We start from the raw sequence: 115,343 nt of genomic DNA, 5'->3' as shown, positions 1-115,343 counted from the left end.
GAGCAGGCGGTTGAGTTCTTCCAGTCGCTCGCTCAGGTTGGCGAGCTTTTGTAACATGCTTGGTTTCATCGTTTTAGTTACCTAAATATTCACACCTTGGGCGATGCCGCAAGTTGAAAAAATCATTCTTTAATTTGAAAGAGTTGTTTTACCAAGTGCTCCATGTGCGCGTGCGCATCGCCCTGGCTGTTATTCAGAGCATGGCTGGGACCATGCAAAAATTTATTGGTGAGTGCATTGCTCAGGGCTTCAAGCGCTTTTTCCGGAGGCTCACCTTTTTGCAGCAATTTTAGTGCTTTTTCCAGCTCGGCCTTGCGCACGGCATCTACCTGGTCTCGCAATGCTTTAATCGTCGGCACTGCTTCGCGCTGCTTGAGCCATTGCATAAAGTGCTCTACGCGCGAATTGACGATGAGTTCTGCGTTTACAGCAGCCTCCTGGCGATTGCCTAAGCCTTCTGATACCACTTGCGCGAGGTCGTCTACGGTATACAAAAACACATCGTCCAGTGCCGAGACTTCAGGCTCGATATCGCGCGGCACAGCGAGGTCGACCATAAACATCGGCCGGTGCTTACGTGCTTTAATGGCGCGCTCTACCATGCCCAAGCCGACAATCGGCAATTGGCTGGCAGTACTGGTGATGACGATATCAAATTCGTGAAAGCGTTCTGGCAGGTCGTTGAGCAAGATAGCCTGCACATTCAGGCCCTGGCCACGGATTTTTTCTGCCAGTTGCTCGCCGCGCTCCAGCGTGCGGTTGGCAACGGTGATTTTCTTGGGCTTTTGGGCCGCAAAGTGGTCGGCACACAGCTCTATCATTTCACCGGCACCGATAAACAGCACGCTTTGTGTACTTAAATCCCCAAAAATACGCTGTGCCAGCTTGACCGCGGCGGCGGCCATGGAAATCGAACTGCCACCAATATCGGTATTGGTACGCACTTCTTTGGCGACTTCAAATGTACGCTGGAACAATTTGTGTAACATGGTGCCCAACGTACCAGTGTCCTGCGCAATTTTGACTGACTGCTTGAACTGCCCCAGAATCTGCGCCTCGCCCAGCACCATGCTATCCAGCCCGCTGGCGACGCGGAAGGCGTGCTTGACCGCCTCGTGGCTGCTCAAGGTGTAAGTGTAGGGCAGGAGTTTGTCTGCTTCGAGGCGGTGATAAGCTGCTAACCAGTCAATCACGACTTCTGGCCGGATCGATTGCACATAAATTTCGGTGCGGTTGCAGGTGGACAAGATCGCCACCTCTGCCACGTTGTGACGTGCCAGATCCGCCAGCGCATGCGGCAAGGTTTCGTTGTTAAACGCAACATTCTCGCGGATGGCAATGGGGGCGGTGGTGTGGTTAACACCAATGGTATACAGCTGCATGGCGCTATTTTACCTGTGGGACAGGGTCAAAAGATAAACAAATCGGCGCTTGCAGGCAGTTCATGGGCGTTTGGATGGAAATCCATATCTAAAGTGCCGACATTTTCTTATATTCACGCGCCACAAGCAAGAATCCTGTTAATTTGACATAAAATGACGTTAAAATATTGGTTTTGCTAAATTTTTATTAGATTCATTCACGGAACTCAAGATACGGAACACCAGCATGGACAAAACTTTTCGCATTGCCCCAAGTATTCTTTCTGCCAACTTTGCCAAACTAGGCCAGGAAATCGAAAACGTCATTAAATCTGGCACAGACATCGTTCACTTTGACGTCATGGATAATCACTATGTGCCTAACCTGACTATCGGCCCATTGGTCTGTGATGCGATTCGTGATCTGTCACACAATGTAGGCGCCCTGATTGATGTGCACCTGATGGTCAAACCAGTAGACCGCATCATTCCTGACTTTGCCAAAGCGGGTGCTGACATCATCACATTCCACCCGGAAGCCTCTGACCACATTGACCGTAGCCTGGCCTTGATCCGCGATAGCGGTTGCAAGTCTGGCCTGGTATTTAACCCAGCCACACCGTTGCATTACCTGGATTACGTAATGGATAAAGTGGACATGATTTTGCTGATGTCGGTGAACCCGGGGTTTGGTGGCCAGAAATTCATTCCATCCACCTTGGATAAACTGAAACAGGCCCGTGCCCGCATTGACGCTTATTACGAAAAAACTGGCCGCCAGATCTGGCTGGAAGTAGATGGTGGCGTCAACGCAAACAACATTGCAGAGATCGCAAAAGCCGGGGCTGATACCTTCGTCGCAGGTAGTGCGATTTTCGGTTCACCTAAAGACACCGATCCTAACCGTTACGATACAGTTGTGGCGGCGATGCGTGCTTCCTTAGCCACTGTTTAATTCAAAAAGTCTGTTGTGATGCGGTTTCAAGTCAAGTTGGTCATGTTCGACCTGGACGGCACCCTGCTGGATACCGCACCACAAATTGCCGAAGCTGCCAACCGCATGTTGGTGGCTTTAGGCAAACCCATGTTGCCACAAGCACAAATCGCCAGTTATATTGGCGAAGGCGTGCAAAACCTGATCAAGCGCTGCCTCACCGGGAGCGTGCATACTGAGCCCGCGGCAGAAGAATTTGCCAGGGCACAACCGCTTTACCATGGGTTTTATGAAGCCAATGCCACCGAAAGCCAGGCGTTTGCTGGCGTTTTGCCTGCATTACAACAATTAAAAAAGCTGGGCTATCACCTGGCGTGCGTGACCAATAAACCCGAAAAATTCACCTTGCCTTTGCTGCAGGAAGCCGGATTGGCTGATTTTTTTGAGGTCATTATTTCTGGCGACAGTTTGCCTAAAAAGAAACCTGACCCCTTGCCGTTGTTGCATATTTGCCAAAAGTTAGGCGTGCTGCCTGCTGAAGCGGTGCTGGTAGGGGATTCAGAGACAGACATTCAGGCCGCGCATGCTGCCGGATGCTTTGTCGTGACCGTGCCTTATGGGTATAATCAGGGTCGCGCAATTGATGCCGCGATGGTGGATGCCACCATACAGCAACTCACCGATGTGGTGGATTTGCTGGAGTTACCTGCTCTCTTAAAGCAGGGATCATAAAAAACAGACCTTATTATCATGATGTTTTGTGCTCATCATTCTTCCAGTTGGCCAGTATTAAGCTGGCGTCGTTCGTGGCGGGGCTAGTCCTGCCACACGCGCAGGTGCGCGCCATTTGCACCGAACTGCTGTGATTGTTTGCACGGCACTCTACGAATCAAACTGGAAAAAAGCATCATGTTAAGCACATTAAGCAAGACCGAATTCGACGCGCTGGCGGCGCAAGGCTACAACCGTATTCCGCTGGTGCTAGAAACCTTTGCCGATCTGGATACACCCTTATCACTGTATCTCAAACTGGCCAATCAACCTTATTCCTACCTGCTCGAAAGCGTACAAGGCGGCGAGCGCTTTGGCCGTTATTCGATTATAGGCCTGCCTGCCACTACCCGCATCGTGGTGCGAGACCAGCAATTGCAGGTGATTCAGGATCATCAGGTCATAGAATCACATTCCGATCAAAACCCGCTGGACTTTATCAAGGCGTATCAGGCGCGCTTTAAAACGCCGCCTTATGATGGTTTACCGCGCTTTACCGGCGGCTTGGCCGGTTATTTTGGCTACGAGACCATTCAATACATCGAAAAACGTCTCGGCAAACAGAAAAAACCTGACGCGATAGGTGTACCCGATATCCTGCTCATGGTGTCTGAAGAGATTGCCGTGGTAGATAACCTCTCGGGCAAGCTCTATTTTATTGTATACGCAGAACCCGCAAAGGCAGATGCCTACGAAACGGCTTGTGCCCGTATGCATGATTTATTGGCTAGATTACGCACTCAGGTTGACATTCCTGACGCATTAGCCACCCATAAAACACAGGCGGTGTCTGAGTTTGGTGAGGATAACTTCAAGGCGGCAGTCAAAAAGGCACAGCAATATATTCTAGAAGGCGACATCATGCAGGTGGTATTGAGCCAGCGGATGTCGCAAGATTTTGATGCCTCGCCATTGAGCTTGTACCGCGCTTTGCGTAGCCTCAACCCTTCCCCATATATGTTCTATTACGATATGGATGATCACCATGTGGTCGGAGCTTCACCAGAAATCCTGGTGCGTCTGGAAGAGACCACCGTGACCTCACGGCCGATTGCCGGGACACGTCCACGTGGTAAAAACCGTGACCATGACCTGGCGCTTGAAGCAGAGTTGCTGGCCGATCCGAAAGAACGTGCCGAGCATGTGCAACTGATGGATCTGGGCCGCAACGACGTCGGCCGTGTCGCACTGACTGGTACGGTCAAAGTCACTGACAATATGACCATTGAGCGCTATTCACATGTCATGCATATTGTCAGCAACGTCGAAGGCCAGCTCAAGCCAGGCTTGGATGCGATTGATGTGCTCAAAGCGACTTTCCCTGCCGGGACGGTGTCTGGTGCCCCTAAAGTGCGCGCCATGGAAATCATTGAAGAACTGGAGCCTTCCAAACGTGGCATTTATGCTGGTGCCGTCGGCTATTTAGGCTTTAATGGCGACATGGATGTCGCGATTGCGATCCGTACGGCTGTGATCAAAAACAAAAAACTCTATGTGCAGGCGGGCGCGGGCATTGTGGCCGATTCGGTGCCGCAAAGCGAATGGGAAGAAACCCAAAACAAGGCCAAAGCCGTCATCCGCGCCGCTGAACTGGTGCAGGCAGGTCTGGATAGCCAGGCCGCTAATGTTCAAACCCATGCAGGAAAAGGAGCCTGATATGTTGTTGATGATTGATAACTACGACTCTTTTACCTATAACCTCGTGCAGTATTTTGGCGAGCTCGGGCAAGATGTGCATGTGCACCGCAATGACGAAATCACGCTAGAACAGATCAAAGCGATGGCGCCGGAAAAAATCGTGATTTCTCCCGGACCGTGCACACCAAACGAAGCCGGGATTTCCGTGCCCCTGATTCACGAGTTTGCTGGCAAAATTCCTTTGCTGGGCGTGTGCTTGGGTCATCAGAGCATAGGCCAGGCTTTTGGTGGCAACATCATCAAGGCCAAAACGCTGATGCACGGTAAAACCTCATTGATTCACCATACCAATACCGGCGTGTTCAGAAACCTGCCTAATCCCTATACGGCAACGCGTTACCACTCATTGGTGATTGAGCGTGAAACCATCCCGGATTGCCTGGAGATCACGGCCTGGACTGAAGATGGCGAGATCATGGGCGTCAAGCATAAAACACTAGCCGTGGAAGGCGTACAGTTTCACCCCGAGTCTATCTTGACTGAATATGGGCATGAGCTGCTGGACAACTTCCTGAAAGGCTATTGATGGCCATCACGCCTAAAATCGCCTTACAGCGCCTGATTGACCACACCGATTTCACGCATGATGAAATGCTGGAAATCATGCAGCAGATCATGAGTGGTGAATTCACGCAGATCCAGATTGCCGGCTTTTTGTCAGCCTTGCGCGTCAAGGGCGAAACCGTGACCGAAATTGCCGCCGCTGCGCAGGTGATGCGCGAGCTTTCCAGCAAGGTAGAGATCACCGATACCCGCCACCTGATTGATACCTGTGGCACTGGCGGTGCGCCGAACAAGGTATTTAACGTCTCCACCGCGTCAGCCTTTGTCGCCGCAGGCGCAGGTGCAAAAATCGCCAAGCATGGTGGCCGCGCAGCTTCTTCAAAAAGCGGCTCTGCCGATGTGCTGGAAGCGTTGGGTGTCAATATTGTGTTAACGCCTGAACAAGTGGTACGTTGCGTCAACGAGGCCGGTATTGGCTTTATGTTTGCGCCTAATCACCACGCGGCCATGAAATACGCAGCGCCCGTGCGCCGCGAACTGGGTGTACGCACCATGTTTAACCTGTTAGGGCCGATGACGAATCCGGCCGGGGCCAAACGCCAGGTGATGGGCGTGTTTCACCGCGATTTAGTGCCATTGCTGGCGCAAACCCTGCAAAAATTGGGTAGCGAGCACGTGATGGTGGTGCATAGTGCTGATGAAATGGATGAAATCTCTTTTTCTGCGGACACCTATGTGGCCGAATTGAAAAATGGCAACATCAATGAATATATCCTGAATCCTGCACAATTTGGCATGCCGTTACATGATATCAACAGTATCCGTGTTGAAAGTGCACAACATTCCAGCGAGATTATCCTCGGTTTGCTATCTGGTGAAAAAGGCCCTGCAAGAGATATCGTATTGCTAAACGCAGGCGCTGCGATTTACGTCTCTGGGCTGGTAAATGATTTAACTTCTGGCATTGCACAAGCGGCGCAATCGATTGATTCAGGTGCGGCTTTGAATAAGTTGCAGCAACTGAAAGCTTTAAGTCAGGCCACATGAGGCGCCGCTATGCATTGATTGCGCTATGCAGTTTGCTGGTCGCATGTCAGCAACCGCAACAGCAGGGTGTAAGCAATCAGCCACAGTCAACGGTTGAAGTGAAATCGCAGGTTCAGACGCTGAGTCTGCAACCGCTTTCTTCCGGGTTGGCAAAGGAAGACAATGCGGCACTTAAACAGGCCTTTGCGCAAAAGCAGAGCCACGTCTGGCTAGAGGGCAATGGCATTGTGAAGAAACTGCTGCCAGACGATACCAAAGGTGCAAAGCATCAGCGGTTTCTGGTTACGATTGCGCCTGAGCAAACATTACTTTTTGCGCACAATATTGATTTGGCGCAACGTGCTGACGTCAACGTGGGTGATCAGGTACAGTTTAAAGGCGAATATATTTACAACCCCAAGGGCGGCATCATGCACTGGACACATCATGATCCGAACGGAAAGCAAGGCGGTTGGATTAAAGTTAACGGACAGACTTATGAGTGATATTTTAAATAAAATCCTGGCGACAAAAGCCGAAGAGATCGCGACAGCACAAGCCAAGCTGCCATTGGCCGAGGTGCAGGCGCTCGCAACTCGACAAGCGCCTGCGCGTGATTTTGTCGGTGCGATTCGCAGCAAGATTGCCGCAGGCAAAGCCGCCGTGATTGCCGAAATTAAAAAAGCCAGTCCTTCCAAAGGTGTGATCCGTGCCGACTTTAAACCTGCAGAAATTGCTGCCAGCTATGAACTAGGCGGCGCAGCATGCTTGTCTGTGCTAACCGACGAGCAATACTTCCAGGGTTCGGCCGATTACCTCAAACAAGCGCGGGCCGTGTGCAGCCTGCCCGTGTTACGCAAAGATTTTATGATAGATGAATACCAGGTCTATGAAGCACGTGCCATGGGTGCGGATTGTATTCTGCTGATTGCTGCTGCGCTTACGTTGGCCCAAATGCAGCAACTGGAAAGTGTTGCACACAGTCTGGGCATGGCAGTATTGGTAGAAGTGCACAACGGTGAAGAACTGGCGCAAGCTATTCAGCTGACCACGCCATTACTAGGCATTAATAACCGTAACCTGCGCACGTTTGAAGTCACGCTGGATACCACATTAGGCCTGCTGGAAAAAATCTCCGGCGATAAAATTGTGGTCACCGAAAGCGGTATTTTCACAGCCGATGATGTCAAACTCATGCGCGACCATGCCGTGCATACTTTCCTGGTCGGTGAGGCATTCATGCGTCAGGACAACCCGGGTGCCGAGCTGGCCAAGGTATTTGCCTGATTCTAGTAAATAGGCGGTTGCGTCGCCATCGTTGAACAAAGTTGAGGATGTTATGAGTAACCAGTTTTTAGCCATCCGCCCACGCCGTATGCGTAAAGACGAATTTTCACGCCGCTTGGTGCGTGAGAATGTACTGACAACTAATGATCTGATTTACCCGGTGTTTGTGCTCGAAGGTGAAGGTAAGGTAGAAGACGTAAAATCCATGCCTGGTGTACAGCGTCAAAGCCTGGATATTTTGCTGAAAACGGCTGAAGAATGCGTGAAACTGGGTATTCCTGCCTTAGCGCTGTTCCCGGTGGTCCCACAGGAATTCAAGAGCCTGGATGCCAAAGAAGCTTACAACGCAGAAGGCCTAGTGCCACGTACCGTACGCGCGTTGAAAAAAGCCTTCCCGGCACTGGGAGTGATCACCGATGTCGCGCTTGATCCTTACACCACGCACGGCCAAGATGGCCTGATCGACGATACCGGCTATGTGCTCAATGACGAAACTGTTGAAGTGCTGGTCAAGCAGGCCTTATGCCACGCACAAGCAGGCGCAGATGTGGTCGCCCCATCTGACATGATGGATGGCCGCATTGGTGCGATCCGCGACGCGCTGGAAGAAAATGGTTACATCTACACCCGCATCCTCGCTTACTCTGCCAAATATGCCTCCGCGTTTTATGGCCCTTTCCGCGATGCAGTTGGCTCAGCTGGTAACCTTGGCAAAGGCAATAAATACAATTACCAGATGGATCCTGCCAATTCAGATGAAGCGCTCAAAGAAGTCGCGCTGGATCTGGAAGAAGGCGCAGATATGGTGATGGTGAAGCCTGGGATGCCGTATCTGGATATTGTGCGTCGCGTCAAAGACGAGTTCGGCGTGCCCACCTATGCGTATCATGTCAGCGGTGAATACGCCATGCTCAAAGCAGCGGCGCAGAATGGCTGGCTGGATGAAAAAGCCTGTGTGCTGGAGGCGATGTTAGGGTTTAAGCGCGCCGGGGCGGATGGAGTGTTGACTTATTATGCGATGGATATCGCGAGATGGTTAAAGGGTTAATCCTTTAACCATCTTTTCATCGTGAAACAGTATTTTCTCGCTCGAGGTGATGCTCGATCAATCAATCCGCATAATCCACAATCAACGGCGCATGGTCACTAAAACGCTCCGCCTTATACACACTGGCAGCGATTACTTTTGCACCTAATGCTGGCGTTGCCAGCTGATAATCAATCCGCCATCCCACATTCTTGGCCCATGCCTGCCCTCGATTACTCCACCAGGTGTAACAGTCATCTGTGGTGTCCGGGTATAAGCCACGATAGGTATCCACCCAGCCTACCCGACCAAGCACATCCGTCATCCAGGCACGCTCTTCGGGCAAAAAACCCGAGTTCTTGCGGTTGCCTTTAAAGTTTTTAAGGTCAATCTCCTGATGCGCGATATTCCAGTCGCCGCAAATCACGACCTCACGACCACAGGCAATCAGCTGTTCCAGATGCGGCAGAAATTTCGCCATGACCGCAAACTTGAATTGCTGACGCTCTTCGCCGCTAGAGCCGCTCGGCAAATATAAAGACACGACGCTTAGATTGCCGTACTGACATTCCAGATAGCGCCCCTCAGCGTCGATTTCGGCATGGCCCAGACCAATAATCACCTTGTCTGCAGGCTGCTTACTGTAAATACCCACACCGCTGTACCCTTTTTTCTCGGCATAATGAAAATAGCCGTGGTAACCAGGCGGCTGCAACATCTCAGGCTGCATATCACCTACTTGGGCTTTAAGCTCCTGCAAACAGACAATATCGCCGCCACTATTCGCCAGCCATGGCAAAAAGCCTTTGTTGCAGGCTGACCGTATGCCATTGAGGTTCAAGGTTATAATACGCATTGTTCAAATTCTTTCTGCTTTTTTAAAATGACTGCCAACACACTCAGTGCCGATTTTATTGCTTTTTCCATCCAGAAACAGGTATTACGCTTTGGTGAATTTAAAACCAAAGCCGGCCGCTTGAGCCCGTATTTTTTTAATGCTGGCCTGTTTGATGATGGCGAAAGCATGCTCAAACTGGGTGAATTCTACGCCAACAGCATTCTACAGTCTGGCTTGCAATTCGACATGCTGTTTGGCCCAGCTTATAAAGGCATTCCGCTGGTGACTGCCATCAGCATCGCTTTTGCGCGCATGGGGAAAAACTACCCTTATGCCTATAACCGCAAAGAAGCTAAAGACCACGGCGAAGGTGGCACGCTCGTAGGCGCAGCACTCAAAGGCCGCGTACTGATTATTGATGACGTGATTTCTGCCGGAACCTCTATCCGTGAATCGGTAGACCTGATCCGTCACGCCGGAGCCACGCCTTGCGCAGTCAGCATCGCCTTGGACCGCCAGGAAAAAGGCTTGGGGGAGTTATCAGCAGTACAAGAAGTGGAACAAACCAACCAGATGCCGGTAGTCAGCATTGCCAAGCTGGCTGACCTGTTTGCCTATTTGCAAGGCAACGAAAAACTGGCGCAATACTTCCCGGCCATTGAAGCCTATCGCGGACAATATTGCGTGCGATAGGGCGTTAAGCCAAGCAATAAAAGCGAGCAAATGCTCGCTTTATTTATTTGAGCATGCCCATTAAGCGGGACATGATCAATGCCGGGTTATTTTCTACCACACCGTTTGGCGTTAGCTGATTCACCACATCGGGCAAATACTCGGCAATTTTGCCACCTAGTTCCTCAGTAGTCATATTCAGTTTGGCCGCCATCCCGGCCAGGACAGAACTGCCTAGCGCGGAACCGATTTGCTCTGCATTGACGCCAATATTGGCGCCTTTACCCACCCAGGAATCGACCTGTTCAGATAAACCGCCATTTTTCAGGGTTTGTAAAATACCCGGTAAACCACCATATTGCTGAAACAGCTCCATGGCCAGTTTTGCCAGAGGGCCTTTGTCACCCATGACCTTGTTCATCATCGCACCGGCGACGCTATCGAATAATCCCATTATGAGAGCTCCTAATTAATTGGTTCTTTAGAAATTCTTTTCGCCTTTAGGCGAGTTACTTTTTTTGTAAGCATGTTTTAACTAAGTTGTACTGAGTCTTTTTATTTCGCCTTTAGGCGACCATTCTTTCTTATGCTTGTCCATAAGAAAGAAGGCAAAGAACAAGACACCCTAGCTTCCGCTTTTATCCTGCGTTGCTCGCCAAAACAAGCAGTCACGAAACTCGACCTGGCAGCTCACAAACTCCGTGAGCTGCTGCGGGATTCGGACAGTCGCTCACTCTACTCTTATTTTGTCTCCGCTACTCAGCGTGATGGGATGGGATTTATCTCGCCAAACTCACAGCGTAGAAGATTGGGACGTTGAAAAACTCAATTTCTGTTATTCAGTCGAACTACGGTAGCGCTCGCATGGTGTTTCGGGCCCCTATCTGACGCGCCGAGTAGCGCAGGCAAAATAAGATCAAGCGAGCGGCTGTCCGAATCCCGCAGTGGACTGCGTCTTGTGCAGGCAACTAGGATGAGTTTCGCGAGCGCTTATTTTGGTGAGCAACGCAGGAAACAAGCGGAAGCTAGGGTGCATTTCTTTTGGTTACTTATTCTTTGTGCAAGCAAAGAAAAGTAACTCGCTGAAAAAGCGAAAAGCAAACTGACAAACAACACTAACGCGTGGGCATATATGTCCACCCTACCACTTAATGTTAACCTTGCCTGGATTCCGGCCTACGCCGGAATGACGGATATTCAGCGGCAACCGATCCGCTTTACTGCTATCACCAAACATAGGCGTTCCCCATTTAACCCAGAAATCCGCCTCTCAGAACCGCTCATGTGCCCCCAAATACCGCCATTGCCCCGGCGGTAATTTACCCAGGTTGATACTGCCAATCCGAATCCGCTTCAACCCAACGACATGCAATCCGACTAATTCACACATCCGGCGGATCTGCCGTTTACGTCCTTCACGCAACACAAAGCGTAGCTGGTCCTCGTTTTGCCAGGAGACTTTAGCTGGTCTTAGCTGAACGCCATCCAGACTGAGGCCATGATTGAGCAATGCCAAACCATTGGCACTGAGCTGGCCTTCTACACGCACCAGATATTCTTTTTCTACGTTGGAGTCATCACCAATCAGCTTGCGTGCGACGCGGCCATCCTGAGTGAGCACCAGCAATCCGGTGGAGTCAATATCCAGGCGCCCAGCTGGGGCCAAGCCGCGTAAATGCCCGCGCTTGAAACTAATTCCACTCGCATCTTCTGACCACTGATTGTCGGGATTGCATAACACCACCGCTGGCTCATAGCCATCCTCTGCCTGACCACTCACATAACCGACGGGCTTGTGCAATAGAATAGTGACGGTTTCTGCCTGGTGCTCTTTGGCATAGGCACTGATGATGATTTCGGCATCTGGGTCTATGCGTGTGCCCAGGGTTTCCACAATTTCACCGTTGACCTTGACCCAGCCATTGACGATCCAGTCATCGGCTTCACGACGTGAACATAGCCCACGGTCGGCCATGACTTTGGATAATCGCGGCTGGGCATCTGGGTCTGGTGTATGCACCAGTCTTGAAGGAGCGGTTGGGCGACGTTCGCGGTTATCTGTACGCTGTTCTGACCATTTATCGGGATACTCAGATCTGTGCCGCGACTCTTTGTATGATTCCTTGCGCGCGTGTGGCTTATCGCCCGCTTTATTGTCACGCCTGCTGCGCTCCTGGCGTGCAGGTTTTTCTGTATGTTTTTTTTGTTTGGCAACAGGCGCTTCTGCCTCTGCCCGTTTTGGCGCTACTTTCGGCGGTGGCTGGGTACGGTCACGCAGGGTTGCAGGGCCACGACGCACGGGTTTGCTGCGTTTCGGCTGCTCATCGCCTGCAGATGGTTTATTCAGTTTGATGGTACTCAAAATAGCGGTCTCGACTTAAGGTTGCTCGGGTGACGAATATCCCGGTGCATAAACTGCTATTGTAAATTATCCGGTTGCTTTACCGGCCTAAAATTCAAACTTCCCGGCGCTTTACGTGCGCTGCGCGGCATAAAATGCAGAATGCTTTCAGCCCGGGTTAAATCCGGCTGCTGCTGGATATATTGTTTTTTCCAGGCGCGGTGCGGGTTACTGATAATGCCAGCCAGCCATGCCGCTTGTATCGGATTCAATTTATCCGGGGTCAGATCGAAATAGTAGCGGGAGGCCGCGTGGGCACCGCAAAGGCTGGGGCCTAAGTCCACCGTATTCAGGTAAAGCTCCAGGATATCGGTTTTCGTCAGCGCTGACTCCAGTTGCACGGCATAAAGCAGTTCTTCGACTTTGCGCTTCCAGGTGCGCTCGCCGTTGGTGAACATGTATTTCGCCAGTTGCTGGGTGATGGTACTGCCTCCTACCTGTTTATCTGTACTTTCTTTGCCTAGCAAATGCTGCATTTGTGCCATGACATAACCGGGGTGATGCTTGAATTCGGCATCTTCGGCGATGATGGCAGCCACCGGCAACCAGCGACCCAGATTTTCGTAAGGCACCCATTGCATCTTTTCGGGATATTTATGCTCATCCAGTAATGGGCAATCATACTGTATGGGTAGCGTGGTGGCGGCCCTGATATTCAGGCCGGAGACAGCCATGGCATTCAGTTGCGGTTGTGCACTCCACTCTTTCTTTGGCCAGCGCAGCGTTCCCGACGCCGTCAACGTGCCGGAAACGATGGCTTCGCTTATAACAGCAGAATGTGGCTGCAGCGGTTTGAGCAATGCCTGTAATGGTGTACTCGGCAACTGCCAGGTCAGTTTCAAACTGCGCATGCTGACCTTGCCGTTAAAATCTACTTTAAACAGTGGCCGGGTGTCGCCTACCGAAAGGTAACCATGGATATGCTGCTGGTCCATTTGTAGCCACAGCTCCAGCATAGGGATCACGATGGGCTGGTCACTTACCGATTTGGCCTCTATCCAGCAATGCCGGCAGCGCACACGCAAGCCGTCTTCGTCATGCAACTGAATATCGCCATGATTTAAACTGAACGCTTGCCTGTCGAGCACCCAGCGCCCAGGTGCAGAAGTCGCCATCATCAGCAGTGGCACCACCCGCACTTCCACACCGCCAGCCACAGGCAACCTGACACGCCATGCTTCTGTGTCATACGGTTGCCAGACCCAGCCAGCCAATGCCAGCAGCGCTACCAATATGCCAGCTAGTAGCGTAAGTGCAATTCTTTTAAGCCAGACTCCCGCCATGACTTGCCTAAACCAGTAACCGCTCCACGACTTTGCCGTGCTGCAAATGGCTCTCGACGATCTCATCTATATCTTCAAGATCGACAAAGGTATACCAGACTGCATCGGGGTACACCACCATCACTGGCCCCACTTCACACCGGTCCAGGCATCCGGCGCGATTCACTCGGACTTTGCCAGCACCGGCCAGGCCCTGCTGCTTGACCTTTTTTTTCATATAGTCAAAGGCGGCTTCGGCGCCTTTGTTCATGCAACAATCCTCACCTGGTTCGCGTTGGTTAAGACAAAAAAATACATGATATTGAAAGTGACTCTGCGTCATATTGTTTACCTTTTTATAACTGCCCCCTGATTTATTCAGTAGAGAGCTGGTCTTCACGTGTAAAGGTCCAGGTACGGGTAATGCTCAGCACATCGGTATCCTGGCGGATATCTTCCGGGAATGTTGGGAAGGGGGCAGCCAACTGGACAATGCGCCGTGCGGATTCATCCAGCAATCTATGCCCGGAGCTCTGGTGGATACGGATACTCTCTATACTACCATCGGCCTTCACCGAAACAGTCATTTGCAATTTGCCATACAATTTTTGTATGCGGGCAGTCTGCGGGTAATTCAAGTTACCCACGCGCTCGATTTTTTGCCGCCACTGTTCGACATAATTGGCAAAACGGTATTCCCGCGTTCGCGCACCAATAAACTGGCGTTTGGGCCGCATTTCATATTCTTCCTGCTGCTTGGCAATCAATGCTTCCAATTTAGCCATCTCTTGCGTGGCGGCGGTTTGCGACTGAGGTGTTACCGGTACATGCTGCGAAGGCGGTTGCTGCTTGCTCGCCGGATGAGGCTGTGACAACGGCGGCGTTTGTAAACTGGTGACCGACTGACTAGCTTTTAATTGTGTGAGCAGTGCTTGCGCCTCCTGTTCGAGCTGAGCCACGCGCTGTTTTTCAAGCATCAGCTCGGCTTCATGGGGGCTGGCAGCAGTGGTTGTGGAGGGCAGGGTGGCTTGCGCAGCATGCGGTATGGAGGCCTGCATCTGTTGCACGCTGGGCAGCGGACTTTTCATCTGCCGTTTTTCATCGGTATTGCCGCCTCGGTCAAGATTGGCTTGTGCCAAGGCATCTGCTTTTTCAGGGGCACTGCGGGTTTTGCTGTTGACAAGCAACACTTCCAATGACGGAATCTGGTCTTTTAATGCTTTTAGCTCAGGTTGAAAATGTAGCGTCAGCAACACCGCATGTGTTAGCAGCGAAAACCACAGCGCCCATACCAGGGGTGAACGTTTACGGAATCCATCGCGGAAACCCATCGCTGGCCTGCCTGCTTATTCCTGCAAGGCCAGCAACAGTTTCTGGTGTACTCCGCCAAAACCGCCATTACTCATCACCAGCACATGATCACCCGGTGTCGCCATGGCAGTGACGGCCGCCACCAGCTGTCCCAAGTCATCAAATGTTTTTGCCTTATGCTGGATGGGCGCCAAAGCAGCGGCGGCATCCCAGCCCAAGTTGTTTGCATAACAAAATACAGCATCGGCATCTTTGAGACTGTCGGGCAGGGCGTCTTTCATCACACCCAGTTTCATGGTGTTAGACCGCGGCTCGAGCACGGCCAGGATTCTAGCCGTGCCGACTTTGGCACGCAAACCAGCCACAGTCGTGGCAATCGCTGTCGGGTGATGAGCGAAATCGTCATACACCGTCACCTCTTTGGCAACACCCTTGATTTCCATGCGGCGTTTGACGTTTTTGAACTCACTTAACGCCTCGATAGCAATACATGGCGCAACACCGACATGACGTGCGGCGGCAATCACGGCCAGTGCATTGCTGCGGTTATGCTCACCGAGCAATTCCCAGCTCACGTTACCCTGGCGTTCGCCATTAAAATACACATCAAATCGGCCTTGTGCATCCACATTTTGCACCTGCCAGCCACTGGCAGTATCTATGCGTTCCAAGCCACTCCAGCACCCACGCGCAATCACGCGATCCAGGCTATCCTGCTGGTTGGCAACCACAAGCCCTTGTTGAGGCACAGTGCGCACCAGGTGGTGGAACTGTTTTTCAATCGCTGCCAGGTCTTCAAAAATATCGGCGTGGTCGAATTCGAGGTTATTGAGTACGGCCGTGCGTGGGCGGTAATGCACAAACTTGGAACGCTTGTCGAAGAAAGCCGTATCGTATTCGTCTGCTTCGATCACAAAAAATGGTGAAACTGATTTGGGATCCTGCCTGGGCGTTTGCGGTAAACGGGCAGAAACACCAAAGTTTTCCGGGACGCCCCCAATCAGGAATCCTGGTGCCAGGCCTGCATATTCGAGTACCCACGCCAACATGGAGGCAGTCGTCGTCTTGCCGTGCGTACCTGCCACAGCCAGCACCCATTTGCCTTTCAGCACATTCTCGGCCAGCCATTGCGGACCAGAAATATAAGGCAAACCCTGGTTGAGGATTTCTTCCATGAGCGGATTGCCACGTGTCACCACATTGCCTATGACGTAGATATCAGGATTCAGACTGGTCTGCGAAGGATCAAAACCTTCAATGAGCTCTATGCCCTGTGCCTCTAGCTGAGTACTCATGGGCGGGTAAACGTTAGCATCACAGCCGGTGACACGATGTCCAGCCGCTTTGGCCAGGACGGCGATGCCGCCCATAAAAGTGCCACAAATACCTAGGATGTGAATATGCATAAACTTTACCAAATCAGATTAACGCAGGCATTTTACCAAACAACGCCTGGTAGAGCGGCAGGAATGACGGCTCAATTTTGGGCAAATAAAGATTGATACTGGCGGCAACGTGCAGCGACATCACCGGCCTGGAAAATATCGGTAATTACGGCCAGCGCATGGGCACCTGCGGTGATTAATGGACGCGCGTTTTCCAGAGTGATGCCGCCAATGCCCACCACTGGCACAGAGAGTGACTGCATGGCAAGTGTAAACAAGTCAGGCGTTGCTCTCGGTGCATTCGGTTTGGTGGGGGACGGGTAACAGGCACCAAAAGCGACATAATCTGCACCGGCAGCTTGCGCTTGCTCGGCCAGTTCGAAGCGGTTATAGCATGAGGCGCCAATCATTTTTTGTTCACCAAGCAGGGCACGCGCGTCCGCAATGGCACTATCATGCTGGCCGACATGCACACCATCTGCATCGATTTCGGCTGCCAGCGCGACATGATCATTGATCAGCAATGGGACATTGGCAGAGCGGCAAATCGCAAGGAGGGCTGCTGCCTGCTTCAGTCGTAAGGCGTCATTGGCAGTTTTATGCCGATATTGCACCAGAGATACACCGCCTTGTAAGGCTTGGGTTATTTTTGCGCAAAGCAGTTCAGTGTCGTCACAATCGGGCGTGACCAGGTATAAACCGTTAATGCTGAAGCTCACTGGCTTTTTCCTGCACGTCTGATTCGCGTGCCCAGAAGAACCGGTCTGGAATAAATTGACCCATACCAGGGCGGAAGGCGTGACGCAAGGTTTGCCAGGTGAACTCTTGCGCCTCGTGCACGGCTTCTTCCATAGTCAATCCATGTGCCAGGCAAGCGGTAATCGCACTGGTCAGCGTACAGCCAGAGCCATGATAACTGCCTGGCAAACGTTCCCAGTGATAATCCTTGATCAGTCCTGGCGTACCATTTTGCAAACCATAGAGACTATTCACCACGTCATTTGAGCGCTCATGGGTACCGGTAATCATCACATACTCTGAGCCCATGCCTAGCAAACGCAAAGCGCATTCTTCAAGCGAACTGTGCTTCACTTCATCGCTTTCATCATAATAAGCCAGACGGCGCGCTTCCAAGCTGTTGGGTGTGATGAGTGTGGCCTGCGGAAACAGCAACTCACACATGGCTGCCTGCATTTCTTCGTTAGAGAGCTCGTCTCCGCGCCCTGAAGCCAATATCGGATCTATGATCAAAGGCACATCAGGGTAATCAGCCACGATTTCTGCAATTACAGCCACATTTTCTACACTGCCGAGCAATCCCAGTTTGAATGCGCTGACTGAAACATCTTCCAGGATTGTCCTGGCCTGTTCATTGATCCAGTCGGCATCCAGCGGCATTACGCTTTCCACACCTACGGTATCTTGCACGGTGATGCCGGTGATCACTGAAAGCGGATAACACCCAATACTGGAGAGGGCCATGATATCTGCTTGAACACCTGCACCTGTACTAGGGTCTGTTGCTGCAAATGTAAGAACGGTTGGAGGAGTATTGGCCATGAAAATCCTTTGGAGCGGCTGACGGGAATCGAACCCGCGTATCAAGCTTGGGAAGCTGGCGTTCTACCATTGAACTACAGCCGCAAACGAATCACCATTATTTTACTTGGTGTGCTGGCGAATACAAAACATTATTCGTTAAAAAAACAAAAGCCGGACAACTGTCCGGCTTTTGTTTCGTTCAGGAAATTAAATACAATTTGAGTTCACGCCATCTGGCAACTTCACGCCAGAACTCAAGATTGGTGTCGCACCCAACCGATCTTCAGGCGTTGGGCAAGCCACCGCATCCAGATCTTCCTCATCACCAGCAGCAGGGTTCAGAGAAACGATTAACATCGTATTCAATACGGGGTTGTTTGGAATCAAGCCACCCAAGCCGGCATCATCACGCGGCGATGCTAATCCTGTTGTTGGCGTAGTCGGCAATGGCAAAATACTTGCTGTTGTTTCTCCGGTATTACTCAGTAATTGGTAATTACCAGCATCAGCACCTCCTAAAGTGATATCAGAAATAAATACCGGTTTATCATTACCAACAGCGCTATCCAGGAACTGGCCATTTGCTGTCGCAACCGTCAGCTGATCCGTGCCTAAACGACCATTAAATGTTGCAGCACCTGTATTTAACGTGGCAAGTACATTGCCATCAAATAGCTTGTCATTAGCCGTAATACCCGTCACAGCAAAAATATTAGCAGGCGTAATTACACCAACATTACCAGTTGCTTGCTCGGTTTTGAGCGTATACCCATACACAGCTCTGCCTGTATTTGAAACACTGACAATAGATAACGGATTAGTAGTAACCAGCTTATCTACACCCACATTCTTGTCATCATATGACGCGCTGACAATCTTAGTGTAGGTGATGATATCTCCATCGCGACCTTCAGTCACCAAACCTAAACCAGAAATATCGGCAACTGTTGTAGTGTCATAAACTTTGGTTGCATCGCCAGTCAGTCTTGGTGTGATTTCAACCTTCTCTGAATAAATCAAACCATTACCAGTTGCAGCCAGGTTTATTTGCTCAGTACCATTTTTTACACCGTCATAAGTCACACCATACTGTTTGAAGTTGTAACCATTGAAAATGGCTGCTCCACGAGTACCAAAATCAGGAGAGGCTGAGTAGATGAGCCAGCGACCACCAGTACCAGTCGTGATACCAAAATTACCAGTATTTTTGTATCCACGGCCCGCAACTAATGTAACTGCATCATGAGATTTGCTGGACGTCACGATATTACCTTTTTGAATCACATCATTACCAGCTCGAATAAATACAACCGCTGCACTTCCTTCAGTCCTATTACCGGTTTTAGCCCCTCCTCTGTTGTCGACTGCGCCAACCGTAACATCACCGGTTTCTGCCAGTAAGGTAACAGCACCAGCATCACCACCAAACTGGTTAGCACCACGACCATCAGCGCCTTTTGCAGTCAACGTACCGACAGTTAAGCTACCACCAGCTTTAATGTTTATATCCCCTGCAGTCTTCCCATCCGTATTGCTTCTGACTGTACCCGCACTGGTGTTGATGTCTCCAGTTTTAATTTCGCCCGCAGCATTCATTGCAACTTTGCCACCAAAACTATTAAAACCGCCATTCGTGTTCACATTACCGGTGTTGATGCTACCTTTAGCACTAGTCAAATTCACGCTGCCTGATACCTGGTCGCTAGTCGAAGTCAAGCCAGCATCGCCTGCCCCTGTTGTAATGTTACCGACAACCATGTCGCCATCCTTCGTGGTAATCGTCACATTACCGCCTCGACCACCGCTTTCGCTAGTAAGATTTGAGGCACTACCAACGGTATTAATACTGCCCGTCATAGTTAAGCTTTTTGCATTGATCTCAACATCACCACCAGTCACGCCAGCAATCGGGCCAAGCGCCTTACCGTTAGTATTAATATTAGTTGCTCCAAGATTGACATCACCCTTGGCATCTATTTTCACTGCACCCCCATACAATTGGTTGGTATTGATGCTACCTGAAGTCTGAGTGATATTCACAGCTGAGAGGGCAACCCCGCCTGAACCGCCGGTAATATTTGTATTTGCTTTGATATTGATATTGCCCGCGCCTGAATTATCTGAATCTGCTTGCAAATCAACATAGCCAAAGAATCCAGATTTGATATTGGCATTGACATTAATATCATTTTTGGCAACAAATCGGATGCTGCCAAACGCTTTAGTCATTGAAATCGCACTCTCGACAGTGATGTCATTTTCTGCCTGTAAGAACAGTTCATTAAACCCTTGTACGTCATTAACATTTATCCGAGTGGTTGCGCCGCCTGTATTATCAGCAAATGCCACATCAGGCCCAGCAACATCACTTGGGATCATAGACGACGTATTGCCTAAAATAATATTTGTTGGATCAAGGAGGAGAGTCCCCCCTAAACCATTTGCAGCTGTTAGATTAACCTTTCCGTAGAAGTCCAAATACTCTTTACCTGAAACTTCAACAAAACCACCATTTCCGCCAGCGACGCCCCCTTGTGCAGAAATGCTGCCGTAGTAACGGGTCAGATCATCTGCCCAAACGATCACTTTACCGCCATCACCTTGTTGTAAGGCATCAGCCTTGATGGTAGCGCCCTGAGCAATATAGGTAGTTCTGGAGTTATAGACAGCGTCGTTTTTACCTTGGTAATCACCACCCACCAGCACCTTACCGCCGCCTGTGTCGCCGGAAGCATCCAGCACTGCGCCATCCAGAAGAGCAACTTGTTCACCAGTCACCTCAATCGTACCGCCTGTCGTGTTCTCACCTTTTGCAATCAGCTGGCCAGTGACTTGCACCTTAGCGTTATCGCCACCTTCGAGACGGATCATGCCGTCACGTTCAACCAGCTGATTAGCTTCAACAATGCCGGAAATGTTAATGGCAGCCGCACGTGCGTTGGTCGCCATTTGTACAACGCCACCATCTGCATAAATATTGCCGCTGTTTTTAATGGTCGCTTCGAGTGCATCGCCAGACAATTTGGCTTTTACCAAACCGTTACCAAAAAAGTCCAGGGTTGCTGTTTGTGCAGAACCAAGCACCACACTGCCATTGCTGGCAACAAGTGTGCCACTGTTATCAACCGTGTTACCCAATAGGACAATATAGCCTTCATTTTGAGTTTTAATCACACCACGGTTTTCGATATTGCCAACCAAGTTGCCTGCTGTGAATTGATAATTTCCTTGCAAAAATGCTTCATTAGAAATATTCAAAGATGAAGCCACAATATTACCAACGTTCACTTCAGAACCTTGGCCAAACAGGATACCGTTCTGGTTAATCAGGAACAGGCTACCGTTGGAATTCAGAGTCCCCATAATTTCTGACTGACTGTTACCAATCACGCGGTAAAGGGCTCTGGCGGCATCAGGCATGACCACATCTAGCTGATGACCTTTCATGACGCCAAACTTGTAGAAATCCACAATATTGACGTTGGCTGTATGGATATATTGCGTGTGAGTATCGCTGATGTCTTTAACTGTCAGATCACCTGCAACCACTCCCGCAACGACATTGTTGTCGGCCATTGAAGAGAATGGCATGATTGCAGCCGCAAATGCACTTGCAACAACAAAGCGCCATTTGGTCGAGGATGTAAGAGAAGCATCCAAAATACCACTTGCCACTGGATTTTTTATTTCACTCACTTGGCCGTTAACACTCGATTTACCATGTGCAGTGGTCGTTTCTGCAACGGGTACCCAAGCCTCCTGGAGCTTGCTCCAGACCAGACGATAAACATGGTTTAAGGATGCTGCTTTCATGACACTTCTCCTTTAGATTAATAAACGCCACTGATCGTCCAAGACCAGTGGGTTACCATCACTTCTCTCTATTCCTGAATATGTATGTGATTTTGCTTCAGGAAATTATTTTTGTATGTAGCCCACTATGACTAATACCACCTAGGCTTAATCCAACTCCAATTGGATTAAGCCTCACCCACGCAGACTACTTTTTTATATGTCCAGGCTTCTACCCAGATCATTGCTTGCTACAGATTTAAAACTAGAAATTTTTTCTTAATTGGGCCCAGAGTTGGTACTCGGTATTACTTTCCGCACCGTCAAGATCCCGTTTTTGCTGAGTGTAGGTGGTGGTTAAAATCCATTGTCCAGGGAACTGGATGTCTGTACCTACGCCAACCATGTTAGACCTGACATATGCGCTGCTACCAACGGGGTCGTGATTCAGCTTGCCGCGGCCTACATCATAAAAGGCAAATGGCGTCACAGATTGAATATAAGGCGTGACATCGGCACCAGTAGTCACAAACGTTCTACGCACATCTGTCCCCACCATCCAGCCCTGGTCAGCCTGGCTTGGAATTTCAGAGAACTGGCGCCAGCGGTTGATCGCACCGATCCCGAAACGCTCTGCAATATCCAGATTATCTCCCGCCCCCTGATAATCAGCACGCACAATCCAGTTCACGCCATTTTCAAATATCTGTGTACGACTGGAGGTCCAGTTCCACTTGATAAAACTGCCTTGTGTATCAAGCTGTGATCTGTCACTGGTTTTTGCAACAGAGTCTTTGAAATTCACATTACCCTGAGTGACCAAGAAACTCCATTGATAAGCGACACTACCAATCTCGTTGATCCAGTCACCCACCAGGCCTATTTCCAAGTTGCTAATGTCACGACGATTGTTCAAACCGAATGCATCGACATCGTCATCCAGGATTTTATAGTTAGTGCCCACTTTAAACGCAATTCCTTTTTTAGTTTCGCGTAACAATGGATGCTCTAAAGATCCGTAAAAGTAATGCGCGTCGCCAGAGGCATCAAACTGCTTGAAGTCCCCACCGAGCTTGTAATCGACATAGCTGTAAGCAAGGTTCATAATCGTGCCTGCACTGCCAACAGGCGTAAAATACAAGCTACTAAGAGATCGCTGACCCTCGTCACGAGATGTTTTGCCCACCACAGCCAGCTGATCGCCACGGCCATTGAGATTATTGACCGCCAGGCCAAAACCTAAGGTTTCACGATTTGTAAAACGGTTACCATAATTATTGGCACTGACAAAACCACTGTATTTCGTTCTCGGTTCGACAGCTACCGCGATATCAGAACTACCCACAGCCTCACCCGGGTTAAGCTGCGAAGTCACCTGTATGCCTGGCAAGCCGTTCATGACCATCAGGTTACGTACAAGATTGCGTTCATTAACCACATCACCCTTGTTCAAGCCATATTCCGACAGGGATTGGAAATAAGCTTGGTCCAGACCTTGGCCCACTTCAGCTTTCACCTCACCCAAAGTACCTTCCAGAATGGAAAGCTCAACGATTGCCTCTGTCTCAGTCGTTTTCTGCAAGTCTTGCGTTGGCAGGTAGACTTGTGTCAGCAAATAACCTCGTTGGCGGTAATAATTACGGATGGTACCCACCGCCTCATTCAGTTCACGCATGCCGATTTCATGACCGGTGAGGTATGCAATCTGTGCAGCCAACACTTCATCTGAAAATTGCTTGTTGCCTGAAAATTTGAATGCTTTCACCACAATTTTGAGGCTGGATTTCTTCTGCTTTCTCTCCGGTGCAGGTGTTTCTTCAGGGACTTGGATAATTGGGTTTGGCTGCGGCAAAGTCGGTCTAGGCAAATTCTGCTGGATATTCTGAATATCTGGCAAAGAAACCCCGCCCGCCAATACCTGAGAGGTGTAGCCCAGCGCCAACAAGTTGAGCAGGCCGATGCGCTTTAATTTTCTATTCAAGATAACTCCCCAAAACTTTTAAATCTATAATCTATTAAATAGTATAACAAGACCGAAAATTACGTTAAAAAACAAGCAAATACTAACGTTTTTTTACAAAAAATTTGTTTGTATTAGTATAAATGTGACTTTTGCTAGTACTCAAGCGCATCCACATCGATGATCCATCTGATTTTTGCCTGTAGCGGATGTGCATTTGACCACTCCACAGCTACCTGAAGTAGCTGCTGCAAGGCTCCCCGATGCGCAGACTGCAACATCACATATCCTCGCTCCATACGATTAAGCCTGGCGATGCCGGGACGTACCGGATCATAAATCAGGGGCTGATCGACCAGAGTGACAGCATGCTCGGTCACATACTGCCGGGCGGCCTGGCTAAAATCGGTTAAGAACCGTTCCACCAAGCTGTAATCAGTTGCTTCCGCCTTCATCACCGCAATGTAAGTCGCCGGCGGGAATTGCATGGCTATGCGTTCTTGCAATAAATCATCCGCAAATGCAGCATAGTTTTGTTCACGCAAAGCCGCGAATAAGGCATGCTGCGGGAAAGCCGTTTGTATCAATACTTCGCCCGGTTTGTCTCCGCGTCCTGCGCGGCCAGCTACTTGCATCAACTGCGCAAACAGCCGCTCACTGGCACGGTAATCCGGACTATAAAGCGCGCTGTCGGTATCCAGCACACCCACCAAAGTTAAATTGGCAAAATCATGGCCCTTAGCCAGCATTTGCGTCCCGATCAGGATATCCACTTTACCCGCATGCACGGCGGAGAGCAGCTCCGTTAATGCGTCTTTGGCTTGTATGGTGTCCCTATCTACCCGCGCCACACGCGCCTGCGGGAACAGTTGTTGTAAAGTTTCTTCAATGCGCTGCGTTGCCTGGCCGACAGGGCGTAAATCAGGGTTGCCGCAGCTAGGGCATTGCACCGGGATTGGCTGCTCATCGCCACAATGGTGACAACGCAACACACGTTGTCGCAAATGCAAGACCGCTTTGGCAGAACAACGCCTGCAATCGGCCAGCCACTGGCAAGCTGAACAATGCAACACTGGCGCATAACCGCGCCGGTTAATAAACAGCAGGCTTTGTTCTCCACGTTGCAACCGCAGTTCTATGGCGTGCTTTAGCTGCGGTGTTAAACCGGCCTCTGGGGGGCTGTGCGTGGTATCAATACAAAAAATGCGTGGTAATTGTGCCTGTGCGGCGGCGCGCCTGCTTAAGGTAAGCAACCGATAGCTGGGTTTTCTGGCTGCACGTCCAGACTGTCCACGGTCCCCAATAGCGTTGTACCAACTCTCCAGCGATGGGGTGGCACTGCCCAACACTACCGGGATATTGGCTTGCTTGGCACGTACCAGCGCCACATCGCGCGCGTGGTAACGCATACCATCCTGCTGCTTGTAAGAAGTATCATGCTCTTCATCCAGAATCATCAGCTTGAGGTGCGGCATGGGTGTAAAGATACTCAGTCGCGTGCCTATCACTATCCGTGCCGTTCCAGACTGTGCGGCTTGCCAATTTTGCAAGCGCTCACTCTCACTTAAGTGACTATGTAATGTCACCAGCGCAAACTGGCTTAGTCGGCTACGAAAACGGCTTTCCAACTGTGGCGTGAGGTTGATCTCGGGCACCATGATCAACGCTTGTGCCTGCGGCTCGGTGAGGACCTTTTCTAACAAGCGGATATATACTTCGGTTTTGCCCGAGCCAGTGACGCCAAACAACAGCCAGGGCTGGAAACCATGCAAGTTGTCTAAAATCGCATTCACCGCATGCGCCTGTTCGTCATTAAGTGTCGGCGCCAGATCAGAGGCGGGCATCGATGGGCGGGTAGCAATGACTTCGCGCCGGCTGACATAGCCCCCATCAAGCAAGCCCTGCATCGCTTTGCGCCAGCTAGCAGAAGTCTTTGCGAGCATTGCTTCATTACATTCACCATGCTGCTGTAACAGGGCAATCAGCCGGCTCAAGACCTGCTGTCTTTTGCCAACAAAATCTACAGGAATTGGTTGTGCCAATTGATACACCCACATTTTGCGCGAGACGGCGGGCTTAATCTGACGTAACCGTAGCGGCAGGCTGGCCAATACGGTCTGGCCAAAAGGATAGTGATAATAATCAGCGCAGAATCGCAGTAATTTCAAGGTCGCTGTATCAAACGGCACATCGTCAAATACCTGCAACACCGCTTTTAGTTTGTGTTCTGGTACATCGCTCTCAGTCGCCAGCGCCATGACAATCCCTACCAATTGCCTCCCGGCAAAAGGTACGACGACGCGGTTGCCTTCCCGGACTGGCAAGCCTGGGTTCACATAATCAAACCAACGGTCCAGCGGCACGTCCAACACCACGCGCACAATGCTGGCTGTGGGATCGGCTGCAGGGAGTGAAACATCAGGACACATGGGTGAAAATGCTTTATTGGGTTAAAATGGCGGTTTGACTAATCATTGCCATTTTAACCTTGAAACAAACGATCACAGAATTGATTCTGCAGGCGGTCAAACCGCTGATAGAAGACACCTCCAGCCTGAATATCATCCTTGAACGGCCAAAATCTGCCGACCACGGTGACTTTGCGACCAATATTGCCATGCAGCTGGCCAAACCGTTAAAGCAGAATCCGCGTGCCATTGCGCAAAGCATTATTGATGGCCTGCCCGCGAATAATGTGATCAGCAAGGTAGAAATTGCCGGCGCTGGCTTTATTAATTTCTTTCTCTCTTCTGAGAGCAAACAAGGCATTGTCAAAAGTATTTTTGCGGCTGGTGAAGCCTTTGGTCGTAATACCTCCGGCCAGCAGGAAAAAGTGCAGGTGGAATTTGTTTCCGCCAACCCGACTGGGCCGTTGCACGTCGGCCACGGCCGTGGCGCCGCTGTCGGTGATTGCCTGTGCCGCTTGCTGGATGCCAATGGCTGGGATGTCACGCGCGAGTTTTATTACAACGATGCCGGTGCGCAGATTGATAACTTGACTAAATCAGTGCTGGCCCGCGCCCAAGGCATTTCACCTGATGATGCGGCTTTCCCTGAAGATGGCTACCGTGGCGAATATATTGTCGATATCGCTAAAGCTTACCTGGCGAAGGAGACTGTCACTGCAGATGATATGGCCGTGACCGCCAGCGGCGATATCAATGATGCTGAATCTATCCGCAAGTTTGCCGTGGCCTATTTACGACATGAACAAGACCTGGATTTGCAGGCTTTCCAGATCAAGTTTGATGTATTTTCACTGGAAAGCGCACTGTATAGTGAAGGTAAAGTTGAAAACACGGTGCAGGCACTGATCGCCAGTGGCCATACTTATGAGCAGGATGATGCATTGTGGTTACGCACCACGGACTTTGCGGATGACAAAGACCGCGTCATGCGCAAGAAAGAGGGCGGTTACACTTATTTTGTCCCGGATGTGGCTTACCACCGTGAAAAATGGAACCGTGGTTTCAAACGTGTGATTAACGAGCAGGGGGCAGACCACCACAGCACGATTACGCGTGTACGTGCTGGCTTGCAAGCACTGGATGTCGGCATTCCAAAAGGTTGGCCGGAATATGTACTGCACCAGATGGTCACCGTGATGCGCGGCGGCGAAGAGGTCAAACTCTCGAAACGTGCCGGTAGCTATGTCACGCTGCGCGACTTGATCGAAGAAGTAGGCTGTGATGCCACGCGTTACTTCCTGGCAGCCCGCAGCCCGGACTCGCAACTGGTGTTTGATATTGACCTGGCACGTGCACAAACCAACGATAACCCGGTCTACTACATCCAGTATGCTCACGCACGTATTTGCAGCGTACTCAATCAATGGGGAGGTGACAGCACAAGCCTGGCTGAAGCTGAATTGTCGCCGTTGCAAAGTGCCGCAGAAACTTCATTGATGCAAACTTTGAGCCAGTACCCGGAAGTCGTCTCTACCGCCTGCCAGGCTCTCGCACCGCATATGATTGCCAACTATCTCAAGGAGCTAGCCAGTGCCTTGCATAGTTATTACAATGACACCAAATTTTTGGTTGATGAATCACAAATCAAATTGGCACGCTTGGCGCTGATCACGGCAACCCGTACTGTGCTGCGCAATGGCCTGGCTTTACTGGGCGTCAGCGCCCCAGAAAAAATGTAAGCCTTTTAATGACTGCCTGAACTGATTGGTAAATTAATACATGAGCCGCGATTACAAACCCTCACAAGCCAAAGCGAAAACAAAAAGCAGCGGCAGCACTTTTTTTAACGGACTACTGGTCGGCCTGTTTCTGGGCGTCGCCATGACAGTCGCGCTCATTATCTACATCAAGGGCGACCACAGCCCTTTCTCCAGTGCGTTTAAAAAAGACGAAGGCTCACAGGAAATCCCCATTAAAAGCACCGTGACTGAAGAAGAGGTCAAGCCAGGGAATGCCGCCATTGAAGACCCGAACAAGTTTGATTTTTACACCATATTGCCGGATACCGAGAGCAAGATCAGTGAAGAACAGGTGAAAAAGAACCCGACCATCAAGCAGGAAAGCTACTTTATTCAGGTCGGTGCTTTTGCCAAGGAAGATGACGCCAATAACCTCAAAACCAGGTTGGCTCTAGTTGGTTTTGAGGCTTTTGTACAGACTGCAGAAATCCCTAACAAGGGCACCATGCACCGTGTGCGGATTGGCCCCTTGAATGATCTGGCAAAAATCAGCAAAATCAGCCACGATCTGGAAACCAACGGCTTCCAGGCCAATCTGATCAAGGTCAATATCGAGTCATCAGCACACTAAGGGGCGCTTCTATACATTCAAATTGCTAAGCCAGACAAGGCGCGAGTAAAAAATTTTGACGCCGCATATAGTTGATATGTCAGGAGAAATTTTTTTATGAGCAACGCAGTATCGCGACGGAATTTGAATTTATAGAAGTGCCCTAAGGCTGTCATCGTATCGACAGCTGCCACGTTAAATCACTACTTTCCACAAAACTAGGAAACTGACTTTATGAAAAATATGTTGTTGAGTTTGATGCTGTGGGCTGGTTTCACCGCGAGCACAGCTTGGGCAGACCCGCAAATGGGAGAACAGTTTGACCAGGTTGCGCAGCAAATTTCGACTGACCAACCAGCCAAGATCGAGGTCATGGAATTGTTCTGGTATGGTTGTCCGCATTGCTACCACATGGAACAGCCATTACAAGCCTGGGTAAAGAAGCAACCGGCCGATGTGTACTTTAAACGCATGCCAGCCTTACCAAACGCAAGCTGGGCGCCAATGGCAAAAGCTTATTTTGCCATGCAGGAATTAGGGGTACTGGAAAAATTGCATAGCCAGTTATTTGATGCGATTCACAAAGCTAAATCGCTGAATCCGGCGGATGAAGCCGCAGCGATTGACTGGGTGACCAAACAAGGCGGCCTGGATAAAATCAAGGTCGAAAAAGCGTTCAAATCATTCGCCACCAATATGCAAATGAACAAAGCGATGCAAGTGTTCCGCTCCTCAGGCGCTACTGGTGTGCCCGCCCTGATTATTGATGGCAAATACATCACCGGTAGCTCTATGGCCGGCGGTAACGAAGCTGCATTGCAAACAGCAGATTTTATTATCCAGAATGTGCGTAAAGACAAAGCGGCCGGGAAAAAGTAAACGCACTACAGAAAAAGCCCTGCAAGAGCAGGGCTTTTTTATTGCTTGAGCCAGCGGCCTATCCAGGTCTCGGGCATTTCGGTACCAGTGACCAAATAATGCATGGTTTTCACATCATGCATGATAAAGCGCTGGACAGACTTGGCTTGGTCTAACCCGCAACACAGGATGCGGTCACCAATTTGCAACGGCGTGGACAATTCTGGTAACAGCATCTCCTGATTGCCCCGGACCAGCATCAATGGGACGACAGGCATTTCTCGGCGCTGTTGCCCGGCAGGACTCATCATCAAATGCTTGAGTGCAGGTTGCAAGCCTTGCTCCATCATTGCGCACACTGCAATCGCCATCTCATCTGCGATGGCGATATCCCAGGTATCCGGCACCTGTTCGCCCAGCTTGGACACCAGCTGTGCAATGACTGCGTTTGCCCATTGGTTACCTTTATGCCTGGCGATGGTTAAAAATTCCGCCAGCATCGGCGAAACCATATACGCCAGACAAGTATGGGCAATGACATCACTTGGCTGCATAGTAATATCCGCATTAAAGTGCTGGAACAACGGGTCATTGTGCCGTTTGTTTTTGCGGATAATGACAAACAGATCCGGATTCAATTCCAGCGCAGTCATGACAATAGACAGGTTATTAATGTCATTATCGGTACCAGCCACAATCCCGACCGCATGCTCTACACCGGCTTGTTGCAAAACATGCGCTTCCACTCCGCTGCCGATAATACAATCATCACATTGTGTGCCTTCAGGATCAGCCTCAATGATGGTCACTTGCATATTTTCATTTTGCAGGCTGCTGACGACGGATTTGCCAAAACGGCCATAACCACAGGCAATCCAATGCCCTTGTGGAATCGCTGCAGGTGTGGCAATGGCATCACCCGGCGCCCTGGTTAGCCATTCGTGCAACAAATAAGTCCCCAGTGCATTGAGTCGCATCGCCAGGTGTTCACCAAAAATATGGTAAGGATTGATGATGCGGTTGGTACCAAACGAGGCCATATTGGCAGCGACAACATCGTCCTGCACACGTGACAATACTGGTAAATCCGGCTTGATCAGTTTCACAGCCACTGAAATGGCTAAATTCGCATGATCGTCATCTGTCAGGGCAGCCACGCCACGGCACATGGGGTTTTTGATACCGGCAAACAGCAGCACTTCTGAGAGTTTGGCATCCGCACACAAGTGCGGGATATTAAACTGGTAATCCGTCATTTCCAGTTCATTAATACGTTCTGGCGCAATCTCCAGCACCACGACACGTAACTCGTTCCTATCCAGAGCACGTACCAGCTCGCCGCCCGTTTCACCATACCCGCAAATCAGGTAGAACGGCTCCATCAGGTTACGTACATCGCGCTGAAAGATCGCTGTTTTCAGGGCTTGCTTTAAGGCTGACTCCTGAAATAGCGCAATAATGGCCCCGATGGCATAAAACCAGGAAATCACGGTCATGTAGATGGAGAATGTCATCCACAAACGCTGATGAATGGTGAACGGGTAGGGCACCTCTCCAAAGCCTATCGTGGTGGCGGTATAACTCAGGATATAAAAACCATCAAAAAAACTCAGATGGTAAGGGCGCCCGTGATCATCCACGCCCGGGATCAACACAAAACCGATCAGTGCAATCGCATAGCTGATGATGACCATCAACAGCGGCGCACGCATACGCCGCAGAATCAGAAAGATAATCTGGTTGAGACTCATGAGTGCTGGTCTCGACCTACCTTAACGACGTAAGGTCACAGTTTCGTAGATCAGGATGATGACCGAGGTGATATTGGCCAGAAAAGCCCCGCCAGACAGGGAAACGATCCCTACAATCACTTCAGGACTTGTGCCTTTGCTGCCTGCTACTATCCAGATGATTGCGGCAGTAATCAACTGCAAATCTGCCACCAGACTGGTAGCGAGGTGAATGGCGCCGATTTGCGTACGGTCACCAAACTTCAAAACCGTAGCGATCAGGTTCACCACAATGGCAATATATAACTCATAGTGCAAATGGTGTTGCGGATTATCAATTTCACCGACAAAAAAACCGAAGTTGAGCGTCATGGCCAAAATAATAAAAAAGCCAAAGATCACCTTTTCCAGATTCATTAGGTTTCCCCCCGTATTGGTTTTATGGCATTCTACCTGATTAAAAATCGTTTACCCTGATGTTTTTTATGACACAAACCTCTGCCAGCCCGTTACGTGTATTGATTACCGGCGCCTCCAGCGGCCTGGGCAGCGCCATGGCAACCGCCTACGCCAAACAATACTGCGCAACTCTGCAGCTCGGTTTATGTGGTAGAAATGCCTCCGCCTTACAGGCGCTGGCCGACCATTTACATACCAGCTACCAAAGCCATTGTGTTGTATATAGCGTAGATGTGCGCGATGCCCCTGCCATGCAGTCTATGGCAGCCCACTTTTTAAACCATGTGGGTTGCCCGCACATCGTTATCGGAAATGCAGGCGTTAGCCGCGGCACATTGACCGAGTTGTCAGAAGATATACAGGCTTTTCAGGCGGTCTTTGATACCAATGTGATGGGCTTAGTGCACACCTTCCAGCCCTTTTTGACGGCCATGAAAAAAGCTGCAGCGCAAGGGAAACAAGCGCAAGTGGTCGGCGTTGCCAGCGTCGCCGGCATCCGGGGCTTGCCTGGTTCAGGGGCTTACAGTGCTAGCAAAGCCGCAGCTATCACCTATCTGGAAAGCCTGCGTGTGGAAATGCAACTACACGGCATCCACGTAACCACGATCGCACCTGGTTATATCCGCACGCCCATGACCGCTATCAATACCTATCCCATGCCGTTTTTAATGGATGCGGATGTGTTTTCCCATAAAGCAATACGCGCCATTGCAGCCAAACGGCGTTTTACCATTATTCCGTGGCAAATGGGTATCGTAGCGCGCCTGATGCGTTTGATACCTGCCGGCGTGTGGGACTGGATCATGAAAAAAGCACCGCATAAAGCGAGGCTTCCCGATCATCACTGATAACGCATTCTGCTGTACTTCATCTTTAAAAGACAAATAGCCCAAACAGGCTATTGAGCCAATATTTCAGTGGGAGATAATCAAACAAACCCACCTTGTTTTATTGAGAAGTAATGGACAATACCCACCCCGGCGAACACCCCCTGCAGCCACAAATACATGAAGTCTGGCGAGATCAATGCCGCATTTGTATGGTCAATGGAAAACTGATTGCCCTGCCTTATATTGAAGCCTCACGTTTTGATGACTATGAGTTTGGTGCAACGCTGGCAGCGATTAATGCCAATCGCCTGATACGCAAGCTAGTGAACAAACAATAACTCCATCAAAATCATTCAGGCACTAGTCCTGGTCGACTATGGTCAGGCCAAACACCGTTTTGAGGGCACCGGAACGCTCTTCTGCTGACAAGATTCGTTTTTCTACCACGCCATCCGTAATGGTTTTCAGGGTATTACCAAACAGAATATGCCTGCCGGTGGGAGTATGTAATACCACCAACAGCTTTTGCACAAAAATAGACTCCGGATGCTTGGAATTCATATAATTGGCCGGATAAAAATCTATAAATTCCCATGGGGTCAAATCAAAGGCAAATTGCTGTTGCCAATTTCCTTCCACTTTGGCCTCAAGTACAAAGGAACCTGAGTCGGTGGTAGTCAACATAAAGCGATCGTGATCCTGAATGACTTCTTTATCCAGCATACTCAGTGACATTGGTGCACGTAACCCGTAGCTGCCAAAGCCCAGATCACATAACCAGGCTTGTTGGCCAATATTGACCACAATGGCCATGTGCGTTTTTGGCCGCCGTACCGGGTAAAACATCGGCCTCGCCGCCACCATCTGGTAATCAAAGCCCAAGGCTTGCAAAGCCATGGCAAACACCCCATTGACCTCGTAGCAATATCCGCCACGCCACTGGTAAACGATCTTTTCAACAATCTCCTCTGGCACCATGGAAACTACTTTCCCTACCTGTACATCCAGATTTTCGAACGGTACGCTAAATAACTGGCAGCGCATCAACGCGTTGAGCGTGGCAATATCTGCCGATGGCTGGCCCTGATAGCCAATACGGGCGAAGTAATCTTGCAGGTTAAAGTTGTCAGCTTGCATGTCGCTCATCTCTTTTTCAAAGTAAAAAAGCCCACTCTAATGAGCGGGCTTTGTCTCTTAGCGGGCAATTGGTTTGTACCGGATACGCTTGGGCTTGGCACCTTCTTCACCCAGGCGTTTCTTTTTGTCCGCCTCGTATTCCTGGTAATTACCGTTAAAAAACGTCCATTGTGAATCGCCCTCAGCTGCAAGGATATGCGTGGCGATCCGGTCAAGGAACCAGCGGTCATGCGAAGTCACTAACACACAGCCGGAAAACTCCAGCAAGGCATCTTCAAGCGCTCGCAGGGTTTCCACATCGAGATCGTTGGACGGCTCATCCAGCAGCAAGACGTTCGCGCCAGAAATCAGGGTCTTGGCCAAATGTAAACGTCCCCGTTCACCGCCTGAGAGCTGGCCAACAATTTTCTGCTGGTCGCCGCCCTTAAAGTTAAAGCGGCCAATATAGGCACGGCTAGGCATTTCAAACTTACCCACGCTGAGTACATCCAGCCCACCGGAAATCGCTTCGAATACGGTTTTATCGTTATCCAGACCGTCACGGGTCTGGTCTACCGCAGCCAGCTTGACGGTAGGGCCGGTGATGATTTCACCGCTGTCTGGCTGCTCTTTACCTTGCAACATGCGGAACAGCGTCGATTTACCGGCACCGTTAGGGCCAATGACACCGACGATGGCGCCGGGTGGGATACTGAATGACAGGTTATCGATTAGCAGGCGGTCACCAAACCCTTTGGAGACATTGTTGAACTCAATGACCTGGTTACCCAAACGGTCGCCCGGTGGAATAAAAATCTCCTGGGTTTCGTTACGGCGCTGGTATTCCACGCTGGACATCTCTTCATAACGGGCCAACCTGGCCTTGCTCTTGCTCTGGCGGGCTTTCGCACCTTGGCGCACCCATTCCAGCTCTTGCTTCATGGCTTTGCGGTGGGCATCTTCCTGTTTCTGCTCCAGCGCCAGGCGATCTTCTTTTTGCTCCAGCCAGCTAGAGTAATTGCCTTTCCACGGAATACCTTCACCACGGTCCAGTTCCAGGATCCATTCGGCGGCATTATCGAGGAAGTAGCGGTCGTGCGTTACCGCTACCACGGTGCCCGGGAAGCGCACCAGGAACTGCTCCAGCCATTCGACAGATTCGGCATCCAGGTGGTTGGTTGGCTCGTCCAGCAACAGCATATCCGGTTTGGACAGCAACAATTTACACAAAGCCACACGGCGCTTTTCACCGCCGGACAGAGGCCCGATCAAGGCATCCCAGGGTGGCAAGCGCAATGCGTCAGCAGCAATTTCCAGCTGCTGTTCCACATCACTGCCGCTGGCTGCCAGAATGTTCTCGTATTTGGCCTGTTCTTCAGCCAGCTTGTCAAAGTCGGCATCTGGTTCGGCATACGCCGCGTATATTTCTTCCAGCTTTTGCTTGGCTTCCATAATCGCGCCCAAGCCAGCTTCCACTTCCTGGCGCACGGTTTTATCGGGATCCAGCTGTGGTTCTTGCGGCAGGTAGCCTATGGACAAATTGGGCTGCCACTGTACTTCGCCCTCGTATTCTTTGTCAGCACCCGCCATGATGCGGAGCACGGTGGACTTACCTGAACCATTGAGGCCGAGCAGGCCAATTTTGGCACCCGGGAAAAATGACAGGGAAATGTTTTTGATGATTTGCCGCTTGGGCGGCACGATTTTGCTCACGCGGAGCATGGACATCACATATTGCGCCATGAAGAATTCCGAGAATTGTGATTGAAAACGTGTATTTTAATACGCGTTGAGAGAATCCGCTTGCAGAGAAAATGCTGGTCATGAAAAAAGGGCCTTGCGGCCCTTTTTTGGTTGCGAGGCAATTAAGCCGCCGCTTTCTGTTCAATCAAGGTAGTGTTTGCCCCGGCTTGGGTACCGATCTGGATTTTGCGTGGCTTCAGTGCTTCTGGCACTTCGCGCAATAAGGCAATAGTAAGCAAACCATTCTCGAGATTGGCACCGGTGACTTTCACATGGTCTGCCAATTGGAATTTGTGTTCAAAATCACGTGTGGCGATGCCACGGTGCAAAAAGGTGGTTTCCTTTTCTTTTTTTGCTTTGCGGCCGGTGACTCGCAATGCCTGGTGTTCGGTTTCAATCTCTAACTCATCCTGCTGGAAACCAGCCACAGCCATGACGATTTTATAGGCATTCTCGTCAACCAGTTCGATGTTATAAGGAGGATAGCTGATATCGTTTTCGCTGCGTTGGCTTTCATTCAGCAGCTTGGCCAAACGGTCAAAACCAATGGCGGTTCTATAAAAAGGGGTTAAGTCATAACGCATACGTTGATCCTTTCAAAAATTAAGCGATTAACATGATTGACAGACCTCGAACTGCAAGCATCTGTATTTTCAATATGGGAATTCGCTATATTTTTTCAAGAGTCCTTTTTGCGTTTTAAATGCCTAATGCTTCAGTCCAGGCTAAGGCCTCCATATGGCACTGGTTTACTTTTTCCTGATTCAAGTGGAGCAAGGCTGCCAATTGCAGGATTTCAGCATTGTTAGCATCTTCACAAGCTTCGGTGAGCTTGAGAAACGGGCCGAAAATACCTTCGCGTTTGGTCAATGCTTCGACAATCGGTTCTGGAAGCTGCAGCTTTTCCAGCGCCTGGTCCATAGGCACCTTGAGCATGACGTCGAGCAATGAAAACACACCTACAACAAACAAATTATCGCGGTCACGTTTATCAAAAAATGGCTCTCCCAGCAGCTCGGTCAAGCGGCCGCGCGTAATGGAGGTTTTCATGAGGGCAGGGGAGCTACTATTGTTGCCTGCGGTGACCATCAGTAATGTCAGCCAGCGATACAGCTGGTTACGGCCCAGAATGGTCAAGGCATGCCCAATCGACTGCACTTCACATGACAAGCCGAAACCCACCGAGTTAATGTAACGCAGCAGCTTATAACTCAAGGTCGTGTCGCGTTTAAAGCCATTTTCTATCGTTTTATTATCTGCTTCCTGACTCACAAGATTTAGCAGATGCAGCACGCCGTCAAAGCTGGGGTTGATCACTTTGCTGGTGAAATTCTCAGGTTTGGCGTAAAAATAGCCTTGAAACTGTTGATAACCCGCTTCGAGCAGACTATTGAACTGGGCATTTTTTTCTACTTTTTCTGCAATCGCTTTGCAAGCAGAGGTTTGATACTTTTGCAGTAGCAGCTTTGCTTGCGTTGGATCCATATCACGCATATCGAGCTTCACGTAATCTGCATAGGGAATCAATGCTTCTAGCTGCGGGTACTGTTGCGGGTTGTCCAGCGCGAGCTTGAATTTGCTTTGTTTGAGTGCGATGCAACGGGCCACTGCTTCAGGGGTGACTTCTACGGTATGCACGATTTCCAGCACCGTTTTTTCTGCGGGCATTAACTCTAGAAACTCACTGTTTAGCATAACATTATCCACACTGATAAACGCCAGTTGCTGCCCGAGCAGCCAGCTTTCATGCATTTCATCGATTGTGGTAGAGAGAATTTTTGCACAGGTCTGGATATCCTCTTCAAATGGCGTATGACTATCAGTAGCCTCATTTTTGAAGAAAAATTCGTAGCCAATAATTTCTTGCTGACTGTTAACAATCGGCTGACGACCAATAAAACTGTGTTGTGACGTGGACATGGCTACCTTCCTGATGAGCACCGGTATCAGTATAAGGGAAATTGATTATTTTTTTATTGTAAAAAGGCCTCGAATCACCAGGCTTTTTCAGCCATTTATGGCTTATTCTACAGTTACGCTCTTGGCCAGGTTTCGTGGTTTGTCCACATCCGTGCCTTTAAGCAAGGCGGCATGATAAGCCAGTAACTGTACCGGAATGACATGCAAAATGGGTGAGAGCACACCGACATGTCTTGGGGTACGGATGACATGCACACCTTCCGAAGCATTAAAGTGGCTATCAGCATCGGCAAATACAAACAACTCACCGCCACGCGCCTTCACCTCCTGCATATTGGATTTGACTTTCTCCAGCAGGGCATCATTAGGTGCGATCACCACGACAGGCATATTACTGTCGACCAATGCTAACGGACCATGCTTGAGCTCTCCTGCCGGATAGGCTTCAGCATGGATGTAGGAAATTTCCTTGAGCTTGAGCGCGCCTTCCATCGCGATTGGGAAGTGTATGCCCCGGCCCAGGAACAGCGCATGTTCTTTGTCCCCAAATCGCGCAGCCCATTCACGGATTTGCGGCTCCAAGTTTAAGGCAATTTGCACACTGCCTGTCAGTTGGCGCAAATCAGCCAGATATTGCTGCTCTTGCGCTTGGCTCAGCAATCCGCGTGCCTTGCTTAAGGTCACCGCTAGCACGAATAAGGCGATCAACTGGGTAGTAAAAGCCTTGGTACTCGCCACCCCAATCTCTGCGCCGGCACGTGTATAGAAAATGAGCGAAGACGCGCGCGGAATCGCGCTTTCCTGCACATTACAGATCGCCAGGCTATGCACATGCCCCAGTTTCTGCGCATGTTTAAGGGCTTCCATGGTATCCAGCGTTTCACCAGACTGTGAAATAGTCACAATCAATTGCTTGGGGTTAGGCACTGATTCCCGGTAACGGTATTCGCTGGCGATTTCGACTGAGGTTGGGATTTTGGCGATGCTCTCTAACCAATATTTCGCGGTGAGTCCTGCGTAATAGCTGGTTCCAGCCGCCAGGATCAGCACGCTATCAATCTCTTTGAAAATATCGGCTGCTGTCTCACCAAACAACTCGCTACGGAATTCGCCATCATCTATCAGGGCTTCTATCGTGTCGCTGATGGCACGTGGCTGTTCGTGAATTTCCTTTTGCATGAAATGACTGTATGGGCCCAGCTCCAGCGAGGCCAATGACACATCACTCATATGCACCTTGCGTTGCACGATCTCGCCCTGCTTGTCGATAATGACGACAGTATCTGTTTGCAAGGTCGCCACATCGCCATCTTCGAGGTAAATGACTTTGCGTGTTGCAGATAAAACGGCAGACACATCTGAGGCAACAAAATTTTCACCTTCTCCCAGGCCAATCAACAAGGGACAACCGAGCCTGGCAACCACCATCTGCTGTGGATTATCCAGCGCAATCACGCTGATGGCGTACGCACCTGTCAACTCAGTAATGGCCTGTTTGACGGCAATCAACAAATCCTGGCTTTGCTGGTAATAGTAATGGACAAGGTGGGCAATCACCTCGGTGTCGGTTTGCGAATAAAACTCGTAACCCAAGCCTTTCAAGCGATCACGTTGTTCGTCATGGTTTTCGATAATCCCGTTATGTACAACCGCAATCTGTGCATGATCTTGGGCTGGAGAAACATGTGGGTGCGCATTTTGTTCGGTGACGCCACCATGGGTAGCCCAGCGCGTGTGGCCGATGCCAATCTGGCTATACATGCTTTGCGCTTTTTGCTGTAACTCTGAAACACGGCCGACCGCACGCACACGCTCAATCGCTTGATTGAGAATCGCAATGCCCGCTGAGTCATAGCCACGATATTCGAGTCGGCTTAACCCTTCAATCAGTAGTGGAACGATATTTCTGTTTGAAACCGCACCGACGATGCCACACATACGCTTATTTTTTCACCTTTTGTGGACGTTTCCATCCCTGAATTGACCGTTGCTCGCGTGCACGGCATAACGTTAATGAATCTGCTGGTACATCTTTGGTAATGGTGGACCCTGCAGCAATGGTGGCGCCGCGCCCCACAGTCACCGGTGCGACTAACTGCGTATCCGAGCCGACAAATACATCATCTTCGATAATGGTTTTATGTTTGTTTGCACCATCATAATTACAGGTGATGGTGCCCGCACCAATATTCACATTAGCCCCTACACTGGCGTCGCCGACATAGGTCAAATGATTAACCTTGCTACCAACACCTACCGTCGCATTTTTTATTTCCACAAAGTTTCCAACATGTGTTTCTGCCGCCAGCGTTGTGCCTGGCCGCAAGCGTGCGAACGGTCCGATTTTACTATTTTCGCCTATGCAAGCATCATCAATATGCGTAAATGCCGCCAATTTTGTATTCTTGGCGATCACTGCATTTTTTATTACACAGTGAGGGCCAATTTCTACGCCATCTTCCAGGGTGACCTGGCCTTCAAACACGCAATTTACATCAATCAATACATCGCGGCCGCAATTTAACTCACCGCGAATATCAATACGATGCGCATCAAGCACAGTCACACCTTCTGCCATTAATGCTGTTGCCTGGCGGTGTTGATACTCACGTTCAATCAATTGTAAATCGAGCTTGGAGTTAATGCCCGTCACTGACCAGGCATCTGCTACTACATGCGGTAATACAGCACGGCCTTCATTGACTGATAGGGCAATGATATCGGTTAAATAGTATTCCTGTTGCGCATTGTGGTTGGTAATCTTGCCCAACCATGATTTCAGCTGCGCATTCGGCATGGCCATGATGCCGGTATTCACCTCTTTTAATGCACGCTGCGCGTCAGTGGCATCTTTGTGTTCAACGATGGCGAGCACTTCATGATGATCATTACGCACAATACGACCATAACCGGTCGGATCATCTTTGATAAAGGTTTGCACTACTAAATGCTGATCGGCTTGTGCCAGCATATCGCGACAGGCCGCGACATCCACCAATGGCACATCGCCTAATAGAATGAGTGTTTTGCCTTGATCAGGTAAGTAGGGCAGGGCTTGTTGTACTGCATGCCCTGTGCCTAATTGCTCCGATTGCAAGACCCATTGCAAGTCGTCGCCTGGCGTCTGTTGTTGAACCTGCTCGCCGCCAAACCCATAAACGACAGTGATGGTTCTTGGATTCAATTGTCGCGCTGCAGTAATCACATGATGCAAAATGGGCTTGCCACCTACTGCATGCAGCACTTTAGGCAAGTCTGATCGCATGCGGGTGCCCTTGCCCGCCGCGAGAATTACAATGTTCAAATCACTCATGCCGTTATTTTATCCCAGAAACAAAAAGCGGTGCTTTAGCATGGAAACAAAAAAGGCGGCTAAAGAGCCGCCTGCCGCCTTGTTTTGTTTGTTGCTTAGTGCACAGATTTGCGCAATTTCTGAATAGCCTGGATTTGTGCCACCGCTTCAGCCAGCTCAGCCTGGGCTTTAGCATAGTCAATCTCAGCACTACGATTTTTCAGTGCTTCTTCAGCCGCTTCTTTTGCTGCAATCGCTTTTGCTTCATCCAGATCCTGGCCACGAATTGCAGTATCTGCCAACACGGTCACCAGACCTGGCTGAACTTCCAGCATGCCACCGGAAATATAAATCACGGTTTCTTCTTTTTCAGCTGTCTGTTTGATACGCAATGCACCTGGCTTGATGGTCGTAATCAGTGGTGCGTGGTGTGGATAGATACCGACTTCACCTGCGCCAGCCGGTGCAACCACAAACTCTGCTTCACCAGAGAAGATGGACTCTTCGGCACTCACAACATCAATATGCACAGTATTTGCCATAATGTTCTCTTTTCTATATCACTGAAAATTTGTTAAACGGGCAGGCGCCAAGCACCTGCTTGCGCTCACAATGATTAGTTCAGTGTTTTAGCCTTTTCAACAGCCTCTTCAATGCCGCCTACCATGTAGAAAGCTTGCTCTGGCAGGTGGTCATATTCACCAGCAACAATGGCTTTAAAGCCTTTGATGGTTTCTTTCAGTGGTACGTATTTACCAGGTGCACCGGTAAACACTTCGGCCACGTGGAAAGGCTGGGACAGGAAACGTTGGATCTTACGTGCACGGCCTACGACCAGTTTGTCTTCTGGAGACAGTTCGTCCATACCCAGAATCGCGATAATGTCACGCAGTTCTTTGTAGCGTTGCAGTGTTTGTTGCACTGAACGGGCAACTGAGTAGTGCTCTTCACCCACGATTTGTGGGTCCAGCTGACGTGAGGTTGAATCCAGCGGGTCAACCGCTGGGTAGATACCCAGGGAAGCGATGTCACGTGACAACACAACGGTAGAGTCCAAATGCTGGAACGTGGTCGCTGGAGATGGGTCAGTCAAGTCATCCGCAGGTACGTAAACGGCCTGGATAGATGTAATAGAACCAACTTTGGTTGAAGTAATACGCTCTTGCAGACGGCCCATTTCATCAGCCAGGGTAGGTTGGTAACCTACCGCAGATGGCATACGGCCCAGCAACGCAGAAACCTCAGTACCTGCCAATGTGTAACGGTAAATGTTGTCTACGAAGAACAGCACGTCACGGCCTTCGTCACGGAATTTTTCAGCCATGGTCAAACCAGACAACGCGACGCGCAAACGGTTACCAGGAGGCTCGTTCATCTGACCGAACACCATCGCCACTTTGGATTCTTTCATGTTGTCCAGCTTGATCACACCAGCTTCTGCCATCTCGTGGTAGAAGTCGTTACCTTCACGGGTACGCTCACCTACACCGGCAAATACGGACAAACCAGAGTGTTGTTTAGCAATGTTGTTAATCAGTTCCAGCATGTTCACGGTTTTACCTACACCCGCACCACCGAACAGACCCACTTTACCGCCTTTAGCAAATGGACAAACCAGGTCAATCACCTTGATGCCTGTTTCTAACAGATCAACAGAAGGGGACAGCTCTTCGAATGACGGTGCTTTCTGGTGGATAGAACGGAATTCTTTGGAGTCGATAGGACCGACTTCGTCAATTGGGCGGCCCAATACGTCCATGATACGACCCAAGGTGCCTTCACCAACTGGCACAGAAATCGCCGCGCCAGTGTTTTTGAATGCTGTACCGCGTGCCAAACCGTCAGAGGAACCCATGGCAATGGTACGCACCACGCCATCACCCAGCTGTTGTTGCACTTCCAGTGTCAAACCAGCTTCTGCGCTGGAGTTTTTGTCATCAATGATCAATGCATCGAATACTTTAGGCATTTGATCACGTGGAAATTCCACGTCAACCACAGCGCCGATACACTGCACTACTTTACCTGTTACTGCTTGATTTGCCTTTGCCATTTTCTTTTCCTAACTGTATGAGTCAGATCTAATTGAATTCTTTCACTACACGACTTAAAACGGACGCCTTAGGACGAAACCGCTGCCGCCCCGCCGACGATTTCTGAAATCTCTTTGGTAATCGCAGCCTGACGGGCCTTGTTGTAAACCAGTTTCAGTTCGCCAATGACGCTCTTCGCGTTGTCGGATGCTGACTTCATCGCCACCATCCGGGCAGATTGCTCGGACGCCATATTTTCAGCCACCGCGTTATAAATCAGGGACTCGATGTAACGCACCATCAACTCGTCCACCACTGGTTTGGCTTCAGGCTCATAGATGTAATCCCAATGGCCGCTCGGGCTGCCCAGTTGCTCACCTGACAATGGCAGCAGTTGCTGCATGGTCGGTTCCTGCTTCATGGTGTTGATGAATTTGGTATAGCAGATGTAAAGCTGATCAATTTCACCGGCAATGTACGCATCCAACATGACCTTGATGGTACCGATCAGTTTTTCCAGATGCGGTGTATCGCCCAAACCTGTGATGTGAGATTTCACCTGCGCACCGACACGGTTCATAAAGCCGTAGCCTTTGTTACCGATGGCGCTGACGCTGATGCCTTTGCCTTCAGCTTCCCAGGTTTTCATCTGGTTGACAGACAAACGCAGCACGTTGGTATTCAAACCTCCGCACAAGCCTTTATCTGAGCTGACCACAATCAGGCCCACATTTTTCACGGCGTCGCGTTTAATCAAAAACGGATGCCTATACTCGGATTGTGCAAAAGAGAGGTGGGCCGCCACGTTACGGATCTTTTCCGCATAAGGACGGGAAGCGCGCATTCTGTCCTGCGCCTTGCGCATTTTAGAAGCGGCTACCATCTCCATCGCCTTAGTGATCTTGCGTGTATTTTCTACACTCTTGATCTTGGTTCTAATCTCTTTACTACCTGCCATATTAGGTTCCTAAGTCGAAGTGTCAGAGATTAATAAGCGTTAGTTGCTTTGAAATCTTGAATCGCAGCTTCCAATGCCTTCTCGTTGTCACCGCTCAGATCTTTGCTCGATTCGATGGCATCCATGATGTTCTTGTACTTAGAGTTCAAGAAACCATGCAATGCACTTTCGAAAGCCAGTACCTTGTTGGTTGGTACGTCATCGAAGTAACCTTTGTTAGCTGCAAACAAGCTCACGCCCATGTTTGCCACGTTCAATGGTGCATATTGAGCCTGCTTCATCAATTCGGTAAACATGCGACCGCGATCCAGTTGTTTACGGGTCGCCTCATCCAGGTCAGAAGCAAACTGCGCAAACGCAGCCAGTTCACGATACTGCGCCAATGCCAGGCGAACACCACCACCCAGTTTTTTGATGATTTTGGTTTGCGCTGCACCACCCACGCGGGATACAGAGATACCGGCGTTGATAGCAGGACGAACACCCGCGTTGAACAAGTCAGTTTCCAGGAAGATCTGGCCATCGGTAATCGAAATCACGTTGGTTGGAACGAATGCAGATACGTCACCAGCTTGTGTTTCAATCACTGGCAATGCTGTCAATGAACCAGTTTTACCTTTAACTTCACCGTTAGTGAAATTTTCAACATACTCTTCGTTCACGCGAGCAGCACGCTCCAGCAGACGTGAGTGGATGTAGAACACGTCACCTGGGTAAGCTTCACGGCCTGGTGGACGACGTAGCAACAAGGAAATCTGACGGTATGCAACCGCTTGTTTGGACAAGTCATCGTATACGATCAATGCATCTTGGCCACGGTCACGGAAGTATTCACCCATCGTACAACCCGCATAAGGTGCCAGGAATTGCAGGGCTGCAGAGTCGGAAGCTGAAGCTGCTACCACGATGGTGTAAGCCATCGCGCCGTGCTCTTCCAGTTTACGTACTACGTTGGCAATGGTAGAAGCCTTCTGGCCAACCGCAACGTAGATACAAGTCATATTCTGACCTTTTTGGTTGATGATGGCATCGACCGCAACCGCTGTTTTACCAGTCTGGCGGTCACCAATGATCAACTCACGCTGACCACGACCAACCGGCACCATGGAGTCAATAGACTTCAAACCGGTTTGCACTGGCTGTGACACGGATTTACGTGCAATCACGCCTGGCGCAATTTTTTCAATTTTGTCTGTCAGCTTGGCGTTGACTGGACCTTTGCCATCAATAGGCTGACCCAAAGCGTTCACCACGCGACCAATCAGCTCTGGACCGACTGGCACTTCAAGAATACGGCCTGTACATTTACATGTATCGCCTTCTGTAATGTGCTCATAATCACCCAGCACCACCGCACCCACGGAATCGCGCTCCAGGTTCAATGCCAGACCGAATGTGTTGCCTGGAAACTCAATCATCTCGCCAGACATCACGTTGGACAGACCATGAATACGCACAATGCCATCTGTCACGGAAATCACGGTACCCTGAGTACGGGCTTCCGCAGAAGTAGAGAAGTTTTCCAAACGGCTCTTAATAAGCTCGCTAATCTCTGATGTAGATAACTGCATTTAATTCTCCTATGCCTTATGCTGTGAGCGTATAGGCTAAATTTTGTAACTGACCTTGGACAGACGCGTCGATAACGGTGTCGCCAACAATAATTTTGATGCCGCCGATGATTTCCGGATCAACGGAAACGCTTGCTTCAATTTTCTTGCCGAACTTGGCTTCCAGACGTTTTACCAAATCTTTGGTTTGCGTTGCCGTGATTTTGGCAGCGGCAATGATTTGTGCGTCCAAGGTGCCTTCATCTTGCGCTTTCAAAGCCTCAAAAGCTTCAGCAATGGCAGGCAATAAGGATAAACGGCCATATTCAACCAAGGTCTTGATCAAATTTTGACCATGCTCGTTAAGATTGTCGCCACAGACTTTAAGGAATGCGGCTTCAATATCAGCGGCATTCAGCTTGGGGTCATCAATCAGGGTTTTCATTTGGTCATTTGCTGCGACAGCCGCGGCCAACGCCAACATTTCAGACCATTTTACCAATGCCTTTTTTTCTTTGCCGAGCTTGTAGCAAGCCACAGCGTAAGGCCTTGCAATGGTTGAGAGTTCAGCCATGTTTTATCCCTTTTACCTTAAAGTTCCGCAGCGAGTTTAGCCAACATTTCGCTGTGTGCTTTAGCGTCAATCTCTTTACGCAGGATTTTTTCTGCACCAGCCACAGCCAGTGTTGAAACCTGTGCACGCAGACCTTCTTTGGCACGGTTTACTTCCTGATCGATTTCAGCTTTGGCACCGGCAATAATGCGATCACCTTCAGCTTTGGCATTCGCCTTGGCTTCATCAATGATTTGAGCGGCACGTTTTTCGGCTTGCCCAATGATCTCACTTGCCTTTTGTTTGGCCTCGTTCAATGTGGTTTCAGATTTTTTGGCAGCCACTTCCAGGGCACTTTTGCCTTCTTGGGCAGCAGCCAAACCATCTGCGATTTCCTTTTGGCGTGTTTCAATCGCTTTTAACAGCGGTGGCCAAACGAATTTCACCGTGAACCAGATCAACACTGCAAATGCGATAGCTTGCGCGATGAGTGTGAAATTAATATTCATTTTGGATCCATCATACTGATTGGTTGAAAGGTTTAAGCAGACCTTAAACCCTACCGGGCGGAGATAACCGAGTAAAAATTACTTGGCAACAACGCTCAACAATGGGTTTGCGAAAGCAAACATCATTGCCAGACCAACACCGATAATGAAAGAAGCGTCGATCAGACCCAACAGCAGGAACACTTTACCTTGCAGGGCAGGGATCATTTCTGGTTGACGAGCTGCGCCTTCCAGGAAACTTGCACACATGATACCAATACCGATACAAGCGCCAGCGGCACCCAAACCAATGATCAAACCAATACCAACGCCTGTGTAGGCTTGAATCAATGCTAATGCTTCCATTTAATACCCTCTCTTATAAAGAATTAAAACAACGACAAAGTTAAAAATTAGTGCGATTCATGCGCCATGGCCAGGTAGACCACAGTCAGCATCATGAAAATAAACGCTTGCAAGGCCACAATCAGGATGTGGAAGATAGACCATCCAGCACCCAGTACAGCACCGGCAACGGTACCAGTCAGGCCAGTGGCAGCCCACATACCCAACAGCAAGAAGATGATTTCACCGGCGTACATGTTACCAAACAGACGCAATGAGTGAGAAAGTGATTTTGAAACGTATTCAATCAGATTGAACAGGAAGTTGGCAGGCCACACCAAAGGATTGCTACCAAATGGCGCACAGAACAATTCGTGAATCCAGCCACCCAGGCCTTTGGCTTTGATAGAGAAGAAAATCATCAGGAACCACACCGCCAATGCCAAAGCAAACGTGGTGTTAATGTCAGAAGTAGGTACGATACGCCATTTGGTATGCTCGCCACCAATTGCTGATGCAACATTTGCTACGTGGTCTACCGGCAGGAAGTCCATCGCATTCATGACCAGCACCCAAACAAACACGGTCAGTGCAGCCGGCGCAATAAAGGAATGACGGTTACCGTGGAAAATGTTTTTAACCTGGTCATCGACAAAACCGAATAACAATTCAACAAACGCCTGACGCTTGGTTGGCACACCGGCGGTTGCGCCACGCGCCACCCACCAGATCAGGCCCATTACCAGCAAGCCCAGCACAACGGACGTCAACAAAGTATCGTAGTGCAGCACCCAAAAACCTTCAGAAGTTGCATTACCGTTGACACCCTGGGCATTAAAGCTCAAATGGTGCGCGATATATTCAGAAGGGGTCAGTTCTGCGTGTTGTGCGTGTTCGGTTGTCATATTTTCAAACTATTTTTAAGTTAACTGGTCTACACATTCGCTTGTGATTTTGCCAGCGCCGCGCCAGAAAAAAGCGCTGCAGCTGCCAGGCCTGCAATCAGTGCAAAGGGAACCAGTGCCTGATACAGCTTGAAAACCACAAACAGGATAATCGCGATGATTAAAATTTTTACTGCTTCAGCCTTGAGTAAATTGAGTAAAACCGCCGTCGGGTCTGTTTTTGACCGGCCTTTTTCTGCAATTTTTGTCGCAAACCATGCTCCAACCACCACAGAAACACCACCCATGAAAGCTGACAGTGCTGCCGGCAAACCAGCCGCAGCATACGCAAGCAACGTGACAGCCATGGTCGCCATGACTTGCCAGCGCAGCATGTTGCGATAAAGCGACACGCCAGCCGCTGGGTTTTCTTGACCGCTCATGGGGTTTGACCGCTAAATTTCAAGGCAAAATACTACAAAGACGCGAGATTTTGAATTATTCACAGGCCGAAGTCAAGCACCAAACAGGCGTTAACTGTCTGAATGTGCTACAAAAATCTATGGCTTGGTACTCTATACGTGATTTCACTCACGATTTCAGGCTATTACCAGTCAGTTTTGCTATCCAATCATCTAATTGATCAAGGTTTGAAAAACTCAACTTCAGGATGCCAGCGCCATTCGCCTTGCTGCTGATCGCAACCTCTGCGCCCAGCTGTTCGCTCAATTGATTTTGCAAGGTAGCCACATCAGGATGTACCGCAGTCTTGGCCTTTTTACCACTAACCGGCTCGGTTTGAATTAAGCGCTCTATCTCGCGTACTGACAATCCATCCTGAACTACTTTATTTGCCAACAGAATCTGCTGGGCGGGTTCAATGCCCACCAGGGCGCGAGCGTGACCCATGTCAATCTGGTTATCCAGCAACATGTCCTGCACCATAGGCGTCAGCGTTAACAAACGCAGCAGGTTGGAGACTGCCACACGGGAGCGACCAACCGCTTCTGCGGCTTTTTCATGCGTCATGTCAAACTCATCAATCAATCGCTTGATACCCATCGCTTCTTCTAACGGATTTAAATCTTCACGCTGAATGTTTTCAATGAGCGCCATCGCCAGGGCTGCTTCATCCGCAATTTCCCGTACCAGTACTGGCACTTCTGTGAGACCAGCTTTTTGTGAAGCACGCCAGCGGCGTTCACCGGCAATGATTTCAAATTTTTCCGGCCCGATTTCCCTCACCAGGATAGGCTGCATGATGCCTTGCGCTGCAATCGAATCCGCCAGCGTTTGCAAGGCCTCCTCATTCATGTAGGAACGGGGCTGGTATTTACCTGGTTGCAACTGGCTAACGGGCAGGGTGCGCAACATGTCCGACTGGGCAATGGTTTCTGTATCCCCCGATAACAATGCGTCGAGTCCGCGTCCAAGTCCCTTAGGCTTCACCATACTGCTGCTTCCTTGTCATGAGTGTCAAAATATCTGCTTTAGTTTTTTTGAATAATTTCTTGTGCAAGCTCAAGATAGGCTTGCGCGCCCTTGGAAGAGCGGTCATATAACAATACTGGCATACCATAACTGGGTGCCTCTGCCAATCTGACATTGCGCGGGATAATCGTCTGGTAGACTTTCTTACCAAAATGGTTCACCAATTGCGCGGAAACTTGCTGCGCCAGCATGTTGCGGTTATCAAACATGGTGCGTAACAAACCTTCAATCTCCAGCACTGGATTCAAGTGAGCGCGCACTTTCTTGACCGTATTGACCAAATCAGACAAACCTTCCAGCGCATAATACTCACACTGCATGGGGATCATGACTGAATGTGCCGCGGTCAAGGCATTCACCGTTACCAGATTTAAAGAAGGCGGACAATCCAGCAATACAAAATCGTATGCCTGGTCACCCAGTTTGAGAATCGCATTTTTCAACCGCGTTTCACGCGCCATCTCATTAACCAACTCCACCTCCGCACCCGCCAGATCGCGGTTAGAGGGTGCAACATCAAATTTTGCTGCTTCTGCATGAATGACCACTTCCGGCAGCGTCTTGTTGCCAATCAGCACCTGATAAATACTATCCTTCAAGTGCGCTTTATCAATGCCACTCCCAGTACTGGCATTCCCTTGCGGATCCAAATCAACCAACAATACTTTTTTGCCGTGTTCAGCCAAACTTGCTGCCAAGTTAACACAAGTGGTCGTTTTACCGACGCCCCCTTTTTGGTTGGTGATTGCTATTATTTTCATTATGTATTCTCAAACACAATTAAATGTCTTTCCGCCTGCAAGTTAGGCACTTGCAAACGAATGACCTCTTTGGGCTGGACTCCAGCCAACTGCAACTCCTCGGTTGGCACCAAACCCTTCATCGCCAACCAACGCCCATGTGGAGCCATTAAATGTGCCGTCAATTGCTTAAACAAGGCAATATCCGAAAAAGCCCGCGAAATCACCTGCTTAAAAGGTGAGACTGGCATAAAAGCCTCCACCCGTCCATGCACTACTTGCGCATTGGACAAGCCAAGCTCCGCTTTAACCTGTCGCATAAATATGGCTTTTTTCTGAACGGTGTCTATCGTTGTGACCTGTACATCAGGACGGGTGATGGCGATGACCAATCCAGGCAAACCGCCGCCACTACCCACATCCAGCAAGTTTCCCGCTTCAATATAAGGTAAAACACTGAGACTATCTAGCAAATGCAACACTAGCATTTCCTGTGGGTCACGCACCGCGGTCAGGTTATAAACTTTATTCCATTTTTGCAACAACGTAAGGTAGGCCAGGCATTGTGCTTGCATCTCTGCCGTCACTACAGAGTGCAAATTCAAAGCCTCTACTCCAGAAGCCAATTGTGAGGCCAAATAATCCATTATGCTGCAGCAATATCGCCCGACTGGCTCTGTTTTTTCTGTTTGCGCTTGAGATACACCAGCAATAGTGAAATGGTGGCGGGTGTAATACCCTGTATCCGACTTGCCTGCCCAATGGTTTCAGGTTTTTGTGACAGCAACTTTTGCCGCGCCTCATTACTTAGGCCATGCACATCATTATAATCAATCGCCTCCCCCAGTTTGATGTGCTCGCTATTTTTCTGACGGGCGATCTCTTCATTCTGGCGATCAATATAACCTTGGTATTTGGCAGCAATCTCAACCTGTTCCAACACATCCTCAGCCAATAATTCGGGGGAGGGGACAATAGTCAGCAGTGATTGATACGTGACTTCAGGGCGACGCAATAATTCAAACAGGGAATACTCATGCTCAAGCACCTTACCAAAAGTCGCTTCCTGTGTTTCACGTGAAACAATTTTATTTTGACCCGCAGGCTGGCCGTTATCTGGCTGCAAGAAGGTGCGTTTTAACCTGGCTTGCTCACGCGCAACCGCTTCCTGCTTTTTGCAAAAAGCTTCCCAACGGATATCATCCACCAAACCCAACTCACGGCCTTTTTCGGTAAGACGCATATCAGCATTGTCTTCACGTAACTGCAACCGGTATTCGGCACGGCTAGTGAACATACGGTACGGTTCATTAACCCCCGTGGTAATCAGGTCATCAACCAACACACCTAGGTAAGCTTGTTCACGGGAGGGGCACCAACCGTCTTTATCTTGCGCATACAAAGCAGCATTTGCCCCCGCTAATAAACCTTGTGCTGCAGCCTCTTCATAACCCGTCGTACCGTTTATTTGGCCAGCAAAAAACAGCCCGCGAATCGTCTTTGTTTCTAGAGTCGACTTTAGGCCTCTTGGGTCGTAGTAGTCGTATTCAATAGCATATCCGGGGCGCAAGATATGTGCATTCTCCAAACCACGGATAGAACGTACCAGCGCTAACTGGATATCAAATGGCAGACTGGTCGATATTCCATTAGGATAAATTTCGTGAGTGGTTAAACCTTCAGGCTCCAGAAAGACCTGGTGCGACTCTTTGTCGGCAAAGCGATGTATCTTGTCTTCTACCGAAGGGCAGTAGCGCGGCCCCACACCCTCAATCACACCCGTATACATAGGAGAACGATCCAGGCCGCTACGAATAATTTCATGCGTTTGCTGATTGGTGTGAGTGATCCAACAAGGCAACTGTTGTGGATGCTGGGCTACATGACCCAAAAACGAAAATACTGGCACCGGCGTATCACCAGGCTGCTCAGTCATCACACTGTAATCAATTGAGCGTCCATCAATACGTGGCGGCGTACCCGTTTTGAGGCGACCAGCCGGGAGACCAATTTCACGCAAGCGCGCAGCCAGTGAGATTGCTGGCGGATCTCCGGCGCGTCCCGCGCTGTAATTTTGCAATCCAACATGTACCAACCCGCCAAGGAACGTGCCCGCTGTCAACACCACAGATTTAGCATAAAAGCGCAGCCCAATTTGGGTAACCACCCCAGCAGCTCTATCGCCCTCAAGGATAATATCGTCGACTGCCTGCTGGAACAGCCATAAATTAGGTTGGTTTTCGAGTCGGTGGCGGATAGCCGCTTTGTAAAGGATACGGTCAGCCTGTGCGCGGGTCGCACGCACAGCCGGGCCTTTACTGGAGTTCAAGATACGGAATTGGATACCACCTTCATCTGTAGCCGCTGCCATGGCGCCACCAAGCGCATCCACCTCCTTTACCAAATGCCCCTTGCCGATCCCGCCAATAGAAGGATTACAGGACATTTGCCCCAGCGTTTCAATGTTATGGCTGAGCAGCAGGGTTTTTTGACCCATGCGAGCAGCCGCCAGTGCGGCCTCAGTGCCTGCATGGCCGCCACCCACCACAATGACATCGAAACGATCAGGAAAGTCCATCATAAAGAATCTTGAACTGTTTGATTTAAAAAGATTTATGATTTTAGCGTAAACTAATCAAATGGTCATTTAATTCACTGATTTGTTACATCTATTCTGTGATTTAATACAATGTGTTTACCGTTTAATACAAATCAATAACAAGCAGGCCATATTTACTTAACATAAAAACAATAGAATATTTTCAAAACAACCAAGGAGCTTTACCATGAAAATCAAAACAATCATTGCCGTATTCGGGGTCTTATTTTCTGCTCATGCATTGGCTGACGTGACTAACGCTGAAAAGTTGGTGTACAAATATACCAATATCGCTCACTCCGCCAATCCAATGTATGAAGCGCCTTCAATTACTGATGGCAAAATTTTCTTCAACCGCAAATTCAAAACACCAAGCGGCAAAGAAGCGGCGTGTGCATCTTGTCACACCAATAACCCGGCTAATGTAGGTAAAAACATTGTTACCGGCAAAGAAATCCCACCACTGGCACCACGCGTCAATACCAAACGCTTCACAGATATCGACAAAGTAGAAGACGAATTCACCAAACACTGTAATGATATTCTGGGTGCAGATTGCTCACCTTCAGAAAAAGCTAACTTCATTGCTTATTTGTTGACAGAAACCAAGCCTACCAAATAATAGATGTTACGTTATGTCTGGGATCCGTTCATACGGATCTTTCATTGGTCCCTGGTGGTGGCGTTTGGATATGCTTTTTATACTCACGCCTCCATGTGGGATAGACTACACCACGCATATGCTGGCTATGTGGCAGGCACACTCATCGTCGCCCGTATTATTTGGGGTCTAGTTGCCACCGGTTACGCAAGTTTCCGCAGCTTTCCGCTGAACCCGGTCTGGGCAGTCAAACACTTATTTAAACTCTTAAAAGGCACCGCCAGACACTACATAGGCCACAACCCAACCGGTTCGATCGCCATTTATGCCATGCTGGGCCTGGGCATTGTCGCTGTAGGTTCTGGCTGTATTGTGTACAACAGCGGCTGGGGATTTATTGATGATGAGATGAGTAAAGTATTGCATCATTATGTGACCTGGACCTGGCTAGGGGTGGTCGTTGTGCATGTATTGGGCGTGATTTTTGAAAGCATCATTAATCATGACAATCTGATTTGGGCCATGATTACCGGCTGCAAACGCGTTTGTAGCATTGATGAGCGATTTGACCAACGAAACACACCCTTTCCCAGAAAAAAACCCCGCTAGCGGGTTTTCTTTATTGTCTATTTGCCAATACAAAAACGGCTAAATATTTCACCCAGTAAATCATCCGGGGTGAATTCTCCTGTGATACTTCCGAGGGCCTCCTGTGCGCAACGCAATTCTTCGGCGACGAGTTCAGCGGCATGCATTTGATGCAATGCCAACTCCAGATGCTGTTCTACGTCGGTCAGCGCTTGTAAATGACGTGCTCGCGCCATAAACACACCTTCACCTCCAAGCTGATAACCAACAATTTCCAGAAGCGTTTTTTTTAGGTGGCCAATACCATCCCCTGTTTTGGCAGATAAAAATACGTGTTGGTTATTTTCGATGAGATCTACCCGGGATGTTTCACGTGAAACATCAATTTTGTTATGGACCCATATTTTCTTAACCTGGTCAGGGAGTTTTTGCAGAATAGTCGTTTCAAGCGGACCGATACCGTGCTGGCTATCCACCAATAACAAAGCCACATGGGCTGTTTCTATGGCTTTCCAAGTGCGGGCAATGCCCACTTGTTCTACAGCATCATCCGTGTCACGTAAACCAGCCGTATCAATGATATGTAAAGGCACGCCTTCAATCTGGATCACACTCTTGATCGTATCGCGTGTCGTTCCTGCGATTGGCGTTACGATCGCCACCTCTTCACCAGAAAGCGCATTGAGCAGGCTGGACTTACCTACATTAGGCTGGCCAATGAGAACCACATTGATGCCTTCACGTAATAGTGATCCCTGTTTGGCTTGCTCGAAAATGATACGCAAAGCAGCCTGGTTGGCTTGGAGCTTTTCCAGTACCCGACCTTGAGTAATAAAATCAATTTCCTCTTCAGGAAAATCCAGGCAAGCCTCTACATACATGCGTAAATCGATTAATTGCTGCAACAAGCGTTGAATCGCCTGAGAAAACTCGCCCGACAGTGAGCGCACTGCGCTACGGGCAGCTTCTATCGTGGCTGCATTAATGAGGTCGGCTACTGCTTCAGCTTGTGCCAGATCAAGCTTGTCATTTAAGTATGCGCGCTGCGTGAATTCACCGGCCTGAGCATGCCGTGCGCCGCACTCAATGCACCGCGCCAGCAATATTTGCATAAGCGCAGTCCCGCCATGGGCCTGCAGCTCAAGGACATCTTCACCAGTATAAGAATGCGGGTTTGGAAAATAGAGGGCAATACCGCGATCTATCAGTGCGCCATCTGCCTGAAAAAAAGGCAGATAAGCTGCATGGCGTGGAGGAGGGCAGTGGCCTAGTATATGTTTGGCAATCTCTACCGACAGGGGGCCAGACACACGGACTACACCAATGCCACCCGCGCCAGGCGCGGTGGCAACGGCGGCAATGGTGTCTGTATTGAACACGACTGGTTGATTACTTGCCATTTCCTTTTTTGGCCAATGCTTCCGCATGAATCATACGGTTGATCGCCCATTGCTGCCAAATGGAAAGAACATTGTTCACCAGCCAGTACAGAACAAGACCGGCGGGGAAGAAGAAGAAGAAGACACTAAACAGGACAGGCATGATTTTCATGACTTTGGCCTGAATCGGGTCTGTCGGTGGTGGATTCAAATAGGTTTGGATAATCATGGTGGCACCCATCAGGATAGGTAACACAAAATACGGATCCGTCGCAGACAAATCCTGAATCCAGCCAAAGAAAGGGGCATGACGCAACTCTACCGAACCCAGCAACACCCAATACAAGGAAATAAATACCGGAATCTGCACCAGGATAGGCAGGCAGCCACCCATAGGATTGATTTTCTCAGTACGATACATCTCCATCATGGCTTGTTGCAGTTTTTGCTTGTCATCGCCAAATTTGTCTTTCAGCGCTTGCATGCGGGGAGCAATTTCACGCAAATGTGCCATATTACGATAACCGGAAGCAGACAGCTTAAAGAACGCGGCTTTGATCAGTATCGTCAAGACGATAATGGCAATGCCCCAGTTTTTCACGAGATCGTGAATATGCGTCAGCAGCCACATTAACGGCTTGGCAATCACCGTGAGGATACCGTAATCCACCACGTATTCCAGGCCAGGTGCTGCGGCTTCTAACGAATCTTGCTCCTGCGGGCCACTGAATAACTTGGCAGAGACTGTTTTACTGCTGCCAGGGGCAATGTCACCAACAGGCAAAATAGTGCCAATTGAAAAATCATGTTCGCTCAACTTGGTAGTGTAAAACTTGCGTTCGGCTGTGGATTGCGGCACCCAGGCGCTGACGAAATAATGCTGCACCAGGCCAATCCAGCCATCCTTGGCGTTGATTGAAACGTCCTTCTTCGCCATTTCGTCAAACTTGATCTTGTTGTATTTATCGGCCTCGGTGTAATAAGCACCGCCAGTAAAGGTCGGCATCATTTTTGAGCCTTGGTTAGACTCATTATCATGAATGATCTGGTAATACACTGAAGGCGAAATCGCTTTATCACTATTGTTCTTAATTTCATACAGGACATCAATCACATACTGACCACGGTGAAAGCGGTAAATTTTGTCCACGGCCACGCCATTGGTGTCAGGCGCAGACAAGCGCACATCTAATGACTCCTGACCCTCTTGCAAGCTATAACTGCTTTCAGCGGCAGTAAAATTCACATAGTGCGTGGGCAAGCCATCGCCTTTCAGACCCGTTTGTGCCACATATAATTTATCGCCACGGTCATCACTCATGAGTTCATAAGGGCCTGAGTTATCATCAGCCTTATGCTCCAATAAAGACAATTCGCGCAAATCGCCGCCCACAGTATCAATCACTGCTGCATAACGGTCTGTTTTAACCGCAATACGGGTTCCTTTGGTGAGCGCAAAACCATTTTCTTGCGGTTTGTCTGCAGGCGCAGCCTGGTTGGCTTCATTCTGTGTGACTGTGGCTTGTTCTGGTGCCTGCTGTTGCTGCCAGGCGTCCCAAAGCATCATGATTGAAAATGAAAAGATCACAAACAGAATTAAACGGCGAGTATCCATAAGATTTCGTTTTTAAAAGTCAGGGAAGGGGATCCACACCACCTGGATGCCATGGATGGCAACGGCCGATACGGCGCAAGGCTAACAAACTGCCATGCCAGGCGCCATAGCGCTGTAAAGCCTCAATAGCATAGTGTGAACAAGTTGGATGAAAACGACACTGCCGTCCCAGCCATGGGCTTAAGCCCCACTGGTAACATTTCACTAAAAAAATCAGTAACGTTTTCATCAGAAACATCAGGAAACAGGTGAGGCTTTTTTCAGCCTGGTCAGCAATAATGTTAAATCACGCTGAACAGCCTGAAAATCATTATGGCGAAAAGCTTTACGTACCTGAAGAACGACATCATACCCGTTTACTGTGACAGACGCTTGTGTCCGCAACAATTCACGTAATACACGCTTCATATAATTACGCCTGACAGCCAGTTTGGCCACTTTTTTTGATACCACCAATCCATAACGGTGATGGTTTTGCTGGTTAGGCATGATGTTGGCGAATAGCCATTCACCATAAAACCGTTTCCTGAAACTAAAAACGGATGAAAATTCATCCGTTTTTTTTAGCTTATACAATGTCATGCATTGAGTTTCAGCAATGCATCGCCGGGATTACAGACCCAGACGTTTACGACCTTTAGCGCGGCGGGCAGCAATCACTGCACGGCCACCTTTGGTTTTCATGCGTACCAGAAAGCCATGGGTACGTGCACGACGGGTTTTGGATGGTTGATAGGTACGTTTCATTATTAAACTCCTGCCAAAATGGCAATTAAATTCTAATCCGGCAGTGCTGATTTAACCGCTGAAATTTGCCGATTTCAAAAACCCTTAATTAAACAGCAAGTAGAGACTTTATGTCAATGATTTTTTTTATTTTTTTGTAGTCTATGGCTGTGGATAACTCAGACTAAAACGTTTAGAATGTCTACATCAGGTCATGGTGACATTCGCCACAAGACCATTTCCCTGCCACTCTTCCCGGCAATTATAACTAAATAAACGCAAAACACCTGAAACACAGAAGCAGGATGTTTATTGCTGACTTTTTAAAAAAGCACTGGAGCAATGGAAAATTTTTGGGCTTATTGTTTGCTCAAGTTCGAACAGGAACTGTCTGCACAACAATACAATACCTGGATTAAACCGCTTAAGGCACGCGTTAATGGCGAAGCTGTGCAAATTGTTGCGCCCAACAAATTTGTCATGCAATGGGTCAAGAGCAAATTTTTTAATCGTATTGCCACCATTGCCAATGAATTATCCCCCTCTGCCATCGTCGAGCTGATTGTAGATAGCAGCGAGCAGGCTGCGACTGTCAACGGCCAAACTCATGCAAAATCGCAACCGCTTGCTGAATCAACTGTTGAGAGCGCTATCACTGCAGCTGCCACACAAAAAACAAGCAGCCGTGTGATAGACAAAAAGCCCGTCAGTAGCCGTGCGCCCGCCAAACATCTTAAAAACGAAAAAAACAGTGGTCTCAACGATAGTTTCCTGTTTGATAATTACGTCACAGGCCGTGCTAACCAGCTGGCACGGGCAGCTGCCATTCAGGTGGCCGGCAATCCCGGCCAGGCATATAACCCATTGTTTATTTACGGCGGTGTCGGCTTGGGTAAAACACATCTGTTACAAGCGATTGGTAACGAGCTGAAAAAAATCAAACCAGAAGCAAATATTCGTTACCTGCATGCTGAACGTTATGTTTCTGATGTGGTAAAGGCTTACGAAAACAAGGCATTTGATGAGTTTAAACAGCAATATCACTCACTGGATTTATTGCTGATTGATGATATCCAGTTCTTTGCCAAAAAAACCCGTACTCAGGAAGAGTTTTTCTATGCGTTTAACACGCTGATCGAAGAGAAAAAACAGATCGTCATTACCTGCGATACCTATCCAAAGGAAATTGCAGATATGGACGAGCGCTTGCGTACTCGCTTCAGCTGGGGTTTGACGGTAGCAGTAGAACCTCCCGAACTGGAAATGCGTGTCGCGATTCTGCGCAAAAAAGCAGAAAACCTGAATATTGATCTGCACGAAGATGTGGCTTTCTTTGTTGCTAAACAGATCCGCTCCAGCGTGCGTGAGCTGGAAGGTGCCCTTAACCGCATTATTGCCATGGCCAACTTTACCGGCCATGCCATTGACGTGCACCTGGCCAAGGATGCCCTGCGTGACCTGATTGCCGTGCGTGGCCGACAAATCACCATCGAAAATATACAGAAGACAGTCGCCGATTATTACAAGATTAAAGTCAGCGATATGTTTAGCAAAAAGCGTTCACGTAATGTCGCCAGACCACGCCAGGTGGCAATGTCTTTGGCCCGTGAACTGACCAATCACAGCTTCCCGGAAATCGGGGAAGCCTTTGGTGGTCGTCATCACACCACGGTCATGCATGCCTGTGAGGAAATCGAACAATTACGATTGAATGATCAAACTCTGGCGCGGGATATTGGGTTATTGACGCAAGTCATCCGTGATTAAAGAAAAAGGTTTACCTAGAAAAGCTGTGGATAAGTTGAGAATGAGGTGTGTTTAAATATTGCGTATAGACAAGATAAATTCGGTTTACAATATTGGGCACAAAAGATGCATGTTTAAACCGCAATTTATACACAAGCTAATCTGTCTGTAAGTGTTTGAATAACATTGATTTTTAGAGTTACCCACAAAAAAGTGACACATTACTATTAGTCTTATCTTTTATATATTGAAATAAAGTTATTAATCAGGTCAGGCCATGCAAATCAAAATCAACCGTGAGGTTTTGCTCAAACCCCTCAACAATGTGACTGGTATCGTAGAACGCAGACACACACTGCCTATCCTTTCTAATCTGTTGGTGAACATCAAACAACAGGAAATGCATCTGACAGCGACCGATCTGGAAATGCAGATTTCGCTGAAAGTTCATGGTGGGATAGAAGGTGAATTGAGTACGACCATTTCAGCCAAGAAATTGCTGGATATCTGCCGCTCATTGCCTGATAGTACGACCATAGAAATGAATAATCAGGATAACCGCATCACACTCAAAGCGGGCAAAAGCCGGTTTAACCTGCAAACTTTGCCAGCAGCAGATTATCCATTGATGAGCAAAGCCAGCGGGCAAAATATCAGTTTCAGTCTGGGTCAATCGGAACTCAAGCGCTTGCTCAAACAAGTCGAGTTCGCCATGGCACAACAGGATATCCGTTACTACCTGAATGGCCTGTTACTCGAAGTGAATGGCAACCAGTTACACGTTGTAGGCACTGACGGACATCGCTTGAGCTACACCAATACCACACTGGACCAGGACTTTGAAAAAACCGAAGTGATCCTGCCACGTAAAACGGTATTGGAATTGACCAAATTACTTGATGAGCAATCAGATAGCCCCGTGGTGATTGATCTGCTGAATGGCCAGGTCAGCTTTGAGTTTGGTGATATCCAGCTTATCAGCAAAGTGATTGACGGCAAGTTCCCGGATTACAACCGCGTGATTCCTACCGGACATCAGAATACATTTATCGTGAATCGTTTGGCGATTTTGAGTGCGTTGCAACGTGCTTCTATTTTGTCCAACGAAAAATATCGCAGTATTCGCATGGTTATCACCAATGGCCTACTCAAGCTGATCAGTACTAACACTGAGCAGGAAGAAGCGGAAGAAGAACTGGAAATTGATTACAGCAAAGTGGCACTGGATATCGGTTTCAATGTCACTTACCTGATTGATGTACTCAACAATCTGAGTGATGAACAGATTGAATTTGCGTTTGCTGATGCCAACAGTAGCTGCCTCATCACTGCCGCCAGTGATGCCAATTATAAATACGTAGTGATGCCAATGCGCATATAATGCATGCTTGCATGTTTCACGTGAAACATGCAAGGCATTGATTATTCATGTTTTTTAATCTCAATTAAAGAAGCTTTTTATGGCACAGCCACAAGAATATAACTCAGACAGTATCAAGATTTTGGAAGGTTTGGACGCCGTCCGCAAACGTCCAGGCATGTATATCGGTGACACTTCAGATGGTTCTGGTTTGCACCACATGGTATTCGAAGTGCTGGATAACGCCATTGATGAAGCGTTGGCTGGGCATTGTGATGATATTAAAGTCATCATCCATCCGGATAATTCCATCAGTATTTCTGATAACGGCCGTGGGATTCCTACCGATATCAAAGACGATGATAAGCACGAACCCAAGCGTTCTGCCGCTGAAATTGTGATGACCGAATTGCATGCCGGGGGTAAGTTTGACCAGAACTCCTACAAAGTTTCTGGCGGTTTGCACGGCGTGGGTGTGTCTGTGGTGAATGCCCTTTCTGACTGGCTAAAACTCAAAATTTACCGCAAAGGCAAAGTACACCAGATGGAATTTCATCGTGGTGTGCCACAAGCGCCTTTGGCAGTGACAGGCACAACCGATAAAACCGGGACAGAAGTACACTTCCTGGCGTCTGTAGATACTTTTGTGCTGGTTGAATACCACTTTGAAATTCTTGCGAAAAGGATTCGTGAACTCTCGTTCCTCAACAATGGTGTCAAAATTGAACTGATAGACCAGCGTACCGGTAAGTCTGAAAATTTTGCTTTTAGCGGTGGCGTTAAAGGCTTTGTCGAGTACATGAACCGTACCAAGACTGTGTTGCATCCAAAAGTGTTTTACGCGATTGGTGAAAAAGACAATATCACCGTAGAAGTGGCCATGCAGTGGAACGACAGCTACTCAGAAACCGTGCAATGTTTCACCAACAACATTCCACAACGCGATGGCGGCACGCATCTGACTGGCTTACGTACCGCAATGACGCGTACGCTCAATCAATATATTGAGCAAAACGAGTTTGCCAAAAAAGCCAAGGTAGAAACCACAGGCGACGATATGCGTGAAGGGATTACCTGCGTATTGTCAGTCAAAGTACCGGATCCTAAATTTAGCTCACAAACCAAGGACAAGCTGGTATCCAGCGAAGTGCAACCGGTAGTGTCTGAAATCGTGGCAGCAAAATTGGCCGAATTCCTTGAAGAGAACCCCAACGATGCAAAAATCGTCTGCGGCAAGATTGTAGAAGCGGCCCGTGCTCGTGAAGCTGCGCGTAAGGCACGCGAAATCACCCGTCGTAAAGGCGTGATGGATACCATGGGCTTGCCAGGCAAGCTGGCCGATTGCCAGGAAAAAGACCCAGCCATGAGCGAACTCTACCTGGTCGAGGGTGACTCTGCGGGTGGTTCAGCCAAGCAAGGCCGTGATCGTAAGTTTCAGGCCATTTTGCCGCTAAAGGGTAAGATTCTTAACGTAGAAAAAGCCCGTTTTGACAAACTGCTTGGGTCGGCTGAAATTGCGACGTTGATCACTGCCATGGGTACCGGCATCGGCAAGGATGATTTCAATCTGGAAAAACTGCGTTACCACCGCATCATCATCATGACCGATGCGGACGTTGACGGCGCGCATATCCGTACCTTGTTGCTGACGTTCTTCTACCGCCAGATGCCAGAGCTGGTCGAAAACGGCCATATCTATATTGCGCAGCCACCTTTGTACAAAGTGAAACAGGGCCGCGACGAGCGTTACCTCAAAGATGAGCATGAGCTGGATGAATACCTGCTCAATTCCGCGTTACGCGATGCCATTCTGGTCACCAAAGAAGGTGGCGAAATCCTCAAGGATGACGCCCTCAACAGCATCGCCAAACAAATGGTGCTGACTGAAGCCGTCATCCGCCGTATCGCTAACCTGTATGATGAAAGCGTGTTGCGTGCTATCCAGGATTTGGGCGATATCGAGTTGAGTACGGAAGCCGCTGCCAATAGTGTGGCAGAAAAATTGCGTCCTATCCTTGGGGCTGTGGGTTCCGAAGTCATCGTGGCACAGGATACCGAGACCAGCGCTTACCGCCTTGAAGTGAACAAATATGTGCATGGCAACCTGCAAAGCTGCGTCATTGATGCTGAGTTCCTGAGCAGTGGTGATTACCGCCAGATCAACCGCACCTCTCAAATGGTGAATAACCTGTTGGGTGAAGGCGCAATGATCAAGCGTGGCGAAAAAGAACAAAAAGTCAGTACCTTTAAACAGGCATTGGACTGGCTGCTCAGCGAAGCCAAACATAACCTGAATATTCAGCGTTATAAGGGTTTGGGCGAGATGAACCCGGAGCAGTTGTGGGAAACGACCATGGATCCTACTGTGCGCCGCCTGCTTAAAGTGCAAATTGAAGACGCGATCGGTGCTGATGAAATCTTCACTACACTCATGGGCGATAATGTTGAACCAAGGCGTGCCTTTATTGAAAGCAATGCACTGAGCGTCAGCTCCCTGGATGTGTAATGATGTAGGTGTCTGTTCTCAAAATAAAAAGCCCCGGAGACCCGGGGCTTTTTTGTTTCGCTTATCTTAAGTGAATTGGTCTTAAGTATGACTCGGTCTTACTGGTTTTCAAAAACAACGGGGGTGCCCGAATGTTTTTTCTTATTCCTTACGACCACGGTTCCTGCAAGTTTGTCATGCCAGCCTTGCTTGCGTCTATCAAATGCCACCCAGAGGATGCCAAGCATGAGGGGGAGCATTGCAACAAAATAGGCAAAATACCTGCCGATAGATTGACTGGTCGTCATGGGGTGGCCGGTGCTTGCATCCACTACTTTTGCGGATATCGCCATCTTTCCCGGTGTGGCCTGTCTGGTCACCCAAAACACAATAGTGGCCACTGCAGGAAAAAGATAGGAGAGCAACACATCCATTGGTCCTGTCAGCCCTTGGTTTGACCAATATTCCTCGCCATAGAACGCTGTCAGCAGTGGCCCTATGATCATCAGAATCAAAATCGTATCGATGATCGCTGCGCCTACGCGAGGCCAAAATCCCACATACTCCAGTTCTTCTGCTTGCATGTTTTTTCCCCTTGCTTGATGGTAGTTATTAAACACTCAGACCGGTTATTTGATAGGGCGAAGAGCGTGTACTTGATCTGCTTCTCTCACGCTGATGAGCCATAGATTTCCGCTTCAAGAATGCATCCACAGTCATTGCCAGGCGCGCGGGTTCATCATAAGGCAGTCCATGCCCAACATCAGGGATCATTTTGTATTCCAGATCAGGGTTAAGTGCATGCAACTGGCGTGCAGTCTCAGTAGACACCATCCCTTCGCTACCTAATACCAATAAAGTCGGGACATAAATGTTTCGAATCAGCTCATCAAATTCGGGATTTGGAGGAATGAGCACGTCAAAGGCATTCACACTGGTTTGCAGCCTGGCTTCAATCAGGTGTTCAATAATCACTGAGGCACGATAGCGATGTTTGGCTTTAGCTTCTTTAAACAGTACTTCCTTGGTGGATTTCAACATTTGTCGATGCTGCTCCACCGCTGCCTGCTTGTAAACCTCATTTTGCCATTCAGGACTGATAAAGGTAGGGTCAGCCAGGATGAGACCGCTGACAGCGCTACCCAAGCGGTTGGCGACCACCGTGGCGGTCATGCCTCCCATTGAATGGCCAAGCAGGTAGGGGGATTTAATGCCCAGGGTTCTAATTAGCTCGATGACATCATTGGCATGCTCCTGGTAGGTATATCCATGTAAGGGTGCACTCGAGAGCCCATGCCCCCGGGCATCTGGCATGATGATGTCATAGTGTTCTTCAAGCGCTCTTGCCATTGGTGACCAGCAGGCACCATTTCCGGCCAGCCCATGCAAGGCAATGAGGGTGGGTTTATTACCACCCGTTCTAAGATAATGAATATTGATGCCATTTGCCCTGCAAATGCCATCCGTCCAGTGGGTAGAAGGTGTGTTTTGACGTGCCATGATTAAAACTTTCTAAATGAACCGGTAACGACGCCCCAAATTTCAAACTGCATTTGTTTTGAGATCAGGATGGGCGAATATCTTCCTGAGGAGTTGGCGGGCAACAATTTGGGCATACCATCTTTTTGCTTGGCCAGGGTTTTGACAGTAAACTCACCATCAATCATCGCCAGCACAATATTGCCAACGGCAGGCACCTTGTCTTTTTCGACCACCGCTTTATCACCCGGCATCAGCCCAACCTCAATCATGGACTCGCCCTGAATGGTGACAAAAAAAGTTTTGTCGGCTTTATTGATCAGGTATTCATTGGGGTCCATGCGTGACTCAACATGGTCATCAGCGGGGGAGGGCAAGCCGGCTGGTACTTTTGATTCAAACAGCGGCAAGCTCAGGTTTTCCAGATCATCCGATAGCTGCGTGAACTCTTCGATACTATCCAGGTTGTCTTTCAGCTCACTGAGCCGCTGCTTCTTGGCATAGGCCTCCAGAAAACTTGTAATGACAGGTTTTTGGCTGTTAGGCACACGGATCACGCTAGTGTCTTCTTTGTACAATCCAGTTCCGGATTTGCGCCCGCCACCAGGTTGCCGGATACGGTCTTTTTTTATTTCTTCGCTCATTTTATTTCTGTAACAAAAATAATGTTATTATCGTAACAGAAATAATATAAAGATTTCTATTATTTTTTTGAATTTAATTTTTTATAGCTGTTTGGTTCAGATCACTCACATGGAGCTCAAGCAAAAACTCGAAATCCTGGCAGATGCCGCAAAATACGATGCTTCATGCGCATCGAGCGGCACAGACAAACGCACTTCCGCCAATGGTAAGGGGATAGGTTCTACCACGGGTATGGGCATATGCCATAGCTACGCCCCTGACGGACGCTGTATTTCCCTGCTGAAAATATTGCTGACTAATTTCTGCGTGTATGACTGTATCTATTGCGTCAACCGCGTCAGTAGCAATGTGCCACGTGCGCGGTTCAGTGTGGATGAGGTGGTCAATCTTACGTTGAGCTTCTATCGCCGCAATTACATTGAAGGGCTATTCCTGAGTTCAGGCATTATCCGCAACCCGGACTACACCATGGAGCAGGTGGTAGAAGTGGCACGCGTACTGCGAGAAGTGCACGACTTCCGTGGCTACATTCATCTCAAGACCATTCCCGACGCCAGCGCAGAACTGATGGCACGTGCTGGCCTTTATGCCGACCGCCTAAGCATCAATGTTGAACTGCCAACCATTGCCAGTCTGCATACGCTGGCGCCAGAAAAGGATGGCAAGGCTATCCGCCGTTCCATGGGGCAATTACGACTCAAGATAGAAGAAAGCAAGGAGAAGACACTGACTGGCAAACGGCCACCACGGTTTTCTCCTGGCGGCCAGAGCACGCAGATGATTGTCGGGGCGGATAGCACGGATGACCGAGCTATCCTGGATACCAGCGCTCACTTGTATGGCGCTTACCGTTTGCGTCGTGTCTATTATTCTGCCTTTAGTCCGATTCCCGATGCCAGCAAAATGTTGCCGCTCAAGGCACCGCCGCTGGTGCGCGAGCACCGTTTATACCAGGCCGACTGGCTGTTGCGCTTTTACGGTTTTGATGCCGAAGAAATCATCACCGGTGAGGATGGCATGCTGGACCTGGATGTAGACCCTAAGACAGCCTGGGCGCTGCAACACCGCGAACAGTTTCCGGTGGATCTCAACCGCGCACCTAAAGCCATGCTGTTGCGGGTGCCCGGGCTGGGTGTCACCAGCGTCGCGCGCATTTTAGCTGCGCGCAAAGTACGCGCCATACGTTATGATGACCTGACGCGCCTGCGACTGTCTCTGAAAAAAGTGTTACCGTTCGTCGTGCTGCCCGATTACCATCCCGGGCGCAGCCTAGACGATAACCATCTGAAACAACGCCTGCAGCAGCCTGTGCCAGTGCAACAGTTTGGCCTGTTTTAACCATTCATCCGCCTTAGTCGTGTCATTCTTTTATGCAGACCGTCCGCCTGACCAGTGAAACTGATATTGAAGGTTGGCGCAATGCCGCCCGCGCCTTACTTTTGCAAGAGATCGCGCCTGAGCATATCCAGTGGCGTGTCGGACAGCAAACACATGGCTTATTTGATTTGCCGGAAGATGAGATGGCACCAAGCCAGCGGGTGAATCAACGTCCAACCCATCAATTCAAAGTCCCACGCGAGTTTATCGAGCTTTGCCGCCAGGTCATCCTGCATAGGGATCCATCGCGTTTTGCCTTGCTTTACCGCCTGCTATGGCGTTTGAAAGCGCAACCTAAACTGCTACAGCTGTCAGTGGATCCTGATGTGGCAAAGGCGCAAGCCATGGTCAAAGCCGTCCGTCGCGATCTGCACAAAATGAAGGCATTCGTGCGCTTTAGAGAGATTGAGATGGAAAATGGCGAATCCGAGTTTGTTGCCTGGTTTGAGCCCAGCCATCATATTGTGGAAGCCTCCGCACCCTTTTTCACCGGGCGTTTTACCAATATGCGCTGGTCCATCCTCACGCCGGAAATCTGCATGCACTGGGATGGCCACAGGCTGAATTACACCACGGGTGCCAGCAAGGCCGATGCACCGGCCCAGGATGCCGGTGAAGAATTATGGCGGTCTTATTACCGTAGCATTTTCAACCCGGCGCGGCTTAAAGTCCCGGCCATGCTGGCGCAAATGCCCAAAAAATACTGGCGCAACCTGCCCGAAGCGCCACTGATTGCCAAGTTGATTGCAGATTCGTCGCCACGCATGCATGGCATGATCGTTGCAAAGCCCACTGAACCTCAGCGCAAAATCGTGAAATATGTTGCGAAAGAGGAGAGCAGACGACTGCCTGCAGACGCAGGAGGGGTGATAAAGGCATTGCGTGAACTCAACGACACGATGCTGTCCTCAGCAGACTTTCCGCTCGCAGTGCATGCCACGCAAGCGGTATTGGGCCAGGGGGTTGCACCCGCCACCGTCCTGTTGCTAGGCGAACAACCGCAAGAGCAAGATGACCTGGCTGGCCAGCCCTTTACCGGCCAGGCTGGCACATTGCTTGATCAAGCCCTCAATGCGGCAGGAATAGGGCGGTCTGATGTTTACGCTACTAATCTGCTTAAACACTATAAATTCAAGCTACAGGGGAGGCGACGCATCCCTTTAGCGCTTGATGATAGGGATATCCAGACCTATTTGCCCTGGTTGCGGGCCGAGATTGAGATTGTGCAACCATCAGTGATCGTCGCTTTCGGTCCGATTGCGGCGCGTGCGCTTTACGGCAAGGGGATGGAGATAGCTGCGCATGGTAGCAAGCTATTACCGCTGCCGGGTGGTCGGCAGCTAGTAGTAACCATTCAGCCTGCAGTGATCTTGAGCATACGAGATCAGGCAACAAAACAGTTGCGTTACGAACAGCTGGTGAAAGACCTGGCCCTGGCCGCAAAAGCGGCCACGCAGCTGGCGCTTGAAAAAGGTTAAGCGGCTATCGCGCAACGATGCGCATACAGCTGCGAGAGTTCATCACGCAACAGTTTGCATGCCTCATCGTAAGTCACGCGGGAAAGCAGTATGCGGTCACCTTTGGCAGGCACAAACAGAAAGGATTGATTACTCACGTCGGTAATAAACTCACCGACGATGGCTTCATTGATCGTGACAACATCCAGGTTGGCGTGCGGTTCTGATTTTTTGAATTCTATTTTCATGAATATTGCCTTAGTCAGTCTCTTAACATAAAGCGTGGCTTCCGCAGAAGCCACCTCGTTTGCAGCATGATTCACCCTTAGACTTTCATGGGTAATTTCCTCAAGCCCGCTTATGAATAGATTAACGGCAAAAAATGGGTAAATTTATAGGGCAAATGCGCGATAATTTGTAGGAGTATCTTTACGTCTCCGGAGAGTTACTTTCCATTTCCAGCAAGGTTTTCAAATCCTGCCGTCCTTGTTCCATCTGGCTGGATAACGCTTTGCGGTCATGCCTGATTTTCAGGGTGGCTTCCAGCTGCTCCATATCATGCTTTTCAAATTGCTTGATGATCCTGCCAGCCGCTGTGGCGGTTTCGCCTATGATGATCAAGGACTGTTTGGCAGCTTCAAGTGAAGAATAAAAGGTTTCACGTATCGGCTGCAAATCCAGCTCACGTAAATCGAACGCATCGGTTCGGCTCCTTGCCCTCACCACAATTTTCACCTGTGGCCAGCGCTCCTTCACCAGTTTAGCCATCTCCAACGTGGCCTCGACATCATTGACAGCAATCACCAATAGTTTCGCTTCGGCAATCCCGGCTTCTTCGAGTATATCCAGCCGGGAGGCATCCCCATAATAACAACGCCAGCCAAACTGGCGGGTCAAGTCGACCTGGTTAGGGTCATTATCAATCAGGGTGGGCGTAATGCCTTTGGCAATTAATACCCGGCCAACAATTTGCCCAAAGCGTCCAAAGCCGGCAATGATGACACTGTTATTTTCCGGGATCGCGTCTTGGGGGCGCTCTCCACATTGTAAATTCAGGAACCGGTCATATAGTAATAGCAGGATAGGCGTGACCAGCATGGAGACGGCGACAATGGCATTGAGGATATTGTAGGTTTCACGCGAGATAGAGTCCTGCGTCAAGGCCACGCCAAAAATCACAAACGCAAATTCGCCAATCTGAGAAATGGCGGCACCGAATAACAGTTTGTCGCGCAGCGGGTATTTAAACATTTGCCCCAATCCCATGAGTATCGCTAGCTTGGTGGCGACAATCAGTAGCGCAAAGCCAAAAATCAGCATGGGTTGGCTGGCTACCAGTGCCAGGTCGACCGTCATCCCCACCGAAATAAAGAACAAGCCCAGCAGCAGGCCTTTCACCGGCTCAATATCCAGCCTGAGCTCATAGCGGTATTCAGAGTCGGCCAGCAGTACCCCGGCCAGAAAAGTACCTAATGCCATCGAAAGACCTACGGAGGCCATGGCCAGCGAAACGCCAATCACCAGCAATAGCGAAAAAGCGACAAACACTTCACGCATCCCCGTTTGTGCCACCATGCGCATAATCGGCCGCAACACGGTTTTGCTCGCCAGCACAATGGCTGCAATCACCGCGATAGACTGCGTGACCGCCCACAGGTCAAATCCGGATGCGGTTTTATGCGGCGCAATAAACGCCAGCACCATAAATAGCGGAATCACGGACAAATCCTGGAACAGCAAGGTAGCAAATGCAGCCTGGCCGCCTTGCGTGTGTAATAGCTTTTTTTCAATCAGCGCCGTCAGGCCAATGGCTGTAGAAGACATGGCGACCCCCATGCCAATAATCAGCGCTTCAGGCCATGAAAAATGCAATAGATGAGCGATGACGGTGACCAGTGCAATTGTAACGGTGACCTGCATGCCACCCAGGCCAAATAGCAGTTTGCGTAGCTCCCATACCTTTTGCGACTCCAGTTCCAGGCCGATGAGAAACAGCATCAGCACCACGCCAAACTCGGCAAAGTGCAACACATGTTCAGGGTCAGCAATCAGTTTTAACGCAAAAGGGCCAATCAGGATCCCTGCAATCAAATAACCCAGCACCGATCCCAGGCCCAGCTTTTTAAAGATGGGTACCAGAATAATGGCCGAAGCAAGGTAGATGGCTGCCTGTACAAGAAAGTCGGAGTGATTCATGGATGCCTTTTAATGAGAACTGAGGTGTTTTCTGGCGTCTGGCTTGTTGAGGCTAAAGCCAGAGCTGTTTGAAGCAGAAAGTAACATATCGCTGCGGGCAGGTCGAGTATTGGCATGGCGGCATGTAACCATGATTAACAGCCGTTTGCCGGATGAATCTGACAAGAAAATCAGAGTTTTACCCGTGTTGTAGGTGGGTAATTCCTCCTACACTGCGTTAACGCTTTAATTAACCCTCCAACAATAACGTGAATCACAGGTTGCCTTCCATGTTGCCTCCAAATGAATATGCAGATCAGATTTTTGATGTATTAAGGTTTTCCATAGACCTGGCGTGTACCGAGCAGCATTGGTCTACCGTCAGCCGTGACGCTTTGGCCTTTGGCTTCACCCAACGCGATGTCTCTACGGCCTTTGCTTACGCACAGCGGTTTGATCTGTTTATCGCACCCGCCACATTCATTAGCCTCAATTACCGCTCATTCGACCCCTCTGGGCCGTTCCGCACCTTGCCAGGGGTCAGTAAGTTTGAATTAACAATGTCTGTAGAAGGTGAAATCGTCCGCGCTCACCAAAATGACTTTGATGAGCCTGTGGTCGCCACAGATACCTCCATCTGGGGCGAGCTCTCGTTTACCTGATTTGCCCTTCACCTAGGGATCTAGCGCAGGTAACCCACTAAGGTATCCGCTTTTAAATTGCCGGGAGATGACAGCATGAAATATCTCAAGCAAATCAAATATTGGCTGATAGCCCTCGTGGGTTGGCAGGCGGGGCTCGCGCTCGCTACAGAACCGCAGCAATTGTTTGAACCCATCCGCTCCGTGCCGCAGCACCCCCGTTGCCAAAACTGCCATATCCCCGGTGACCAGCCATTACAATTCGACGAAGGCAAACCACATGCCATGCTGGTGAAGCGTGGCCGTGCCGGCATAGGCATGCCCGCCATGGAATGCACCTCTTGCCACCAGCAGAAAAATTCGCCACCCGTGATGGGTGACCACGCTCCGCCAGGTGCACCGCATTGGCAGCTGCCACCTCCGGAAAACAAAATGGTGTTTATAGACCTCTCGCCCAGAGAGTTATGCATGGTCCTCAAAGACCCCAAGCGTAATGGCGGCAAGGATGGACAAAAACTCATCTCTCATTTTGCTGACGATAAGCTGGTAGCCTGGGGATGCCTTGCCCGAATTAAGGGCTTATCTGTATAGTCCCAGTGGCTTAAGGTTGTTTAAACAGCCGACAAATAATGCGTGAAATCTGGTCGTCGCCTCGCCAGATTATTTAAAACCTACGGCACCCCCACACCTCTCGGAAGACCTGCAACGCCACCAGGCCGTACACTTTTTTCATCCAAAACCGGCAAAGTGCGCAACTTCATCCTTCAGCAAGATGGCGCAGAACAAGAAATCCCCACTATACGCAAACTCGCCATTAATAACGGTGACGCCATTGTCGCCGCCGCGCTGGCAGGCATAGGCATCTGCCAACTGCCTACGTTTATGGTGCAAGGCTATTTAACTGAGGGTAAGTTAGAAAAAGTACTGGAAGATTATGGGGTAGGGAGTTTGCCGATTAATGCGCTGTATCCGCAAAACAGGCATTTATCATCGAAAGTAAGGGCGTTTATTGAATGGGTGGCGGAGTTGTTTGCGGAATGTAGCTTGTTGCAAAAAGCTGGTTAAGTGATGAATGTTTTGTAGTAATGAATACAGGGCGATGTATTCGGAGTAATTTTTTTGTTATTAAATCTTATACCGCATAAAATCACACCTTTATAAATATCACAAAATTTGTCGGATTAATAATCTTGAACGCAGTAGAAATTGAAGAAGCTGTTAGTAAGCTCGCGGAGCAGCCGTTTGATGCAGCGGAATTCCCATATGCTTTTTTAGAGTCGTTTGGTAATAAAGAAACTACTATTAAGCGCCTCAAAACAGGCGGAGAGAACAAATCAGATCTTGTTGGCGAAACAACATTTGGAGTTCTTCAACGAAACAATATCCACATAGCAGTATGTAGCAGTGGTGAAACGAATGCCACATTGGATAAACTTCGCATCAGCCCAGCCACTGAAAAGTTTAAAGCAAAATTTATCTTAGCCACGGATGGCACAGACTTTGAAGCCGAAGACCTCACCACAGGTGAAACATTGGCTTGCCGTTATGCCGACTTTCCCAACCATTTTGGGTTTTTTCTCGCCCTTGCAGGCATTTCCACCGTCAAGCAAATCCGCGAAAGCTCGTTTGATATACGCGCCACCAGCCGTTTAAATCGGCTATATGTGGAGCTACTCAAAAACAATCCCGATTGGAGCACTGCTGAGCGTCGCCATGACATGAACCACTTTATGGCGCGCTTAATCTTTTGTTTTTTTGCAGAAGACACTGATATCTTCAACGGCAACAACCTGTTCACCGCCACCATCGAGCAAATGAGCGCAAAAGACGCCTCAGATATTGATTGGGTGATTCGCGAGATTTTTAGAGCCATGAACACGCCAATCCATGCGCGTGCAACAAGTAACTTTAGACCTTGGGCGGATGCTTTTCCTTATGTAAACGGTGGCCTGTTTAGCGATAGCACCGAAACACCCAAATTCACCAAAATCGCCCGTAGCTATTTACTGCATGTCGGCAGTTTGGATTGGACCAAAATCAACCCCGATATTTTCGGTAGCATGATTCAAGCGGTGGCCGATGACGAAGAACGCGGCGCACTCGGCATGCACTACACTAGCGTGCCCAATATACTCAAAGTGCTCAACCCGCTGTTTTTAGACGACCTGAGAAATGAATTAGAAGCCGCAGGCGATAACCCCAGAAAATTAATCAACCTGCGCAAACGCATGGCGCATATCCGCGTGTTTGACCCAGCCTGTGGCAGTGGTAACTTTTTGGTGATTGCCTACAAACAAATGCGGGAGATAGAGGCGGAAATTAACAAACGCCGTGGCGAGTTACACCTCAAAACAGAAATCCCACTCACCAATTTTAGAGGCATAGAGCTAAGAGATTTTTCCGCAGAAATCGCTCGGCTGGCATTGATTATTGCTGAGTATCAATGCGATGTCGTCTATATAGGTCAGAAAGAAGCCTTGCAGGCCTTTCTGCCACTGGATTCGCAAAACTGGATTACTTGCGGAAATGCGCTTAGGCTAGATTGGCTAACGATTTGCCCACCTACTGGCACAGGGGTAAAACTTGTTGCTGATGACTTGTTTAGTTCGTCGCTAGACCAAGCGGAAATTGATTTTGAGAATGAGGGTGGGGAAACTTATATTTGTGGAAATCCACCATATAAAGGTACAAAAAATCAATCCTTAGAACAAAAGAATGATTTAGAAACTGTATTTGAAAAACACTCGGACAGTTGGAAAGTATTGGACTATGTAGCTGGTTGGTACCTTAAAGCGGCTTTATTTTGCCTTAGGACAAAAGCAGGCGCGGCTTTTGTGGCAACTAATTCGATTTGCCAAGGCAATCAAGTACCTGTCTTATGGAACATGATATTTAGGCTTGGACTTAAAATATCTTTTGCTCATACATCATTCAAATGGGCAAATTTAGCATCAAACAATGCTGGAGTTACTGTAATTATCGTAGGAATATCTGCCGAGATTAACGGTAAGAGAGCTATTTACAGTGACCAAGAAATCAGGGTTGTAGATTTTATCAATGCCTACTTGGTACCTTCCAAAGATGTTATTGTAGATAAAGTTTCCAAATCAATTAGCGGTCTGCCAGAAATGGTTCTTGGGAATCAGCCTTACGAAGGAGGCTATTTATTTCTCACTTCTGAAGAGTTAAGTGCGATGCAGTTAAATCATGAAGTAAAAGATAAATTTATTCGTAAAGTCGTTGGTTCAAATGAAGTAATTAACGGTTTAGAGAGATATTGCATATGGATTGAAGATCAAAATCTTAATGATGCATTGACGATTGATTGCATTAATGAGCGCGTCAAAAGTGTAAAATCGTGGAGACTTCAAAGTGCCCGCAAAGGCACTGTTGCTATGGCCGCTAGACCTCACCAGTTTTGTGAAATGAACATTGGCAAGAAATGTTCAATCGCTGTTCCAATTCGTAGTTCAGAGAGTCGTGAGTATTTGCCGGTAGCATTACTTGATAACAAGACGACCATAACAAATTTATCTTATGCAATGTACGACGCACCGATATTTTGTCTGGCAGTAATAGCGTCAAGGCTTCATCTTGTCTGGATTTCTACAGTATGCGGTAAATTAGAAACACGATTCAGTTACTCAAATAAGATGGGCTGGAACACCTTCCCCGTCCCCAAACTCACCGAAAAAAACAAACAAGACCTCACTCGTTGCGCTGAGGATATTCTGCTGGCAAGAGAAGCGCATTTCCCCGCCACCATTGCCGATTTGTACGACCCCGACAACATGCCCGAAAACCTACGCCGCGCCCACGACCGTAACGACGAAGTGCTAGAACGCATCTACATCGGCCGCCGTTTTAAAAACGACACTGAGCGACTAGAAAAGCTTTTTGAGCTGTACACAAAAATGAAAAAATAATAAGGATATATCTAGATGGTATCTGTAAATAAATTTGAGTGTGACAAAACAAAGGCAAGATCCAACTTGGTTAAACATGGTTTGCGATTTACAGAAGGTTGTAGAATTTTTGATGGTCTTACCTTAACTGCTGAAAGTAAGCATAATCAAGAGATTAAAGAACGACGATTTGTAACAATTGGCGCATTAGATGATCAAAGTACTGCAGTTTTAGTATGGACAGAGCGTAAAGGAAATATACGCGTCATTAGTGTAAGGAAAGCCAGTCAAAAAGAAAGAGAAGCATATTATGCCCACATCAAAAAAACGATTAATTGAGATTAGGCAAATGAGTGGAATTGATATGTCCGATATCGATGAACTTGGAGATGAGTTTTTTAAAAGAGCTATCCTAGGTAAACCAGGAGAGGATGTCGTTGCATCAGTAAAAGATGCTTTCAGGGCAATTCCGTCTGTTTCAGTCAATTATTCATCTAATGGAAAATCCACTAAAGCCAATGAGTTAGGTATGCGCGTCATGCAGGAGCGAGCATACGAAAAACGTGGGGAACAATATTTACTGATTAAATCTCCCCCGGCCTCCGGTAAGAGCAGAGCGTTAATGTTTATTGCACTTGATAAGTTAAACAATCAAGGCATTAAAAAGGCGATTATTGTAGTCCCGGAAAAGTCTATCGGAGCCAGCTTCAACAATGAGCCTTTAACAGAATATGGGTTTTACTGGGACTGGGTAGTACAACCAAAATGGAATTTATGTAACTCACCTGGCGAAGATGGTGGCAAGGTTAATTCTGTAAAGGCATTTTTAGAAAGTTACGACAAAACCCTGGTGTGTACACATGCTACATTTCGATTCGCAGTAGATAAATTTGGAGTTGAACTGTTTGATGATTGCTTAATTGCTGTGGATGAGTTTCACCATGTAAGTGCTAACCCAGATAACAAGCTAGGGTTGCATCTGGGCGAGTTTATTAAGCGAGATAGAGTTCATATTGTGGCAATGACGGGCTCTTATTTTCGAGGAGATGCCGAAGCGGTGTTATCTCCACAGGATGAGGGTAAGTTTGAAACAGTCACCTACACTTATTATGAGCAGTTAAACGGATATGAGTATCTTAAAACCCTAGATTTAGGGTATTACTTTTATTCAGGCTCCTATATTGATGAAATTAGTGAGGTATTGGACACAAGACTTAAGACGATTATTCATATCCCTAACGTAAACTCTCGTGAAAGTACCCAGCGAGGGAAAACTACAGAAGTAAGCGAAATTCTGGGTGTCATGGGAGAGTGGAAAGGCAAAGACCCTTTAACAGGATTTGATATTGTAGTGACCGCGGATAATCGCACTTTAAAAGTAGCGGATTTGGTGGATGATGGCCCTGACAGGCATGCCAAAGTGCTTACAGCATTAAAAGACCCTACCCAGAAGAACAATCGTGACCATGTAGATGTGATTATTGCCTTAGGTATGGCAAAAGAAGGTTTTGACTGGATATGGTGCGAGCATGCATTAACAATTGGTTATCGTTCAAGCTTGACTGAAATTATTCAGATTATTGGTCGTGCAACACGTGACGCAAAAGGTAAAACACACTCACGATTTACCAACTTAATAGCAGAACCAGATGCTTCGCAGGATAAGGTAACCGACGCAGTCAACGATACTCTCAAAGCAATTGCTGCAAGTTTGCTAATGGAGCAAGTATTAACGCCCAAATTCAACTTCACTCCTAAAAATCCACAAGCCGCGCCGATGGAAGGTTTTGATTATGGTGAAAATGGTTATCAACCTGGCGGCAACAACGTGGGCTTTAATGAAAATACAGGCCAGTTTCATATTGAGATAAAAGGGTTGGTTGAACCAAAAAGCAAAGATGCAAAACGAATTTGTCAGGAAGATTTGAACGAGGTAATTACAGCTTTTGTTCAAGACAAAACCAGCATTGAACGTGGTTTGTTTGATGATGAAATCATTCCTGAAGAATTAACACAAATCCGCATGGGTAAAATCGTGCGTGATAGATATCCCGAGTTGGATGATGGCGATCAAGAGGCTGTTCGCCAACATGCGATTGCTGCGATGAATATGACTCAACAAGCTAAACAATTCATCAATGAGCATCCAGATGCCACTGAAAATGGGCGTCTAGGTAGTACAGCGTTTATTCAAGGGGTGAGAAGGTATGTAACCGATGTAACGGATTTAGATATTGATTTAATTGATCGTATTAATCCGTTTAGTGAGGCGTATGCCATTTTATCTAAAGCGATGACCGAGGAAAGTTTGAAACAGGTACAGGCAATTATTACCGGTAAAAAATTAACTATGTCAGCTGAAGAGGCGCGTGATTTGGCAAGGCGAGCTGTTACTTTTAAAAATGAACATGGGCGTTTGCCTTCACTTACCGCTGCTGATCCTTGGGAAAAGAAAATGGCCGAAGGTGTGGCTTACCTCGCGCGAATGAAAGCAGAGGCAGGTCGTGGCTAAGTCTGATTTTACGGATGAAGATGATGCTTTACTCGCCGAATTGGGTGTAGAGGTAGAGGTTAAGGGGAAAAATAGTCACACACCTCGTGAAGAGCGGATTATTGCTGGCTTTGAAGAAATTGAGCGGTTTGTTGAAATTAATGGAAGATTGCCTCAACACGGAGAAAGCAACGATATTTTTGAACGTCTGTATGCTGTCAGATTGGATCAAATACGGGCATCTGCAGAGTGCAAAGCTCTTTTAGAAAGCATGGACAAACATGGGTTGTTTACTAATAATCCAAACGTCACTAATACAGATTTGGATGCTTTAGATGATGATGCGTTACTTGCTGAACTTGGTGTTTCTGAACCTACCGCCAATGACATTAGGCAGCTTAAGTATGTGAAATCTCGTGCTGAAAGAAAAGCTGCAGAAGAAGTAGCTCAGCGTTCATATTGTGAAGATTTTGAGCACTTTAAGTCTTTGTTTGATCAAGTGCAGGCTGAAATTAAGGCCGGTGTACGTAAAACTATGCTTTTTAAAGAGGATGCCAGCATTAATCAGGGAGAGTTTTTTATCCTGAATGGACAGTTGGCATATGTTGCGGAAAGTGGAGAGCCTATTAAAGCACCGAATGGCGAGGCAGATGCTCGTCTCCGTGTTATTTATGATAACCAAACTGAAAGTAATATTTTGCGACGTTCTCTGCAAAGAGCATTGTACAAAGATGAGGCTGGACGCAGAGTCTCTGACCCCAATGCAGGGCCGTTATTTGACTCCATAACCAACGAAGATGACATCGAAAGCGGCACTATTTATGTGCTTAGAAGCAAATCTGATCATCCGGAAATTGCTTCTCGATCAAGCGTACTGCATAAAATTGGAGTAACTGGGGGCAATATTACAACTCGTATCGCTAATGCAAAGTTAGATCCAACCTTTTTAATGGCTGATGTTGAGGTTGTGGCTACATATGAGTTGTATAACATCAATAGAATTAAGCTGGAAAATTTGATACATCGTTTTTTAAATTCAGCCAGGTTAGAAATTCACATCAAGGATCGATTCGGGAATCCTATATACCCTCGAGAATGGTTTCTGGTACCACTTTTTATCATTGATGAAATGGTAGAAAAAATAAAAGATGGGACTTTAAGTAACTACAGATATGACGTAGAAACGGCGAAATTGGAACTTCACTCCTTGGAGCTTGGATCGAAATCAAAATGAGCGAAATTAATTTATATAAATTGCAAGCTGGTAAAGCTGTAGAGTTAAAGAGCACTTCATTCGACTTAGAAAAACGACTTCAAACATTAATTGAAAACAATCTTGAGCAAATTCTAGGCGTTCGATTTCTTGCGAGCGAATACTATACTGGAAAGGTTCATGCTGGGCGCATTGATAGTTTAGGTATTGATGAAAATGGCAGCCCGGTAATTTTGGAATACAAACGCTCTAGTGGCGAAAACGTAATTAACCAAGGGTTGTTTTATCTAGATTGGTTAATGGACCATAAAGCGGAATTTGAACTGTTGGTGCTCAAAAAGTATGGTCAGCATGTCTCTGATACTATTGATTGGTCACAACCCCGCTTGATCTGTATCGCAGCAGATTTCACCAAATACGATGCGCATGCAGTGCAGCAAATGCAGCGTGATATACAGCTGATTCGTTACCGCTTGTTTGAAGGTGATTTATTGCTATTTGAATTGGTGAATTCAACTACTGCCGCTACAAAATCTGTCAAACCCTTAGATAAATCAAAACCAGGTAAAACAGGTGATAAAACCTATGCTGAATGGTTGGGTGATCTGTCACCGGAATTACTGCAGTTATTGGCATCCTTAGAGGAGTACATTTTTTCTTTGGGCGATGATATTCAAAAGAAAGAACTCAAGCTCTATTCAGCATTTAAGCGGATTAAAAACTTTGCCACAGTGGTTTTGCAAAAAAACAAACTGCTATTGTTCTTGCACCTGAATCCTTCGGCTTACCCATTACTACCAGAGAATGCCAGGGATGCAAGCCAAATTGGACATTGGGGAACTGGTGATTTAGAGCTGAGTCTTTCCACCTTTGATGATTTAGAAAAGGCAAAAGCTTTGATTGTTGATGCTTATGAGGGCAAGAGGTAATTATTCTTATTCTCTAACCCAAAGTTTAATATGACGCAGCTAATTCTTTATACCAGTGAAGACGGTCAAGCCCAAGTGCAACTTAGAGCTGATCGGGGTACGGTCTGGCTTACTCAGCGGCAAATGGCAGAGTTATTTAATGTTTCCACAGATAACATAAGCCTACATCTAAAGAATATTTACGAAGATAGCGAGTTACAGTTAGAGGCAACTACCGAGGAATCCTCGGTAGTTCAAATTGAGGGTGGTCGTGAAGTGCGTCGACACGTTACCCTCTACAATCTCGATGCCATCTTGGCCGTAGGTTATCGCGTGCGCTCACCGAGGGGTGTGCAGTTTCGCCGCTGGGCCAGCACTGTGTTGGCAGAGTACTTGCGCAAGGGCTTTGTCATGGATGACGAGCGCCTGAAAAATCCTGATGGCCGCCCGGATTATTTTGATGAAATGCTGGAGCGCATCCGGGATATTCGTGCCTCGGAAAAGCGTTTTTACCAGAAAGTGCGAGACCTGTTTTCGTTAGCCAGTGACTATGATAAAACGGACCAAGCCACGCAGCAGTTTTTTGCCACTGTGCAAAATGTGTTGCTATATGCCGTCACACAACACACCGCTGCTGAGATCATTCTTGCCCGTGCAAACCCTGATGATGCCCATTTTGGTTTGTTGACCTGGAAAGGTTCGCAAGTGCGCAAGCAGGATATCGTTGTGGCGAAAAACTACCTGACCGAAGACGAAATTGATACGCTCAACCGTTTGGTGGTGATCTTTTTGGAAACGGCTGAGTTACGCGCCAAGCGCCAAACAATAACGACTATGGCTTTTTGGCAGGAGAATGTTGGGCAGATTATTACCAGCAACGGCTTTCCGCTGCTGAGTGGTGCTGGCTCTGTGAACCATGCACGTATGGAGTCTAGGGTTGGTGAGTTATTTGCTGGCTATGATGAGCGCCGCAAGCTTGATGAGGCGCAGGCAGCAGATCTGCAAGATGAGGCTGAATTGAGTGATTTAGAAAAAAGAATCAAAAACCGCACGGGCAACTAAGCATCAGCGATGCGACTACGATAGTGATCAAATGGAAAACGCAGAACCCACCCGCGAAGAAGTAAATGCTCTCACCGGCGCCACCGTTCTTGAGTTTGGCGCCAGCTGGTGCGGCTATTGCAAGGCTGCGCAACCTACGATTACTTCTGAACTGGCTAATTTCCCCAATATCCGCCACATTAAAATTGAAGATGGCAAAGGCCGCAGGTTGGGCAGGACGTTTCAGGTGAAGTTATGGCCGACGCTGATTTTGATGAAAGATGGTGTTGAGCTTAAGCGCTTGGTGAGGGAGATTGACGCGGGGGAGTTGAAATCTGGATTAGCGTTGATTTCAGCGCAGCAGGCGGGTGGGTAGCACTGGCTTCTTGAACATCAGGCCCCATGAGGTTTGCATCTCAATTTCATCAAAGGGTTTGGGTTTACTATAGAAGTAGCCTTGCACAAATGCCAAAACTCGCACCAGTGGTGCGAGATTAAAACTGAATAGTGCATCTTTGCTTAAATCTATACACATCCACTTTCATATGTATAGAAAATTGAGATTTTTATACACATCAATGATAAAGTGCATAAAAAATTAAGAATCTCTATACATATAGGCGATGCGTGAAATGATGTTACTTGCTTCATTAAACCAATTAGATTTCAGCCGATTTGATCATCCATTAATCCTTAAGCAGCTTGCCATTACTAGTCGAAAGTTGGCGGAGCTGAAAGGCGTGGCCGCTTCTATTCCTAACCAAGGTATTTTAATCAACACGCTGGGTTTGCAAGAGGCGAAAGATAGCTCTGAAATTGAAAACATAGTCACCACACATGATGAGTTGTTTAGAGATGCAGTGCTACCAGAGGCTTTGGCAAATCCCGCTGCCAAAGAGGTATTGCGATATAGACAGGCGTTGCGATTAGGTTTTGAGAGTGTTACTCAAAATGGCTTAATTACGAGTAATCAAATTGTGGCAATGCAAGCTGAGCTAGAGCGTACCAATGCAGGGTTTCGCAAGTTGCCGGGAACATCACTCAAAAATGCGCGGGGCGATGTGGTTTATATGCCGCCGCAAGACCCAGCAGAAATTATTGGATTGATGACTGATCTAGAAAAATTCATCAATGATGCAGATATATGTCCATTAGATCCATTAATTAAAATGGCGTTAATTCATCATCAGTTTGAGAGTATCCATCCTTTTTATGATGGTAATGGTCGGACGGGGAGAATCCTCAATGTGTTGTATTTGGTTAAAGAGGGTTTGCTGGACGTGCCAGTATTGTATTTAAGCAGCCATATTGTTCGCACCAAGTCAGATTATTATCGTTTGCTGCAGGCTGTGCGGGATAGTGATGCCTGGGAAGATTGGGTGCTTTATATGTTACAGGCGGTTGAGCAAACAGCAGGGCAAACCATTACCACGATTCATGCCATCAAAACGGCGTTGTTCGATTATAAACACCGTATTCGCGCAGAGTTTAAGTTTTATAGCCAGGACTTGATTAACAATCTGTTTAATCATCCTTACACCAAAATTGAGTTTGTACAGCAAGACCTAAAAGTTTCTCGATTGACTGCAACCAAGTATATGGATGCTTTGGATGAAGCAGGTTTTGTACAAAAGCATAAAATCGGACGTAGTAATTATTATATTAACGTAGCGCTGAATCAGATATTACAGGGTCAGTAGCGGGATAGAGCGCCTATTGAGATCGGACAATATTTTAGTCGATGACACAATTAGAACCCACCCGCGAAGAAATTAATGCTCTCACAGGTGCCACCGTTCTTGAGTTTGGCGCCAGTTGGTGCGGCTATTGCAAGGCCGCGCAGGTCACGATTACCTCTGAGTTAAGTCATTTCCCTAACATCCGCCACATTAAAATTGAAGATGGCAAAGGCCGCAGGCTGGGCAGGTCGTTTCAGGTGAAGTTATGGCCGACGCTGATTTTGATGAAAGATGGTGTTGAGCTTAAGCGCTTGGTGAGGGAGATTGACGCCGGGGAGTTGAAATCGGGGTTGGCGTTGATTTCAGCGCAGCAGGCGGGTGGGTAGTATAGGTTTCTTGAACATGAGGCCCCAGGAGGCTTGCATGTCAATTTCATCAAAGGGTTTGGGTTTACTAAAAAAATAGCCTTGTACCACTTTGCAGTCGTAGCTTTGTAAATATTTGGCTTGGGCGGCAGTTTCCACGCCTTCTGCCACCAGTTCTTTACCCAGGCTTTTTGCCATGGAAATAATCGCCTGCACAATCAGCCTGTGGTCGTTGTTGTCTGCAATGCCTTGCACAAACGACTGGTCAATTTTGATTTCACTGACGGGGAATTTGTTTAAATAACTGAGGGCGGAGTAGCCGGTGCCAAAGTCGTCTAGCGAGATTCTGAAGCCCAGGCTATCCAGCGCTTTTAGGGTTTTGCGGATATGTGCGCTGTCGCTCAGGAGTAGGCTTTCAGTAATTTCTAATGTGATCCAGGCCGGGTTGCAATGGGTTTTCTTTAACAGGTGCCGGATGGAGTTGAGCAGGTTGTTATGAATAAACTGGCGGCTGGATAAGTTGATGGCGACGGTAATGGGGTCTGTGCGGCCGGTGTTCCACCTGACGGCATCTTTGAATGCGGTTTGCATGATCCACTCACCGATCTCAATAATGAATCCTGAATCTTCTGCAATGCCGATAAACCGGTTGGGGGGAATCATTTCGTTGTGATTGCGGTGCCACCTTAACAGCGCTTCTACGCCGACAATTTTGTCTGTCTCTAAATTTACCTGTGGCTGGTAGTGCAGCAAAAACTCATCGTTTTGGAGGGCGGTGCGTAGTGAGCGCTCAATGTCTATGCGTTCTATGGTGGTTTGCGAGAGGTCGGGGGAGTAAAACTGGTAGTTGTTTCGACCTTGTTTTTTGGCCTTGTACATGGCGATATCGGAGTACTTCACAATATCGCTGGCATCGCTGCTATGGTCTGGGCAGATCACGATGCCTATGCTGGCAGAAATAAATAGTTCAGTGCCACGGATCAGGATGGGTTGCTTGATGGACTCAAGCACTTTTTTTGCAACCAGCCCGGCATTTTTAGGGTCTTGCACGTCTGAGAGCACGATGGCAAATTCGTCGCCGCCCAGGCGGGCAACGGTATCGGTAGGTCTCACTGAACGCTCAATCCGCCTGGCCATTTCATAAAGCAGCAGGTCGCCTTCAGCGTGGCCGAGCAAATCATTCACCGCTTTAAAGCCATCCAGGTCCAGCATCAGAAATGCAAATGAGGACGCTGCGCGCTGCGTTTTTTTAATGCAGTGATCTAGCACTTCGAGCAATGAAATGCGGTTGGGTAGGCGGGTGATGGAGTCAAAATAAGCCAGGTGATGAATGCGGTCCAGGTTTTCATAGGACTGCGTCATATCTTGCCCGATGGCGATGACGGCAATGACTTCGTTGATGGCATTAAATTCGGGCGTCAGCACCGTATCCATGATTTTGTGCTTGCCATGTTGGGTGGTCAGCCGGAAGGCAACATGCTGGTTTTGGCCGCTTTGGAAAACCTCACGTATACTTTTTTCCAGCGCTTTGGCAGAGGCCCCACCAGGATATTGCGAGGGGGATTTGCCGATCAGGCTGGCGGAATCCACTTCATAGAACAGGGAATTGGCTTTATTGAGAAAGATACGCTCACAGTCGCGATTGTATTTGGCAATGCAGTTGGAAGAGTTTTCTACGATGGATTTGTATTCGTTTTCTTTTTGGATATTTTCCGTCACATCCCTGGCGTAACCCAGCGAGCCGACCACTTTGCCATCTACCACCACGGCTGATTTATAAGACTCTATCCAGTAATACTCACCATCAGCGTTTTTAATGGGCACAGTCACGGCACTGGGGGAGGTGCTAGCCATGGCTTTTTGATCGCCATCGACATATTCCTGGGCTAAATCGGGCGGAAAAAAATCAAAATCGGTTTTTCCTATCAGCTCGGCACTTGATTTGACCCCTACCATGTTGGCATAGGCAGTATTCGCCACCAGGATGCGGCTATCCTCATCCTTGAGCCAGACCATGAAAGGAAAGTTATCAATCAGGGTCTGGATATATTGATCACTTTCAATAGGTTGATTTTTAATTTTTTTCATAAAATGAATGAATATTCTAAATATTGATTTATTCCCATCTTTCCACAAGTTGTATCCTTAAATTGTTTTCGGTCATATTTAATTTTTCTTAAATATCAATATGTTGCCACGCAAGTCAATTCTTCAACCATGTTTGTCACGCCAATAAAAAAGGCTCCATGTGGAGCCTTTGTGTCAGCAGGGTGAATCAGCACAAATCATCCAGACTAGTCGGTTCGCAGATGCGAGCATCTTCTTTTTCTGCCCGCATTTTTTTAGCCATTTCATAGCTCATTTTCCGGAGCCGCATGACGGATCCCAGTGGGCGGTGAGAGGTAATGCCATGCCAGGGTGAGAACAGCATGCCTTCATCTACCACATGCGAACGATAAGGGCTCCAGGCAATTTGTGGTTTGGCGGTTATCCGTGCCACTGGCACGTAAGGCGAACTGTCTTCTGACCAGATCACGGTGGAGTCTTCAATCGGCATTTTGTGGATATCTGTGCATAGTTGTACGCGCATTTCCCAGACGGCAGTCCGCGACACAAAGAAATCGACAATCGATTTTCTGAGTCCGTCTGAGGCAAACAGGTCTATGGGTTTATTGGTGAGGGCAATCAGCTCTGGCGCAATGGGGACAAAAGCAATTTTAGCCATGTAATTGCCGTACATGATCGGGTCTTGGCTAAAGTAGGTTTCACCGAGGATATTGGTCTCCTGGGCTTGGTGCAGGTTTTTGATCAGTAATTGCTGACCATTCCGCAGGGAGTCTATCAATTTGGCAGTGGAGCGGAATATTTGCGATAAAAAGTGGCGGAACTCAGTGCTGGTATCTGGTGTGCAAGCGATGTGCTTGAGGTTGGAAAGGAACACTTGTACGCTGGATGACATAAAGCTGGCGCCATTCACAAATAAAAAGTCCTGGGTGATGGCTTCTTCGCTCCCGGGGAGTCTTTCGCCCTCTACACCGAGCACCTTGATGGCCAGGCTGCGTGGTGTGCAGGTTTTGTCATGCAGGATATCACCCGGCACGGTGGAAAAACGCATGACCAGTGGTAAGGTTTTAGGTTTGGCAAAGATGCCCTGCGCAAAGGGGGCGGGCAGGTTATCGTAAATTTCCATTTCGGCGGAAATCAGGCCATGGCTTTTCACATGCACGCTACGTGCACTATAGGTTGACTGCCCATAACTGATTTCTGAGATTTTACGTAAGGTGTATTGCAGGTTATCGCGACTCTGCGTTTCGCTCTCTTCCAGCACCTCAAACCCCGGTTGGTATTTGAGGGGGGAAATTCCGATATGACTAGTCTGTTCCATGACAACCCCCACTTGTTTGAACCAGTTTGCCGGTCACTTATTGCCATGATTAAGATCGCAAACCTGGGTAATTATTTATTGAAAATTTGGTCACGTGTTTGTTGTGCCTATGCGTTCAAGTGTCTTTGGTTTCGCCGGCCTTTTTGCGTTGCTTGTTGACGATGCGGGCGGCCACTTCTTCTTCGCGGCCGGGGTAGCGGTGCTCTTTTTTAAACTCGGTTTTGAGTTTGTCGTATTCGTGTTCGCGCTTGGGGCTGGATCCTCTAGGCATTTGCATACTCCTTCTGAGTTGAGTACAAACGGCAGCCGTTAAGGCTGCCGTGTTTGTCTTGTTGTGAAGTTCAATTCGAAAATATTTCGACATGAACTTACAAACGCGACAATTGCAGATTACGCTGATAGGCCTGAATACTTAATAAGCAGAAATCCTATTGTGATGTAGGAAACGCTTTATGAACAAATACTTGCAATGGATACATTTAGACAAAAGTATTGTTAAAAGATTCACGCCATTGCAAGTTTTTTGCTATTTGGCTTGCAGGGCATTAAAAGCGGTCATCAGGTTGCGGTAATCAGGAATATGGTTGGCGCATAAAGTGCCTAAACCTTCGATATCACGGCGCCAGTCCCGGTGCAGTTCGCAGGCGACCCCAAACCAGCTCATGAGTTGAGCACCCGCAGACGACATACGGTCCCAGGCAGCATCGCGGGTGATTTCGTTAAAAGTGCCTGAGGCATCGGTCACCACAAACACTTCAAAGCCTTCTTCAATCGCAGCAAGTGCAGGGAAAGCGACGCAGACCTCAGTCACTACGCCAGCGATAATCAATTGCTTTTTACCGGTGGCCTTGATGGCTTTGACAAAGTCTTCATTATCCCAGGCATTGATCTGGCCGGGGCGGGCGATATAAGGCGCATCAGGGAACAAGGCTTTAAGTTCCGGCATCAGCGGGCCGTTAGGGCCGGTTTCAAAGCTGGTGGTCAAAATGGTAGGCAAGTTAAAAAACTTGGCAGCATCGGCTAGGGCCAGCACGTTGTTTTTGAAACGGTCTGGCTCGATATCGCGTACCAGTGAAAGCAGGCCGGCTTGATGGTCTACCAGCAATACTACTGCATTGTCACGGTCCAGGCGTACGTAAGGTTTGTTGTTCATGATAAATATCCTCTCAAGATTAAGTGTCGTTGTTTGGAGATCACCGCCGCCAGCGGTCATGCTAAAAGTACTGGCGGCTGAGTCTCCGGTTTTAAAAGTGGTTGAATGTTTTAAAGTTAAGCGGTAGCAAAACGGCCCTGGTTGTAGTCATTAATGGCCTGGTCAATTTCTTCCCAGCTATTCATGACAAACGGACCATGACCGACGACAGGCTCATTCAGCGGTTCACCGTTAAGTAGCAGCAACACGGTGTCTTGCTGTGCCTGCAATACCAGTTCGTTGCCTTCGCGCTGCATCACGGCCAGCTCGGCAGGCCGTATGGTATGCACCTCACCGGTTTTCACCGCGCCATGCAGCACAAAAATGGCGGTGGTATGGCCTTCCGGCAGGGTGAAGGTGGTGCGTGTGCCGGCATTGAGGCGCACATCCCACACATTCATGGGGCTGAAGGTGTTGGCTGGGCCGTTTTGGCCTGCATATTCACCGGCGATCACACGTACCTTGCCTGCTTCACCGGGCAAGGCGATCTCTGGTATCTGCTCACGCGTGATGCCTTGATAACCTGGTGCCGTCATTTTGTCCTTGGCCGGCAGGTTGACCCACAACTGGATCATCTCAAACCGACCACCGCTACGTGCATAGTCATCGCCATGGTATTCCTCATGGATAATGCCTTTGCCAGCGGTCATCCACTGCACTTCACCGGGGCCTATGGTGCCACCGGCATTGGTGGAGTCATGGTGGGAAACCTGACCGTCATAGACGATGGTGACGGTTTCAAATCCACGGTGCGGGTGCTGGCCGACGCCACGGCGTTGAGTGGTGGGCTCAAAGCTGGCAGGACCGGCGTAATCCATCAGCAGGAAAGGTGAAATCTGTTCGGCGATATCACGGTATGAAAAAATGCTCTGTACCGGAAAGCCGTCACCCACCCAGTGATTACCATTGCTACGTTTGATAAAAGACAGTTTTTTCATGGTGTTTCCTTTCAAAAAATTTGTTGATTCGTTGTTTCGTGATTGCATGGTTCACACTATAAATAGATGACTTTTAATACACTAGATGGTTAAATGTGAAATAACTTTTCAATTAAATGAACAATAGGCCATGGACTTTAACGAAGCCGCGGTATTTGTGAGAGTGGTACAGGCGGGCAGCTTTAGCGCTGCAGCCCGGCAACTAGGGTTGCCCACTTCAACCATCAGCACACGGGTGGCCCGGTTAGAAAAACGGCTGGGGGTGACCTTGCTGCAACGGACCACGCGCAAGCTCAACCTGACCGAGGCAGGGACGCTGTATTTTGAGCATGCCTCTACCGGGCTGGGGTATTTGCTGGAGGCTGAGGCTGCACTGGATGAAGCACGACAACAGCCGCAAGGGGTTTTAAAAGTCACTGCCCCCGCCGACTTGGGTGATGCCTTGCTCGGCGGCCTGGTCGCACAGACGCAGCTGACTTATCCGGCTTTGTCACTGGAACTGATGCTGACCGAGCGTTATGTGGACCTGGTGGCAGAAGGCGTGGATGTGGCGATACGTACGGGCGAACTGCGAGATTCCAGCCTGATTGCCAAATCACTAGGCACCATACAATGGGCATTGTTTGCCAGTCCGCAATATCTGCATGAGGCTGGCGCAATTGCGTCGCCAACAGACCTGGGTCAACATCAATGTGTGCAGTTCACGCCCATGGGCCGTCATCATTGGGATTTGCAACGCGGCACCACGGCAATCCGCGTGCCTTTGGCGGCACGTACGCTGGTCAATAGTATAGGCGTCGTGCGGGCCATGGCCGAAAGCGGGCAGGGGGTTGCCTTATTGCCCACCTTTATTTGCCAGCCGAGTGTCCAGACTGGCGGGTTACAAAGAATATTGCCTGAGTGGCGTGGGCAGGCAGATGCGGTGCACCTGGTGTACCCTAAACAGCGCTTTATGCCACCCAAATTACGTGGTTTTATTGACCTGGCAGTGGCTAGTTTAAAGCCTCTACTAAATTCCTAAAAAACACATTCTTTTTCAGGCGAGGAGCCTTTGCATGACAAACAATGCCTCTTTAACCCCGGAAACAAAAGGTGCCAGCGTGGTGATTACGCATCATGTGAATCCGGCATTGCAGGCCGAATATGAAACCTGGTTACAGGAGATCGGCCCGGTATGCCGGTCATCGGCAGGCCTGCTCGACTGGCATATTATCCGACCCATTGCCGGCTATACCGATACCTACTCGGTGATGATTCGCTATGAAACCGAGCGGCACCTCACGCAATGGCTGGACTCTCCCGAACGGCAAGCGCTGATTGCCAAAGCGGCCCACTTACTGGCTGGGCAGGAAGAATATCAGGTTAGCAGTGGCTTGGACTTCCTGTTTATGCAGCCTAATGCTGCGTCCACCAAACCGCCCGTGCGCTGGAAGCAGTTTCTGCTGACCTGGTCGGCGATTTTTCCGCTGGTAAGTGTGGCGCCATTGCTGGTGGTGCCTTTACTGGATGCCGCTGGCCTGCCACAAAACCATGTGGCACATACCTTTTTTGTGACTGCCGTGGTGGTGGCACTCATGGTGTATGTGGTGATGCCACGGTACGTCAAGCTCGTACGACACTGGTTGCACCGCTGACATTTCTTAGAGTTTTTTTGCGATGTTTGGATGAAAAACGCCGCCAGGAATAGTGTTTTTTTCTACGTTTGAGCGCATGATACCCGCATAGACTAAAGTCTATGCCTGAATGACCCGTTGTTGACATATGACAATAACTGCAGGGGGTAGATGCGTTGAACACGGTCGCGGAATCATCCGCTTTGCGCGCAGAAATTGTGGACATGCTGTACGCAAACAATCGCAGGTCGCTGATGGCCGCCATTGTGGTCATGGTTGCGCTCTTGCTGGTACAGCAACCGTTGATCAATCATACGATTCTCGGCGTCTGGACGGGTGTTTTTCTCACTGCCTATGGTGCGCGCGCCTTTCTGACCCGCCAATACGAAAAAGACCAGCAGCATGCCTTGCATAGTGGGCGTTGGTTGCAGTGGTTTCGCGCCAGCACCGGCTTTTGCGGCATTGCCTGGGGTCTGGCGGGCATTCTGCTGTTTCCAGAGACCGATACCGCGCACCAGGCTTTCCTGATTTTTGCGCTGGTGGGCGTGTCTGGCGCCGCGATTATCATTTATTCGATAGATACCCTCACCAGTAACCTGTTTAGTGGCGGTATTGTGTTGTTCATGATTCCGCGCTTCATTATGCATGGCAACTCGGTGTCTCTGGCGCTAGCGGTGTTGTTTATCGTCTATGTCATTTATGTCACCGTGGCTGGTCGCAGCCTTGCGCTGAGCCTGCGCGAAAATATTTCCTTGCGCATTGCTTCCAACCTGGATAATCAGAAAGTCCACCAGCTGGCTTATTATGATTTCCTGACCGGTTTACCCAATCGGCGACTACTGGCAGACCGCCTGAACCAGGCTTTCGCGCGCTGTGCGCGAAACCAAAGCTACGGCGCGGTGTTGTCACTGGACCTGAATAATTTTAAAGGCCTCAATGACAGTAAAGGCCACCAGGCCGGGGATGAGTTACTGCAGCAGGTAGCCATGCGGCTGCAAGACTGCTTACGAAAAAAAGATACCATTGCGCGTATGGGCGGCGATGAATTTATCGCCGTACTGGATGAGTTATCGACTGACAAGGCTGAGGCGGCTGCTGCCGCACAGGCCGCGGCTGCAAAAATGATGTCGGTGTTCTCACAGCCGTTTCAGTTGCAAAACACCAGGTACCGCACCGCCCCCAGTATAGGGATCTGCCTGTTCCTGGGCGATCACTGCAGCCAGGCTGACGTGTTAATGCGCGCTGATATTGCCATGTACCAGGCCAAAAAATCCGATAACCTGAATAGCATACAGATGTATGACGAAGCCACGCATCCGGCCATAGAAATGCGGGCAACGTTGGAAAATGAGTTGGCATTTGCCTTACAGGCCAACCAGTTCCTGCTGTATTACCAGGTGCAGGTGGATGCCCAGCAACAGCCCATTGGTGCGGAACTGTTATTGCGCTGGCAACATCCGACGCTGGGCATGATCCCGCCAGACCAGTTTATCCCGATTGCCGAGGCGACCGGTGAAATTGTGGCGATTGGGCAATGGGTGCTGGCCCAGGCCTGTCAGCAACTCAAGTGCTGGTCAGACTCTGCAGCGACAGCGTCATTGCAATTATCGGTCAATGTCAGTGCGATCCAGTTCAGCCAGCCGGATTTTGTGCAGATCGTGACAGAGACCGTGCAGGCCAGTGGCTGTGACCCCAGGCGCTTGTGCCTGGAATTGACCGAGAGCCTGATTGTAAAAAACCTGGATGAGGTGATAGAGAAAATTGATGCCTTAAAAGCACTGGGGATCAGTTTTTCGCTGGATGATTTTGGCATCGGCCAATCTTCGCTGTTGGTATTGAAACGCCTGCCGCTGGATGAGTTGAAGATAGACCGCAGCTTTATCAAGGATATTGTGTATAACAGCTACGATGCATTTATTGTGCAGACCATTATCAATATGGGTAAGAATCTTGGACACAGCGTGATTGCCGAAGGCGTGGAAATGCAGCAGCAAGTGACACTGTTGCAAGACATGGGTTGCCATTGCTTCCAGGGTTATCTGTTCAGCCGACCACTCCCGTTGCCAGCGTTTGAAGGCAGCCTGCTCTCCGCCACGCAACCCCTGTCCAAACCTTCTCATCTGCAACAGACACAGGCATTGCCTGGCAAGGCTTGATGCTGTTTGGGGCCTGTTAATGGAATATTCAAACCTTGACCCACTCTTCTGCCTGACTCAGCCAGCGCTGTAAATGGGCAGCTACCGCCGCAGGGTCGCGTTGCAGTAATTGATCAGCCTTGGTTTTGGCGATTTGCAACAAGTCTGCATCGCGTTCCAGGTCAGCAATTTTGAGCATGGGCACCCCGCTCTGGCGGGTACCCAGCAACTCTCCTGGTCCACGGATATGCAAATCCGCTTGGGCAATTTGGAAACCGTCGTTACTTTCAAAAATGACTTTGAGCCGCTGGCGGCCAATCTGTGAGCATTGCTGTTTGCTGTACAGCAAAATACAAGTACTCTTGGCCGCGCCGCGGCCGACCCGCCCGCGTAACTGGTGCAACTGGCTGAGGCCCATGCGTTCGGCATGTTCAATGACCATTAAACTCGCATTCGGTACATCGACGCCGACTTCAATCACGGTGGTGGCCACCAGCAAATGAATTTCGTTGGCGGCAAACGCCTGCATCACGGACTGCTTCTCGGCGGGCTTCATGCGGCCATGCACCAGCCCCACGCGCAATTCCGGGAACGCCTGTTGCATATAGGCATAGGTGTCATTGGCGGTTTGCAGTTGCAGAGCTTCCGACTCCTCGATCAGCGGGCATACCCAGTAAGCTTGGTGGCCCTGGGCACAGGCATCATGTACCCGCTGCAATATCTCATCCCGTCTGTCATCCGCCACCAGTTTGGTGATGACCGGTGTGCGGCCAGGAGGTAATTCGTCAATGACCGATACATCGAGGTCGGCGTAATAACTCATGGATAAGGTGCGCGGAATGGGCGTCGCAGACATCATTAACTGGTGCGGTTCCCAACTTGATACAGTGTCCTTTTTTCCAGTCCCCTTTTTGCGCAGTGCCAGGCGTTGTCCCACACCAAAGCGGTGTTGTTCATCGACAATCGCTAACCCCAGTTGCTTGAACTGCACATCGTCCTGGAACAGGGCGTGGGTGCCCACAGCCAGCATGGCGCTACCATTTGCGATGAGTGAGAGTGATTGCTCACGTTCTTTTTTAGGTTGGCTACCGGTGAGCCAAGCGACCGTGATCCCCAATGGCTGTAACCAGCTGCATAGTTTTTTGTAATGTTGCTCGGCCAGAATTTCTGTGGGAGCCATCATGGCCACTTGCCAGCCATGCTCCATCAGCTGTAAAGCCGCCACGCAGGCGACAATGGTTTTTCCGCTACCGACGTCACCCTGCAGCAAACGCTGCATGGGATGGGGGCGTGCCAGGTCTTGCTGGATTTCATGGACAACATTTTGTTGGGCTGCCGTCAGGGCGAACGGCAGGCTGGCAAGCAAGCGGGCGACCAGGTGTTGTGAGCCGGGAATGGCGGGCGCCTGCGATTGTTTACGTCGCGCATAATGCTGGCGCATGGAGAGCTGTTGCGCGAGTAGTTCATCGTAGGCCAGTCTCTGCCAGGCCGGGTGCGTGCGGTCTTCCAGTGTGTTAAGGGCTGTCTCTGGACCAGGTTGGTGCAATAGCCGCAGGCTGCAGGCAAAATCTGGCAACTGCATGGCCTGGTATACCCAGTCTGGCAGGGTTTCATACAAGTGCTCACTATGCAACACCAGCTTCACCGCTTTGCGGATGGCGGATTGACTTAAGCCGGCGGTGGTTGGGTAGACTGGGGTCAATGCATTGTTGACGGGGGTATCCTCGTTCACTTTGCGCTGGGTGGGGTGCACCATTTCATAGCCAAAAAATCCGGGACGGACTTCCCCAAATACGCGCAGGCGCTGGCCTGTTTGCATGGCGGAGACTTGGCTGGGGTAAAAGTGCAGGAAACGCAGGTTGAGGACGCCAGTGTCGTCCTGTACCCGCACATTGAGCATTTTGCGCGGCTTGTAGCTCACCTCGTTATGCACCACCACGCCTTCAATTTGGCTTTGCTCACCAAGCCGTAAATCGCGGATGGCGGTGATACGGGTTTCGTCGAGGTAACGCAGGGGCAGGTGCAGTAGTAGCGCTTCCACACTGCGGATACCCAGTTTATCCAGCTGGCTGCACAGGGCAGGCGTAAAACCTTTGATGTCGCTCAAGGGACGCATGCGGGCAGGGACGGTTACTGGATGCGCTGTTCCAGCTGGTTGCCTTTGACCCGGTTGATCCGTACGATTTGCTGGATCTTGCGCAGGTTGCGGATCAGGGTTGCCAGGTGCACACGGTTATGCACCTGCACGGTGAAATTGACGTTGGAGTACTGGCTGCCATCGCTGGTTTCAACGCTAACGTTATCAATGTTGGCATCCGCATTGGAAATGGTGGCGGCAATCTTGGCCAGCATGCCGCGCTCGTCCACCACGGTGACGCGCAAGTTGACGCTGAAGAGTTTCTTCGGATCGGCATCCCATTCCACATCTAGCCATTTTTCCGGATCCAGCTTGAATTTGCGGATAGCCGGGCAATCATGCGTATGAATGACCAGGCCTTTATCTTTATTGATAAAGCCCAGGATAGGATCGCCAGGAATCGGTCGGCAGCATTGGGCAAACTGGACGGCCATGCCTTCCGAACCGCGGATGGTGATGGTGTCCAGCACTTTGGCAGATTTTTCTTCCGCCTCCGCCGGATGGGCTACCAACTGGTGCGCCACCATCAGGCTGTTGCGTTTACCCAGGCCGATATCGGTCAAAATAGCCTGGCGTGTTTTGACGCCGTAGTCATTCATGACTTTTTGCCATTGCTTGTCTGTCAGGGCCGCCGGTTCGATATGCATGGCGCGTAATGCCACATTCAGCATGCGCTCGCCCAATTGCGCGGATTCTTCCACCTTCACAGTTTTCAGGTAATGCCGGATATGCGAACGTGCCTTGCCTGTGACCACATAATTGAGCCAGGCCGGATTGGGTTTGGCCAATGGCGCGGTAATGATTTCCACATGGTCGCCATTACGCATTTCGGTACGCAAAGGCGCCAGTTCGTTATTGATTTTAACCGCGACACAGCTATTGCCGACATCTGAGTGCACGGCATAGGCAAAGTCAACCGCCGTTGAGCCCCGCGGTAAAGCCATGATATTGCCTTTGGGCGTGAACACATAGACCTCGTCGGGAAACAGGTCCACCTTGAAGTTCTCAAGGAATTCGTGGCTGTCATCACTTTCGGTCTGGATTTCCACCAGCCGTTGCAACCATTGATGTGTTTGCTGCTGTAGCTTGGTCAGGTGTGCATCGGTGGTTTTGTATAACCAGTGCGCAGCCACGCCTGCATCGGCAATATTGTGCATTTCCTGGCTGCGGATCTGTACTTCAATCGGCGTTCCAAACGGGCCGAACAGGGTTGTGTGCAAAGACTGGTAGCCGTTGGCCTTGGGAATGGCAATATAGTCTTTAAAACGGCCAGGAATCGGTTTATATAAAGCGTGCAAGGCACCAAGTGCGAGGTAGCACGCAGCAGTATCCTTCACAATCACTCTGAAGCCATAAATGTCGCCAATTTGCGATAATTTCATCGCTTTTTCCGACATTTTCTTGTAAATGCTGTACAAGTGCTTTTCGCGGCCTTCTACGTCATATTCAATCTGGTACTGGGTCAGCTGGTTCTGGATAGCTTCCTGAATTTTGCTGACCACTTCCTTGCGGTGGCCGCGTGCCGTGCGGATGGCCTTGTCAATCACGCGGTAGCGGTTAGGGTAGAGATATTTGAAGCTGAGGTCTTCCAGCTCATGGTAAATCGGGTTCAGGCCCAGGCGGTTGGCAATCGGCGCGTAGATGTCCAGTGTTTCACGGGCAATGCGCTTTTGTTTCTCGCTCCGCATCGCATCCAGGGTCTGCATATTGTGCAAACGGTCTGCCAGCTTGACCAGGATCACGCGTACGTCCTGGCTCATGGCTAGCAGCATTTTGCGGAAGTTTTCAGCCTGTGCCTGGGTGGCGGTTTGCAGCTCTACCTTGTCGAGCTTGGTCAGGCCGTCGACCAGGTCCGCGACCTGTTTGCCAAAGCGTTCGGTAATGGCGGCACTGTCCACTTCGGTATCTTCCACCACATCGTGCAGCAAGGCTGCCAAGAGGGTGGGTAAATCCAGGTGCATCCTGGCCAGGATGCAGGCTACGGAAATGGGGTGGGTGATATAGGGTTCGCCGGTTTTCCGCGTTTGGCCGGCATGCGCCTGGTCAGCATAGCGGTACGCTTGCCAAACCAGTTGCACTTCTTCTTCATTGAGATACTTGCGGATCAGCTGGGTAAGGGGAGAGTCCTCACGGTCAGCTGGGAGCAAATCGACCTCCTCCATGGGAGGCCTGGACTTGCGATGGGCAGAATCGCCTTGGGTGTGGGGCATAGCTACTTATGCTTGGCCCTTTTTCTCTAGCAGCTCAACACCGATTTTGCCAGCTGCGATTTCGCGCAAGGCAAGCACGGTGGCTTTATCTTTTTGTGAGTAACCGCTTACCAACGGGTCAGAACCATTAGCCAGCTGTCGTGCACGGTAAGCCGCGACCAGGGTCAATTGAAAACGGTTAGGGATATTGTCCAAGCAATCATCGACAGTAATACGTGCCATATAAACCTCTTAAAATTTGAACCTAACCTTTTGAGACTAAGCGTCCCGCTGATGCGCTGGTCAGGTGAGTGATTGAATCAATGACGCGTGGCAGGCAACCTGGCGGTTTAATTGCAAGCGCTGGGCACGCACAATTGCCATCAGGTCCTGCAAAGCCACGTCAAAATTATCATTAATTGTAACATAATCAAACTCATGCACGTGACGCATCTCCTCGCGTGCAGCTGCCAGGCGTTGCGCGATGACGGCATCACTGTCCTGACCGCGGCTGTTCAGGCGGTGCGCCAGCGCCTCAATGGAGGGTGGCAAGATAAATATAGAAGTGACCTGTGGGAACAAGGTGCGTATCTGTTGCGCGCCTTGCCAGTCAATTTCGAGGATCACGTCGCGGCCTTCTGCCAGGGCATTTTCAACCTCACTTTGCGCCGTGCCATAACGGGCACTATGCACATGCGCGCTTTCAAGAAAACCGCCATTGTCGAGGATGTCGAGAAATGCAGGCTCAGAGACAAAGTGGTAATGAATGCCATCTTCTTCACCGGGGCGGGGTGCCCGTGTGGTGTGTGAAACAGACAGTTTAAGGATCGGGTCTTGCGCCAGCATGGCACGCACCAGGCTGGTTTTGCCTGCGCCAGAGGCAGCAGAGATCACAAACAAATGGCCTTGGCTCATGAGGCACTCCATGCCGGGTTAGGCAGAGAAGAAAAAACGGCTTTCAACCCTTCACCCCAGCCCTTGCGGATGCTGGCGTAATAAGGGTCATCTTCCATCAGGCGGTGCCGGCAATCGGCGTTTAAACTGTCAGTGCGGTATATCATCAAATCAATCGGTAATGCCACAGAAATATTGCTGCGAATCGTAGAGTCAAACGAAATCAGCACGCATTTTACCGCATCTGTGACACTGGTTTGATGTTTGATGACACGGTCTATGATGGGTTTGCCATATTTGGTCTCGCCGATTTGTAGATAAGGCGTGTCTGGCGTGGCCTCAATAAAGTTACCGGCTGCATAAACATTAAACAGGCGCGGTTTTTCGCCCTTGATTTGCCCCGCCACCAGGATACTGGCGCTAAAGTCTATGCTGTGTTCCTTGAGGGCCTTGCCGTCGCGCTGGTGCACAGTGCGCATGGCTGCGCCAACCACGCTGGCAGCTTCAAAGAGTGACTGCACATTATGCAGGTGCGCATGCGGTTCGGCTGACTTGAGTTGTTCACGGCACAGGTTGACCACTGATTGAGTAATGGCCAGGTTGCCAGCCGTGAGCAGCACGATCACGCGTTCACCCGGCACTTCAAACACATGCATCTTGGGCGCAATGGCTACCTGGTCAACACCGGCATTGGTGCGGGTGTCAGACGCCAGGACCAGGCCTTGTTCCAGCAAAATACCTACGCAGTAAGTCATAAACAGTCAGCGGTAAAAAAATGAAATCAGAAAGTCATCATAGCACGCACCCGCCAGCTATTGCTGTGCACTTTGTGCCTGTTGCAGCAAGCGCTCACGGTCTTGCGGGCTGGCCCGGCTTGCTTGCTGGTTCACGCTGACCACACTGGCCATGCCTTCTATGCCACCGCCCATGCGTGAGCCGGTGACCGGGCTGGCGCTGCGGTAATCCAGTCCATGCGCCAGCCTGACATGGGTTTCGTTGACCAATGTGCCATTAGAGACATCCAGGCATAGCCATTGCTCTTGCTGCCAGACATCGGCCCAGGCATGGGTTTGCATGAGGCTGCCGTCCGCGGTAAACAAATAACCACTCACGTAACGCGCAGGTAACCCCAGGCTACGGCAGCAGCCGATGAAAGCATGGGCATGGTCCTGGCAGACACCTTTGCCTAGCCGGAAAGCTTCAGACGCAGGGGTATCCACCTGCGTTGCGCCTTTAATGTATTGCATGCGCTCACGCAAAGCGTGCATCAAGTCAGTTAAGGGTGCATTCGCAAACGGTCTGGCAAATTCGGCCATGGCGGCATCTGCCTGCGTCAGGGGTGTATCCCGCAGGTAAATCGCTGGTGGCAGGGCTTGTTCAGGTTGTTCTGTCTCCAGCCCAGTTTCTACTGCACCAGAAACGGTAATCAGCAATGAGTCATGGGGTTGGTCCATGACCAGGGTGTGGGAGAGATTACCAAAGGCATCTTCAAACGGCGTTAATTGTCCAGTGACCTTGATCTGCCAATGCTTGACCTGTTGCCCATAACCGTCGCGCGGTGTCAGGCGTAACTGCTGTATGGTGTATTGCACCATGTCACTGAAAACATACTGGGTCTGGTGTTCAATATTGAGCAGCATGATGTGGTCTGGTTAAAGTAAAAAGCGCAGCGCTGTTTTATAACAGTCTGCGCACGAGGGGCTCATGGCAATCTATGGCGAAATCATGTGTACGCTTCTCGCATCACGCCGTCGCATTTAAAAAATTACGTTGTATTTCTTCACCCAGTCTGCGGTTGGCAAGAATAAAGTCATCCAGAAAATGGTGTACCCCATCCCTGACGATATCCAGCATGCGGCCATAATGCAGTTTCGCGTGCATTTGCCCGGCTAAACGCTCAGCCTCTGTCTGGCGGCTTCCGGCCACCTGGCGCAAAATCGGCATGATTTCGGCATAACAAGCATGCAGTGAGCGCGGCATGTCTTCGCGCAAAATCAGCAATTCAGACACTTTCATCGGCTCAATCGCATCACGGTACACCTTCTGGTAAGCCTGGAAGGCCGAGACTGAGCGTAACACGGCGCTCCATTCATAGTAATCGACCGCGCCATCATTGGCTTCCTGCATGGGGATTAAAAATTCATATTTCACATCCAGCAGGCGTGCCGTATTATCGGCGCGCTCCATAAACGTGCCCAGCCGGACAAAACTGAAGGCTTCATCGCGCAACATGGTGCCAAAGCACACGCCGCGGAACAGGTGAGAACGGCTTTTCACCCACTCACAAAACTCACTCAAGCCAGTTTTTGTCAGGTCCTGCTTGATGTACTGGCCGAATTCCAGCCATAACGTGTTCATGTTCTCCCAGGTTTCGGTGGTCATGGCGACGCGCACGGCCCGTGCATTTTCACGTGCGCTACGCAGGGAGCTGTAAATGCTGGATGGGTTGTTGCTGTCCATGACCAGATGCTTGATCACATTGGTCGCGTTGAGCTCTTTATAGGTCGCGTCGTAAATATCGCGGATACCGGCAATTTCTAGTACCGTATCCCATAGCTCTTCTTCATTGCTACTGTCAGAAGGCAGCAATGACATGTTGTAGGTGACATCCAGCACGCGCGCGACATTTTCGGTGCGCTCAATATAGCGTGCCATCCAGTATAAGTGGTCTGCGGTACGGCTTAACATATGACGGCCTCTTGATTCATTTGTTGTGCAGCCATTTGTGGTTGCAGGGTTTCGGCACAGACATCATCACGTTCCAGCACCCAGGTATCTTTGGTACCACCCCCTTGTGAGGAGTTGACGACGAGGGAGCCTTCCTTAAGTGCCACGCGTGACAGGCCGCCCGGTACCACACTGACGGTTTTGCCTGACAGTACAAATGGGCGCAGGTCAACATGGCGTGGCGCAATGCCCTGATCGACCAATGTCGGGCAGGTGGAAAGTGCCAGGGTGGGCTGTGCAATGTAGTTCGATGGTTTGGAAACAATACGCAAGCGGAACTCTTCAATTTCCTGCTTACTGGCAGTCGGGCCAACCAGCATGCCGTAGCCGCCGGAGCCTTGTACTTCTTTCACGACCAGCTCGGGCAGATGATCCAGCACATAGGCCAGATCATCTTCCTTGCTGAGTTGATACGTAGGCACGTTCTGCAGGATGGGAGATTCACCCAGATAGAACTTGATCATCTCCGGCACGTAGATATACGTCGCCTTGTCATCGGCCACGCCGGTGCCTACAGCGTTAGCCAATGTGACGCCACCATTGCGGTAAACGGAGAGCAGACCTGGCACGCCCAACAGGGAATCGGGCTTGAACACCAGAGGGTCAAGGAAGTCGTCGTCGATGCGGCGGTAAATCACGTCGACCCTTTGCGGGCCTTGCGTGGTGCGCATGTAGACGGCGTTATTACGGACAAACAAATCCTGGCCTTCCACCAGTTCTATGCCCATTTGCTGGGCGAGGAAGGCATGTTCAAAGTAGGCGCTGTTATAAGCCCCCGGTGAAAGCAGCACGACGGTCGGGTCGTTGACACCGGTTTGTGCCACCGAGCGCAGGTTATTCAGCAACACATGTGGGTAATGCTCCACGGGCGCAATCGGATATTTCTTAAATAAATCAGGGAACAGCCGCATCATCATCTTGCGGTCTTCCAGCATGTAAGACACGCCAGACGGTGTACGCAGATTGTCTTCGAGCACATAAAACTGGGATTCACTGGTGCGGACCAGGTCAATGCCAGCCACATGTGCATACACCTGGTTAGGCACATTCACACCCACCATCTCTGGCCGGTATTGCGCATTACTTAAAATGTTGTTCGGCACGATGCCGGCTTTGATGATTTCCTGATCATGGTAAATATCATGCAGGAACATATTAAGCGCGCGGACGCGCTGGACGGCGCCTTTGGACAGGTGCGCCCATTCACTGGCAGAAATCATGCGAGGAATGACATCGAACGGAATTAGACGCTCGGCGCCATCCTCTTCGCCATACACGTTAAAGGTAATCCCGACACGGCGGAACAAAACTTCAGCTTCGGCACGCTTGGCGGCCAGTTGTTGCGTAGGCACATCACTTAACCAATGCTTGTATGCCTGGTAAATGGCCCGTACGTTGCCCCCATAGCCCTGCATTTCATCAAAAAACTGTTTGGCTGATTGCGTCATGATGCTGGACCTTTGTCTTGCTTGTAAAAATCAATTAAATAAGAGCAAGCCGTGTGCCAGCTAATAATAGTGATTTAAATCAATGGTTTATTTAAATTTTGTTGAGCGTGAAATGGCAAAATGCACCATAAAGGTGCGCTTATTCATGCCGATTGTGGTGCAACGTTCAGCGTAAAAATGCGCAAGAGGCTATTGATAGCTAAAAGAGTGCGTAAATGTCTCGAGCAGTTTCAAATCATTGTCGGCGGGATTGGAAACAGCCGCGTGAAGATTGGACCATCTATCACGATACGTAAACAGCAAGTGAATATGTGTTTGCCTGATAGGCGCACCTTGGAAGGTGTTTTCAACATCGTAACTGATTTTGCAGTATTGCTGGTTGCAACTCTTGGCCACACTGGCCTGATTGATCAGCGGATCTTTGCTGGCTTTAAACCAAAGGCAATTTAGCACTGCTTCGTGAGAGTCATCCCCATTGCAAGCGGGCGTATCTACGTACAATGTGATAGCAAAGTGATTGTTATTGGCCGAATACATGTAGTGGTCATTGGAATCCGCTTCACGTACTGGCCGAAGTGGCGGGGCATCAAAGGTGATAGCCCAGCCTTGATCAGGAATCGCCAGGGTAGTGGTTTCAGCCATTGCCGCTAGTGGCATCAGTAAGGAGAAAAAAGCATAGCGTAGAAGATGCATGAGTCTTGGCCTACTATGACGCCGTTCAGTCCACTATACCACTATGCGTTCAATAAAGCGCCAATTCACTGTTGGTAAAGGCCCCACAGTGTTTTGAAGTGTTGGATTTATTCAATATTCTGGATTTGCTCGCGCATTTGCTCAATCAGTACTTTGAGCTGCATGGACACCTGCGTGGTTTCAATCGCGACCGATTTTGAGCCTAGTGTATTTGCTTCGCGGTTCATTTCCTGCATCAGGAAATCAAGTTTTTTACCCACGGCACCGCCTGCAGTCAGGATGCGGTCCATTTCGGTAATATGGGAGTTCAATCGCGCCAATTCTTCATCAACATCAATCCGTTGTGCATACAGCACGATTTCCTGGCGTACGCGGTCGTCATCTGCCTGCATAGCCTCGCGTAATTTGGCGGTCAGTTTTTCCTGGTACTGGCTCACCAGCGCTGGCAGTAGCGGTTTGACGATGCTGATCTGCTCACGCACGCCTTGTAGGCGGTCCAGCAGTACTTGCTTGAGTTTTTCGCCTTCACGCTGGCGGGCGGCAATGAGTTCGTCTATCGCTTGTGACAAACCACTCTGTACACTTTGAGCCAAAGTTTCCGCATCGACCGCTTCGCTTTGCAACACCCCTGGCAGCTTGAACACCTCGACCAGGTTAACAGGTTGCGCCTGTGGGAAATGTTGCTGTAATTCGCCAAGCGTTTGCGAAATTTGCGCCACCATGGCCGGGTTTAATGCCAGGTTGGTCGCAGCGCTATCGCTTTTGAGGCTAATCCGGCATTCCACCTTGCCGCGGCCGAGGCGGTTTTGCAACTGCTCGCGGATGTGCGCTTCATACTGGCGCAAGCTATCCTCAATTTTGACATTGAGTTCGAGGTAGCGATGATTCACCGCGCGTAACTCAATCAGCAGCAGGCCGCCAGGGAAGCGTGACTCCGCTGCGGCAAAGCCGGTCATGCTTAAAATAGGTTGATCGTTGGCGGATTTTTTGGCTGTCATGTTCATCGTCTTGGGCTGGAGAGCAAACGGGGGGATTGTATCAAATGCGCTATCGATATGCGAAAATAGCAAAAAGATAAGGGTGCTTTTATAAATTCAAATTACTAAGTCAGACAAGGCGTGAGTAAAAAATTTGGACGCTGCATATAAGTTGATATGTAAGGAGAAGTTTTTTATGAGCAACGCAGTATCGCGACGGAAGTTGAATTTATAGAAGTGCCCATAAAAGAAAACCCGTGATTCAGGTCACACAATGCGGGCTTTCCCTTAATAAAAGCCATGATGGTGACGTTAAAGCGCTAGTGAAGCTCTCTAATAAATTTGATTTTGCCTTGCCGGTAGGCACTGCGCTGCATGACTACACCATTACCAAGGTGTTGAGTCTGGGCGGGTTCAGTTTCGTCTATCTGGCGCAAGATCCGCAAAAAAATACCGTCGCCATCAAGGAATATATGCCAGTGACGCTGGCCGAGCGCGACGAACATACGCATATCCGATCGAATGGCAAGAATGAGGCCGCCTACAAACATGGCATGAAATGCTTTTTTGAAGAAGGCCTGGCGCTGGCCAACATCGAGCACAAGAATATCGTCCGCGTGAAAAACTTCTTCCGTGCCAACAATACGGTTTACATGGTCATGAAATATGAGCGCGGCAAATCGCTGCAAGACTACATCATGGCCTTGTCGCAGCCGGTACCAGAGAGCTTTCTCATCCGCATGTTTATTGAATTGCTCAATGGCTTGCGCGAAGTGCATACGCGCAAGTTACTGCATCTCGATATCAAACCGGCCAACATTTATATCCGTCTTGATGGTTCGCCTATGCTGCTGGACTTTGGATCGGCGCGCCAGGCGTTGTCTGAAGTGACGCTGGCGCCGACCTACACACCGGGCTTTGCGCCGCCAGAACAGTATATAGACCGCAAGCATTTGGGCCCATGGAGCGATATTTACAGCATAGGCGCCAGCATGTATGCCTGTCTGCAGCGGGCGTCTCCTGTCTCGGCCAACCAGCGCCTGAAAGAAGATACACTGGTACCGGCGATCGAGCTCGGCAAACAGATATACTCCGAAAAATTGCTGGCCATCATTGATGAATGTATGCAACTCGACTATTTGTCGCGGCCGCAAAGTGTGTTCTCACTACAGAAAAAAATGATCGGCATCCACGTGGCAGCAGATCCACGGGCATCGCTGGTCGATAAAATCATCAAGGTACTGAACAAACCGCTATGAAATTCACCATTGCACAGGGGAGTCGCCAGGGGCCGCGGCCCTACAACCAGGACAGGCTGGCCTATTCTTACCATAGGCATGCCATCCTCATGGTATTGGCTGATGGCATGGGCGGACACCAGCACGGTGATGTCGCGGCCGAGGTCGCAGTCAAAACCATGGTAGAAGCGTTTCAGCGCGAATCCAAACCATTAATTTCCCAGCCAGCGGAGTTTTTACGCACGCAGATTGTCCAGGCACATGAAGTGATTGAAAATGTGCGTTTGCAAAAACGCCTGATGGAGTCTCCCCGCACCACTATCGTGGTCGCGCTGATCCAGCACAATAAGTTGTTTTGCGCCCATGTGGGTGATTCCCGACTCTATCACTATCGCAACGGCCTGGTGGAGCACCAGACAGAAGACCACTCGGTGGTGCAGTCGCTATTGCGTGAAGGAAAAATCACCGCAGCTGAGGTAGATCATCATCCGCACCGCAATAAAATTTATAATTGCCTGGGTGGTGAGCGACCACCCAAGGTCGAGTTGACCCCGCCTATCCCGCTGCGCGAAGGCGATGTCATCATGCTTTGCTCTGATGGTGTATGGAACACGGTGCCTGAAATCCATATGGCACAGCATATGCTGGCTGCGGATATTAATGATGGCGTGAGCCGCCTGCTGGATGATGCCGATGCGGCCAGTATCACGGTGGGAGACAATATGAGCGCCATTGCCTTGCAGTGGGGGCAGCGTGTGGTGAGCCCGTTAACGATTTCAACGCTGGATTTACCAGTCGATGTCACCACCACCATGATGAATGAAATTCCGGCCTCGTCCAGCCCGTATGGATTGGACCTCACCGATGAGGAAATTGAAAAAGCCATTGCCGAAATACAAGAAGCGCTGGGCAGAGCCCAGCAACATATTAAATAACAGAAAGTGTTAAACCATGAGCAGACCTAGCCAGCGCGCCAACGATCAGTTGCGCGCCATTGAAATCATCCGTCATTACACCAAGCACGCCGAAGGCTCTGTGCTGGTGAAGTTTGGCGATACTCATGTCATCTGCACGGCCAGTGTAGAAGAAAAAGTGCCCGGTTTTTTAAAGGGTAAAGGCCAGGGCTGGGTGACGGCAGAATACGGTATGCTGCCACGGTCAACCGGTTCGCGCATGGACCGCGAAGCGGCTCGCGGCAAGCAAAGTGGCCGCACACAGGAAATCCAGCGCCTTATCGGCCGCAGCCTGCGCGCGGTGATCGACCTCGAAAAACTGGGTGAGCGCACCATCCATTTTGACTGTGACGTGATCCAGGCCGATGGCGGCACGCGCACCGCCAGCATTACAGGTGCCTATGTCGCCATGGTCGATGCCGTGTCTACCTTGCTGCATAAAGGCCTGCTGACTGAAAGCCCAATCAAGGATTCCGTCGCTGCTATTTCTGTTGGTGTGTATCAAGGCGCGCCAGTGTTGGACCTGGATTACATCGAAGACTCAGATTGTGATACCGACATGAACGTGGTGATGACGGGGAAAGGTGGCTTTGTGGAGATTCAAGGCACCGCCGAAGGAGAGCCTTTTGCCCGCGAAACCATGCACCAGATGTTGGACCTCGCTGCCAAAGGTATTACTGAATTGGCCCAGCTACAAGCACAGGCGCTGGCAAAATAATCACGGAGAAGTAAGATGGCCTTGCCGTTTGAAAAACTGGTCATTGCCTCTGGCAACAAAGGCAAAATCCGCGAAATTGCACATTTGCTGGCGCCTTTGAATATCGAGGTGCTGCCGCAATCCGAGTTTAATGTACCAGAGTGCCCCGAGCCGCATGGCACGTTTATTGAAAACGCCCTGGCCAAGGCCCGCCATGCCAGCCAGCATACGGGGTTACCTGCGCTGGCCGATGATTCCGGCCTGTGCGTGGATGCCTTACAAGGTGCACCCGGCGTGATCTCGGCGCGCTACGCCGGGCCACAGCCAGCCAAAAGCCTGTTTACGCAAGACGAACGCAATAACGATAAATTGTTGACGGTCATGGAACGTCTGGCCGATAGACGTGCCTATTTCTATAGCGTGGTCGTGCTGGTGCGCGATCCGCAAGATCCGCAGCCCATCATTGCTGATGGCATGTGGCGAGGCGAAATCCTGCGCGAGTTCCGCGGCACCGAAGGCTTTGGTTACGATCCACTGTTTCTGGATACGCAGACAGGCAAAACCGTGGCAGAATTACCGCTTGAGATTAAAAGTCAGCGCAGTCACCGCGGCCAGGCGATGGCCAAATTGCTGCAACAACTGAAAACATTAAGTGAGTAAATAAGTAGATGAGTAACGAATGGCCAAAATGGGTACGCGATGACGGTTCGGTGGTTTCTTGCACCGAAAAGGTCAAAGTCATGGCCGAAAATTTTGATGAACTGAAACAGATTGCACAAGATGCGCTGGAAGATGGCTTGCTGATGGAAGTCAGTGAAGAGCAGATGCGTAAAGCCTTACACGAACTCGTAGACCAACTGATCAATCCATATAACAAAATCTAGGCTTGCTATTTAAATGGCGAGCCCATCACCACAACAAATCCTCCAAGAAGTCTTTGGTTACAACCAGTTCCGCCACCAGCAACAAGCCATCGTTGAACATGTGATTGCCGGGCAGGATGCGCTGGTGCTGATGCCTACGGGCGGCGGCAAATCTCTGTGTTACCAGATTCCCGCATTGGCCCGCGAAGGCCTGGCGATTGTCGTTTCGCCATTGATTGCCTTGATGCAAGACCAAGTCGAGGCACTGCAACAATTAGGTGTCAACGCCGCCTTTTTAAACTCCAGTTTAAGTGCAGAAGGCAATAACCGTATCACGCGCCAGGTGGTCAGTGGCGAAATCAAATTATTGTATGTAGCGCCCGAGCGCCTGATGGCTGGCAGTTTTTTAGCACTGCTAGATGAAGTCCAGCAACATGTCGGCCTGGCCCTGTTTGCGATTGATGAAGCGCATTGTGTCTCGCAATGGGGGCATGATTTCCGGCCGGAATATCGTCAGCTGACGATATTGCACAACCGCTTTCCCGATGTACCACGTATTGCGCTTACTGCGACTGCAGATGCACCGACCCGTGCCGAAATCAGCAGCCAGCTAAACCTGGAAAATGCCCGCCAGTTTGTCTCCAGTTTTGACCGCCCTAATATCCGCTACCACGTCGGCATTAAAAACAATGCCCGCCAGCAATTGCAGGCATTTCTTGAGCGCGAACACCCTAACGACGCCGGCATTATCTATTGCCTGTCCCGCAAAAAGGTTGAAGAAACTGCCGCCTGGCTGGCTGAAAAAGGCTGGTCTGCCTTAGCCTATCATGCGGGTTTGCCCGCGCAATTACGCGAACATCACCAGCGCCGCTTCCTGCGTGAAGAAGGCATCATCATGGTGGCAACCATCGCATTCGGCATGGGCATCGATAAACCCAACGTGCGCTTTGTCGCGCATCTGGATCTGCCAAAAAGCATGGAAGGCTATTACCAGGAAACCGGCCGTGCCGGGCGAGATGGCCTGCAAGCCAATGCCTGGATGGTCTACGGCATGGGCGACGTCGTCTCCATGCGGCAAATGCTCGATAGCGGCGAAGCCTCAGAAGAACGCAAACGGCTGGAACGCCTGAAACTGGACGCCTTGCTCGGCTACTGCGAATCCACCGCCTGCCGCCACCAGAGCATTTTGCGCTACTTCGGCGAAAGCCATCCCGGCGCCTGCGGGCAGTGCGATAACTGCCTGCATCCGGTCGAAACCTGGCAAGCCACCCAGGTCGCGCAGATGGCACTTTCCTGCGTCTACCGCACCGGCCAACGATTCGGCGTCGGCCATTTAATCGATGTACTCACCGGCAAAGTCACCGCACAAGTCGAGCGCTTTAATCACGACAAAGTCAGCACCTTCGGCATAGGTAAAACCCTCAATCAAAACCAGTGGAGCGGTGTCTATCGCCAACTCATCGCTGCGGGATTACTGGAAGCAGACATGGCTGCCTACGGCGGCCTAAAACTCACTGAAGCTGCCAGACCAGTATTAAAAGGCGAACAAGAAGTCTGGCTACGCCGCGATGCCGAACCGGAAAAACGCATGAGTAAAGCCGAACGCAGCGCCCGCGCCAAAGAAGCCTTTGAAGGGGCGAATGATGATCCACTCTGGCAAGCGCTGAAAGCCAAACGGCTGGAACTGGCAAGAGAGCAAGGCGTACCACCGTATGTGATTTTTCACGATAGTACCTTGCTGGAAATCCATAATCGTAAGCCGCAGACTTTAGATGAAATGGGCCAGATCAGTGGGATAGGGCAGGCAAAATTGCAGAAATATGGGGATGAGTTTTTAGATGTGTTAGAAAGCATGATTTAAAATTTTGATTTAGTATTCCAGTACAAGATAATTGCTTAGTTGAATTTAGCATTTAATAATTAATGGATAAGCAAATGATTAAACAATGTTGGTATTGGCTTTTGTCGTTAAATGAACGTGAAAGAGCCGTAAAAGATGCATCAGAAAAACTTCAAATGAGTATGCGAACTACTGCAAAGTGTCGATATAACGCTGCTGGCAGATTACAAAGTCAAGGTAAGTTTGCTTTTTTCACAACTACATCACTATCTTTGGGATTGATTTTTATTCCATTGATGCAAAACTCAGGTATACCTCTCGCATTTAAAGCAAGTGTCTTAAATATGATGGTGATTTTTCTTGCTGTAGCAGTGCTTGTTTATTCAGTTGTAATAGGCACAGCTAGATATGAGCTGCGAGCAGAAAATCTCACTGAGTGTGGAGATAAATTAAAAGAGCTTATTCGCGAGATAGATAAAGATAGAGAAGCAAATAACAAAATTGGTGAACCACAGCTTGCGAAATATCAAGAAAGATATTCCGATATTGTTACTGATACTGAAAATCATATTCGCAGTGATTACAGATTGGCAATGCTTGAAATGACAAGAGATTACTACATAACGGGATTGCCAAGAATGTCGAATTATATTCTCGCTTACAGTTCTCGCTTTTCAGCTTATATAGTTCCACTCATCATGATTTTGTTTGAGATTATCTTTATAACAGACATGATTGGAATGACAAAAATTATTATTCCATACTTTAATGGTGTAGATATTTTGGTTGATAAGTAATCAATTAACTAATAATTAGTTCACGTCTAAAAAAATCGAGAAAATAGTAACGAATCAAAGATAGCAATAAATACTTAGGGGGAAATTTTGGACAAACGATATCAAGTCTTTGTAAGTTCAACCTATGAGGATCTTCGTGAAGAGAGGCAAGAAGTAATGCATGCATTACTTGAGCTTGATTGCATTCCTTCAGGTATGGAATTATTCCCGGCTGCTGATGAGGACCAATGGACGTTGATCCAAAAAGTAATTTCTGAGTGTGATTATTATCTTCTTATCTCTGGCGGACGTTATGGATCTATTGGATCGTCGGGTCTAAGTTATACGGAAATGGAGTACCGATATGCTCTGGAAATTGGTAAGCCAATAATAGGTTTTCTTCACAAGGATCCTGCACAACTGTCAGTTGCTCGTTGCGAGCAAACTGATGAAGGTAAGAAAAAACTGCTGGAATTACGTGATTTAGTACAAAAGAAAATGTGTAAGTTTTGGACTAGTCCATCGGAACTAGGCTCTGTTGTAAGCCGAAGTCTGGTACGCTTGATCAAAACTACACCAACTACAGGTTGGATAAGAGCAAATCAAGCTATAGATTCAGTCGCTGCTATTGAGATTCTTAAGCTTAAGAAAACTATTGAGGATCTTCAATCACAACTACAAAAGGCACGGCTTACTGGACCTCAAGGTAGTGAGCAACTCGCACAAGAGAATGATACTGTTTCAATTGATTTCAAATTTGACACACGAGACTCTAATAGAGATAGCTGGGGATGGGATTACGAAATAAACATTACATGGAATGAGATTTTCTATGATATTGGGCCTTTGATGCTTAATGAAGCTTCAGATAGTCAAGTTTTAGCTGGACTTAATCGCACAGTTAGAGAGCGTTCAAGAACAAAAAGGAGCTTAGATAAATCGCTAAAAGGACACACTGCACTCTCAAGTACATTTGAAATCTCTGAGCATGATTTTCAGACTATTAAAATTCAACTGATAGCATTGGGCCTTATCTCTAAGAGTGAGAAGCCAAGAAGTGTTAAAGATTCTAGAGCATTCTGGACGCTCACGCCTTATGGAGACCAAGTGCTGACAAAACTGCGCGCTATCAGAAAAGGGATTGATCTAGTTGTACCTGAACCCACAGAGGATGCAGCAGAGAGTGAGTAGCGATTTCGAAAGCGACATTCTTAGGCATTCAACGGAGACCCAGTGATGCATAGGTACCCATTAATGGACTATTTTGTATAACCTGTCAGTAATGGCTTCAAGGTAGGCCAAACATTCTCTAAGATCTTAGGCTGTGCAGTCACATTTGGATGCAACCCATCCTCAATCACCAGATCACTATGCCCACTAATACCATCCAGGAAAAACGGGATAAACGGCGTTTTGTATTTTTCTGACAAATCCAGGTAAACCGCCTTAAAACCATTGGTGTATTTCGGGCCGTAATTCGGTGGAATAAACATGCCTAATAAAACCACCTGCGCTTTGATCTGCTTGCTGGCCTGAATCATTTTTTCCAAATTATTCTTCATCGCATCCAGCGGTAAGCCGCGCAGGCCGTCGTTTGCGCCTAGTTCTATCACGACGATACTGGGTTTAAACTGCTGGAGTGCCGCAGGTAATCGGCTGAGTCCGCCGGCGGTGGTTTCACCGCTGACACTGGCGTTGGCAACTTCGTAAGGAAATTGGTTGTCTTTTAAACGTTGTGCGACGAGATTTACCCAGCCTTGCTCTTTTGGGATGCCATAGGCGGCGGATAAGCTGTCTCCAAATACCAGTATCGTTTGTTTGGGTGCGTTATCTGCCATAACTAAGTGAGTAAACAATAAACCAGGTAACACGATCAATATTTTTAAAAATCGGAACATCATTAATGCAAAGCCCTTATGCTGTTGAAGCGCTGTCTTTAAGTAAATCCGTTGTGAGTAATGATACAACGATCCCCATTCTGACCAATTTGAATCTTGCCGTACCCAAGGGTGAGAGGCTGGCGATCATTGGGAGTTCCGGTTCAGGTAAATCTACCTTGTTGGGGTTGCTGGCAGGCTTGGATATCGCGAGTAGTGGAAAAGTGGTGATTGCCGGTCAAGAGATTGGCCAGATGGATGAAGATGGCCGTGCGGCTGTGCGTGCCGAGCATATGGGCTTTGTGTTTCAATCCTTCCAGTTGCTGGGTTCGCTGACCGCTTTGGAAAATGTAATGCTGCCTATGCAGCTGGCGGGCCAGCGTGATGCACAGGCGATTGCGATCGCAGCGCTAGAGAGTGTAGGGCTTGCCTCGCGCGCCACGCATTACCCAAAGCAGTTATCGGGCGGTGAGCAGCAGCGGGTGGCGATCGCCCGGGCATTTGCCGCCAAGCCTTCGATTTTATTTGCCGATGAGCCGACTGGTAACCTGGATGTGGCGACTGGCGAGGCGATCATTAAATTGTTGTTTGATTTAAATGCGCAGAGCGGCACTACGCTGGTGCTGGTCACACATGATATGAACCTGGCGCGGCGTTGCCAGCGCGTGCTGAATTTGCAGAACGGCCAGTTGAAGGAAATCGTGCTCAATGAACGTCCTGTGGCCGATAGTTCGGGAGTGCATTAATGCTGGCGTTATCCATTGCCTGGCGCCAGTGCCGTAGCCTGTGGTCATCAGGTGAAATACGTGTATTGCTGTTTGCCCTGATTTTGGCGGTGACGGCGACCACCTCCGTCAGTTTTTTTACTGACCGTATCAAGTCCAGCATGCAAACCCAGGGCAATGTGTTGCTGGGGGCGGATCTGGTGGTGAATTCAGATCATGCTATCCCCGCCGCTTATCTGGCGGAAGCACGAAAGCGCCAATACCAGACCACGCAGGCGCTGGAGTTTTCCAGCATGGTGCTCAAAGGCGAGAGTAGTGAGCTGGCGGAGATCAAGGCGGTGGAAGCTGGTTTTCCATTAAGAGGTCATTTGACCATCAGCAAGCAGTCAGCAACCACAGCAAAAGAGTCATCTTCAGTAGATATCCCTGCGCGCGGAACGGTATGGATGGAGCCGAGACTTGCGCAAAAACTCGCATTGAAAATAGGCGACGAGGTGAGCGTCGGTGAAAGCCAGTTCAAGGTAGCGGCATTTTTGCTGCAAGAGCCTTCCCGTGGCGGCGATATGTTCAGTATCGCGCCACGGCTGCTGATGAATAGTACTGATGTGGAAGCTACCGGTTTGGTGCAATTTGGTAGCCGTGTGAAATACCAGTTGCTGGTGGCGAGTACAAATGATGGCGTCGCTGCAAACCAGGCGATGGAAGGTTATGCCGAATGGCTTAAGCCGCAATTGGCTCGTGGTGAGCGCGTAGACGATATCCGCAGCGCCCGCCCTGAAATGCGCAATGCGCTGAACAAAGCGCAACAATTCCTCGGCATTGCCTCTATGGTAGGTGTGATTCTGGCCATGGTGGCGATGTTGCTGGCGAGTATCCCCTATGTGCAAAAAAGTCTGGATGCCTATGCCTTGATGCGCTGTTTTGGCGCAACCAAGAAACTGATCACGCAGATTCTGCTTTACCAGACTTTGTTGCTGGCCTTGGTGGGTAGTGTGATTGGTTGTGTACTGGGCTTTGCCGCGCAATATGGCTTGGCGATTCTCGCTGGCCGCCTGTTTCTGGAAACCTTGCCTGCCCCTGGCTGGATGCCGGTTTTGTTGGGATTAGTGACCGGATTCGCCACCTTGCTCACCGTGGTGTGGCCGCAACTAATGCGTTTGCGTGCGGTGCCAGCCTTACGTATTTTGCGCCAGGATCTGGAAGGTAATGTGCGCAGCAATGGCATTGTGTTTCTACCTGCATTGCTGGTATTGGCAGGATTGGTGTTCTGGCATGCCGGGGATATCAAGCTGGCCGGGATTGTATTCGCTGCATTGGTGGCTTTGGTAGTAGTGGCAGGTTTTCTGGCTTATGCCGGGATGCGCGTCGTGCAATCGTTCAGTGTGCAAAATTTTGGCGTTGTTAAGCTGGGTTTGATGGGCTTAAGACGCCGCCCGATATTGACCATCGCCCAAGTGGTCGGCTTGAGCATGGGCCTGATGGCGATATTGCTGCTGGCGTTTGTGCGTAACGACCTGCTAAAAAACTGGCAAACCTCGCTACCGGCACATGCGCCTAACCGCTTTGTCATCAATATCCAGGCTGACCAGATTCCCGGCATCAATGCATTATTAACTTCTCATGCTATCCAGCATGCCGATATTTTCCCCATGGTGCGCGCAAGGCTGATCTCGGTGAACGGCAAGCCCCTGAATATTGAGCAATACAAAGATGACCGCGCCAAGCGGCTGGCCGAGCGTGAATTCAATTTATCGTGGGCAGCGCAAATGCAGGCCGATAATGAATTGGTAGCAGGGCAGTGGTGGAAGGCTGAAGATGCCGGCAAACAGCTATTGTCTTTAGAGCAGGGTCTGGCAGAAACGCTCAATCTAAAGCTGGGCGATAAACTGACTTATGATGTGGCCGGCACCCAGCTTGACCTCACCATCACCAGCTTGCGCAAGGTGGAGTGGAACAGCATGCACGTTAACTTTTTCGCGGTAACGCCGCCGAAAGTGCTGGATAACTATGCCGCCAACTACCTCACCAGTTTCCACCTGCCTGCGGGTAAAGAAGAAGCGCTGAACCAGCTGGTCAGGAAATTCCCCAATCTGACCATCATCAATGTTTCCGCGGTGATGGAGCAACTACAAAGCTTGCTCAGCAAAATGAGTTATGCGATCGAGTTCGTGTTCGGATTCAGTTTGTTGGCTGGCCTTGCCGTGTTGTATGCCGCGCTGATGGCGACCCGCGAAGAGCGCGTGCGCGAAAGCACCTTGATGCGGGTGCTGGGCGCTTCGAGAAAACAGGTGGTACTGGCCATGCTGGTGGAGTTCTCCTGCATAGGCATACTGGCCAGTATCGTCGCCAATATTTTCACCAATGTCGCCGCTTACTACCTGGCAACGCTGGTATTGGACATGGAATACCAGTTCAACGCCTGGTTAAGTGTGCAGGCTTTGCTGGCAACGATAGTGCTGGTGCCATTGTCGGCCTGGCTGGTGGCGCGCAACCAGTTTAACCAGCCGCCGAGATCCTTGTTGCAAAGCGTTTAAGTCCAGCGGGTTGATGGATACAGGTTAAAATACGCGCATGATCCCGATTTATCCTGCCAATAGTTTAAGTGACGCGCCCTTGCAAGGCGACGTCACGCTGAGCGGCCTGACCAACCCGCCGCCGCTTTCGCTGTATATCCATATTCCCTGGTGCGTGCGCAAATGTCCGTACTGCGATTTCAACTCCCACGAAGCGCGGCAAGAAATTCCGGAAGCTGCTTATGTCGATGCGCTGATTGCCGACCTTGAGCAGGCCACGCCATTGGTGTGGGGCCGCAAAATCCGCAGCGTGTTTTTTGGCGGCGGCACGCCCAGCATTTTTTCTGCCGAATCGATTGATAAAATCCTGAGCCATGTGCGTATGTTGACGCCGCTGGAGTACGGCGCCGAAGTCACTCTGGAAGCCAACCCTGGCACAGTGGATATCGCCAATTTCAAGGGTTACCGTGATGCCGGTGTGAACCGCGTTTCTTTAGGCATACAAAGTTTTCAGCCACAATATTTGAAAGCCCTGGGCCGTATCCATGACCGCGAACAAGCTCTAGCCGCCGCCGAGCTGGCGTTAAATACCTTTGAAAAAGTGAACCTGGATGTGATGTATGCCTTGCCAGAGCAAAGTCTGGAGGATGCATTGCAGGATGCTGAAACCGCCTGCCAGATCAAACCCGCGCATCTGTCGTTCTACCACCTGACGCTGGAACCCAACACCCCGTTCCACCGAACGCCGCCGAGCTTGCCTGACGACGATACCAGCGCAACGATGCAGGAAGAAATTGAAAAGATACTCGCTGCGAATGGTTACCACCATTACGAAACCTCAGCTTTTGCCCAGCCAGGTCAGCAGTGCCAGCATAACATCAATTACTGGACGTTTGGCGATTACCTGGGCATAGGAGCAGGTGCGCATTCCAAGCTGAGTTTTCACGACAGGATTATCCGTCAGAGTCGGCATAAGCATCCTAAGCGATATCTTGAAGCTATTCAGCAAGGACAAGTGGTAGACAGTGAATGGCAGATCGGGCGTGAGGACCTGGCGTTTGAATTTATGATGAATGCGTTGCGATTGGTGGATGGCGTTGAGGCAGGATTGTTTCAGCAACGGACGGGATTACCATTAAGGACCATTCAGTCGACCTTGCAGGAGGCGCAAGCGCAGGGTTTGTTGGTGCAGGGGAGTGGGGTGATTGCACCGACATTGAAAGGGCAGCGGTTTTTGAATGAGTTATTGGGGATGTTTTTGCCGTAACTTTTAGTGGTAGTAATAGTTTGAAAGGTTGTTTTTCGCTTTTTCAGCGAGTTACTTTTCTTTGCTTGCCCAAAGATAAAGTAACCAAAAGAAAGTGCACCCTAACTTCCGCTTGTTTCCTGCGTTGCTCGTCAGCGTGGGCGGCCAACGAAACTCGCCCTAGTGGCTTGCACACTGCGCAAGCCACCGCGGATCTCGGACAGCCGCTGGCCGACACCTCCCACGCCGACTGCGCTACTCGGCGCGGCAGATAGGGGCCCGAAAACCCATGAG

108 protein-coding genes and 1 tRNA gene (1 of these 109 running past the window's edge) are annotated in these 115,343 nt (G+C 49.4%); 47 read left to right on the top strand and 62 right to left on the bottom strand.

From position 1 onward, the window contains the following. On the bottom strand, positions 1–69 hold the 5' end (the start) of the coding sequence (gene prfA, locus F463_RS0111520) for a peptide chain release factor 1 (protein ID WP_026295542.1). 1,014 nt of this gene lie to the left of the window's left edge; 69 of the gene's 1,083 nt are visible here — the first part of the coding sequence; it begins with the start codon at positions 67–69; the stop codon falls past the left edge of the window. 53 nt (positions 70–122) lie between these two features. Continuing rightward, the gene (gene hemA / locus F463_RS0111515) at positions 123–1,382 is read right to left on the bottom strand and encodes a glutamyl-tRNA reductase (protein ID WP_018987245.1); all 1,260 of its coding nucleotides are present in this window, start codon (positions 1,380–1,382) and stop codon (positions 123–125) included. Between the two features lie 226 nt (positions 1,383–1,608). Between hemA and rpe the strand changes: the two genes are divergently transcribed. From rpe to hemB, 8 genes are all read left to right on the top strand, one after another. Beyond that, the gene (gene rpe / locus F463_RS0111510) at positions 1,609–2,316 is read left to right on the top strand and encodes a ribulose-phosphate 3-epimerase (RefSeq protein WP_018987244.1); all 708 of its coding nucleotides are present in this window, start codon (positions 1,609–1,611) and stop codon (positions 2,314–2,316) included. A gap of 18 nt (positions 2,317–2,334) precedes the next feature. Then, entirely contained in the window at positions 2,335–3,027 is a 693-nt protein-coding gene (locus F463_RS0111505) for a phosphoglycolate phosphatase (protein WP_018987243.1), read from the top strand. Positions 3,028–3,204: 177 nt separating this feature from the next. Further along, positions 3,205–4,722: an anthranilate synthase component I gene (trpE, locus tag F463_RS0111500; protein WP_018987242.1), complete on the top strand. Its 1,518-nt coding sequence runs from the start codon at positions 3,205–3,207 to the stop codon at positions 4,720–4,722. A 1-nt stretch (position 4,723) separates the two neighbouring features. Continuing rightward, a complete protein-coding gene (locus F463_RS0111495; RefSeq protein ID WP_026295541.1) occupies positions 4,724–5,290 on the top strand; it encodes an aminodeoxychorismate/anthranilate synthase component II in 567 nt (188 codons plus the stop codon). Continuing rightward, entirely contained in the window at positions 5,290–6,315 is a 1,026-nt protein-coding gene (gene trpD / locus F463_RS0111490) for an anthranilate phosphoribosyltransferase (protein WP_018987240.1), read from the top strand. The genes F463_RS0111495 and trpD overlap by 1 nt, the downstream gene beginning before the upstream one ends. Next, on the top strand, positions 6,312–6,800 hold the full coding sequence (locus F463_RS0111485; protein WP_018987239.1) for a DUF3465 domain-containing protein: 489 nt from the start codon (positions 6,312–6,314) through the stop codon (positions 6,798–6,800). The genes trpD and F463_RS0111485 overlap by 4 nt, the downstream gene beginning before the upstream one ends. Continuing rightward, positions 6,793–7,581 carry an indole-3-glycerol phosphate synthase TrpC gene (gene trpC, locus F463_RS0111480; RefSeq protein WP_018987238.1) on the top strand — a complete coding sequence of 263 codons (789 nt, stop codon included), beginning with the start codon at positions 6,793–6,795 and terminating at the stop codon, positions 7,579–7,581. The genes F463_RS0111485 and trpC overlap by 8 nt, the downstream gene beginning before the upstream one ends. 52 nt (positions 7,582–7,633) lie before the next feature. After that, positions 7,634–8,629, top strand: coding sequence for a porphobilinogen synthase (hemB, locus tag F463_RS0111475; protein WP_018987237.1), 996 nt, complete (start codon positions 7,634–7,636; stop codon positions 8,627–8,629). Positions 8,630–8,690: 61 nt separating this feature from the next. On the opposite strand, the gene F463_RS0111470 is transcribed toward hemB, so the two are convergent. Continuing rightward, positions 8,691–9,464: an exodeoxyribonuclease III gene (locus F463_RS0111470; RefSeq protein ID WP_018987236.1), complete on the bottom strand. Its 774-nt coding sequence runs from the start codon at positions 9,462–9,464 to the stop codon at positions 8,691–8,693. A gap of 27 nt (positions 9,465–9,491) precedes the next feature. On the opposite strand from F463_RS0111470, the gene pyrE reads away from it, so the two are divergent. Further along, on the top strand, positions 9,492–10,139 hold the full coding sequence (gene pyrE / locus F463_RS0111465; protein ID WP_018987235.1) for an orotate phosphoribosyltransferase: 648 nt from the start codon (positions 9,492–9,494) through the stop codon (positions 10,137–10,139). 43 nt (positions 10,140–10,182) lie between these two features. On the opposite strand, the gene F463_RS0111460 is transcribed toward pyrE, so the two are convergent. From F463_RS0111460 to F463_RS0111405, 12 genes are all read right to left on the bottom strand, one after another. After that, positions 10,183–10,572 carry a YidB family protein gene (locus F463_RS0111460; RefSeq protein ID WP_018987234.1) on the bottom strand — a complete coding sequence of 130 codons (390 nt, stop codon included), beginning with the start codon at positions 10,570–10,572 and terminating at the stop codon, positions 10,183–10,185. A gap of 816 nt (positions 10,573–11,388) precedes the next feature. Next, entirely contained in the window at positions 11,389–12,480 is a 1,092-nt protein-coding gene (locus tag F463_RS0111455) for a pseudouridine synthase (RefSeq protein ID WP_018987233.1), read from the bottom strand. 56 nt (positions 12,481–12,536) lie between these two features. After that, entirely contained in the window at positions 12,537–13,802 is a 1,266-nt protein-coding gene (locus tag F463_RS0111450; protein WP_018987232.1) for a biosynthetic peptidoglycan transglycosylase, read from the bottom strand. A 7-nt stretch (positions 13,803–13,809) separates the two neighbouring features. Beyond that, positions 13,810–14,124 (bottom strand): (2Fe-2S) ferredoxin domain-containing protein, encoded by a 315-nt coding sequence (locus F463_RS0111445; protein ID WP_026295540.1) that lies wholly within the window; start codon positions 14,122–14,124, stop codon positions 13,810–13,812. Positions 14,125–14,155: 31 nt separating this feature from the next. Then, positions 14,156–15,112, bottom strand: a complete 957-nt coding sequence (locus tag F463_RS0111440) for a TonB family protein (protein ID WP_018987230.1) — start codon at positions 15,110–15,112, stop codon at positions 14,156–14,158. Between the two features lie 15 nt (positions 15,113–15,127). Further along, positions 15,128–16,498 (bottom strand): UDP-N-acetylmuramate:L-alanyl-gamma-D-glutamyl-meso-diaminopimelate ligase, encoded by a 1,371-nt coding sequence (mpl, locus tag F463_RS0111435; protein ID WP_026295539.1) that lies wholly within the window; start codon positions 16,496–16,498, stop codon positions 15,128–15,130. Between the two features lie 71 nt (positions 16,499–16,569). Continuing rightward, complete coding sequence (gene thiE / locus F463_RS0111430; RefSeq protein ID WP_018987228.1) at positions 16,570–17,196, bottom strand: thiamine phosphate synthase; 627 nt, start codon at positions 17,194–17,196, stop codon at positions 16,570–16,572. Then, positions 17,180–18,037: a bifunctional hydroxymethylpyrimidine kinase/phosphomethylpyrimidine kinase gene (gene thiD, locus F463_RS0111425; protein ID WP_018987227.1), complete on the bottom strand. Its 858-nt coding sequence runs from the start codon at positions 18,035–18,037 to the stop codon at positions 17,180–17,182. Before thiD ends, thiE begins: the two co-directional genes overlap by 17 nt. 10 nt (positions 18,038–18,047) lie before the next feature. Next, positions 18,048–18,121, bottom strand: a tRNA-Gly gene (locus tag F463_RS0111420). 105 nt (positions 18,122–18,226) lie between these two features. Beyond that, a complete protein-coding gene (locus F463_RS0111415) occupies positions 18,227–21,832 on the bottom strand; it encodes a two-partner secretion domain-containing protein (RefSeq protein WP_018987226.1) in 3,606 nt (1,201 codons plus the stop codon). Positions 21,833–22,076: 244 nt separating this feature from the next. Then, the gene (locus tag F463_RS0111410; protein WP_018987225.1) at positions 22,077–23,792 is read right to left on the bottom strand and encodes a ShlB/FhaC/HecB family hemolysin secretion/activation protein; all 1,716 of its coding nucleotides are present in this window, start codon (positions 23,790–23,792) and stop codon (positions 22,077–22,079) included. A 134-nt stretch (positions 23,793–23,926) separates the two neighbouring features. Beyond that, entirely contained in the window at positions 23,927–26,200 is a 2,274-nt protein-coding gene (locus F463_RS0111405; RefSeq protein WP_018987224.1) for a primosomal protein N', read from the bottom strand. Positions 26,201–26,259: 59 nt separating this feature from the next. Here F463_RS0111405 and argS point away from each other — a divergent pair, with 59 nt between their 5' ends. The 3 genes from argS to F463_RS0111390 all read left to right on the top strand — a co-directional run bounded on the left by argS (position 26,260) and on the right by F463_RS0111390 (position 29,407). Continuing rightward, the gene (argS, locus tag F463_RS0111400; protein WP_018987223.1) at positions 26,260–27,918 is read left to right on the top strand and encodes an arginine--tRNA ligase; all 1,659 of its coding nucleotides are present in this window, start codon (positions 26,260–26,262) and stop codon (positions 27,916–27,918) included. Positions 27,919–27,958: 40 nt separating this feature from the next. Continuing rightward, entirely contained in the window at positions 27,959–28,549 is a 591-nt protein-coding gene (locus tag F463_RS0111395; RefSeq protein ID WP_018987222.1) for an SPOR domain-containing protein, read from the top strand. A gap of 213 nt (positions 28,550–28,762) precedes the next feature. After that, complete coding sequence (locus tag F463_RS0111390) at positions 28,763–29,407, top strand: thiol:disulfide interchange protein DsbA/DsbL (RefSeq protein WP_018987221.1); 645 nt, start codon at positions 28,763–28,765, stop codon at positions 29,405–29,407. A 38-nt stretch (positions 29,408–29,445) separates the two neighbouring features. Here F463_RS0111390 and F463_RS0111385 read toward each other — a convergent pair whose 3' ends face one another. Both F463_RS0111385 and F463_RS0111380 read right to left on the bottom strand, forming a co-directional pair. After that, positions 29,446–31,137, bottom strand: a complete 1,692-nt coding sequence (locus F463_RS0111385) for a potassium channel family protein (RefSeq protein WP_018987220.1) — start codon at positions 31,135–31,137, stop codon at positions 29,446–29,448. Positions 31,138–31,158: 21 nt separating this feature from the next. Beyond that, positions 31,159–31,533: a DUF6394 family protein gene (locus F463_RS0111380; protein WP_018987219.1), complete on the bottom strand. Its 375-nt coding sequence runs from the start codon at positions 31,531–31,533 to the stop codon at positions 31,159–31,161. Positions 31,534–31,592: 59 nt separating this feature from the next. Here F463_RS0111380 and F463_RS0111375 point away from each other — a divergent pair, with 59 nt between their 5' ends. Together F463_RS0111375 and F463_RS0111370 are read left to right on the top strand one after the other, a co-directional pair. Further along, positions 31,593–32,423 carry an SDR family oxidoreductase gene (locus tag F463_RS0111375; RefSeq protein ID WP_018987218.1) on the top strand — a complete coding sequence of 277 codons (831 nt, stop codon included), beginning with the start codon at positions 31,593–31,595 and terminating at the stop codon, positions 32,421–32,423. Positions 32,424–32,536: 113 nt separating this feature from the next. Next, entirely contained in the window at positions 32,537–32,743 is a 207-nt protein-coding gene (locus F463_RS0111370) for a hypothetical protein (protein WP_018987217.1), read from the top strand. A gap of 22 nt (positions 32,744–32,765) precedes the next feature. Here F463_RS0111370 and F463_RS0111365 read toward each other — a convergent pair whose 3' ends face one another. The 19 genes from F463_RS0111365 to mnmG form a co-directional block, all read right to left on the bottom strand. Beyond that, positions 32,766–33,542 (bottom strand): arylamine N-acetyltransferase family protein, encoded by a 777-nt coding sequence (locus tag F463_RS0111365; RefSeq protein ID WP_026295537.1) that lies wholly within the window; start codon positions 33,540–33,542, stop codon positions 32,766–32,768. Between the two features lie 57 nt (positions 33,543–33,599). Then, entirely contained in the window at positions 33,600–35,264 is a 1,665-nt protein-coding gene (gene ettA / locus F463_RS0111360) for an energy-dependent translational throttle protein EttA (RefSeq protein ID WP_018987215.1), read from the bottom strand. A gap of 122 nt (positions 35,265–35,386) precedes the next feature. Further along, positions 35,387–35,848, bottom strand: coding sequence for an Hsp20 family protein (locus tag F463_RS0111355; protein WP_018987214.1), 462 nt, complete (start codon positions 35,846–35,848; stop codon positions 35,387–35,389). A 115-nt stretch (positions 35,849–35,963) separates the two neighbouring features. Further along, a complete protein-coding gene (locus F463_RS0111350) occupies positions 35,964–37,184 on the bottom strand; it encodes an EAL and HDOD domain-containing protein (RefSeq protein ID WP_018987213.1) in 1,221 nt (406 codons plus the stop codon). Between the two features lie 102 nt (positions 37,185–37,286). Next, complete coding sequence (gene glmS, locus F463_RS0111345) at positions 37,287–39,122, bottom strand: glutamine--fructose-6-phosphate transaminase (isomerizing) (protein WP_018987212.1); 1,836 nt, start codon at positions 39,120–39,122, stop codon at positions 37,287–37,289. A gap of 4 nt (positions 39,123–39,126) precedes the next feature. Continuing rightward, the gene (gene glmU / locus F463_RS0111340; RefSeq protein WP_018987211.1) at positions 39,127–40,497 is read right to left on the bottom strand and encodes a bifunctional UDP-N-acetylglucosamine diphosphorylase/glucosamine-1-phosphate N-acetyltransferase GlmU; all 1,371 of its coding nucleotides are present in this window, start codon (positions 40,495–40,497) and stop codon (positions 39,127–39,129) included. A 95-nt stretch (positions 40,498–40,592) separates the two neighbouring features. Next, positions 40,593–41,018, bottom strand: coding sequence for a F0F1 ATP synthase subunit epsilon (locus F463_RS0111335; RefSeq protein ID WP_018987210.1), 426 nt, complete (start codon positions 41,016–41,018; stop codon positions 40,593–40,595). A 74-nt stretch (positions 41,019–41,092) separates the two neighbouring features. Further along, positions 41,093–42,529, bottom strand: coding sequence for a F0F1 ATP synthase subunit beta (gene atpD / locus F463_RS0111330; RefSeq protein ID WP_018987209.1), 1,437 nt, complete (start codon positions 42,527–42,529; stop codon positions 41,093–41,095). Positions 42,530–42,597: 68 nt separating this feature from the next. Further along, positions 42,598–43,467 (bottom strand): F0F1 ATP synthase subunit gamma, encoded by an 870-nt coding sequence (atpG, locus tag F463_RS0111325; RefSeq protein ID WP_018987208.1) that lies wholly within the window; start codon positions 43,465–43,467, stop codon positions 42,598–42,600. A gap of 29 nt (positions 43,468–43,496) precedes the next feature. Next, entirely contained in the window at positions 43,497–45,038 is a 1,542-nt protein-coding gene (gene atpA, locus F463_RS0111320; RefSeq protein ID WP_018987207.1) for a F0F1 ATP synthase subunit alpha, read from the bottom strand. A 16-nt stretch (positions 45,039–45,054) separates the two neighbouring features. Then, the gene (locus F463_RS0111315) at positions 45,055–45,591 is read right to left on the bottom strand and encodes a F0F1 ATP synthase subunit delta (protein ID WP_018987206.1); all 537 of its coding nucleotides are present in this window, start codon (positions 45,589–45,591) and stop codon (positions 45,055–45,057) included. A gap of 17 nt (positions 45,592–45,608) precedes the next feature. Continuing rightward, on the bottom strand, positions 45,609–46,079 hold the full coding sequence (locus tag F463_RS0111310; RefSeq protein WP_018987205.1) for a F0F1 ATP synthase subunit B: 471 nt from the start codon (positions 46,077–46,079) through the stop codon (positions 45,609–45,611). A 78-nt stretch (positions 46,080–46,157) separates the two neighbouring features. Next, positions 46,158–46,424 (bottom strand): F0F1 ATP synthase subunit C, encoded by a 267-nt coding sequence (gene atpE, locus F463_RS0111305; protein ID WP_018987204.1) that lies wholly within the window; start codon positions 46,422–46,424, stop codon positions 46,158–46,160. A gap of 47 nt (positions 46,425–46,471) precedes the next feature. Continuing rightward, positions 46,472–47,308 (bottom strand): F0F1 ATP synthase subunit A, encoded by an 837-nt coding sequence (atpB, locus tag F463_RS0111300; protein WP_018987203.1) that lies wholly within the window; start codon positions 47,306–47,308, stop codon positions 46,472–46,474. 29 nt (positions 47,309–47,337) lie between these two features. Next, the gene (locus tag F463_RS0111295) at positions 47,338–47,730 is read right to left on the bottom strand and encodes an ATP synthase subunit I (RefSeq protein ID WP_018987202.1); all 393 of its coding nucleotides are present in this window, start codon (positions 47,728–47,730) and stop codon (positions 47,338–47,340) included. Between the two features lie 148 nt (positions 47,731–47,878). Next, entirely contained in the window at positions 47,879–48,739 is an 861-nt protein-coding gene (locus tag F463_RS0111290) for a ParB/RepB/Spo0J family partition protein (protein WP_018987201.1), read from the bottom strand. A 38-nt stretch (positions 48,740–48,777) separates the two neighbouring features. Next, positions 48,778–49,539: a ParA family protein gene (locus tag F463_RS0111285; RefSeq protein WP_018987200.1), complete on the bottom strand. Its 762-nt coding sequence runs from the start codon at positions 49,537–49,539 to the stop codon at positions 48,778–48,780. Beyond that, positions 49,539–50,165, bottom strand: a complete 627-nt coding sequence (gene rsmG / locus F463_RS0111280) for a 16S rRNA (guanine(527)-N(7))-methyltransferase RsmG (protein WP_018987199.1) — start codon at positions 50,163–50,165, stop codon at positions 49,539–49,541. The genes F463_RS0111285 and rsmG overlap by 1 nt, the downstream gene beginning before the upstream one ends. After that, complete coding sequence (gene mnmG, locus F463_RS0111275; RefSeq protein ID WP_026295535.1) at positions 50,165–52,096, bottom strand: tRNA uridine-5-carboxymethylaminomethyl(34) synthesis enzyme MnmG; 1,932 nt, start codon at positions 52,094–52,096, stop codon at positions 50,165–50,167. Before mnmG ends, rsmG begins: the two co-directional genes overlap by 1 nt. A 208-nt stretch (positions 52,097–52,304) precedes the next feature. Here mnmG and cycA point away from each other — a divergent pair, with 208 nt between their 5' ends. After that, entirely contained in the window at positions 52,305–52,739 is a 435-nt protein-coding gene (cycA, locus tag F463_RS0111270; RefSeq protein ID WP_018987197.1) for a cytochrome c'', read from the top strand. A 3-nt stretch (positions 52,740–52,742) separates the two neighbouring features. Continuing rightward, on the top strand, positions 52,743–53,327 hold the full coding sequence (locus F463_RS0111265) for a cytochrome b/b6 domain-containing protein (RefSeq protein ID WP_018987196.1): 585 nt from the start codon (positions 52,743–52,745) through the stop codon (positions 53,325–53,327). A 17-nt stretch (positions 53,328–53,344) separates the two neighbouring features. Here the strand turns inward: F463_RS0111265 and mnmE are convergent, their stop codons facing one another. The 5 genes from mnmE to rpmH are packed head-to-tail and all read right to left on the bottom strand — an operon-like array spanning position 53,345 to position 57,047. After that, positions 53,345–54,706 (bottom strand): tRNA uridine-5-carboxymethylaminomethyl(34) synthesis GTPase MnmE, encoded by a 1,362-nt coding sequence (mnmE, locus tag F463_RS0111260; RefSeq protein WP_018987195.1) that lies wholly within the window; start codon positions 54,704–54,706, stop codon positions 53,345–53,347. Next, positions 54,696–56,300: a membrane protein insertase YidC gene (yidC, locus tag F463_RS0111255; RefSeq protein ID WP_018987194.1), complete on the bottom strand. Its 1,605-nt coding sequence runs from the start codon at positions 56,298–56,300 to the stop codon at positions 54,696–54,698. The genes mnmE and yidC overlap by 11 nt, the downstream gene beginning before the upstream one ends. 19 nt (positions 56,301–56,319) lie before the next feature. After that, positions 56,320–56,529 carry a membrane protein insertion efficiency factor YidD gene (gene yidD, locus F463_RS14380; RefSeq protein ID WP_033413511.1) on the bottom strand — a complete coding sequence of 70 codons (210 nt, stop codon included), beginning with the start codon at positions 56,527–56,529 and terminating at the stop codon, positions 56,320–56,322. An 8-nt stretch (positions 56,530–56,537) separates the two neighbouring features. Continuing rightward, on the bottom strand, positions 56,538–56,882 hold the full coding sequence (rnpA, locus tag F463_RS0111245; RefSeq protein ID WP_018987192.1) for a ribonuclease P protein component: 345 nt from the start codon (positions 56,880–56,882) through the stop codon (positions 56,538–56,540). A 30-nt stretch (positions 56,883–56,912) separates the two neighbouring features. Continuing rightward, positions 56,913–57,047 carry a 50S ribosomal protein L34 gene (gene rpmH, locus F463_RS0111240; protein WP_018987191.1) on the bottom strand — a complete coding sequence of 45 codons (135 nt, stop codon included), beginning with the start codon at positions 57,045–57,047 and terminating at the stop codon, positions 56,913–56,915. A gap of 321 nt (positions 57,048–57,368) precedes the next feature. On the opposite strand from rpmH, the gene dnaA reads away from it, so the two are divergent. The 3 genes from dnaA to gyrB all read left to right on the top strand — a co-directional run bounded on the left by dnaA (position 57,369) and on the right by gyrB (position 62,638). Next, positions 57,369–58,793, top strand: a complete 1,425-nt coding sequence (gene dnaA / locus F463_RS0111235; RefSeq protein ID WP_018987190.1) for a chromosomal replication initiator protein DnaA — start codon at positions 57,369–57,371, stop codon at positions 58,791–58,793. 256 nt (positions 58,794–59,049) lie between these two features. Beyond that, on the top strand, positions 59,050–60,153 hold the full coding sequence (dnaN, locus tag F463_RS0111230) for a DNA polymerase III subunit beta (RefSeq protein ID WP_018987189.1): 1,104 nt from the start codon (positions 59,050–59,052) through the stop codon (positions 60,151–60,153). 79 nt (positions 60,154–60,232) lie between these two features. After that, on the top strand, positions 60,233–62,638 hold the full coding sequence (gene gyrB / locus F463_RS0111225; protein ID WP_018987188.1) for a DNA topoisomerase (ATP-hydrolyzing) subunit B: 2,406 nt from the start codon (positions 60,233–60,235) through the stop codon (positions 62,636–62,638). 98 nt (positions 62,639–62,736) lie between these two features. Here the strand turns inward: gyrB and F463_RS0111220 are convergent, their stop codons facing one another. The 3 genes from F463_RS0111220 to F463_RS0111210 are packed head-to-tail and all read right to left on the bottom strand — an operon-like array spanning position 62,737 to position 64,740. Then, positions 62,737–63,201 (bottom strand): RDD family protein, encoded by a 465-nt coding sequence (locus F463_RS0111220; RefSeq protein WP_018987187.1) that lies wholly within the window; start codon positions 63,199–63,201, stop codon positions 62,737–62,739. A 28-nt stretch (positions 63,202–63,229) separates the two neighbouring features. Then, positions 63,230–64,117: an alpha/beta fold hydrolase gene (locus F463_RS0111215; protein ID WP_018987186.1), complete on the bottom strand. Its 888-nt coding sequence runs from the start codon at positions 64,115–64,117 to the stop codon at positions 63,230–63,232. Positions 64,118–64,119: 2 nt separating this feature from the next. Beyond that, complete coding sequence (locus F463_RS0111210) at positions 64,120–64,740, bottom strand: LexA family protein (RefSeq protein WP_018987185.1); 621 nt, start codon at positions 64,738–64,740, stop codon at positions 64,120–64,122. 109 nt (positions 64,741–64,849) lie between these two features. Here F463_RS0111210 and F463_RS0111205 point away from each other — a divergent pair, with 109 nt between their 5' ends. Both F463_RS0111205 and F463_RS0111200 read left to right on the top strand, forming a co-directional pair. Next, positions 64,850–66,079, top strand: coding sequence for a putative DNA modification/repair radical SAM protein (locus F463_RS0111205; protein WP_018987184.1), 1,230 nt, complete (start codon positions 64,850–64,852; stop codon positions 66,077–66,079). Positions 66,080–66,111: 32 nt separating this feature from the next. Beyond that, positions 66,112–67,596, top strand: coding sequence for a TIGR03915 family putative DNA repair protein (locus F463_RS0111200; RefSeq protein WP_018987183.1), 1,485 nt, complete (start codon positions 66,112–66,114; stop codon positions 67,594–67,596). On the opposite strand, the gene F463_RS0111195 is transcribed toward F463_RS0111200, so the two are convergent. Together F463_RS0111195 and F463_RS0111190 are read right to left on the bottom strand one after the other, a co-directional pair. Beyond that, entirely contained in the window at positions 67,593–67,823 is a 231-nt protein-coding gene (locus F463_RS0111195) for a hypothetical protein (RefSeq protein ID WP_018987182.1), read from the bottom strand. The genes F463_RS0111200 and F463_RS0111195 overlap by 4 nt on opposite strands. A 181-nt stretch (positions 67,824–68,004) precedes the next feature. After that, positions 68,005–69,771 carry a glutathione-regulated potassium-efflux system protein KefC gene (locus F463_RS0111190; RefSeq protein WP_018987181.1) on the bottom strand — a complete coding sequence of 589 codons (1,767 nt, stop codon included), beginning with the start codon at positions 69,769–69,771 and terminating at the stop codon, positions 68,005–68,007. A gap of 269 nt (positions 69,772–70,040) precedes the next feature. On the opposite strand from F463_RS0111190, the gene F463_RS0111185 reads away from it, so the two are divergent. The 12 genes from F463_RS0111185 (at position 70,041) to F463_RS0111125 (ending at position 82,014) form a co-directional block, all read left to right on the top strand. After that, entirely contained in the window at positions 70,041–70,412 is a 372-nt protein-coding gene (locus F463_RS0111185) for a hypothetical protein (protein WP_018987180.1), read from the top strand. 75 nt (positions 70,413–70,487) lie between these two features. Beyond that, positions 70,488–70,982: a hypothetical protein gene (locus tag F463_RS14375; protein ID WP_018987179.1), complete on the top strand. Its 495-nt coding sequence runs from the start codon at positions 70,488–70,490 to the stop codon at positions 70,980–70,982. A 42-nt stretch (positions 70,983–71,024) separates the two neighbouring features. Further along, entirely contained in the window at positions 71,025–71,456 is a 432-nt protein-coding gene (locus F463_RS14515) for a LysR substrate-binding domain-containing protein (protein WP_245545227.1), read from the top strand. A gap of 125 nt (positions 71,457–71,581) precedes the next feature. Continuing rightward, the gene (locus F463_RS0111170) at positions 71,582–74,317 is read left to right on the top strand and encodes a class I SAM-dependent DNA methyltransferase (RefSeq protein ID WP_018987178.1); all 2,736 of its coding nucleotides are present in this window, start codon (positions 71,582–71,584) and stop codon (positions 74,315–74,317) included. 15 nt (positions 74,318–74,332) lie between these two features. Beyond that, positions 74,333–74,635 (top strand): BrnT family toxin, encoded by a 303-nt coding sequence (locus F463_RS0111165; RefSeq protein WP_018987177.1) that lies wholly within the window; start codon positions 74,333–74,335, stop codon positions 74,633–74,635. Next, the gene (locus F463_RS0111160) at positions 74,607–76,808 is read left to right on the top strand and encodes a DEAD/DEAH box helicase (protein WP_245545226.1); all 2,202 of its coding nucleotides are present in this window, start codon (positions 74,607–74,609) and stop codon (positions 76,806–76,808) included. The genes F463_RS0111165 and F463_RS0111160 overlap by 29 nt, the downstream gene beginning before the upstream one ends. Continuing rightward, positions 76,801–78,021, top strand: a complete 1,221-nt coding sequence (locus F463_RS0111155; protein WP_018987175.1) for a GIY-YIG nuclease family protein — start codon at positions 76,801–76,803, stop codon at positions 78,019–78,021. The genes F463_RS0111160 and F463_RS0111155 overlap by 8 nt, the downstream gene beginning before the upstream one ends. Next, a complete protein-coding gene (locus tag F463_RS0111150; protein ID WP_018987174.1) occupies positions 78,018–78,929 on the top strand; it encodes a DUF5655 domain-containing protein in 912 nt (303 codons plus the stop codon). The genes F463_RS0111155 and F463_RS0111150 overlap by 4 nt, the downstream gene beginning before the upstream one ends. 30 nt (positions 78,930–78,959) lie before the next feature. Then, positions 78,960–79,970 carry a virulence RhuM family protein gene (locus F463_RS0111145; RefSeq protein WP_018987173.1) on the top strand — a complete coding sequence of 337 codons (1,011 nt, stop codon included), beginning with the start codon at positions 78,960–78,962 and terminating at the stop codon, positions 79,968–79,970. A gap of 31 nt (positions 79,971–80,001) precedes the next feature. Then, positions 80,002–80,325, top strand: a complete 324-nt coding sequence (locus F463_RS0111140; protein WP_018987172.1) for a thioredoxin family protein — start codon at positions 80,002–80,004, stop codon at positions 80,323–80,325. A 256-nt stretch (positions 80,326–80,581) separates the two neighbouring features. Next, positions 80,582–81,649 (top strand): Fic family protein, encoded by a 1,068-nt coding sequence (locus F463_RS0111130; RefSeq protein WP_026295532.1) that lies wholly within the window; start codon positions 80,582–80,584, stop codon positions 81,647–81,649. Positions 81,650–81,690: 41 nt separating this feature from the next. Beyond that, on the top strand, positions 81,691–82,014 hold the full coding sequence (locus F463_RS0111125; RefSeq protein ID WP_018987169.1) for a thioredoxin family protein: 324 nt from the start codon (positions 81,691–81,693) through the stop codon (positions 82,012–82,014). Here F463_RS0111125 and F463_RS14365 read toward each other — a convergent pair. The 5 genes from F463_RS14365 to F463_RS0111100 form a co-directional block, all read right to left on the bottom strand. Further along, the gene (locus F463_RS14365) at positions 81,991–84,081 is read right to left on the bottom strand and encodes a sensor domain-containing protein (protein WP_018987168.1); all 2,091 of its coding nucleotides are present in this window, start codon (positions 84,079–84,081) and stop codon (positions 81,991–81,993) included. The genes F463_RS0111125 and F463_RS14365 overlap by 24 nt on opposite strands. Before the next feature lie 187 nt (positions 84,082–84,268). After that, complete coding sequence (locus F463_RS0111115) at positions 84,269–85,378, bottom strand: catalase family protein (protein WP_018987167.1); 1,110 nt, start codon at positions 85,376–85,378, stop codon at positions 84,269–84,271. Positions 85,379–85,493: 115 nt separating this feature from the next. Then, positions 85,494–85,649, bottom strand: a complete 156-nt coding sequence (locus F463_RS15035; protein ID WP_018987166.1) for a hypothetical protein — start codon at positions 85,647–85,649, stop codon at positions 85,494–85,496. 255 nt (positions 85,650–85,904) lie between these two features. Then, the gene (gene ycaC / locus F463_RS0111105; protein ID WP_018987165.1) at positions 85,905–86,531 is read right to left on the bottom strand and encodes an isochorismate family cysteine hydrolase YcaC; all 627 of its coding nucleotides are present in this window, start codon (positions 86,529–86,531) and stop codon (positions 85,905–85,907) included. 116 nt (positions 86,532–86,647) lie between these two features. Then, on the bottom strand, positions 86,648–87,508 hold the full coding sequence (locus tag F463_RS0111100; RefSeq protein WP_018987164.1) for a pirin family protein: 861 nt from the start codon (positions 87,506–87,508) through the stop codon (positions 86,648–86,650). Between the two features lie 130 nt (positions 87,509–87,638). On the opposite strand from F463_RS0111100, the gene F463_RS0111095 reads away from it, so the two are divergent. The 3 genes from F463_RS0111095 to F463_RS0111085 all read left to right on the top strand — a co-directional run bounded on the left by F463_RS0111095 (position 87,639) and on the right by F463_RS0111085 (position 91,277). Continuing rightward, positions 87,639–88,529 (top strand): LysR family transcriptional regulator, encoded by an 891-nt coding sequence (locus F463_RS0111095; RefSeq protein ID WP_018987163.1) that lies wholly within the window; start codon positions 87,639–87,641, stop codon positions 88,527–88,529. Positions 88,530–88,563: 34 nt separating this feature from the next. Next, positions 88,564–89,142 (top strand): antibiotic biosynthesis monooxygenase, encoded by a 579-nt coding sequence (locus F463_RS0111090; RefSeq protein WP_018987162.1) that lies wholly within the window; start codon positions 88,564–88,566, stop codon positions 89,140–89,142. Between the two features lie 155 nt (positions 89,143–89,297). Then, the gene (locus F463_RS0111085; RefSeq protein WP_018987161.1) at positions 89,298–91,277 is read left to right on the top strand and encodes a putative bifunctional diguanylate cyclase/phosphodiesterase; all 1,980 of its coding nucleotides are present in this window, start codon (positions 89,298–89,300) and stop codon (positions 91,275–91,277) included. A 28-nt stretch (positions 91,278–91,305) separates the two neighbouring features. Here the strand turns inward: F463_RS0111085 and recG are convergent, their stop codons facing one another. The 10 genes from recG to F463_RS0111035 all read right to left on the bottom strand — a co-directional run bounded on the left by recG (position 91,306) and on the right by F463_RS0111035 (position 102,348). Next, entirely contained in the window at positions 91,306–93,372 is a 2,067-nt protein-coding gene (gene recG / locus F463_RS0111080) for an ATP-dependent DNA helicase RecG (protein ID WP_018987160.1), read from the bottom strand. Positions 93,373–93,386: 14 nt separating this feature from the next. Further along, a complete protein-coding gene (locus tag F463_RS0111075; protein ID WP_018987159.1) occupies positions 93,387–95,555 on the bottom strand; it encodes a RelA/SpoT family protein in 2,169 nt (722 codons plus the stop codon). 54 nt (positions 95,556–95,609) lie between these two features. Next, a complete protein-coding gene (gene rpoZ / locus F463_RS0111070; protein ID WP_018987158.1) occupies positions 95,610–95,825 on the bottom strand; it encodes a DNA-directed RNA polymerase subunit omega in 216 nt (71 codons plus the stop codon). Between the two features lie 60 nt (positions 95,826–95,885). Further along, the gene (gmk, locus tag F463_RS0111065) at positions 95,886–96,497 is read right to left on the bottom strand and encodes a guanylate kinase (protein WP_018987157.1); all 612 of its coding nucleotides are present in this window, start codon (positions 96,495–96,497) and stop codon (positions 95,886–95,888) included. Then, on the bottom strand, positions 96,494–97,231 hold the full coding sequence (locus tag F463_RS0111060) for a proteasome-type protease (protein ID WP_018987156.1): 738 nt from the start codon (positions 97,229–97,231) through the stop codon (positions 96,494–96,496). The genes gmk and F463_RS0111060 overlap by 4 nt, the downstream gene beginning before the upstream one ends. Positions 97,232–97,288: 57 nt before the next feature. Continuing rightward, positions 97,289–98,116 (bottom strand): transglutaminase family protein, encoded by an 828-nt coding sequence (locus tag F463_RS0111055; protein ID WP_018987155.1) that lies wholly within the window; start codon positions 98,114–98,116, stop codon positions 97,289–97,291. Between the two features lie 103 nt (positions 98,117–98,219). Then, positions 98,220–99,164, bottom strand: a complete 945-nt coding sequence (locus F463_RS0111050) for an alpha-E domain-containing protein (protein ID WP_018987154.1) — start codon at positions 99,162–99,164, stop codon at positions 98,220–98,222. Then, positions 99,158–100,651: a circularly permuted type 2 ATP-grasp protein gene (locus F463_RS0111045; protein WP_018987153.1), complete on the bottom strand. Its 1,494-nt coding sequence runs from the start codon at positions 100,649–100,651 to the stop codon at positions 99,158–99,160. Before F463_RS0111045 ends, F463_RS0111050 begins: the two co-directional genes overlap by 7 nt. 189 nt (positions 100,652–100,840) lie before the next feature. Further along, complete coding sequence (locus F463_RS0111040; RefSeq protein WP_154650054.1) at positions 100,841–101,344, bottom strand: hypothetical protein; 504 nt, start codon at positions 101,342–101,344, stop codon at positions 100,841–100,843. 107 nt (positions 101,345–101,451) lie between these two features. Then, positions 101,452–102,348 (bottom strand): YicC/YloC family endoribonuclease, encoded by an 897-nt coding sequence (locus F463_RS0111035; RefSeq protein ID WP_018987151.1) that lies wholly within the window; start codon positions 102,346–102,348, stop codon positions 101,452–101,454. Positions 102,349–102,644: 296 nt separating this feature from the next. Here F463_RS0111035 and F463_RS0111030 point away from each other — a divergent pair, with 296 nt between their 5' ends. The 8 genes from F463_RS0111030 to F463_RS14360 all read left to right on the top strand — a co-directional run bounded on the left by F463_RS0111030 (position 102,645) and on the right by F463_RS14360 (position 109,879). Continuing rightward, positions 102,645–103,580 (top strand): serine/threonine protein kinase, encoded by a 936-nt coding sequence (locus F463_RS0111030; RefSeq protein WP_026295529.1) that lies wholly within the window; start codon positions 102,645–102,647, stop codon positions 103,578–103,580. Next, the gene (locus F463_RS0111025) at positions 103,577–104,494 is read left to right on the top strand and encodes a PP2C family protein-serine/threonine phosphatase (RefSeq protein ID WP_018987149.1); all 918 of its coding nucleotides are present in this window, start codon (positions 103,577–103,579) and stop codon (positions 104,492–104,494) included. Before F463_RS0111030 ends, F463_RS0111025 begins: the two co-directional genes overlap by 4 nt. Positions 104,495–104,510: 16 nt before the next feature. After that, positions 104,511–105,230 (top strand): ribonuclease PH, encoded by a 720-nt coding sequence (gene rph, locus F463_RS0111020; RefSeq protein ID WP_018987148.1) that lies wholly within the window; start codon positions 104,511–104,513, stop codon positions 105,228–105,230. Positions 105,231–105,245: 15 nt separating this feature from the next. After that, positions 105,246–105,869, top strand: a complete 624-nt coding sequence (gene rdgB / locus F463_RS0111015; protein WP_018987147.1) for an RdgB/HAM1 family non-canonical purine NTP pyrophosphatase — start codon at positions 105,246–105,248, stop codon at positions 105,867–105,869. A gap of 8 nt (positions 105,870–105,877) precedes the next feature. Further along, positions 105,878–106,093 carry a hypothetical protein gene (locus F463_RS0111010; protein ID WP_018987146.1) on the top strand — a complete coding sequence of 72 codons (216 nt, stop codon included), beginning with the start codon at positions 105,878–105,880 and terminating at the stop codon, positions 106,091–106,093. Positions 106,094–106,106: 13 nt separating this feature from the next. Further along, positions 106,107–107,933, top strand: coding sequence for a DNA helicase RecQ (gene recQ / locus F463_RS0111005; protein ID WP_018987145.1), 1,827 nt, complete (start codon positions 106,107–106,109; stop codon positions 107,931–107,933). A gap of 74 nt (positions 107,934–108,007) precedes the next feature. After that, the gene (locus tag F463_RS0111000; protein ID WP_018987144.1) at positions 108,008–108,709 is read left to right on the top strand and encodes an SLATT domain-containing protein; all 702 of its coding nucleotides are present in this window, start codon (positions 108,008–108,010) and stop codon (positions 108,707–108,709) included. A gap of 87 nt (positions 108,710–108,796) precedes the next feature. Next, the gene (locus tag F463_RS14360; RefSeq protein WP_051082079.1) at positions 108,797–109,879 is read left to right on the top strand and encodes a DUF4062 domain-containing protein; all 1,083 of its coding nucleotides are present in this window, start codon (positions 108,797–108,799) and stop codon (positions 109,877–109,879) included. A gap of 68 nt (positions 109,880–109,947) precedes the next feature. On the opposite strand, the gene F463_RS0110990 is transcribed toward F463_RS14360, so the two are convergent. After that, positions 109,948–110,526 carry an arylesterase gene (locus F463_RS0110990; protein ID WP_245545223.1) on the bottom strand — a complete coding sequence of 193 codons (579 nt, stop codon included), beginning with the start codon at positions 110,524–110,526 and terminating at the stop codon, positions 109,948–109,950. A gap of 65 nt (positions 110,527–110,591) precedes the next feature. Here F463_RS0110990 and F463_RS0110985 point away from each other — a divergent pair, with 65 nt between their 5' ends. The 3 genes from F463_RS0110985 to hemW are packed head-to-tail and all read left to right on the top strand — an operon-like array spanning position 110,592 to position 115,070. Further along, positions 110,592–111,311: an ABC transporter ATP-binding protein gene (locus F463_RS0110985; protein WP_018987141.1), complete on the top strand. Its 720-nt coding sequence runs from the start codon at positions 110,592–110,594 to the stop codon at positions 111,309–111,311. Further along, positions 111,311–113,824, top strand: coding sequence for an ABC transporter permease (locus tag F463_RS0110980; RefSeq protein ID WP_018987140.1), 2,514 nt, complete (start codon positions 111,311–111,313; stop codon positions 113,822–113,824). Before F463_RS0110985 ends, F463_RS0110980 begins: the two co-directional genes overlap by 1 nt. Before the next feature lie 37 nt (positions 113,825–113,861). After that, entirely contained in the window at positions 113,862–115,070 is a 1,209-nt protein-coding gene (hemW, locus tag F463_RS0110975) for a radical SAM family heme chaperone HemW (RefSeq protein ID WP_018987139.1), read from the top strand. The last annotated feature ends 273 nt before the right edge of the window (positions 115,071–115,343 follow it).

This window comes from Methylophilus methylotrophus DSM 46235 = ATCC 53528, assembly GCF_000378225.1.
Taxonomy (GTDB): domain Bacteria; phylum Pseudomonadota; class Gammaproteobacteria; order Burkholderiales; family Methylophilaceae; genus Methylophilus; species Methylophilus methylotrophus.
Note: the sequence above shows the minus strand (reverse complement) of the source record. Positions and strands in the feature narration are given on the sequence as shown.

Bases quoted from the DNA above. Each gene is read 5' to 3' on its own strand.
- F463_RS0111060 (WP_018987156.1), bottom strand. From the start codon at position 97,231: ATGACTTACTGCGTAGGTATTTTGCTGGAACAAGGCCTGGTCCTGGCG.
- F463_RS0111450 (WP_018987232.1), bottom strand. From the start codon at position 13,802: ATGGCGGGAGTCTGGCTTAAAAGAATTGCACTTACGCTACTAGCTGGC.
- F463_RS15035 (WP_018987166.1), bottom strand. From the start codon at position 85,649: ATGCCTAGAGGATCCAGCCCCAAGCGCGAACACGAATACGACAAACTC.
- F463_RS0111505 (WP_018987243.1), top strand. From the start codon at position 2,335: ATGCGGTTTCAAGTCAAGTTGGTCATGTTCGACCTGGACGGCACCCTG.
- F463_RS0111460 (WP_018987234.1), bottom strand. From the start codon at position 10,572: ATGGGATTATTCGATAGCGTCGCCGGTGCGATGATGAACAAGGTCATG.
- F463_RS0111220 (WP_018987187.1), bottom strand. From the start codon at position 63,201: ATGCAAGCAGAAGAACTGGAGTATGTGGGATTTTGGCCTCGCGTAGGC.
- atpB (WP_018987203.1), bottom strand. From the start codon at position 47,308: ATGACAACCGAACACGCACAACACGCAGAACTGACCCCTTCTGAATAT.
- F463_RS0111370 (WP_018987217.1), top strand. From the start codon at position 32,537: ATGGACAATACCCACCCCGGCGAACACCCCCTGCAGCCACAAATACAT.
- trpC (WP_018987238.1), top strand. From the start codon at position 6,793: ATGAGTGATATTTTAAATAAAATCCTGGCGACAAAAGCCGAAGAGATC.
- F463_RS0111165 (WP_018987177.1), top strand. From the start codon at position 74,333: ATGGTATCTGTAAATAAATTTGAGTGTGACAAAACAAAGGCAAGATCC.
- F463_RS0111335 (WP_018987210.1), bottom strand. From the start codon at position 41,018: ATGGCAAATACTGTGCATATTGATGTTGTGAGTGCCGAAGAGTCCATC.
- rnpA (WP_018987192.1), bottom strand. From the start codon at position 56,882: ATGACATTGTATAAGCTAAAAAAAACGGATGAATTTTCATCCGTTTTT.
- F463_RS0111285 (WP_018987200.1), bottom strand. From the start codon at position 49,539: ATGAAAATAATAGCAATCACCAACCAAAAAGGGGGCGTCGGTAAAACG.
- F463_RS0111470 (WP_018987236.1), bottom strand. From the start codon at position 9,464: ATGCGTATTATAACCTTGAACCTCAATGGCATACGGTCAGCCTGCAAC.
- yidD (WP_033413511.1), bottom strand. From the start codon at position 56,529: ATGAAAACGTTACTGATTTTTTTAGTGAAATGTTACCAGTGGGGCTTA.
- pyrE (WP_018987235.1), top strand. From the start codon at position 9,492: ATGACTGCCAACACACTCAGTGCCGATTTTATTGCTTTTTCCATCCAG.
- F463_RS0111100 (WP_018987164.1), bottom strand. From the start codon at position 87,508: ATGAAAAAACTGTCTTTTATCAAACGTAGCAATGGTAATCACTGGGTG.
- F463_RS0111210 (WP_018987185.1), bottom strand. From the start codon at position 64,740: ATGAGCGAAGAAATAAAAAAAGACCGTATCCGGCAACCTGGTGGCGGG.
- F463_RS0111295 (WP_018987202.1), bottom strand. From the start codon at position 47,730: ATGAGCGGTCAAGAAAACCCAGCGGCTGGCGTGTCGCTTTATCGCAAC.
- trpD (WP_018987240.1), top strand. From the start codon at position 5,290: ATGGCCATCACGCCTAAAATCGCCTTACAGCGCCTGATTGACCACACC.
- cycA (WP_018987197.1), top strand. From the start codon at position 52,305: ATGAAAATCAAAACAATCATTGCCGTATTCGGGGTCTTATTTTCTGCT.
- F463_RS14375 (WP_018987179.1), top strand. From the start codon at position 70,488: ATGAAATATCTCAAGCAAATCAAATATTGGCTGATAGCCCTCGTGGGT.
- atpD (WP_018987209.1), bottom strand. From the start codon at position 42,529: ATGGCAAAGGCAAATCAAGCAGTAACAGGTAAAGTAGTGCAGTGTATC.
- F463_RS0111355 (WP_018987214.1), bottom strand. From the start codon at position 35,848: ATGCGTTATGACTTAACCCCTTTTTATAGAACCGCCATTGGTTTTGAC.
- F463_RS0111200 (WP_018987183.1), top strand. From the start codon at position 66,112: ATGCAGACCGTCCGCCTGACCAGTGAAACTGATATTGAAGGTTGGCGC.
- F463_RS0111440 (WP_018987230.1), bottom strand. From the start codon at position 15,112: ATGGGTTTCCGCGATGGATTCCGTAAACGTTCACCCCTGGTATGGGCG.
- F463_RS0111185 (WP_018987180.1), top strand. From the start codon at position 70,041: ATGTTGCCTCCAAATGAATATGCAGATCAGATTTTTGATGTATTAAGG.
- F463_RS0110985 (WP_018987141.1), top strand. From the start codon at position 110,592: ATGCAAAGCCCTTATGCTGTTGAAGCGCTGTCTTTAAGTAAATCCGTT.
- rpoZ (WP_018987158.1), bottom strand. From the start codon at position 95,825: ATGGCACGTATTACTGTCGATGATTGCTTGGACAATATCCCTAACCGT.
- F463_RS0111040 (WP_154650054.1), bottom strand. From the start codon at position 101,344: ATGCATCTTCTACGCTATGCTTTTTTCTCCTTACTGATGCCACTAGCG.
- atpE (WP_018987204.1), bottom strand. From the start codon at position 46,424: ATGGAAGCATTAGCATTGATTCAAGCCTACACAGGCGTTGGTATTGGT.
- F463_RS0111215 (WP_018987186.1), bottom strand. From the start codon at position 64,117: ATGGCACGTCAAAACACACCTTCTACCCACTGGACGGATGGCATTTGC.
- hemW (WP_018987139.1), top strand. From the start codon at position 113,862: ATGATCCCGATTTATCCTGCCAATAGTTTAAGTGACGCGCCCTTGCAA.
- glmS (WP_018987212.1), bottom strand. From the start codon at position 39,122: ATGTGTGGCATCGTCGGTGCGGTTTCAAACAGAAATATCGTTCCACTA.
- mnmG (WP_026295535.1), bottom strand. From the start codon at position 52,096: ATGGACTTTCCTGATCGTTTCGATGTCATTGTGGTGGGTGGCGGCCAT.
- F463_RS0111150 (WP_018987174.1), top strand. From the start codon at position 78,018: ATGAGCGAAATTAATTTATATAAATTGCAAGCTGGTAAAGCTGTAGAG.
- F463_RS0111395 (WP_018987222.1), top strand. From the start codon at position 27,959: ATGAGCCGCGATTACAAACCCTCACAAGCCAAAGCGAAAACAAAAAGC.
- F463_RS0111315 (WP_018987206.1), bottom strand. From the start codon at position 45,591: ATGGCTGAACTCTCAACCATTGCAAGGCCTTACGCTGTGGCTTGCTAC.
- F463_RS0111380 (WP_018987219.1), bottom strand. From the start codon at position 31,533: ATGAATCTGGAAAAGGTGATCTTTGGCTTTTTTATTATTTTGGCCATG.
- F463_RS0110980 (WP_018987140.1), top strand. From the start codon at position 111,311: ATGCTGGCGTTATCCATTGCCTGGCGCCAGTGCCGTAGCCTGTGGTCA.
- gmk (WP_018987157.1), bottom strand. From the start codon at position 96,497: ATGAGCCAAGGCCATTTGTTTGTGATCTCTGCTGCCTCTGGCGCAGGC.
- F463_RS0111035 (WP_018987151.1), bottom strand. From the start codon at position 102,348: ATGAACATGACAGCCAAAAAATCCGCCAACGATCAACCTATTTTAAGC.
- rph (WP_018987148.1), top strand. From the start codon at position 104,511: ATGAGCAGACCTAGCCAGCGCGCCAACGATCAGTTGCGCGCCATTGAA.
- F463_RS0111195 (WP_018987182.1), bottom strand. From the start codon at position 67,823: ATGAAAATAGAATTCAAAAAATCAGAACCGCACGCCAACCTGGATGTT.
- F463_RS0111000 (WP_018987144.1), top strand. From the start codon at position 108,008: ATGATTAAACAATGTTGGTATTGGCTTTTGTCGTTAAATGAACGTGAA.
- rpmH (WP_018987191.1), bottom strand. From the start codon at position 57,047: ATGAAACGTACCTATCAACCATCCAAAACCCGTCGTGCACGTACCCAT.
- F463_RS0111115 (WP_018987167.1), bottom strand. From the start codon at position 85,378: ATGGAACAGACTAGTCATATCGGAATTTCCCCCCTCAAATACCAACCG.
- F463_RS0111290 (WP_018987201.1), bottom strand. From the start codon at position 48,739: ATGGTGAAGCCTAAGGGACTTGGACGCGGACTCGACGCATTGTTATCG.
- F463_RS0111090 (WP_018987162.1), top strand. From the start codon at position 88,564: ATGACAAACAATGCCTCTTTAACCCCGGAAACAAAAGGTGCCAGCGTG.
- F463_RS0111205 (WP_018987184.1), top strand. From the start codon at position 64,850: ATGGAGCTCAAGCAAAAACTCGAAATCCTGGCAGATGCCGCAAAATAC.
- rsmG (WP_018987199.1), bottom strand. From the start codon at position 50,165: ATGGATTATTTGGCCTCACAATTGGCTTCTGGAGTAGAGGCTTTGAAT.
- F463_RS0111415 (WP_018987226.1), bottom strand. From the start codon at position 21,832: ATGAAAGCAGCATCCTTAAACCATGTTTATCGTCTGGTCTGGAGCAAG.
- recQ (WP_018987145.1), top strand. From the start codon at position 106,107: ATGGCGAGCCCATCACCACAACAAATCCTCCAAGAAGTCTTTGGTTAC.
- F463_RS0111050 (WP_018987154.1), bottom strand. From the start codon at position 99,164: ATGTTAAGCCGTACCGCAGACCACTTATACTGGATGGCACGCTATATT.
- mpl (WP_026295539.1), bottom strand. From the start codon at position 16,498: ATGCATATTCACATCCTAGGTATTTGTGGCACTTTTATGGGCGGCATC.
- F463_RS0111140 (WP_018987172.1), top strand. From the start codon at position 80,002: ATGGAAAACGCAGAACCCACCCGCGAAGAAGTAAATGCTCTCACCGGC.
- F463_RS0111495 (WP_026295541.1), top strand. From the start codon at position 4,724: ATGTTGTTGATGATTGATAACTACGACTCTTTTACCTATAACCTCGTG.
- mnmE (WP_018987195.1), bottom strand. From the start codon at position 54,706: ATGGCAAGTAATCAACCAGTCGTGTTCAATACAGACACCATTGCCGCC.
- dnaA (WP_018987190.1), top strand. From the start codon at position 57,369: ATGGAAAATTTTTGGGCTTATTGTTTGCTCAAGTTCGAACAGGAACTG.
- rdgB (WP_018987147.1), top strand. From the start codon at position 105,246: ATGGCCTTGCCGTTTGAAAAACTGGTCATTGCCTCTGGCAACAAAGGC.
- ycaC (WP_018987165.1), bottom strand. From the start codon at position 86,531: ATGAACAACAAACCTTACGTACGCCTGGACCGTGACAATGCAGTAGTA.
- hemB (WP_018987237.1), top strand. From the start codon at position 7,634: ATGAGTAACCAGTTTTTAGCCATCCGCCCACGCCGTATGCGTAAAGAC.
- thiD (WP_018987227.1), bottom strand. From the start codon at position 18,037: ATGGCCAATACTCCTCCAACCGTTCTTACATTTGCAGCAACAGACCCT.
- F463_RS0111125 (WP_018987169.1), top strand. From the start codon at position 81,691: ATGACACAATTAGAACCCACCCGCGAAGAAATTAATGCTCTCACAGGT.
- F463_RS0111145 (WP_018987173.1), top strand. From the start codon at position 78,960: ATGACGCAGCTAATTCTTTATACCAGTGAAGACGGTCAAGCCCAAGTG.
- F463_RS0111390 (WP_018987221.1), top strand. From the start codon at position 28,763: ATGAAAAATATGTTGTTGAGTTTGATGCTGTGGGCTGGTTTCACCGCG.
- F463_RS0111190 (WP_018987181.1), bottom strand. From the start codon at position 69,771: ATGAATCACTCCGACTTTCTTGTACAGGCAGCCATCTACCTTGCTTCG.
- gyrB (WP_018987188.1), top strand. From the start codon at position 60,233: ATGGCACAGCCACAAGAATATAACTCAGACAGTATCAAGATTTTGGAA.
- F463_RS0110990 (WP_245545223.1), bottom strand. From the start codon at position 110,526: ATGGCAGATAACGCACCCAAACAAACGATACTGGTATTTGGAGACAGC.
- F463_RS0111350 (WP_018987213.1), bottom strand. From the start codon at position 37,184: ATGTCCACGTCACAACACAGTTTTATTGGTCGTCAGCCGATTGTTAAC.
- F463_RS0111075 (WP_018987159.1), bottom strand. From the start codon at position 95,555: ATGGAGGAGGTCGATTTGCTCCCAGCTGACCGTGAGGACTCTCCCCTT.
- F463_RS0111055 (WP_018987155.1), bottom strand. From the start codon at position 98,116: ATGCTGCTCAATATTGAACACCAGACCCAGTATGTTTTCAGTGACATG.
- F463_RS0111485 (WP_018987239.1), top strand. From the start codon at position 6,312: ATGAGGCGCCGCTATGCATTGATTGCGCTATGCAGTTTGCTGGTCGCA.
- rpe (WP_018987244.1), top strand. From the start codon at position 1,609: ATGGACAAAACTTTTCGCATTGCCCCAAGTATTCTTTCTGCCAACTTT.
- recG (WP_018987160.1), bottom strand. From the start codon at position 93,372: ATGCGTCCCTTGAGCGACATCAAAGGTTTTACGCCTGCCCTGTGCAGC.
- F463_RS0111045 (WP_018987153.1), bottom strand. From the start codon at position 100,651: ATGACGCAATCAGCCAAACAGTTTTTTGATGAAATGCAGGGCTATGGG.
- atpA (WP_018987207.1), bottom strand. From the start codon at position 45,038: ATGCAGTTATCTACATCAGAGATTAGCGAGCTTATTAAGAGCCGTTTG.
- yidC (WP_018987194.1), bottom strand. From the start codon at position 56,300: ATGGATACTCGCCGTTTAATTCTGTTTGTGATCTTTTCATTTTCAATC.
- F463_RS0111375 (WP_018987218.1), top strand. From the start codon at position 31,593: ATGTTTTTTATGACACAAACCTCTGCCAGCCCGTTACGTGTATTGATT.
- F463_RS0111265 (WP_018987196.1), top strand. From the start codon at position 52,743: ATGTTACGTTATGTCTGGGATCCGTTCATACGGATCTTTCATTGGTCC.
- F463_RS14365 (WP_018987168.1), bottom strand. From the start codon at position 84,081: ATGAAAAAAATTAAAAATCAACCTATTGAAAGTGATCAATATATCCAG.
- ettA (WP_018987215.1), bottom strand. From the start codon at position 35,264: ATGGCGCAATATGTGATGTCCATGCTCCGCGTGAGCAAAATCGTGCCG.
- F463_RS0111365 (WP_026295537.1), bottom strand. From the start codon at position 33,542: ATGCAAGCTGACAACTTTAACCTGCAAGATTACTTCGCCCGTATTGGC.
- F463_RS0111095 (WP_018987163.1), top strand. From the start codon at position 87,639: ATGGACTTTAACGAAGCCGCGGTATTTGTGAGAGTGGTACAGGCGGGC.
- F463_RS0111160 (WP_245545226.1), top strand. From the start codon at position 74,607: ATGCCCACATCAAAAAAACGATTAATTGAGATTAGGCAAATGAGTGGA.
- hemA (WP_018987245.1), bottom strand. From the start codon at position 1,382: ATGCAGCTGTATACCATTGGTGTTAACCACACCACCGCCCCCATTGCC.
- F463_RS0111445 (WP_026295540.1), bottom strand. From the start codon at position 14,124: ATGACGCAGAGTCACTTTCAATATCATGTATTTTTTTGTCTTAACCAA.
- glmU (WP_018987211.1), bottom strand. From the start codon at position 40,497: ATGAGTGATTTGAACATTGTAATTCTCGCGGCGGGCAAGGGCACCCGC.
- F463_RS0111010 (WP_018987146.1), top strand. From the start codon at position 105,878: ATGAGTAACGAATGGCCAAAATGGGTACGCGATGACGGTTCGGTGGTT.
- atpG (WP_018987208.1), bottom strand. From the start codon at position 43,467: ATGGCAGGTAGTAAAGAGATTAGAACCAAGATCAAGAGTGTAGAAAAT.
- dnaN (WP_018987189.1), top strand. From the start codon at position 59,050: ATGCAAATCAAAATCAACCGTGAGGTTTTGCTCAAACCCCTCAACAAT.
- trpE (WP_018987242.1), top strand. From the start codon at position 3,205: ATGTTAAGCACATTAAGCAAGACCGAATTCGACGCGCTGGCGGCGCAA.
- F463_RS0111405 (WP_018987224.1), bottom strand. From the start codon at position 26,200: ATGTGTCCTGATGTTTCACTCCCTGCAGCCGATCCCACAGCCAGCATT.
- F463_RS0111130 (WP_026295532.1), top strand. From the start codon at position 80,582: ATGATGTTACTTGCTTCATTAAACCAATTAGATTTCAGCCGATTTGAT.
- F463_RS0111310 (WP_018987205.1), bottom strand. From the start codon at position 46,079: ATGAATATTAATTTCACACTCATCGCGCAAGCTATCGCATTTGCAGTG.
- F463_RS0111025 (WP_018987149.1), top strand. From the start codon at position 103,577: ATGAAATTCACCATTGCACAGGGGAGTCGCCAGGGGCCGCGGCCCTAC.
- F463_RS0111385 (WP_018987220.1), bottom strand. From the start codon at position 31,137: ATGAGTCTCAACCAGATTATCTTTCTGATTCTGCGGCGTATGCGTGCG.